This is a genomic window from Kitasatospora sp. SC0581, from assembly GCF_048159585.1.
In the GTDB taxonomy this organism is placed as follows: Bacteria; Actinomycetota; Actinomycetes; order Streptomycetales; family Streptomycetaceae; genus Kitasatospora.
In genome coordinates this window covers 114,245-224,507 of record NZ_JBLRWA010000011.1, presented here as the reverse complement: position 1 = coordinate 224,507, position 110,263 = coordinate 114,245, and the positions used below count along the sequence as shown (strand labels likewise).

At 73.8% G+C, this 110,263-nt stretch carries 94 protein-coding genes and 2 CRISPR repeat arrays (1 of these 96 only partly in view); of the genes, 55 read left to right on the top strand and 39 right to left on the bottom strand.

The window, feature by feature from the left end; genetic code table 11:
- Positions 1 to 223: 223 nt before the first annotated feature.
- Positions 224 to 1,093: an Fpg/Nei family DNA glycosylase gene (locus ACLWS4_RS19775; RefSeq protein WP_117486950.1), complete on the top strand. Its 870-nt coding sequence runs from the start codon at positions 224 to 226 to the stop codon at positions 1,091 to 1,093.
- A gap of 118 nt (positions 1,094 to 1,211) precedes the next feature.
- Here the strand turns inward: ACLWS4_RS19775 and ACLWS4_RS19770 are convergent, their stop codons facing one another.
- A complete protein-coding gene (locus tag ACLWS4_RS19770) occupies positions 1,212 to 2,072 on the bottom strand; it encodes an SAM-dependent methyltransferase (RefSeq protein ID WP_074005195.1) in 861 nt (286 codons plus the stop codon).
- Positions 2,073 to 2,491: 419 nt separating this feature from the next.
- Between ACLWS4_RS19770 and ACLWS4_RS19765 the strand changes: the two genes are divergently transcribed.
- From ACLWS4_RS19765 to ACLWS4_RS19745, 5 genes are all read left to right on the top strand, one after another.
- A complete protein-coding gene (locus ACLWS4_RS19765) occupies positions 2,492 to 3,157 on the top strand; it encodes a polysaccharide deacetylase family protein (RefSeq protein ID WP_158077770.1) in 666 nt (221 codons plus the stop codon).
- 151 nt (positions 3,158 to 3,308) lie between these two features.
- Positions 3,309 to 3,635: a hypothetical protein gene (locus tag ACLWS4_RS19760; protein WP_416874793.1), complete on the top strand. Its 327-nt coding sequence runs from the start codon at positions 3,309 to 3,311 to the stop codon at positions 3,633 to 3,635.
- A 165-nt stretch (positions 3,636 to 3,800) separates the two neighbouring features.
- Positions 3,801 to 4,673, top strand: coding sequence for a sulfurtransferase (locus ACLWS4_RS19755; RefSeq protein ID WP_380744118.1), 873 nt, complete (start codon positions 3,801 to 3,803; stop codon positions 4,671 to 4,673).
- 214 nt (positions 4,674 to 4,887) lie between these two features.
- Positions 4,888 to 6,414 (top strand): M1 family metallopeptidase, encoded by a 1,527-nt coding sequence (locus tag ACLWS4_RS19750; RefSeq protein WP_416874792.1) that lies wholly within the window; start codon positions 4,888 to 4,890, stop codon positions 6,412 to 6,414.
- Positions 6,415 to 6,578: 164 nt separating this feature from the next.
- The gene (locus ACLWS4_RS19745) at positions 6,579 to 8,108 is read left to right on the top strand and encodes a M1 family metallopeptidase (RefSeq protein ID WP_416874791.1); all 1,530 of its coding nucleotides are present in this window, start codon (positions 6,579 to 6,581) and stop codon (positions 8,106 to 8,108) included.
- 67 nt (positions 8,109 to 8,175) lie between these two features.
- Here the strand turns inward: ACLWS4_RS19745 and ACLWS4_RS19740 are convergent, their stop codons facing one another.
- The 3 genes from ACLWS4_RS19740 to ACLWS4_RS19730 all read right to left on the bottom strand — a co-directional run bounded on the left by ACLWS4_RS19740 (position 8,176) and on the right by ACLWS4_RS19730 (position 11,607).
- Entirely contained in the window at positions 8,176 to 8,985 is an 810-nt protein-coding gene (locus ACLWS4_RS19740; RefSeq protein WP_375874903.1) for an aminoglycoside N(3)-acetyltransferase, read from the bottom strand.
- A 98-nt stretch (positions 8,986 to 9,083) separates the two neighbouring features.
- Entirely contained in the window at positions 9,084 to 10,205 is a 1,122-nt protein-coding gene (locus ACLWS4_RS19735; protein WP_416874790.1) for an alkene reductase, read from the bottom strand.
- Positions 10,206 to 10,239: 34 nt separating this feature from the next.
- Positions 10,240 to 11,607: a condensation domain-containing protein gene (locus tag ACLWS4_RS19730; protein ID WP_416874789.1), complete on the bottom strand. Its 1,368-nt coding sequence runs from the start codon at positions 11,605 to 11,607 to the stop codon at positions 10,240 to 10,242.
- Between the two features lie 243 nt (positions 11,608 to 11,850).
- Here ACLWS4_RS19730 and ACLWS4_RS19725 point away from each other — a divergent pair, with 243 nt between their 5' ends.
- The 3 genes from ACLWS4_RS19725 (at position 11,851) to ACLWS4_RS19715 (ending at position 17,105) form a co-directional block, all read left to right on the top strand.
- Positions 11,851 to 13,155 (top strand): MFS transporter, encoded by a 1,305-nt coding sequence (locus ACLWS4_RS19725; RefSeq protein ID WP_416874788.1) that lies wholly within the window; start codon positions 11,851 to 11,853, stop codon positions 13,153 to 13,155.
- Positions 13,156 to 13,414: 259 nt separating this feature from the next.
- A complete protein-coding gene (locus ACLWS4_RS19720; protein WP_416874787.1) occupies positions 13,415 to 14,467 on the top strand; it encodes a serine hydrolase domain-containing protein in 1,053 nt (350 codons plus the stop codon).
- Between the two features lie 175 nt (positions 14,468 to 14,642).
- A complete protein-coding gene (locus ACLWS4_RS19715) occupies positions 14,643 to 17,105 on the top strand; it encodes a penicillin acylase family protein (protein ID WP_416874786.1) in 2,463 nt (820 codons plus the stop codon).
- Positions 17,106 to 17,179: 74 nt separating this feature from the next.
- On the opposite strand, the gene ACLWS4_RS19710 is transcribed toward ACLWS4_RS19715, so the two are convergent.
- Positions 17,180 to 18,469 carry a cytochrome P450 gene (locus ACLWS4_RS19710; RefSeq protein ID WP_416874796.1) on the bottom strand — a complete coding sequence of 430 codons (1,290 nt, stop codon included), beginning with the start codon at positions 18,467 to 18,469 and terminating at the stop codon, positions 17,180 to 17,182.
- Positions 18,470 to 18,495: 26 nt separating this feature from the next.
- Positions 18,496 to 19,851, bottom strand: a complete 1,356-nt coding sequence (locus ACLWS4_RS19705) for a glutamine synthetase family protein (RefSeq protein ID WP_380663819.1) — start codon at positions 19,849 to 19,851, stop codon at positions 18,496 to 18,498.
- A gap of 423 nt (positions 19,852 to 20,274) precedes the next feature.
- Between ACLWS4_RS19705 and ACLWS4_RS19700 the strand changes: the two genes are divergently transcribed.
- The 10 genes from ACLWS4_RS19700 (at position 20,275) to ACLWS4_RS19655 (ending at position 30,518) form a co-directional block, all read left to right on the top strand.
- Positions 20,275 to 20,463, top strand: coding sequence for a ferredoxin (locus ACLWS4_RS19700; protein ID WP_049656520.1), 189 nt, complete (start codon positions 20,275 to 20,277; stop codon positions 20,461 to 20,463).
- Positions 20,464 to 20,466: 3 nt separating this feature from the next.
- Positions 20,467 to 21,804: an NAD(P)/FAD-dependent oxidoreductase gene (locus tag ACLWS4_RS19695; protein ID WP_416874785.1), complete on the top strand. Its 1,338-nt coding sequence runs from the start codon at positions 20,467 to 20,469 to the stop codon at positions 21,802 to 21,804.
- Between the two features lie 10 nt (positions 21,805 to 21,814).
- Positions 21,815 to 22,621: an acetoacetate decarboxylase family protein gene (locus ACLWS4_RS19690; RefSeq protein ID WP_049650716.1), complete on the top strand. Its 807-nt coding sequence runs from the start codon at positions 21,815 to 21,817 to the stop codon at positions 22,619 to 22,621.
- Between the two features lie 53 nt (positions 22,622 to 22,674).
- On the top strand, positions 22,675 to 24,138 hold the full coding sequence (locus ACLWS4_RS19685; protein WP_416874784.1) for an aldehyde dehydrogenase: 1,464 nt from the start codon (positions 22,675 to 22,677) through the stop codon (positions 24,136 to 24,138).
- Positions 24,131 to 25,069: a 3,4-dihydroxyphenylacetate 2,3-dioxygenase gene (locus ACLWS4_RS19680; protein ID WP_416874783.1), complete on the top strand. Its 939-nt coding sequence runs from the start codon at positions 24,131 to 24,133 to the stop codon at positions 25,067 to 25,069. The genes ACLWS4_RS19685 and ACLWS4_RS19680 overlap by 8 nt, the downstream gene beginning before the upstream one ends.
- 12 nt (positions 25,070 to 25,081) lie before the next feature.
- Positions 25,082 to 25,927: a fumarylacetoacetate hydrolase family protein gene (locus ACLWS4_RS19675; RefSeq protein ID WP_117486939.1), complete on the top strand. Its 846-nt coding sequence runs from the start codon at positions 25,082 to 25,084 to the stop codon at positions 25,925 to 25,927.
- Positions 25,928 to 25,954: 27 nt separating this feature from the next.
- Positions 25,955 to 26,572: a TetR/AcrR family transcriptional regulator gene (locus ACLWS4_RS19670; RefSeq protein WP_049650720.1), complete on the top strand. Its 618-nt coding sequence runs from the start codon at positions 25,955 to 25,957 to the stop codon at positions 26,570 to 26,572.
- A gap of 142 nt (positions 26,573 to 26,714) precedes the next feature.
- Entirely contained in the window at positions 26,715 to 28,163 is a 1,449-nt protein-coding gene (locus ACLWS4_RS19665) for an APC family permease (RefSeq protein WP_049650721.1), read from the top strand.
- 136 nt (positions 28,164 to 28,299) lie between these two features.
- Entirely contained in the window at positions 28,300 to 29,787 is a 1,488-nt protein-coding gene (locus ACLWS4_RS19660; RefSeq protein ID WP_388046975.1) for an aldehyde dehydrogenase, read from the top strand.
- A complete protein-coding gene (locus ACLWS4_RS19655; protein WP_388046977.1) occupies positions 29,784 to 30,518 on the top strand; it encodes a gamma-glutamyl-gamma-aminobutyrate hydrolase family protein in 735 nt (244 codons plus the stop codon). The genes ACLWS4_RS19660 and ACLWS4_RS19655 overlap by 4 nt, the downstream gene beginning before the upstream one ends.
- Positions 30,519 to 30,521: 3 nt before the next feature.
- On the opposite strand, the gene ACLWS4_RS19650 is transcribed toward ACLWS4_RS19655, so the two are convergent.
- The 3 genes from ACLWS4_RS19650 to ACLWS4_RS19640 form a co-directional block, all read right to left on the bottom strand.
- Positions 30,522 to 31,094 (bottom strand): MarR family winged helix-turn-helix transcriptional regulator, encoded by a 573-nt coding sequence (locus ACLWS4_RS19650; protein WP_375877031.1) that lies wholly within the window; start codon positions 31,092 to 31,094, stop codon positions 30,522 to 30,524.
- A 155-nt stretch (positions 31,095 to 31,249) separates the two neighbouring features.
- The gene (locus tag ACLWS4_RS19645) at positions 31,250 to 31,948 is read right to left on the bottom strand and encodes a hypothetical protein (RefSeq protein ID WP_241853123.1); all 699 of its coding nucleotides are present in this window, start codon (positions 31,946 to 31,948) and stop codon (positions 31,250 to 31,252) included.
- Positions 31,945 to 32,508, bottom strand: a complete 564-nt coding sequence (locus ACLWS4_RS19640) for an RNA polymerase sigma factor (RefSeq protein ID WP_147409059.1) — start codon at positions 32,506 to 32,508, stop codon at positions 31,945 to 31,947. Before ACLWS4_RS19640 ends, ACLWS4_RS19645 begins: the two co-directional genes overlap by 4 nt.
- 315 nt (positions 32,509 to 32,823) lie before the next feature.
- On the opposite strand from ACLWS4_RS19640, the gene ACLWS4_RS19635 reads away from it, so the two are divergent.
- Positions 32,824 to 33,654 (top strand): SAM-dependent methyltransferase, encoded by an 831-nt coding sequence (locus ACLWS4_RS19635; protein ID WP_117486936.1) that lies wholly within the window; start codon positions 32,824 to 32,826, stop codon positions 33,652 to 33,654.
- A 144-nt stretch (positions 33,655 to 33,798) separates the two neighbouring features.
- On the opposite strand, the gene ACLWS4_RS19630 is transcribed toward ACLWS4_RS19635, so the two are convergent.
- The 7 genes from ACLWS4_RS19630 to ACLWS4_RS19600 are packed head-to-tail and all read right to left on the bottom strand — an operon-like array spanning position 33,799 to position 41,979.
- A complete protein-coding gene (locus tag ACLWS4_RS19630) occupies positions 33,799 to 34,578 on the bottom strand; it encodes a hypothetical protein (RefSeq protein ID WP_416874782.1) in 780 nt (259 codons plus the stop codon).
- Positions 34,579 to 34,608: 30 nt separating this feature from the next.
- Positions 34,609 to 35,808 (bottom strand): cytochrome P450, encoded by a 1,200-nt coding sequence (locus tag ACLWS4_RS19625; RefSeq protein ID WP_416874781.1) that lies wholly within the window; start codon positions 35,806 to 35,808, stop codon positions 34,609 to 34,611.
- Between the two features lie 54 nt (positions 35,809 to 35,862).
- Positions 35,863 to 37,731: a non-ribosomal peptide synthetase gene (locus ACLWS4_RS19620; protein ID WP_416874780.1), complete on the bottom strand. Its 1,869-nt coding sequence runs from the start codon at positions 37,729 to 37,731 to the stop codon at positions 35,863 to 35,865.
- Positions 37,732 to 37,735: 4 nt separating this feature from the next.
- Positions 37,736 to 38,836, bottom strand: a complete 1,101-nt coding sequence (locus tag ACLWS4_RS19615) for a Gfo/Idh/MocA family protein (protein ID WP_380739526.1) — start codon at positions 38,834 to 38,836, stop codon at positions 37,736 to 37,738.
- A gap of 10 nt (positions 38,837 to 38,846) precedes the next feature.
- Positions 38,847 to 39,692, bottom strand: a complete 846-nt coding sequence (locus ACLWS4_RS19610; RefSeq protein ID WP_416874779.1) for a hypothetical protein — start codon at positions 39,690 to 39,692, stop codon at positions 38,847 to 38,849.
- A complete protein-coding gene (locus tag ACLWS4_RS19605; RefSeq protein ID WP_416874778.1) occupies positions 39,689 to 40,816 on the bottom strand; it encodes a hypothetical protein in 1,128 nt (375 codons plus the stop codon). The genes ACLWS4_RS19610 and ACLWS4_RS19605 overlap by 4 nt, the downstream gene beginning before the upstream one ends.
- A complete protein-coding gene (locus tag ACLWS4_RS19600; protein WP_416874777.1) occupies positions 40,813 to 41,979 on the bottom strand; it encodes a type III PLP-dependent enzyme in 1,167 nt (388 codons plus the stop codon). The genes ACLWS4_RS19605 and ACLWS4_RS19600 overlap by 4 nt, the downstream gene beginning before the upstream one ends.
- A gap of 513 nt (positions 41,980 to 42,492) precedes the next feature.
- Here ACLWS4_RS19600 and ACLWS4_RS19595 point away from each other — a divergent pair.
- The 9 genes from ACLWS4_RS19595 (at position 42,493) to ACLWS4_RS19555 (ending at position 48,869) form a co-directional block, all read left to right on the top strand.
- Entirely contained in the window at positions 42,493 to 42,798 is a 306-nt protein-coding gene (locus ACLWS4_RS19595; RefSeq protein ID WP_416874776.1) for a hypothetical protein, read from the top strand.
- 9 nt (positions 42,799 to 42,807) lie between these two features.
- Positions 42,808 to 43,317, top strand: a complete 510-nt coding sequence (locus ACLWS4_RS19590; protein WP_074005222.1) for a thiamine pyrophosphate-binding protein — start codon at positions 42,808 to 42,810, stop codon at positions 43,315 to 43,317.
- A 50-nt stretch (positions 43,318 to 43,367) separates the two neighbouring features.
- Entirely contained in the window at positions 43,368 to 43,898 is a 531-nt protein-coding gene (locus ACLWS4_RS19585; RefSeq protein WP_416874775.1) for a thiamine pyrophosphate-dependent enzyme, read from the top strand.
- Between the two features lie 29 nt (positions 43,899 to 43,927).
- On the top strand, positions 43,928 to 45,010 hold the full coding sequence (locus ACLWS4_RS19580) for a phosphoribosyltransferase (RefSeq protein ID WP_416874774.1): 1,083 nt from the start codon (positions 43,928 to 43,930) through the stop codon (positions 45,008 to 45,010).
- 104 nt (positions 45,011 to 45,114) lie between these two features.
- Complete coding sequence (folE, locus tag ACLWS4_RS19575) at positions 45,115 to 45,648, top strand: GTP cyclohydrolase I (RefSeq protein ID WP_049650735.1); 534 nt, start codon at positions 45,115 to 45,117, stop codon at positions 45,646 to 45,648.
- 104 nt (positions 45,649 to 45,752) lie between these two features.
- Positions 45,753 to 47,057 carry an MFS transporter gene (locus ACLWS4_RS19570; RefSeq protein WP_416874773.1) on the top strand — a complete coding sequence of 435 codons (1,305 nt, stop codon included), beginning with the start codon at positions 45,753 to 45,755 and terminating at the stop codon, positions 47,055 to 47,057.
- Positions 47,054 to 47,722, top strand: coding sequence for an HAD family hydrolase (locus tag ACLWS4_RS19565; RefSeq protein WP_049655842.1), 669 nt, complete (start codon positions 47,054 to 47,056; stop codon positions 47,720 to 47,722). Before ACLWS4_RS19570 ends, ACLWS4_RS19565 begins: the two co-directional genes overlap by 4 nt.
- A 70-nt stretch (positions 47,723 to 47,792) precedes the next feature.
- Positions 47,793 to 48,398, top strand: coding sequence for an NUDIX hydrolase (locus ACLWS4_RS19560; protein WP_380739511.1), 606 nt, complete (start codon positions 47,793 to 47,795; stop codon positions 48,396 to 48,398).
- 69 nt (positions 48,399 to 48,467) lie between these two features.
- Positions 48,468 to 48,869, top strand: a complete 402-nt coding sequence (locus ACLWS4_RS19555; RefSeq protein ID WP_117486925.1) for an NUDIX hydrolase — start codon at positions 48,468 to 48,470, stop codon at positions 48,867 to 48,869.
- Between the two features lies 1 nt (position 48,870).
- Here the strand turns inward: ACLWS4_RS19555 and ACLWS4_RS19550 are convergent, their stop codons facing one another.
- On the bottom strand, positions 48,871 to 50,235 hold the full coding sequence (locus ACLWS4_RS19550; protein WP_416874772.1) for a wax ester/triacylglycerol synthase family O-acyltransferase: 1,365 nt from the start codon (positions 50,233 to 50,235) through the stop codon (positions 48,871 to 48,873).
- A gap of 284 nt (positions 50,236 to 50,519) precedes the next feature.
- Between ACLWS4_RS19550 and ACLWS4_RS19545 the strand changes: the two genes are divergently transcribed.
- From ACLWS4_RS19545 to cas2, 14 genes are all read left to right on the top strand, one after another.
- Entirely contained in the window at positions 50,520 to 51,503 is a 984-nt protein-coding gene (locus ACLWS4_RS19545) for an alpha/beta hydrolase (protein WP_049655836.1), read from the top strand.
- Positions 51,504 to 51,516: 13 nt separating this feature from the next.
- Positions 51,517 to 53,070, top strand: coding sequence for a peptidoglycan DD-metalloendopeptidase family protein (locus ACLWS4_RS19540; protein WP_416874771.1), 1,554 nt, complete (start codon positions 51,517 to 51,519; stop codon positions 53,068 to 53,070).
- Positions 53,067 to 54,542 (top strand): hypothetical protein, encoded by a 1,476-nt coding sequence (locus ACLWS4_RS19535; protein ID WP_416874770.1) that lies wholly within the window; start codon positions 53,067 to 53,069, stop codon positions 54,540 to 54,542. The genes ACLWS4_RS19540 and ACLWS4_RS19535 overlap by 4 nt, the downstream gene beginning before the upstream one ends.
- Before the next feature lie 70 nt (positions 54,543 to 54,612).
- Entirely contained in the window at positions 54,613 to 56,697 is a 2,085-nt protein-coding gene (locus ACLWS4_RS19530) for a glycosyl hydrolase family 32 (RefSeq protein WP_416874769.1), read from the top strand.
- Between the two features lie 142 nt (positions 56,698 to 56,839).
- A complete protein-coding gene (locus ACLWS4_RS19525) occupies positions 56,840 to 57,601 on the top strand; it encodes a serine/threonine protein kinase (RefSeq protein WP_181970501.1) in 762 nt (253 codons plus the stop codon).
- Positions 57,602 to 57,613: 12 nt separating this feature from the next.
- Positions 57,614 to 59,032: a serine/threonine-protein kinase gene (locus ACLWS4_RS19520; RefSeq protein WP_416874768.1), complete on the top strand. Its 1,419-nt coding sequence runs from the start codon at positions 57,614 to 57,616 to the stop codon at positions 59,030 to 59,032.
- 2,825 nt (positions 59,033 to 61,857) lie between these two features.
- Positions 61,858 to 62,148: a CRISPR direct-repeat array (repeat unit 31 nt; unit sequence GTGTTGCAAGCCCTCCAGGGCTGGTTACGAC).
- Positions 62,149 to 62,360: 212 nt separating this feature from the next.
- Positions 62,361 to 63,125, top strand: a complete 765-nt coding sequence (gene cas6, locus ACLWS4_RS19515; protein ID WP_416874767.1) for a CRISPR-associated endoribonuclease Cas6 — start codon at positions 62,361 to 62,363, stop codon at positions 63,123 to 63,125.
- An 86-nt stretch (positions 63,126 to 63,211) separates the two neighbouring features.
- Complete coding sequence (locus ACLWS4_RS19510; protein ID WP_416874766.1) at positions 63,212 to 64,531, top strand: hypothetical protein; 1,320 nt, start codon at positions 63,212 to 63,214, stop codon at positions 64,529 to 64,531.
- Entirely contained in the window at positions 64,532 to 65,596 is a 1,065-nt protein-coding gene (cas7i, locus tag ACLWS4_RS19505) for a type I-B CRISPR-associated protein Cas7/Cst2/DevR (protein ID WP_416874765.1), read from the top strand.
- Complete coding sequence (cas5, locus tag ACLWS4_RS19500; RefSeq protein ID WP_416874764.1) at positions 65,593 to 66,300, top strand: CRISPR-associated protein Cas5; 708 nt, start codon at positions 65,593 to 65,595, stop codon at positions 66,298 to 66,300. The genes cas7i and cas5 overlap by 4 nt, the downstream gene beginning before the upstream one ends.
- Complete coding sequence (gene cas3, locus ACLWS4_RS19495) at positions 66,282 to 68,690, top strand: CRISPR-associated helicase Cas3' (protein ID WP_416874763.1); 2,409 nt, start codon at positions 66,282 to 66,284, stop codon at positions 68,688 to 68,690. Before cas5 ends, cas3 begins: the two co-directional genes overlap by 19 nt.
- Positions 68,687 to 69,208, top strand: coding sequence for a CRISPR-associated protein Cas4 (locus ACLWS4_RS19490; RefSeq protein WP_416874762.1), 522 nt, complete (start codon positions 68,687 to 68,689; stop codon positions 69,206 to 69,208). Before cas3 ends, ACLWS4_RS19490 begins: the two co-directional genes overlap by 4 nt.
- Positions 69,208 to 70,188 carry a type I-B CRISPR-associated endonuclease Cas1b gene (gene cas1b, locus ACLWS4_RS19485; RefSeq protein ID WP_416874761.1) on the top strand — a complete coding sequence of 327 codons (981 nt, stop codon included), beginning with the start codon at positions 69,208 to 69,210 and terminating at the stop codon, positions 70,186 to 70,188. Before ACLWS4_RS19490 ends, cas1b begins: the two co-directional genes overlap by 1 nt.
- Before the next feature lie 6 nt (positions 70,189 to 70,194).
- Positions 70,195 to 70,458 (top strand): CRISPR-associated endonuclease Cas2, encoded by a 264-nt coding sequence (gene cas2, locus ACLWS4_RS19480; RefSeq protein WP_049652019.1) that lies wholly within the window; start codon positions 70,195 to 70,197, stop codon positions 70,456 to 70,458.
- Positions 70,459 to 70,547: 89 nt separating this feature from the next.
- Positions 70,548 to 71,093: a CRISPR direct-repeat array (repeat unit 29 nt; unit sequence GTCGTGATCAGCCCTGGAGGGCTTGCAAC).
- An 86-nt stretch (positions 71,094 to 71,179) separates the two neighbouring features.
- Here the strand turns inward: cas2 and ACLWS4_RS19475 are convergent.
- The 3 genes from ACLWS4_RS19475 to ACLWS4_RS19465 form a co-directional block, all read right to left on the bottom strand.
- Positions 71,180 to 72,055, bottom strand: coding sequence for a class I SAM-dependent methyltransferase (locus ACLWS4_RS19475; RefSeq protein ID WP_234348398.1), 876 nt, complete (start codon positions 72,053 to 72,055; stop codon positions 71,180 to 71,182).
- Between the two features lie 200 nt (positions 72,056 to 72,255).
- A complete protein-coding gene (locus ACLWS4_RS19470) occupies positions 72,256 to 73,122 on the bottom strand; it encodes an RNA polymerase sigma-70 factor (protein WP_416874760.1) in 867 nt (288 codons plus the stop codon).
- The gene (locus ACLWS4_RS19465) at positions 73,119 to 73,709 is read right to left on the bottom strand and encodes a carboxymuconolactone decarboxylase family protein (RefSeq protein ID WP_416874759.1); all 591 of its coding nucleotides are present in this window, start codon (positions 73,707 to 73,709) and stop codon (positions 73,119 to 73,121) included. The genes ACLWS4_RS19470 and ACLWS4_RS19465 overlap by 4 nt, the downstream gene beginning before the upstream one ends.
- Positions 73,710 to 73,958: 249 nt before the next feature.
- Between ACLWS4_RS19465 and ACLWS4_RS19460 the strand changes: the two genes are divergently transcribed.
- Positions 73,959 to 74,417, top strand: coding sequence for a DinB family protein (locus ACLWS4_RS19460; protein WP_416874795.1), 459 nt, complete (start codon positions 73,959 to 73,961; stop codon positions 74,415 to 74,417).
- A gap of 21 nt (positions 74,418 to 74,438) precedes the next feature.
- Here the strand turns inward: ACLWS4_RS19460 and ACLWS4_RS19455 are convergent, their stop codons facing one another.
- Together ACLWS4_RS19455 and ACLWS4_RS19450 are read right to left on the bottom strand one after the other, a co-directional pair.
- On the bottom strand, positions 74,439 to 74,942 hold the full coding sequence (locus tag ACLWS4_RS19455) for a hypothetical protein (RefSeq protein ID WP_049652015.1): 504 nt from the start codon (positions 74,940 to 74,942) through the stop codon (positions 74,439 to 74,441).
- Positions 74,943 to 75,162: 220 nt separating this feature from the next.
- A complete protein-coding gene (locus tag ACLWS4_RS19450; protein ID WP_416874758.1) occupies positions 75,163 to 76,824 on the bottom strand; it encodes a CehA/McbA family metallohydrolase in 1,662 nt (553 codons plus the stop codon).
- A gap of 235 nt (positions 76,825 to 77,059) precedes the next feature.
- Between ACLWS4_RS19450 and ACLWS4_RS19445 the strand changes: the two genes are divergently transcribed.
- Positions 77,060 to 78,016, top strand: coding sequence for a polysaccharide deacetylase family protein (locus tag ACLWS4_RS19445; protein ID WP_416874757.1), 957 nt, complete (start codon positions 77,060 to 77,062; stop codon positions 78,014 to 78,016).
- Positions 78,017 to 78,047: 31 nt separating this feature from the next.
- Here ACLWS4_RS19445 and ACLWS4_RS19440 read toward each other — a convergent pair whose 3' ends face one another.
- From ACLWS4_RS19440 to ACLWS4_RS19395, 10 genes are all read right to left on the bottom strand, one after another.
- Entirely contained in the window at positions 78,048 to 78,431 is a 384-nt protein-coding gene (locus tag ACLWS4_RS19440; RefSeq protein ID WP_380777709.1) for a barstar family protein, read from the bottom strand.
- A 64-nt stretch (positions 78,432 to 78,495) separates the two neighbouring features.
- Positions 78,496 to 79,149 carry a 4'-phosphopantetheinyl transferase family protein gene (locus tag ACLWS4_RS19435; protein WP_387829274.1) on the bottom strand — a complete coding sequence of 218 codons (654 nt, stop codon included), beginning with the start codon at positions 79,147 to 79,149 and terminating at the stop codon, positions 78,496 to 78,498.
- Positions 79,150 to 79,322: 173 nt separating this feature from the next.
- The gene (locus ACLWS4_RS19430; protein ID WP_416874756.1) at positions 79,323 to 81,740 is read right to left on the bottom strand and encodes an arylsulfatase; all 2,418 of its coding nucleotides are present in this window, start codon (positions 81,738 to 81,740) and stop codon (positions 79,323 to 79,325) included.
- Between the two features lie 49 nt (positions 81,741 to 81,789).
- Entirely contained in the window at positions 81,790 to 83,400 is a 1,611-nt protein-coding gene (locus ACLWS4_RS19425; RefSeq protein ID WP_416874755.1) for an ABC transporter ATP-binding protein, read from the bottom strand.
- Positions 83,397 to 84,245: an ABC transporter permease gene (locus ACLWS4_RS19420; RefSeq protein ID WP_416874754.1), complete on the bottom strand. Its 849-nt coding sequence runs from the start codon at positions 84,243 to 84,245 to the stop codon at positions 83,397 to 83,399. The genes ACLWS4_RS19425 and ACLWS4_RS19420 overlap by 4 nt, the downstream gene beginning before the upstream one ends.
- A gap of 4 nt (positions 84,246 to 84,249) precedes the next feature.
- The gene (locus ACLWS4_RS19415; protein ID WP_049655646.1) at positions 84,250 to 85,194 is read right to left on the bottom strand and encodes an ABC transporter permease; all 945 of its coding nucleotides are present in this window, start codon (positions 85,192 to 85,194) and stop codon (positions 84,250 to 84,252) included.
- A gap of 20 nt (positions 85,195 to 85,214) precedes the next feature.
- Complete coding sequence (locus ACLWS4_RS19410; protein ID WP_416874753.1) at positions 85,215 to 86,801, bottom strand: ABC transporter substrate-binding protein; 1,587 nt, start codon at positions 86,799 to 86,801, stop codon at positions 85,215 to 85,217.
- Positions 86,802 to 86,880: 79 nt separating this feature from the next.
- Positions 86,881 to 88,119, bottom strand: coding sequence for an ROK family protein (locus ACLWS4_RS19405; protein ID WP_416874752.1), 1,239 nt, complete (start codon positions 88,117 to 88,119; stop codon positions 86,881 to 86,883).
- Positions 88,120 to 88,157: 38 nt separating this feature from the next.
- Positions 88,158 to 89,159 carry a TauD/TfdA dioxygenase family protein gene (locus ACLWS4_RS19400; protein ID WP_416874751.1) on the bottom strand — a complete coding sequence of 334 codons (1,002 nt, stop codon included), beginning with the start codon at positions 89,157 to 89,159 and terminating at the stop codon, positions 88,158 to 88,160.
- A 554-nt stretch (positions 89,160 to 89,713) separates the two neighbouring features.
- Positions 89,714 to 89,905 (bottom strand): hypothetical protein, encoded by a 192-nt coding sequence (locus ACLWS4_RS19395; protein WP_049656983.1) that lies wholly within the window; start codon positions 89,903 to 89,905, stop codon positions 89,714 to 89,716.
- 260 nt (positions 89,906 to 90,165) lie between these two features.
- Here ACLWS4_RS19395 and ACLWS4_RS19390 point away from each other — a divergent pair, with 260 nt between their 5' ends.
- Complete coding sequence (locus ACLWS4_RS19390; RefSeq protein ID WP_049656984.1) at positions 90,166 to 90,651, top strand: cysteine/serine endopeptidase inhibitor; 486 nt, start codon at positions 90,166 to 90,168, stop codon at positions 90,649 to 90,651.
- A gap of 109 nt (positions 90,652 to 90,760) precedes the next feature.
- On the opposite strand, the gene ACLWS4_RS19385 is transcribed toward ACLWS4_RS19390, so the two are convergent.
- Complete coding sequence (locus ACLWS4_RS19385) at positions 90,761 to 91,669, bottom strand: LysR family transcriptional regulator (RefSeq protein WP_380777717.1); 909 nt, start codon at positions 91,667 to 91,669, stop codon at positions 90,761 to 90,763.
- 126 nt (positions 91,670 to 91,795) lie between these two features.
- Between ACLWS4_RS19385 and ACLWS4_RS19380 the strand changes: the two genes are divergently transcribed.
- From ACLWS4_RS19380 to ACLWS4_RS19370, 3 genes are all read left to right on the top strand, one after another.
- On the top strand, positions 91,796 to 92,794 hold the full coding sequence (locus tag ACLWS4_RS19380) for an FAD-dependent oxidoreductase (protein ID WP_416874750.1): 999 nt from the start codon (positions 91,796 to 91,798) through the stop codon (positions 92,792 to 92,794).
- A gap of 227 nt (positions 92,795 to 93,021) precedes the next feature.
- Positions 93,022 to 93,342 (top strand): hypothetical protein, encoded by a 321-nt coding sequence (locus ACLWS4_RS19375; protein WP_117486900.1) that lies wholly within the window; start codon positions 93,022 to 93,024, stop codon positions 93,340 to 93,342.
- Between the two features lie 121 nt (positions 93,343 to 93,463).
- Complete coding sequence (locus tag ACLWS4_RS19370; RefSeq protein WP_074005251.1) at positions 93,464 to 94,393, top strand: aegerolysin family protein; 930 nt, start codon at positions 93,464 to 93,466, stop codon at positions 94,391 to 94,393.
- Positions 94,394 to 94,521: 128 nt separating this feature from the next.
- Here ACLWS4_RS19370 and ACLWS4_RS19365 read toward each other — a convergent pair whose 3' ends face one another.
- Positions 94,522 to 97,209, bottom strand: a complete 2,688-nt coding sequence (locus tag ACLWS4_RS19365) for a LuxR C-terminal-related transcriptional regulator (protein ID WP_416874749.1) — start codon at positions 97,207 to 97,209, stop codon at positions 94,522 to 94,524.
- 501 nt (positions 97,210 to 97,710) lie between these two features.
- Here ACLWS4_RS19365 and ACLWS4_RS19360 point away from each other — a divergent pair.
- From ACLWS4_RS19360 to ACLWS4_RS19335, 6 genes are all read left to right on the top strand, one after another.
- Positions 97,711 to 98,208, top strand: coding sequence for a flavoprotein (locus ACLWS4_RS19360; RefSeq protein ID WP_380742520.1), 498 nt, complete (start codon positions 97,711 to 97,713; stop codon positions 98,206 to 98,208).
- A gap of 107 nt (positions 98,209 to 98,315) precedes the next feature.
- Complete coding sequence (locus tag ACLWS4_RS19355) at positions 98,316 to 99,704, top strand: NAD(P)/FAD-dependent oxidoreductase (RefSeq protein WP_416874748.1); 1,389 nt, start codon at positions 98,316 to 98,318, stop codon at positions 99,702 to 99,704.
- 286 nt (positions 99,705 to 99,990) lie between these two features.
- A complete protein-coding gene (locus ACLWS4_RS19350; protein WP_416874747.1) occupies positions 99,991 to 100,953 on the top strand; it encodes a DUF6528 family protein in 963 nt (320 codons plus the stop codon).
- A gap of 371 nt (positions 100,954 to 101,324) precedes the next feature.
- Positions 101,325 to 101,522, top strand: a complete 198-nt coding sequence (locus ACLWS4_RS19345; RefSeq protein ID WP_049657510.1) for a hypothetical protein — start codon at positions 101,325 to 101,327, stop codon at positions 101,520 to 101,522.
- Entirely contained in the window at positions 101,519 to 102,097 is a 579-nt protein-coding gene (locus ACLWS4_RS19340; RefSeq protein WP_387829245.1) for an acyl-CoA thioesterase, read from the top strand. Before ACLWS4_RS19345 ends, ACLWS4_RS19340 begins: the two co-directional genes overlap by 4 nt.
- Positions 102,098 to 102,345: 248 nt before the next feature.
- Complete coding sequence (locus tag ACLWS4_RS19335) at positions 102,346 to 102,741, top strand: DUF2267 domain-containing protein (RefSeq protein WP_049660531.1); 396 nt, start codon at positions 102,346 to 102,348, stop codon at positions 102,739 to 102,741.
- Positions 102,742 to 102,827: 86 nt separating this feature from the next.
- On the opposite strand, the gene manA is transcribed toward ACLWS4_RS19335, so the two are convergent.
- The 5 genes from manA to ACLWS4_RS19310 all read right to left on the bottom strand — a co-directional run.
- Complete coding sequence (gene manA, locus ACLWS4_RS19330; RefSeq protein WP_416874746.1) at positions 102,828 to 104,036, bottom strand: mannose-6-phosphate isomerase, class I; 1,209 nt, start codon at positions 104,034 to 104,036, stop codon at positions 102,828 to 102,830.
- 20 nt (positions 104,037 to 104,056) lie between these two features.
- Positions 104,057 to 104,989: an ROK family protein gene (locus ACLWS4_RS19325; RefSeq protein WP_416874745.1), complete on the bottom strand. Its 933-nt coding sequence runs from the start codon at positions 104,987 to 104,989 to the stop codon at positions 104,057 to 104,059.
- A gap of 64 nt (positions 104,990 to 105,053) precedes the next feature.
- The gene (locus ACLWS4_RS19320; RefSeq protein ID WP_416874744.1) at positions 105,054 to 108,101 is read right to left on the bottom strand and encodes an alpha-mannosidase; all 3,048 of its coding nucleotides are present in this window, start codon (positions 108,099 to 108,101) and stop codon (positions 105,054 to 105,056) included.
- A 40-nt stretch (positions 108,102 to 108,141) separates the two neighbouring features.
- Positions 108,142 to 109,398, bottom strand: a complete 1,257-nt coding sequence (locus ACLWS4_RS19315) for a glycoside hydrolase 5 family protein (RefSeq protein ID WP_388047052.1) — start codon at positions 109,396 to 109,398, stop codon at positions 108,142 to 108,144.
- Positions 109,399 to 109,480: 82 nt separating this feature from the next.
- Positions 109,481 to 110,263, bottom strand: the 3' portion of a protein-coding gene (locus ACLWS4_RS19310) for a carbohydrate ABC transporter permease (RefSeq protein WP_416874743.1). 159 nt of this gene lie beyond the right edge of the window; 783 of the gene's 942 nt are visible here — the last part of the coding sequence; its start codon lies beyond the right edge, outside the window — the gene reads right to left on this strand; the stop codon is at positions 109,481 to 109,483.

The following is a 110,263-nucleotide window of genomic DNA, read 5'->3' as shown; positions in this document are numbered from 1 at the left end:
AGTCTGAAAATCACCCGTCACGCCCCTCTCCGCGGCCACCCCCTGCGCCACCCCCTCCCGCAGCGCGTCCCTCTCGCCAGAGGGGAGGAGGGGGTGGGTGGGGGGTTGCCGTGGGTGGGTGGGTGTTGGGGGAGGTTTTGTTGCGGGCGCGCGGGCTTTCGCCCTGCGCGCCCGCTGGGTGGGAGCGCAGGCGGGGGGTGGGGGGTCGGGGGAGACTGGGGGCATGCCGGAGCTGCCTGAGGTCGAGGCGTTGAGTGCTTTCCTGTCCGAGCGGTTGACCGGGCGGGTGATCGCTCGGGTGCAGCCGGTGGCGATCAGTGCGTTGAAGACGTACGACCCGCCGGTGACGGCGTTGGAGGGGCGGACGGTCGGGGCGGTGACCAGGCGGGGCAAGTTCCTGGACGTGGAGGCGGAGGGGCTGCACCTGGTGGTCCACCTGGCCCGGGCGGGCTGGTTGCGGTGGAAGGACGGTCTGCCCGCTGAGCCGCCGCGGCCTTCTCCGCGCAATCCGCTGGCGTTGCGGGTGCGGTTGGCGGGGGAGGCCGGGGACGGGTTCGACCTCACCGAGGCCGGGTCGAAGAAGGGGCTGGCGGTGTACGTGGTGCGGGAGCCGGCCGAGGTGCCGGGGGTGGCCAGGCTCGGGCCGGATCCGCTGGACCCGGGCTTCACGCTGGCGGACTTCGCGGCGCTGTTGCGGGGCGAGCGGCGTCGGCTCAAGGGGGTGCTGCGGGACCAGGGGGTGTTGGCGGGGGTGGGCAACGCCTACTCGGACGAGGTGCTGCACGCGGCCCGGATGTCGCCGTACAAGCTGGCCGCGAGTCTGACCGAGGACGAGGTGGCCCGGCTGTACGAGGCGCTCGGTGGCACGCTGCGGGAGGCGGTGGAGCGCTCGCGGGGGCTGGCGGCGGGGGAGCTGAAGGCGGAGAAGAAGCTCGGGCTGCGGGTGCACGGCCGGACCGGCGAGCCGTGCCCGGTGTGTGGGGACACCATTCGGGAGGTGTCCTTCGCGGACTCCTCGTTCCAGTACTGCCCTACCTGCCAGACCGGGGGCAAGCCGTTGGCGGACCGGCGGTTGTCGCGGCTGTTGAAGTGAGGGGGAGGGGGAGGGGAAGTGAGGGGTGGGGGGAGGGGAAGTGAGGGGTGGGGGGAGGGGGAGGGGAAGTGAGGGGTGGGACGGGTTCTGGCCGTCCCACCCGGTCGTCGGCGTTTGGTCAGCGCTTGATGGCGACGCCGCCCCAGTAGTAGGCGGCCTTCGGGTCGGCCGGGGGCTCGCCGTCGGGGCGCCAGGCCAGGACCGGGGCGACGCCCGGCTCGACCAGGTCCCAGCCGTCGAAGAAGCGGACGACGTCGTCGTAGCCGCGCGGTACCAGGGTCATCCCGCCGGCCCGGGCGGCCTCGGCGACCTTGCCGACGGCCTCGGGGTCGAAGTCCGGGGTGGGGGTGGTCAGGGCGATGCAGCTGCCGGCGGGCAGGGCGTCGCGCAGTGCGGCGACCCGGCCCCAGGGGTCGTCCTCGTCGGCGATCAGCATCAGTACGGCGATCATCAGCAGGCCGACGGGCTGGGTGAGGTCGAGGGTGGCGGTGAGCGCCGGGTCGGCGAACAGCTCCTCGGGCTTGCGCAGGTCGGCGTGGATGTAGGTGGTGCGGCTGGCCGGGCTGGAGACCATCAGGGCGCGGGCGTGGGCGAGCACGATCGGGTCGTTGTCGACGTAGACCACCCGGGTGCCGGGGCTGACCGCCTCGGCGATCTCGTGGGTGTTCGGCGAGGTCGGGATGCCGGTGCCGAGGTCGAGGAACTGGCGGATGCCGTGCTCCTGGGCGAGGTGGCGCACGGCCCGGCCCTGGAACGCCCGGTTGGCCTTGGCCATCGCCTTGACGCTCGGTACGGCCTGCTCGATGGCCTGCCCCATGGCGCGGTCCGGCGGGAAGTTGGTCTTCCCGCCCAGCCAGTAGTCGTACACGCGCGCAGAGTGCGGGGCGGTGGTGTCGACACCGAAGCGTTCCCACTGGCTGAGCTCGGTGGCGTCGTCGTCCTGCGGGCCCTGGCGGGGGGAGTCCTGACTTGTCGTCATGGCCACGTCCTCTGATGGCAGATCATCACACTGGGGAAGGCACAGCGTAGCGGTCCGGACGGGAGGTGGAGCGTCCGGTCGGGGAAGATCCGTGGAAGATCTTCGGATGTGGAGTGGACGGCCGGTGGCCTTGAGCCGTCGGAGTGGTGATGGGGGCCGTCGGAGTTGCCCTCGGGGAACCGTGGTGACGGCCGGGGGAAGCATCCAGAATGCTGTCAGATCGTCAGATTACTTCGCGCAGATTGCTGCTGGTTACGGCCGGAATGTCCCTGCTGGGGACGGCCGCCGGATGTCGGAGCCCCTGGGGTGGAGGGGAGGGCGGCGCGGCGGCGGGGGCGGCCGATGCCGCGGCCCCGGCGGGGACCGAGGGGGCGTCGGCCGCGCCGTCGGTGGCGGCCCCGGGGGGCACGCCGTCCGCGGTGCCCTCGCCGGCGCCGCCGTCCGGCGCCGCGCCGAGCGCGGTGCCCGTGCGCCGGGCGCTCTCCGAGGCGGAGAGCAAGCCGGTGTACGACCTGGACCCGGAGCGGAAGGTGGTGGCGCTCACCATCGACGACGGGCCGGACCCCCGGTACACGCCGACCGTGCTGTCGATGTTCGAGCAGTACGGGATCAGGGCCACGTTCTTCCTGATCGGCGAGAACGCGGTCGAGCACCCCGCTCTGGTGCGGGAGATCGCGGACCGCGGCCACCACATCGCCAACCACACCTGGACCCACCCGGACCTGCGACACATGTCGGAGGGCAAGGTGCGGGACGAGCTGGAGCGCACCTCCGACCTGCTGCAGCGGACCACCGGCCGGCAGCCCACCTGGTTCCGCGCGCCGGGCGGGGACTTCTCGGCGGTCTCGCTCAAGGTGGCCGCCGACCTGGGGATGCGGAACATGGCCTGGTCGGTGGACCCGCGGGACTGGGCCCGGCCGGGGACCTCGGCGATCATCGACCGGGTCCTCAAGAACGTCCGGCCCGGGTCGATCGTGCTCAACCACGACGGGGGCGGGGACCGGTCGCAGACGGTGGCGGCGTTGAAGGCGTACCTGCCGGTGCTCGTCGACTCGGGGTATCTCTTCACGGCTCCGCCGAACTGAGTTTCGTATGACGGGGCAGGTCGCGGTTTTAACCCTTAAACCACTCGAATGGGTGGATTAGAAGAACCGTTTCTGCGGTTTTTGGGCCTCTAGGGTGATCTCGCACCAATTAACCGGGTACTGCCGAGTACCACCTGAAAGGCCCTCACTCATGCGTCTCCGCAACGCCATGCTCGCCGCCGCCAGCGCCGTCGCCCTCGTCCTCGCCGTCCCGTTCTCCGCGAATGCCGCGACGGGCGACTTCCTCTACAAGGTCGGCCCCGGGGTCCCCGTGGGCCTGGCCGACCCGCAGAGCCGCGAGTGCATCGACCTGCCGTGGACCACCGAGCAGGACCCGGGCTTCGCGCCGGAGAACCGCACCCAGTCCACGGCCACGGTCTTCCTGGACTCCGGCTGCTCGGGCGACGTCTTCTACGTCATGAACCCGGGCAAGAAGCTCGGTGACCGACTGAAGCTGCGCTCCGTGGTCTTCTCCTGAGCCCCGGGGAGCGCGGGGTGGCCGGGGCCGGGCGGGCGGCGTAGGTTCGAACTGTCCGGCCCGGTCGCCGGCCCCTCGCCGTGCCCGTACGCCTGTCGTCGTCGCGCGGCCCGCCGTGCCCGTGGTCGGGCGCCGCAGCCTGGGCAGAGCGAAGGAGGGCCTGGGATGACCGGCAACGGCTACGCGCACCCCGAGGCGTTGGTCCGCACCGAATGGCTGGCCCACCACCTGGACGACGGGACGGTCCGGGTCGTCGAGGTGGACGAGGACACCGAGGCCTACGACCGGGACCACATCCCCGGCGCGGTCGGCTGGAACTGGACCACCGACCTGCACAGCCAGGTCGGCCGGGACTACATCGACCGCGACGGCGTCCAGCACCTGCTGCGGGCGGCCGGGGTCGAGGACGACACCACCGTGGTGCTCTACGGGGGCAACAACAACTGGTTCGCCGCCTACGCCTACTGGCTGTTGCGGCTGCGCGGCTTCGGGCCGGTGCGGCTGCTGGACGGCGGGCGCAAGAAGTGGGAGCTGGAGGAGCGGGAGCTCACCCGTGCGGTGATGGACTACCAGCACAGCGGGTTCCGGTTGAGTGGGCCCGAGCGGCCGGAGCTGCGGGCGCTGCGGGACGAGGTGCTGGCGAGGGCCGAGGTGTTCGCCAAGCCCGGGGCGGACGCGGTGCTGGTGGACGTCCGCTCGCCGGCCGAGTTCCGGGGCGAGCTGATCGCGCCCCCGCACCTGCCGCAGGAGCAGGCGCAGGTGCCCGGGCACATCCCGGGCGCGGTCAACATCCCGTGGTCCCAGGCGGCCAACGACGACGGGTCGTTCCGTTCGGCGGAGGAGCTGCGGGCGCTGTACGGGGGGAAGGGCGTGGAGCCGGAGCGCGAGGTGATCGCGTACTGCCGGATCGGCGAGCGGTCCGCGCACACCTGGTTCGCGCTCACCGAGCTGCTCGGGTACCCGCACGTGAAGAACTACGACGGCTCGTGGACGGAGTACGGCTCGTTGGTGCGGGCGCCGGTGGTGCTCGGGGCGTAAGGGGCAGGAGGGGTGTGAGGGGCTTCAGGGGCTTCAGGGGCTTCAGGGGCCTCAGGGGTGGGTGAGGTGGCGTGACGGCTTCGCGGCTGGGCTGCGAAGCCGTCGTGTCGGCGGGTTTCTTTTCATGAACATCTCACCGGAGGGGAGTGGACGAGGGGCTGCCGGGACAAGGATCGATCCGACCCAATCGTTCCGGTGATCCCTGGAGGACCACGTGCGCAAGAGGCTGATCGTCTCTGCTGCCAGTGCCCTGAGCCTGTTCCTGGCCGTTCCCGCCTCGGCTTCCGGCTTCCAGCCGGGCGCGGCCGGGGTCGGCGACCCGTACTACCCGACCTACGGCAACGGCGGGTACCGGGTCTCGCACTACGACATCCGGTTGAAGTACCAGCCCGCCACGGACGAGCTGGAGGGCACCACGACCATCCTCGCGACGGCCACCCAGGACCTCTCCCGGTTCAACCTCGACTTCGCGTTGGACGTCTCGGAGGTGCGGGTCAACGGCCGGGTCGCGAAGTTCGCCACCAGCGGTGAGCAGGAGCTGGAGATCACCCCCGCGCGGCCGCTCGCCAAGGGCTCCCAGGCCACCGTGGTGGTGCGCTACAAGGGCGTGCCCTCCACGGTGAAGAAGTACGGCTTCACCAGCTGGCACCGCACTCCGGACGGCGCCGTGGCGGCGAACGAGCCCGAGGCCGCCTGGTGGTGGTTCCCGAGCAACGACCACCCGAGCAACAAGGCCACCTACGACGTCTCGGTGCTCGTCCCGGACGGCAACCAGGTGATCAGCAACGGCGTGCTGACGGGCACCACCTCGCAGGCCGGCTGGACCCGGTACAGCTGGCGGGAGAACAAGCCGCAGGCGACGTACCTGGCCACGCTCGCGGTCGGCAAGTTCGACATCACCCGGGACACCACGCCGAGCGGGCTGCCGGTCTACAACGCGTACAGCAAGGACCTCGGCGAGAACGCGGACGCGGCGCGGGCGAGCGTCGAGCGCACCGGTGAACTGGTGGACTGGCTGAGCGGCTACTTCGGCGAGTACCCGTTCAGCTCGGTCGGCGGCTACGTCCCCAATGTGCCGACCGGCTACGCCCTGGAGACCCAGACCCGGATCTTCTACAGCCCCCGGCAGTTCGCCCGGGGCACCAACACCTCGGTGGTCGTCCACGAGCTGGCCCACCAGTGGTACGGGGACAGCGTCTCGCTCTCCAAGTGGAGCGACATCTGGCTGAACGAGGGCTTCGCCCGGTACTCGCAGTTCCTCTGGTCCGAGCACGAGAACGAGGGAACCGCGCAGGAGCTCGCCGACTACGTCTACGCCTCGCACCCGGCCGACGACCCGTTCTGGAAGGTCAAGCCGGGCGACCCGGGCCCGGACGACCAGTTCTCCGGCGCGGTGTACGACCGGGGTGCGGTGGCCGTCCAGGCGCTGCGCAACGCCGTCGGGGACGAGAAGTTCTTCAAGATCCTGAAGGGCTGGCCCACCGAGCGGCGCTACGGGAACGCCACCATCCCGGAGTTCCAGGCCTATGCGGAGAAGGTCTCCGGGAAGAAGCTCGGGGACGTGCTGAACACCTGGCTGTTCACCCCCGGCAAGCCGGCGGTCGGGCCGGTGCCGCCGGGTGCCGCGGCCGCCGCCTCGCTGGCGCCGGCCGCGGGCCGGGCGGAGGGTGGGCTGCCGGCGGAGCCGAAGTCCTGGAAGCAGATCCAGGAGACCAACTCGGTGCACCAGTCCCACAGCTGACGACATGTCGGAATGGTCGGCGTGACGGCTTCGGGGCGCGGGCGCGAAGCCGTCATGTCGGCGCGTTTCTTTTTATGAACATCTCACCGGAAGGGAGTGGGGGAGGGGTTGACGGGACAAGGATCGGTTCAACCCCATCGTTCCGGTGATTCCTGGAGGACCATGTGCGCAAGAGGCTGATCGTCTCTGCTGCCAGTGCCCTGAGCCTGTTCCTGGCCGTCCCGGCCTCGGCTTCCGGCTTCCAACCCGGCGCGGACGGCGTCGGGGACCCGTACTACCCGACCCTCGGCAACGGCGGGTACCGGGTCTCGCACTACGACATCCGGTTGAAGTACCAGCCCGCCACCGACGAGCTGGAGGGCACCACCACCATCCTCGCGACGGCCACCCAGGACCTCTCCCGGTTCAACCTCGACTTCGCGCTGAAGGTCTCCGAGGTGCGGGTCAACGGCCGGGTCGCGACCTTCGCCACCAGTGGCGACCAGGAGCTGGAGATCACCCCCGCCCGGCCGCTCGCCAAGGGCGACCAGGCCACCGTGGTGGTGCGCTACAAGGACGTGCCGTCCACCGTGGAGAGGTACGGCGGCTACACCGCCTGGCGCCGCACCCCGGACGGTGCGGTGGTGGCCGGCGAGCCCGTGTCGGCCGCGTGGTGGTACCCGAGCAACGACCACCCGAGCAACAAGGCGACCTTCGACGTCTCGGTGCTGGTGCCGGACGGCAACCAGGTGATCAGCAACGGCGTGCTGACCGGGACCAGTTCGCTGGCGGGCTGGACCCGGTACAGCTGGCGGGAGAACAAGCCGCAGGCGACCTACCTGGCGACCCTGGCGATCGGCAAGTTCGACATCACCCAGGACACCACCGCGAGCGGGCTGCCGGTCTACAACGCGTACAGCAAGGACCTGGGCGACAACGGCGCCGCGGCGCGGGCGAGCATCGAGCGGACCGGCGAGCTGGTGGACTGGCTGAGCGGCTACTTCGGCGAGTACCCGTTCAGCTCCGTCGGCGGCTACGTCGCCAACACCTCCTCCAGTGGCGCCCTGGAGACCCAGACCAGGGTCTCCTACGGCCCCGGGCTGTTCGCCCGGGGCACCAACACCTCGGTGGTCGTCCACGAGTTGGCCCACCAGTGGTATGGCGACAGCGTCTCGCTCTCCAAGTGGAGCGACATCTGGCTGAACGAGGGCTTCGCCGAGTACTCGCAGTTCCTCTGGTCCGAGCACGAGAACGAGGGCACCGCGCAGGCAGTGGCCGACTTCATCTACGCCTCGCACCCGGCCGACGACCCGTTCTGGACCGTCAAGCCGGGCGACCCGGGTGAGGAGAACCAGTTCTCCGGCGCGGTGTACTACCGCGGCGCGGTGGCCATCCAGGCGCTGCGCAACGCCGTCGGGGACGAGAAGTTCTTCCAGATCCTCAAGGGCTGGCCCACCGAGCGCCGCTACGGCAACGCCACCATCCCGGAGTTCCAGGCGTACGCCGAGAAGGTCTCCGGGAAGAAGCTCGGGGATCTGCTGAACACCTGGCTGTTCACCCCGAGCAAGCCGGCCGTCGGACCGGTGCCGCCGGGTGCCGCGGCCGCGGCCTCGCTGGCGCCGGGCGCGGACGCCGGCCGGGACGCGGCGCCGGTCGAGCCGAAGTCCTGGAAGAAGATCCAGGAGGCCGGTTCGGTGCACGAGGGCCGGCACTGACGGCAGGGCGGTACGAGGGCGTTCGGGTCGGCGGTTCCGCGCGCGCTGCGGGGACCGTCGGCCCGGCCTATGCCTCCCCGGGGCCGTCCGCCGCCAGCAGTTCGGTGAGGCGGCGGACGGCGAAGGGTATGAGCTCGCGGACCGGGACCAGGCGGCAGGGCGCGGCGCCGACCAGGACCTCGCGGATGCCCGCCAGCTCCTCGAACTCCCGCCCCACGACCGGGAAGTGGGTGTCGTTGTCGTCCCCCACGTCCGGTGCCTCGATCCAGACCCGCTCGCCCTGGATCGCCATCGGGAAGCGGCGGAGCTTGAGCCGGCGGTTGGGGGCGAAGGTCTCGGCGTAGTGCAGGAAGGTGTTGCGGTTGTGGCCGACGCCGACCAGCAGCACGTGCCCGCCGAGGTCGTGCAGCGCGCCGAACGGCGACTCCCGGCCGACGGCGAAGCCGAGCGAGCGCCGGGCGGTGACCTCCCGGGCGTGCGCGCCGACGGCGGCGACCGAGACCTGCGGGTGGGTGCTGCGCAGGCTCTCCGGCAGGGCGCGCAGCGCCTCCGCGACCGCGCCCGTGTCGCAGGGGAGCCCGGCGTGGAACAGCGGGACGGCGGCCCGGAGTTCGGCCAGCTCGGGGCCGGGCGGGCCGCTGTGCCCGGGGGCCGGGTCGTGGACCGTGCCGGAGGTGAAGGCGGGCACGGCGACGGTGCCGCCGGGCCCGACCGCCTCGCGCAGGCCGGCCACCACGGCCGCCGCGCCGCCCTCGACCCGGCCGAGGCTGGAGAGCGAGGAGTGCACGATCAGTGCCATGCCCTCACGGACGCCCACCCGGTGCCAGCCCTCCACGAGGTCGGCGGTGGTGAGCGGGCGGGTGCCCGGTGTGGTCATGGTGCCCCCTGGTGACGGCGGTGCTGTTGGTACTGGATGGTTCGGGGCCGACCATAGCGGGTGGCACTGACAGTGGGTCAGGACGGGGGTGCCCTGGGTCAGCTCGTGGTCGGCCGGACGGCGGGGTGGCCGGCCGGGAGGCGGGGGTAGTCGGTGTAGCCGGTGGCCTCCTGGCCGTAGAGGTGGGTGGGGTCGACGGGGGTGAGCGGGGCGTTCGCGGCGAACCGTTCCGGCAGGTCGGGGTTGGCGATGAAGGCGCGGCCGTAGGAGACCAGGTCGGCCAGGCCGGCGGCCAGCACGGCCTCGCCGCGCTCGCGGTCGGTGGCGGCGCGGTTCTCGCCGACGTTGCCGATCAGCGGGCCGGACCAGCGCGGGCGCAGGTCGGCCAGGGCCGGGTAGTCGTCGTTGTCGGTGAGGTGGAGGTAGGCCAGGCCGAGGCCGTCGAGTTCGGCGAGCAGGGCGCGGTAGACGGGGGCGGGGTCGGCCTCGTCCATGCCGAACTGCGGGTTGCCGGGGGACAGTCGCAGGCCGAGGCGGTCGGGGCCGATGGCCTCGGCGACGGCGGTGACCAGTTCGATCGGGAAGCGCAGCCGGTCGGCGAGGGTGCGGGGGCCGTACTCGTCGGTGCGCAGGTTGGTGTTGTCGGCCAGGAACTGGTGGATCAGGTAGGAGTTGGCGCCGTGCAGCTCGACGGCGTCGAAGCCGGCGGCGAGAGCCAGGCGGGCGGAGTCGACGTGGTCGGCGACGGTGCGGCGGATCTCCTCGCGGGTCATGGCGCGTGGGGTGACGGCCTCGGCCTTGCCGCCGTCCTTGACGTGCACCGGGCCCGGGGCCGGGACGGCGGAGGGGCCGGCCGGGACGTCGCCGAGCAGCCGGTTGAGCGGGTGGCCCTGGCGGCCGCCGTGCATCAGCTGGGCGGCGATCCGCCCGCCGGCGGCGTGCACGGCCCCGGTCACGGCGCGCCAGCCGGCCGCGTGCGCGGGCGTCTCCAGGCCGGGCAGGCGCCAGCCGGACTGGCCCTGCCGGCTGGGCCAGATGCCCTCGGTGACGATCAGGCCGGCGCTCGCGCGCTGGGCGTAGTACTCGGCGACGACGGGCAGCGGCGTGCCGTCCTCGGTGGCCCGGTAGCGCGTCATCGGGGCCATGACGACGCGGTTCGGCAGGTCGAGCGCGCCGAGGCGGTACGGGGTGAGCAGGGATGCGGTGGCGGTCGTGGTCATGCCGGTACGGTAAAACTTGACATCAGTGTCAGGTTCAAGCGCCGACGGCTGCTCCGTCCGCCGGCGCGGCCGCCTCGGTGAGGATCAACTCCTCGATCCCGTACAGGAACCGCTCCATCGCGGGGCGCGGCAGCACGGCCGGGTCCGCCGTCATGGCCAGGCTCAGCGCCTCGGCGGACTGCAGGGCGTCCAGGGCGTAGGTCAGGCCGGGGCGCGGCTCGAAGTCCACCGGCCAGCTGAGGGTGGTGTGCTCCTCGCCGGGGGCGGCCGGGGCCGGAAGCAGCTCCCGGGTGTCGTTGAACACGCAGGAGCGGTCGGCCAGTTGTACCCCCTCGGCGGTCAGTCGGTCGATCTCGGCGGCCAGGGCCAGCCTGTCGTAGTACGCGTGGCGGTAGGTGCCGATCGCCGCGGCGTGGGTACGGCGCACGACCTCGCCGAACTCGGCGGTGGCGTCCGGGAGATGGAACAGGCCGTCGCCCGCGATCACGCCGACCGCGTTGGCCAGCTCCGGCAGGAAGCGGTTGTTGACCACGACGTTCAGCACGGCCTCGGTGGAGCCGGCGAGCCGGGCGGTCATCGCGGCCGTCGCGGCGAGCAGCACCGAGCCCGTGCTGACCCGGTGCCGGGCCGCGACCCGCTCGACGGCCCGGGGCAGGGCGGGGGAGCGGAGCACCGCGTTCGGGAACCGGGCGGGCTCTGCGGTGGTCGGCGGGAGGGGTCGGGACGGGAAGAGTCGGGGCGGGCCGAGCCGGAGCTTGCGCACGAACTGCTTGCGGGCCCCCGCGTCGCGCCGCAGGCCGCGTTCGGAGGTCTGGAACTCGGCTTCCTCCAGCGGCTGTTGGGCTGGTTCGCGCAGCCCGGCCAGCTCCTCGGGGGAGCTGCCGAGGCAGAGCGCGGACAGGTCGGCGACCAGCCGGCTCATCCCGGAGCCGTCCACCGCGGTGTGCGAGAGCACCAGGCTGATGTGCCGGACCAGCCCGCCCGCCGTCACCGCGCCGATCCGTACCGGCCACTGGGTGGCGGTGTCGAAGGGCTGTGCCGCCAGCTCCTCGTGCAGCCGGGTGCCGAGTTCGGCCGGGTCCTCGTGCTCCCCGGCGGGCCACAGGTGGACGTCCAGGGCGCCTTCGCCGTCCACGAGTTGGCGGAGGCCGCCGGCCTCGTCGGGGAGCAGCCGGGTGTGCAGCGAGTCGTGCAGGTGCAGCAGCCGCTCCAGGGCGGCGAGCAGGACGGGCAGGGGCAGCCCCGGGTCCAGCGGCGCGGCGGTGGCGATGTTGTAGCGCGGCGCGTCGGCCGGCGGCAGCCGTCGTACGGCGTCCCAGATGGCCCGTTGGCCCCAGGTGGCCGGTCCGGTCCCGGTCCGTCCGGACGAGAAGGCGAGCTCCAGCAGTTGGCGAGTGGTCACCGATCGGCTCTCCGTAGTGCGGTGGTCGTGGCGTCGTGGCGTCGTGCCGGTGCGTTGGGAGCGCGGGTGCTGCTGGGGAGAGTGTGGCGCACCGCCCGTCGTGCGTCGAGGGTCGTGCGGCCGTCCGCGCCCGGCGGCCGTCGGGGGTTCGGGGCTTCCAAAAGTCTCTTGATGTGAAGTATCTTGATATCGAGATTGATGCCGATCGCGCGACTCGCGCCACGCACACGACGGGGGCCTGCCATGCGGGGGAACGGACTGATAGCGCAGCTGCGGCGGCCGCCGGGCGGGCGGGACGCGCGGATCATGCTGCTGGCGCAGTGCGTCGACCGGACCGGCACGGGGGTGTGGGCAGCGGCCTCGGTGCTCTACTTCACCTACGTCTGCGGGATGGACGCGCGGCAGCTGGGACTGCTGCTCGGGGTCGGGGCGGTGGCGGGGATCGCCGGGTCTCCGCTGGCCGGGCGGGCGGCCGAACGGGTGCCGGTGCGGTGGCTGCTGATCGGCTGCCACCTGCTGCGGTTCGGGGCGATGGGGCTGCTGCTGGTGGTCGACGACTTCGCCGCGCTGCTGCCCGTGGTGGCCCTGATCTGCCTGGCCGAGCGGGCCGCCAAGACCCTGGAGATGCTGTTCGCGACCCGGGTGGCGGGCGAGCGGCGGGCCACCTACCAGGCGCTGTTCCGCAGCGTGGCCAACGCCGGGTACGCGCTCGGCGCGGGTGTCGCGGCGATCGGGCTGGCGGTCGGGACCACCGCCGCCTACCGGGTGCTGATCCTGGCCAACGGGCTGTCCTACGTGCTGGCCGCCGTCCTGGTCTGGCGCACCCGGGAGCCGTCCGGGCGCGGCCTGGTCGCGGCGAAGGCCGGGGAGGCGCCAGCCGGGGCGGCGGCCGCCGCGCCCAGCCCCTGGCGCGACCGCGGCTACCTGCGGTTCGTCCTGCTGGACATGCCGCTGAACCTGGACGACTCGGTCCTCAACGTCGGGCTGCCGCTCTGGCTGGTCCACCACACCGGCGCGCCGCACGCCGTCGTCCCGGTCTTCCTGGTGCTCAACACGGTGCTCGTGGTGCTGCTGCAACTGCGGGTCTCCGCCTGGGCGGAGGGCGCGCTCGGGGCGGCCGCGGCGGTCCGCTGGTACGGGGTGACGGTGCTGGGGGGCTGCCTGCTGATCGCGCTCGTCACCGGCGCCGGACCGGTCCTGGCCTCGGTCGCGCTGCTGGCCGCGGCGATGCTGATCACGCTGGCGGAACTGCTGCGCTCGGTGAGCTCCTGGGAGCTGGCGGTCGTGCTGGCCCCGCCGGGCGCCCAGGCCTCGTACCTCGGGGTCGCCGGGATGTCCCAGTCGGTGCAGAAGTCGGTGGGGCCGCTGCTGCTGACCGGGGTGGTGATGGCGGCCGGGCCGGTCGGCTGGCTCGGGCTCGGCGCGGCGACCGTCGGCCTCGGCGCGCTCCAGCGCCGGGCCAGCCTGCGGCGGCTGGCGGCGCTGGGCGGGGCGGCCGACGGTGCGGGGGCCGAACCGGCGCGGCCGGTCACGGCCTCGGTGGGCTGAGTCGCCACGGAGTCGGTGCGGGGGAGTCCCGGGACAGCGCTGGGGGACGACTGGGGGACATCCCCCATTCCTCCCCCAAGTAGCGGAGCACCGCGGCCCGTTCGGACCGGAACCGGTTAGCGTGCGGCCATGACTTCGATCATGGGTTCGACCCTGCGCAGGCACCTCGTCGTGGCGGCCGGCGTCACCGTGCTGCTCGCCGCCAACGCGGCCACCGCCGTCGCCCGCCCGCCCGGCCGGTCCGTCCGTCGCCGAGCAGTTGCGCCGGGACGCCGCGGCGATCCACGACCTCGGCATCAGCGGCGTACAGGCCCGGGTGATCGGGCCCGACGGCCGCCAGACGGTCGCCACCAGCGGCACCGCCGACGTCACCACCGGCCGCCCGGTCTCCCCCGACGGCTACTTCCGGATGGCCAGCACGGCCAAGACGATGGTCGCGACCGTGGTCCTCCAACTGGAGGCCGAGGGGCGGCTGTCGCTGGACGACACGCTCGACCACTGGCTGCCGGAGGTGGTACGGGCCAAGGGCGGAGCCGGCGGCGGGACCACCGTCCGCGAACTGCTCCAGCACCAGGGCGGCATCGTGGACCACCTGCCCGGATACGACTCGAAGGACGGGTACGAGCGGGAGCGCTACAAGGTCTACCAGCCCGAAGACCTGGTGGCCGGGGCGGAGTTCGGTACCGACAAGAGCTGGAGGTACTCCAACGTCGGCTACCTCCTGCTCGACATGGTCGTCGAGCGGGCCACCGGCCGCCCCGCCCACCGGGAGGTCGAGGACCGCATCCTGCGCCCGCTCGGCCTCGACCGGACCCGGCTGATGGGCACCTCGCCCACCCTGCCCCGGCCGCACGCCCGGGCCTACCAGCTCTTCCCCGAACCCGACGGCCGGGTGGACGTCACCGAGCAGGTGCCGATGGACCAGGGGCTCTCCTGGGCCACCACCACACGGGACGAGAACGTCCTCCTCCGCGCACTGCTCGCGGGCCGGCTGCTGCCGGCGCGGCAACTGGCAGAGATGCGGCGGACGGTGCCCGTGGACGACCAGACCTCGGAGATGTGGCACGGCGGCGAGTACGGGCTCGGCCTGGTCAAGCGCTCGCTGACCTGCGGCGGGACCTACTGGGGCCACGACGGCGGGGACGGCGGCTTCATCACCCTCAACGGCGTCACCGAGGACGGGAAGCGCAGTGCCGTGGTCTCCATGTCCGAGGCGCTCGGCGACAGTTGGGACCACATCAAGGCCCAGGAGGACGCGGCCTCGAAGCTGATCGACCACGCCCTGTGCGCCGGGAGCCCCCGTGCCAGGTGAGCGGGCGCCGGCGGGGCGTCGGACCCTGTGATCGACGACCGCATCGTCCGACGGGAGGGTCGTGCGGGTAGGGAACGTCTCCTCCCCGGGGTGTACACGGATAGGTCGTAGGGTCGAGGGCAGGTCGTCCCGAGGGGCGATGACCGGCGGGTGCCGGTGGCCACAGGGTGAGGCCATGACGGAAGTGAAGAACATGAAGGAACGTCAGTTCCCATCGAAAATAAGGCGGTTCACCTCGGGTGCGCTAGCAGCCGGGCTGACGTCCGCGCTGCTGACGGCCCTGGTGCCCGCCGTGGCCCAGGCCGCCGGCACCGACCTCGGGACCGGCCCCGACGCCGACCGGGGCGGCTGGACCGCGAAGATCAGCCGGACCGAGTACGGCGTCCCGCACGTCCTCGCCCGTGACTTCGGCGGCCTCGGCTACGGCTACGGGTACGCCTTCGCCCAGGACAACCTCTGCCAGCTCGCCGACCAGGTGCTCACCGTGCGCGGCGAGCGCTCGCGCCACCTCGGCCCGGACGGCGAGTCCGTGGACCGGGTGAGCAACCTGGTGAGCGACACCTACCAGCAGGGCCTGCTGCGCGCCGGGACGGTGCGGCGGCTGCAGGCCGCCCCCGCGCCGCTCGGCCCGACCGACGAGGTGCGGCAGCTGGTGGACGGCTACGTCGCCGGGTACAACCGCTACCTGCGCGACACCGGCCCCGACCACCTGCCGGACCCGTCCTGCCGGGGGAAGGCCTGGGTCGGGCCGATCACCGCGGACGACCTGTGGAACATCCTCTACTCCGCCAACACCCTGGCGGGCAGCGGCGCCGCCAAGCAGCAGATCGCCACGGCCGTCCCCGCGGCCTCGACCGGGCCCGCAGTCACAGCCGGGCCCGGCGCCGAAGCCGCCGGACCCGCGGCGGACGCACCCCGGATCGCCGCTCCCGGCCACTCCGCCGACAACCCCGAACTCGGCAGCAACGCCTGGGCGATCGGGCGCGACGCCAGCCGCGACGGCACCGGCCTGCTGCTGGCCAACCCGCACCTCCAGTGGGCCGGCGAGCAGCGCTTCTACCAGGCCCAGCTGACCATCCCCGGCGTCCTGGACGTCGCCGGCGCCGGACTGTACGGCATCCCGTTCCTCCAGATCGGCCACACCCGCGGCCTCGCCTGGAGCCACACCACCAGCTACGCCGACCACTACACCCTCCACCGGCTCAGCCTGGTGCCCGGCGACCCGACCGCGTACCTGGTGGACGGCAAGGCCGAGCGGATGGCCCAGGAGACCGTCAAGGTCACCGTCCGGGCCGCCGACGGGACGCTCTCCACCGTCGACCGGAGCCTCTACCGCTCCCGCCACGGCTACGTCCTCGCCGACGGCTGGACCGGGGAGCACGCCTACACCCTCGGCGACGCCAACGCCGAGAACCTCCGCTCCCTGAACCAGTGGCTGGCGGTCGGCCGCGCCCAGAACCTCGACCAGCTCCGCCAGGCCCAGCGCACCTACCAGGGCCTCCCGTGGGTGTACACCACGGCCGTCGACTCCACCGGCACCACCTGGTTCACCGACGCCTCCGCCGTCCCGAACCTCCCCGACGCCCAGCGCGACCGCTGCCTGGTCGCGGGCGGCGGCTTCGGACAGGTGCTGGACGGCTCGACCGCCGCCTGCGACCCGGGCACCGACCCGGACGCGCTCGTGCCCGGCGTCTTCGGCCCCGCCAACCAGCCGGGCCTGACCCGTACCGACTACGTCGCCAACTCCAACAACGGCCCGTACCTGACCAACGCGGAGGCCCCGCTCACCGGCTTTCCCGCCATGTACCAGGGCGCCTCCGCGCGGATGCTGCGCAGCCAGCTGGGCCTGCGGATGATCGCCGACCGCCGGGCCGGCACCGACGGCCTCGGCGCCCCCGGGTTCACCCTCGGCTCGCTCCAGGCGACGATGTTCGGCAACCGGGTGCAGAGCGCCGAACTCGACCGCGACGACGCCGTGGCGCTCTGCCGCGCCCACCCGGAGATCGCCGCCTCCGACGGCAGCCGGGTCGACGTGCGCCCGGCCTGCGACGCGCTCGCCGCCTGGAACACCCGGGCCGACGCCGACAGCCGGGGCACCGTGCTCTGGCAGGCGTACCGGGACGCGCTGGCGGGGACCGGCACGACCGCCTGGCAGACGGTCCCGGCCGATCCGGCCCGGCCGCTGACCACCCCGCGCGGCATCGACGCCGCCAACCCCGAGGCCCAGCGGGCCCTGGCCGACGCGGTGAAGGGCCTGGCCGCCCGCGGCCTGCCGGTGGACGCCCCGATCGGCCTCGTCCAGCGCTGGGCGGGCATCCCGCTGCACGGCTGCTCCCACCAGCTGGGCTGCTTCAACGTGCTGACGGCGGGGCCGGATTCGGGCACCGGCGGCGGCACCTACCCGACGAACCTCGGCAGCGTCCCGCACGGCGGCACCTTCCTGATGGCCACCGAGCTGACCGACCGGGGCCCGCGCACCAGGACGCTGCTCACCTACGGCGAGTCCGCCGACCCGACCTCGCCGCACTTCACCGACCAGACCCGGATCTACGCCCGCAAGCAGTGGGTGACCGAGCGCTTCACCGAGGCCGAGATCCGCTCCGCGCCGGGCCTCGGCGTCACCGTCCTGCGGCGCTGACGCGCCGTCGTACGGGCCTCCGGGCCGCCGCCGTTCCCGGAACGGCGGCGGCCCGTCCGACCTCGTGCGGCGGGTCAGGCGAGGGTGACCTCGACCGGGAGCCGCTTGATGCCGTTGACGAAGTTGGAGCGCACCCGCGGGACCTCCCCGGCGAGTTCGATGCCCGCCAGCCGCGGGATCAGCTCCTCGAACATGATGCGGATCTCGGTGCGCGCGAGCAGGTTGCCCAGGCACAGGTGGGGGCTGCCCTTGCCGAAGGTGACGTGGTCGTTGTCGCGGCGGGTCACGTCGAAGTCGTACGGATTGCCGAAGACCTCCTCGTCGCGGTTGCCGGAGGCGAACCACATCACGACCTTCTCGCCCTCCCTGATCCGCCTGCCGCCGAGTTCGACGTCGCGGGTGGCCGTGCGGCGGAAGTGGTAGACGGGGGAGGCCCAGCGCAGGAACTCCTCCACCGCGCCGGGGATGAGGGACGGGTCCTCCCGGAGGCGGGCGAGCTGCTCGGGGTGCTGGAGGAGGGCCAGCATGGAGTGGCTGATGGTGTGCCGGGTGGTCTCGTTGCCGGCGACGACCAGGAGCAGGAAGTAGTTGTCGAAGTCCTGCGGCGAGAGCGGCACCCCGTCGCGGGGGGTCTCGTTGACCAGCCTGGAGACCAGGTCGGTGCCGGCGCCGCCGCGCCGCTGCCGGGCGAGTTCGCGGCCGTAGGCGAAGACCTCCAGCGAGGCGGGCGAACGGAACGGCAGGTCGCGGTACTTCTCGCTCTCCGCGCTGTGCAGCAGGACGTCGGCGTAGTCCGGGTCGGTGTTGCCGATGATCCGGTTGCCCCAGTCGATGAGCTGCTGGTTGTCCTCCGGGGGCACGTCCAGGAGGCGGGCGAGCACGTTGATCGGGAAGTCGGCGGAGACCTCCTTGACGAAGTCGAAGCGGCCCTTGGCCAGGGCGGCGTCCAGCGTGGTGGCGGTCAGGCCGCGCAGGAAGTCGGCGTAGCTGTTGATCACGCCCGCGCCGAACTGGCGCTGGAGGATGCTGCGCAGGGCGCGGTGGCGGACCCCGTCCAGCTCCAGGATGGAGGCGCGCTTCTTGATCTGGTCGTCGTCGACCTCCTCCAGGTTCACGAACCTCGTCGAGGTGAAGGTCTCGGCGTCCCGGTCGACGCGGGCGATGTCGGCGTGCCGGGTGACCGCCCAGAAGCCGGAGTTGGGCGCCTCCTCCGGCTGCCAGTGCACCGGGTCCTGGTGGCGCAGGGTGTGGAACATCCGCCACGGGGTGACGCCGTCGGTGAAGTTGTCGAGGTCGGCCAGGTCCACCTGGTCGAGGGGCAGCGGTTCGTCGATGGCGCCGGAGGCGGGCGGCGTGGACGGCACGGTGGTCACGGTTGGTCTCCTCGGTCTCACAGGTGGTACGCGTACTCGGTGAACTCCCAGTCGGTGACGTGCCGTTGGAAGCGGGCGACCTCGTCGCGCTTGTACGAGAGGTAGGCGTCGACGAAGTCCCGGCCGAGCACCCCGGTCAGGGCCTGGTCCGCCTCCAGGGCGTCGAGCGCCTCGGGCAGGGACGTCGGCAGCAGCGCGGACCTGGCGCGGTCGTAGCCGTAGCCCTCCAGCGGGGCGGCGGGCTCCTCGCCGGCGAGGACGCCCAGCAGGGCCGCCGCGACGGTCCCCGCGATCAGCAGGTAGGGGTTGGCGCTCGCGTCCCCCAGCCGCAGTTCGAAGCGGCTGCCGGAGCCGCGCTCCGGCGGGATCCGGACCATGGCGCTGCGGTTGTCCAGCCCCCAGTCGATCAGCCAGGGGGCGAGGGTGTCGGGGCCGAAGCGCTTGTAGGAGTTGACCGTCGGGTTGGCCAGCGCCGCGAGCGCCGGGGCGTGGGCGAGGACGCCGGCCACCGCGTGGCGCGCGGTCGCGCTGAGCCCGTACGGCGCGGCCGGGTCCGCGAAGACGTTGCCGCCCGCGCCGTCCACGCAGGACAGGTGGAGGTGGAAGCCGGAACCGCCGGCGCCCTGGAAGGGCTTGGCCATGAAGGTGGCCAACCGGCCTTCCTTGCGGGCGAGTTCCTTGACCGCGGACTTGAAGCGGAAGGCGCGGTCGGCGGCCGCCATGGCGTCGGAGTGGTTGAGGTTGATCTCGAACTGGGAGCCGTCGAACTCGTGGTTGCCGTTGGTGATGCCGATGCCGAGGTCGCGCAGCAGGCGCAGGGTGCGCAGCAGGTGGTTGTCGGCGTCCGCGCGCAGCCCCGCCGTGTAGACCACGCCGGCGGCCTCGCTGTAGCGGCGCCAGCCCTGCGGCGTCCCGGGCGCGGCGTCGCACAGGAAGTACTCCAACTCCGGCCCCACGACCGGGTGCAGGCCGTGCTCACGGCACCTATCGACGACCGTGCGGAGCAGGTCGCGGGGGGACTCCGGGGCGGGCCGTCCGGTGGCCGGGTCGGTGACGTCGCCGAGGCAGCTGGCGACTCCGGGCTCCCAGGGCAGGGCGGCCAGGGTGTCGAGGTCGGGGCGCACGCAGATGTCGGGCAGGCCGGCGTCCAGGCCGCCGGGGACGGGGACCACGTCGCCCTGGGGGCTGGTGTGGTAGACGGCGCGGCAGAAGGCGAGGCCGTGTTCGCAGGCCGAGGGCAGGTGGTCCAGCAGGACGTCCCGGGCCCGTTCGGTGCCGATGAGGTCGGGATAGGTCACCCGGACCACGTCGATGCCCTGGGCGGCCAGCCGCTCCAGGTGGTGGCGGACGGGCGGGATGTCGGATGCGCTCACCGGTGTCTCCTCTGGGGGAAGTGGGGCGCCTCCCCGCGTTCACGGCGTCGGGAGGGCCAGGGCGCACGGCAGTGGCGGGGTGGGGGAGGGGGCGCGGCGGCTTCGGGCTGCGGGGTGGGGCAGGACACGCTCGCTCGCTGGTGGCAAACGGTAGGGACGCCGGTCGCTCTCCCGCAAGGGGTCTGCCCCAGAAATTTATCCATCCGGATAGCTCTTGACCAGAGGCCGGCTGCTTCCTATGTTATTTGACATCAAACGTTTTGGCGGTCGCTCGGCACCGCCTTCCTCGGCGGCCATCGCCCCCTGCCTCCGGCGTCCGCCGCCCCCTCGGCCGTGATCCGGCCCCCGCGGCCCCACGCCCCCCGCGATCCCCCCGTTCCCTCCCTTTCCCGCGACGCTCCCCCACCACCAGGAGGACCGGCCATGAAGGTCGTCGTCGACATGAACAAGTGCCAGGACCACGGCCAGTGCGTCTTCGCCGCCCCCGACGTCTTCCGCTTCGACGAGGACGGACACCTCGCGTACGTCGCCCACCCCGACGAGGGCCTGCGCGCCGACGTCGAGGAGGCCGCCGACGTCTGCCCGCTCCAGGCCATCCGGATCGAGGACTGAGCCGTGACCGCACCCACCGCCGGGGCCGGCACGCCGACCGCCGGGGCCGGCGCACCCGTCGTCGTGGCCGGCGCCTCCATGGCCGGGCTGCGCGCCGCCGAACAGCTGCGCGCCGCGGGCTGGGACGGGCCGATCACCCTCGTCGGGGACGAGCCCCACATGCCCTACAACCGGCCCCCGCTGTCCAAGGAGGTCCTGGCGGGCACGGCCTCCTTCGACTCGCTCGCCCTCCGGCCCCGGGCCGGCGTCTCCGACGTGCACTGGCGCCTGGGCACCGCGGTCGTCCGGGCCGACCTCGACCGGCGGACCGTCGAACTCGACGGCGGCGAGACCCTGCCCTACCGCGCCCTCGTCGTGGCCACCGGCATGCGCGCCCGGCGGCTGCGCTGCCCCGGCCCCGCCACCGGACGGCACACCGTCCGGACCCAGGCCGACGCCCGGGGGCTGCGCGAGGCGCTGACCCGGCCCGGCGCGCGGGTGGTCGTGGTCGGAGCCGGCTTCATCGGCTGCGAGGTGGCCGCCACCGCCGTCGCCCTCGGCGCCGCCGAGGTCACCGTCGTCGACCCGCAGCCGCTGCCCATGGTCGGCCCGCTGGGCGAACTGCTCGCCGGGTCGCTGCTCGGGCGCCACCGGCGGCGGGGCGTCCGCTTCGCCCTCGGCACCGGGGTGACCGGCTTCCGGGGCGAGGAGCGGGTCACCGGGGTGGCGCTGGCGGACGGCAGGGTGCTGGACGCGGACGTGGTGGTGGAGTCGGTCGGCTCGGTGGCCAACACCGAGTGGCTCGAAGGCAACGGCCTGGACCTCTCCGACGGCGTGCGCACGGACGAGCACCTGCGGGCCGGCGGGCGGCCGGAGGTGGTCGCCGTCGGTGACGTCGCCCGCTTCCCCAACGCCCGGTACGACGGCGTCCCGCGCCGCGTCGAGCACTGGTCCATCCCCACCGACACGGCCAAGCACGCCGCCAGGGTGCTCGCCGCCCACCTCGCCGGCGCCGACCACGGTCTCGCGCCGTTCGCCCCGCTGCCGACCTTCTGGAGCGACCAGCACGACTTCCGGCTGCAGTCCTTCGGCGCCCCCGGCCTCGGCCGGGACGACGCGCGCGTCCTGGCCGGCGACCTCGACGGCGACCCCGACGGGGACGTCCTGGTCGGCTACCACCGGGCCGGCCGCCTGGTCGGCGTCGTCGCCCTCGGCGGGCGGGGCGCCGCGGCCGCCGCCGCCCGCTACCGCGCCGAGCTGCTGCGGCGGCCGGACGTCGAGCAGCCGGCCGTAGCGCAGCAGGCCGTAGAGCAGCCGGCTGTAGAGCAGCCCGCCCTCCCACACCCCGCTCCCACCGCGTAAGGAACCCCAAGTGGCCAGTGTCCGTGGATACTTCCACCCCAAGACGGCGACCGGCGACTCGTCGCTGATCCCCCCGCCGCCGTGGCGCTACTCCGGCGACCTGCTCACCGTCGAGTACCGCACCGACCCGGCCCGGGTGCGCGAGCTGCTGCCCGAGCCGCTGGAACTCGCCGACGAGGACCCGGGCGCCGTCGCGCTGATCTGGGCCGACTGGCAGTCCTGCTCCGACTCCGGACGGGAGCTGCTCGACCCGGTGCGCGCCCAGTACAAGGAGGCGTTCGCCGTCGTCCGCTGCGCGTACCGGGGGCGGACGTACAGCCGCTGCGCGCACATCTGGGTCGACAAGGACTTCGCGATCGCCCGGGGGCTGCACCAGGGCTACCCGAAGAAGCTCGGCTCCATCCACCAGACCCGGCCGCACCCGTACGGGCCCGCCCCGCGGATCGAGGCCGGCGCCCGGTTCGGCGCGACCCTCGCCGCCGCGGACCGGCGCCTGGCCCAGGCCGTCGTCACGCTGCGCGAGCCGTCGGAGAGCAACGGCTTCGTCAACGGCCACCCGATGCTCCACCACCGCTGGCTGCCCTCCATCGAGAAGGGCAAGGGCCTCGCCCTGGACGAGCTGGTCGAGTCCGGCGCCGCCTCCTTCGAGGCCGGACAGCCCTGGGTGGGCGACGCCGAGCTGGAGCTGTTCGAGGCGCCCACCGAGGAGCTGGCCCGGCTGGAGGTCCGCGAGCCGATCGCCGCCTACTACCGGCAGGTCGGCGTGGTGTGGGACGGCGGCCGGCTGCTGGAGTCCGGCACCTCCGGCGCCGAGTGACCCCGCCGCCGCACCGCCCACGAGGAACCCGGAGACACGAGGAAGCGCAGGACATGAGCGAACACACCACCACCGTCGCCGGGGTCGCCGTCGACACCCGGCACTGGATCGGCGGCGAACGCGTCGCCTCCGCCGGCACCTTCACCGACGTCTCGCCCGTCGACGGCGCCGTCCTCGGCGAGATCGCCCGGGGCACCGCGGCCGAGGCCGCCGCCGCGGTCGCCGCCGCCAAGGCCGCCTTCCCCGCCTGGGCGGCCACCCCGCGCGAGGAGCGGGCCCGCCTCCTGCACGCCGTCGCCGACGGCGTGGAGCGCCGGCTGGAGGAGCTGGCCGTCGTGGAGACGGCCGACAACGGCGCCCTGCTGCGCTCGCACCGCCGCGGCGTCATGCCCCGGGTCGCCCACAACTTCCGCTTCTTCGCCGACTGGCTGCTGCGGCTCGGCCACGAGGACTTCGACACCCGCGGCCACACCAACCACGTCAGCTGGGACCCGGCCGGCCCCTGCGTGCTGATCACCCCCTGGAACGCCCCGCTGATGCTGGCCACCTGGAAGGTCGCCCCGGCCCTCGCGGCCGGGAACACGGTCGTCCTCAAGCCCGCCGAGTGGTCGCCGCTGACGGCCTCGCTGCTCGCCGACATCGCCGCCGAGGCGGGGCTGCCGGCCGGCGTGCTCAACGTGGTGCAGGGGTACGGCTCCGAGATCGGCGACGCCCTCACCTCGCACCCGGACGTGCGCCGGATCAGCTTCACCGGGTCCGTGCCGACCGCCCGGCGGATCGCCGCGTCGGCCGCCGCCAACCTCACCCCGCTCAGCCTCGAACTGGGCGGCAAGTCCCCGCTGCTGGTCTTCGCCGACGCCGACCTGGACCTCGCCGTCGACCTCGCGGTGGAGCAGTACGACAACGCCGGCCAGGTCTGCCTGGCCGCCACCCGCCTCCTCGTCGAGGAGACGGTCGCCGAGGAGTTCATCCGGCGCTTCGTCGAGCGGGCCGCACGCCTCGTGCAGGGCGACCCGCGCGACGAGGCGACCGACATCGGCCCCACCGTCCACCCCCGCCAGCTGGAGAAGATCGACGGCTTCGTCCGGCGGGCCGTCGCGGCCGGCGCCCGCACCGTGATCGGCGGCCGGCCCCGGGACGGCCGGTACTACACGCCGACCCTGCTCACCGACGTCGCCCAGGACGCGGAGATCGTCCAGGAGGAGGTCTTCGGCCCCGTCCTGACCCTCCAGACCTTCGGCACCGAGGAGGAGGCCGTCCGGCTGGCCAACGACACCCGCTTCGGCCTGGCGGCCACCGTGGCCACCGGCGACCCGGAGCGCGCCCGCCGGGTCACCGCGCGGCTGGTGGCGGGTACCGTCTGGGTCAACTGCTTCTTCGTCCGGGACCTCCAGGCCCCGTTCGGCGGCTCCCGCCACTCGGGCGTCGGCCGCGAGGGCGGCACCTGGAGCTTCGACTTCTACTGCGACGTCAAGAACACCGTCACCTCGCCGAAGGGGTGGACCAGCCATGGGTGAGATCGTCGGGGCCGGCCTGCTGGCCCACGTGCCCACCATCGTGCTGCCCGAGGAGACCAGGCGCCGGTTGAACGACGGCCGGGAGATCACCCTCGTCACCGGCCTGCGGCAGCTGCGCGAGGAGGTCTTCGAGCGCGCGGACTACGACACCGTCGTCGTCCTGGACTCCCACTGGGCGACCACCGTCGAGTTCGTGGTCACCGCCCAGCAGCGCCGGGCCGGGCTGTTCACCTCCGAGGAGCTGCCGCGCGGCATGTGCCGGATGCCGTACGACTTCCCCGGGGACCCCGAACTCGCCCGCGCCATCGCCTCGTTCGCCGACCGGCACGGCACCTGGATCACCCCGGTCGACGACGCGTACCTGCCGATCTACTACGCCACCGTCAACCTGTGGAAGTTCCTCGGCGAGGGCCTGCCGGACAAGCGCTGGGTGACCATCGGCGTCTGCCAGACCGGCGACGCCGAGGACCACCTGCGGCTGGGCCGCGCCCTGGCCGACGGCATCGCCGCCACCTCTGGCCGGCGGGTGCTGCTGATCGCCTCCGGGGCCCTGTCCCACACCTTCTGGCCGCTGCGCGAGCTGCGCGACCACGAGTCCGGCGATCCGGCGCACATCTTCACCCCCGAGGCCCGGGCCGCCGACCGGGAGCGGATCGCCTGGTTCAAGGAGGGCCGCCACGACCGGGTCCTCGACACCATGGACGAGTTCCGGCGCCACCGGCCCGAGGCCGGGTTCTCCCACTACCTGATGATGGCCGGCGCCCTCGGCGAGCGGGCCTGCACCGCGACGGCGCGCCAGTACGGCGAGTACGAGAACGCGATCGGCACCGGCCAGGCCCACCTCTGGTTCGACCGCCCGCAGGGCGGCTGGACGGGCACCGGCCCGTCCGCCGCCTCGGCCGGCCCGCGCAACCCCCACAGCCTCCGCTAGAAAGGCCCCGCCATGCCCGAGTACCGCCGCATCCTGCTCGACGGCGCCGCCGTCCAGACCGTGCGCGAGGGCGACGACCTGGTGGCCGGCGACGGTCGGCGCGTCGCGGCCGAGGACGCCCACCACCTGCCGCCCGTCGTCCCCTCCAAGGTGATCGCCGTCCACCTCAACCACCGCAGCCGGGTGGAGGAGTTCCGGATCGGCCTGCCCGACAGCCCCACCTACTTCCACAAGCCGACCTCGGCGCTCAACTCCCACCGGGGCGCGGTCGTCCGCCCCGAGGGCTGCAAGTGGCTCAACTACGAGGGCGAGGTCGCCATCGTGATCGGCCGCACCGCGCGCAACGTCTCCCCGGCCGAGGCGGGGGAGTACATCGCCGGGTACACCGTGGCCAACGACTACGGCCTGCACGACTTCCGGGACACCGACGCCGGCTCCATGCTCCGGGTCAAGGGCTCCGACACCCTGTGCCCGCTCGGCCCCGGGCTGGTCACCGACTGGGACTTCCACGGCAAGCGGCTGCGGACCTACGTCAACGGCGAGGTCGTCCAGGACGGCTCCACCGACGAGATGACCTGGGACATGCACTACCTCGTCGCCGACATCGCCCGCACCATCACCCTGTACCCCGGCGACGTGCTGCTGTCCGGCACCCCGGCCAACTCCCGGCCGGTGGCGCCCGGGGACCTCGTCGAGGTCGAGGTGGAGGGCCTCGGCCGGCTCGCCAACCGCATCGTCACCGGGCCGACCCCGGTGCGCACCGACGTGGGGGCGCAGCCCACCGAGTCGGAGGAGGTGCTGTCCACCGCCCTGGGCGGGGACTGGGAGTTCCGCGGCATCCGGCCGCCGAAGCGCTGACCGGTGCGCGCCGGTAGGGTCGATCACATGACCGATCCCGTCAAGCCCACCACCGTCGAGCGCGGCCCCCGCAAGCGCGTGACGAACTACGGGACGGGACGGACGGCCCTGCTGGACGCCGCCGTGCGCGTGGTGGCCCGGGGCGGTCTGCGCAAGCTCACCTACCGGGCCGTCGCCCAGGAGGCCGGTGTCACCCACGGGCTCGTCGTGCACTACTTCGGTACGCGGGACGCGCTGATCGAGGAGGCGCTGACCCACGCCATCCGCTCCTCGCTGAGCGTCAGCGCGCTCGGCGTCGGCACCGGCCCCGCGGCCGACTTCGCCACCGGTCTCGTGGAGATGGTCGAGTCCGGTCCCGAGGTGCAGGCCTTCCAGTACGAGCTGCTGCTGGAGGCCCGCCGCCGGCCGGAGCTGCTGCCGCACCTGCGCGGCCTCTACGAGGAGTACTTCGAGGCCAGCCGGAGCGAGTTGGGCCGGATCCTGCCCGGCCCGGTGAGCCGTGGCATGTCCCGGCTGGTCTTCGCCGCGCTGGAGGGCCTGGTGCTGCACCAGCTGGTCTTCGGTGAGCGGGAGGCCACCGAGGAGGCGCTGGCGGAGCTCAGGGGCCTGCTGGCCGGGCTGGCCGAGGAGCCCGACGGGCGCTGACGCCGCGCCCTACCACCCCCCTTTTTTCCTGCTTCCCGACCCCTTGTCAAACGCATGGCGCCGCCCCACGATGAGGCAACTCGTTTGACCTGAAACGACCTTCTCCGGACTTTCCCCCACTTCGACCTGGCAGGTGATCCGTGTGGACAGTCGGACGACGTCCTCCGAACGGACCGAGCGGGACGCCCCCACCGCGGCCACGCTCAAACCCAACGCCCTGGGTGTCCTGGGCATCCTCTTCTTCGTCCTCTCCGGCCAGGCCCCGCTGACGGGCATCGCCGGCGCCGCCCCGATCTCGGTCGCCCTCGGCAACGGCTCCGGCACCCCCGCGGCCTACGTGGTGGCCGGGGCGGTGATCCTGCTCTTCTCCGTCGGGTTCATCGCCATGGGCCGGCACGTCGTGGACGCCGGAGCCTTCTACACGTACATCGGCACCGGCCTCGGCCGGGCCGCCGGCGCGGGCAGCGCGAGCGTCGCCCTGTTCGCCTACTGCGTCATCCAGGCGGCGATGTACGGCCTGTACGGCTCGATCGTCAGCGGGCTGGTCTCCGACCACACCCCGCTCCACCTCCCGTGGTGGGTCTACACCCTGGTCACCATGGCCGTGGTGCAGGCCCTCGGCGCCCTGGGCATCGAGATGGGCGCCCGGGTGCTGGCCGCGTTCGTCCTCGCCGAGTTCAGCATCCTGCTGGTCTTCGGCGTGGTCACCCTGGTCAAGGGCGGCGGGCCGGAAGGGCTCGGGGTGGCCGAGAGCTTCTCCCCGTCGGCCGCCCTCCAGGGCGCGCCGGGCGTCGCCGTGATGTTCGCCCTGGCCTCGATGTTCGGCTTCGAGGCCACCGCCATCTACGGCGAGGAGGCGAAGGAGCCCAAGAAGACCGTACCGAGGGCGACCTACCTCTCGGTGACCGTGGTCACCGTCTTCTTCGCCCTCACCTCGTGGATGCTGATCTCCGCGTACGGCGCCGCCAAGGCCCCCGCGGCGGCCGCCAAGGCGGTGGCCGCCGGGGACTCCGCCGGGTTCGTCTTCGCCCCCGTGGCCGACCTGTTCGGCGGCTGGATCGGCGGCGTCCTGCCGGTCCTGCTCGCCACCTCGCTGTTCGCCGGCGTCCTGACCTTCCACAACTCCGCCAGCCGGTACCTGTTCTGCCTCGGCCGGGACCGGCAGCTGCCCGCGCCGCTGTGCCGGCTGAACCGGCGGCACGCCCCGGCGGTCGCGGGCCGGGTGCAGACCGCCATCGCCGTCCTCCTGGTCGTGCCCTTCGCGCTGGCCGGCAAGGACCCGGTGCTCACCCTCTTCTCCTGGTTCAGCGGACTCGCCGTCCTGGCGATGATGCTGCTCTACCTGCTCACCTCGGTGTCCGTCGTGGTGTACTTCCGCCGCCGACGGGTCGACACCAGGCTGTGGAACACCGTGATCGCCCCCGTGCTGGGCGCACTCGGCATCGCCGGTGCCATCTGGCTCATCCTGGCCAACTTCACCACCCTGATCGGGGGCGAGGCGGGCACCGCGCTGTGGCTCGTCCTGTCCGTGCCGGTCGTCATGGCGCTCGGCGTGGCCAACCAGCGCATCCGGCGCCGACGCACCGGCTGACGCGCCCCCCGGTCGACGCTTTGCCCGGTCGATGCCTTCCCCGGCTGTTGCTTTCCCGGCTGACGCTTTCCCCGGCGCGCGCCCGCAGGCAGGGCGCGCGCCACCCACCCCGCACCCACGTGCTCCGGAGGACCCGATGACCCTCGCCACCCACGACGACTGGCTGCGCCGGGCCGAGGCGCTGGAACCGGCCGTCACGCACCTGATCGACGGCGCCGACGAACCCGGCGACGGCGCGTTCCCCGTGGTGTCGCCCCGCGACGGCCGGGTGCTGGCCGAGGCCGCCGACGCCGGCCCGGCCGAGGTCGACGCGGCCGTCGCCGCCGCCCGCCGCGCCTTCGACCACGGCCCCTGGCCGCGGCTCTCCCCGGCCGACCGCGGACGGATCCTGCTGCGGTTCGCCGACCTCCTGGAGGAGCGGCGGACCGAACTGGCGCTCACCATCAGTCTGGAGATGGGGAAACCGGTCACCGACGCCCACGACATCGAACTGCGGGCCGTCATCACCACCTTCCGCTGGTACGGCGGGCTCGCCGACAAGCTCACCGACGAGTCCCCGCACACCGCGCCCGACGCCCTCGCCCTCGTCACCCGGGAGCCCGCCGGGGTCGTCGGCGCGGTCGTCCCGTGGAACTTCCCGCTCACCCTGGCCGGCTGGAAGATCGCCCCGGCCCTGGCCGCCGGCTGCACGGTCGTCCTCAAGCCCTCGGAGCACTCCCCGCTGTCCGCCCTGCTGCTCGGACGGATCGGCCTCGCGGCCGGGCTGCCGCCGGGCGTGCTCAACGTCGTGGCCGGCGACGGACCGGTGGCCGGCCGCGCCCTCGGCCTCCACCCCGACGTGGACGTCCTCGCCTTCACCGGCTCCACCGCCGTCGGCCGCCACTTCCTGCGCTACTCCGCCGACTCCAACCTCAAGCGGGTCTGGCTGGAGCTGGGCGGCAAGTCGCCCAACATCGTCCTGCCCGACGCCCCCGACCTGGAGCGGGCCGCGGCCACCGCCGCCTGGGGCATCTTCTTCAACCAGGGCGAGATGTGCACCGCGCCCTCCCGGCTGCTGGTCCACCGCTCCGTCGCCGAGCAGGTCACCGAGGCCGTCGTGGCGCGCGCCCGCGCCCTGCGGGTGGGCGACCCCCTCGACCCGGCCACCGAGATGGGCGCCCTGGTCGGCGAGCACCACCTCGACCGGGTGCTCGGCCACGTCCGCACCGCCCTCGACGACGGCGCCCGCCTGCGCGCGGGCGGCGGGCGCACCCTGACCGGCACCGGCGGCTCCTACCTCGAACCGACCGTCTTCGACCGGGTCGCCCCCGACAGCCGGCTGGCCCGCGAGGAGGTCTTCGGCCCGGTGCTCTCCGTCCTCGCCTTCGACGACCTCGACGAGGCCGTCGCCCTCGCCAACGCCACCGAGTACGGCCTCGCGGCCGGCCTGTGGACCTCCGACCTGTCCACCGCCCACCGGGTCTCCCGCGCCCTCAGGGCCGGCACGGTCTGGGTCAACTGCTACGAGGAGGGCGACCTCACCGTGCCCTTCGGCGGCATGAAGCAGTCCGGCAACGGACGCGACAAGTCCGCCCACGCGCTGGAGAAGTACACCGAACTCAAGACCACCTGGATCCAGTTGTGACCCGTCGCCCGCCCACGGCCCGTCGCCCGCTGATCGCGGTGCCGGCCCGCTTCGCCGCCACCACCTCCGCGCTGCGGTACGCCGCGGAGGTCAACGCCCGCGCGCTGGTCGAGGCCGTCTGGCGGGCCGGCGGCGAGCCCGCCACCCTGCACCCGCACGCGCCCGGCGGCACCGCCGACCCCGAGGAGGTCGCCGCCCGGCTCTCCCGCTTCGACGCGCTGCTGCTCCCCGGCGGCGGCGACCTGGCACCCCACCGCTACGGCGCGCCCGACGCCCACGAGGCCGTCTACGACGTGGACGAGGAGCAGGACGCGTTCGACCTGGAACTCGCCCGGCGGGCCCTCGCGAGCGGACTGCCGCTGCTGGCCGTCTGCCGCGGACTCCAGGTGGTCAACACGGTGCTGGGCGGCACCCTGCACCAGGACATGGGCGGCCCCGGACGGGACCACCGCCACCTGCGGCACCCCGTCCCGCTCGCGCCCGGCTCCGCGCTGGCCCGGATCACCGGCGCCGGGGAGGTCCGGGTGTCCTGCTACCACCACCAGCACGTGGACCGCCTCGGGGAGGGCCTGGCCGTCACCGCCCGGGCCGCCGACGGGACCGTCGAGGCCGTCGAACTCCCCGACTACGAGGGCTGGTTCGCCGCCGTGCAGTGGCACCCCGAGGACACCGCCCACGAGGACCCGGCCCAGCAGCGCCTCTTCGACGCCCTGGTGCGGGCCGCCGACTGAGTCCTACCGGCGGGCGCGCCGGCCGCTGCGGCGCGGGGCGGGCTCCTCGCCGTTCAGCAGCGAGCGGCGCCGCTCCTCGCCCGACTCCTCGACCTGGAGCACCACGCGCCGCAGCCCGTCGGCGAGGCCGACGCACTCCGCGTCGCTCAGCCGGCCGGTGACGAAGGACTCCTCCTCGTTGAACGCGGGGAACACCTCGCGCATGAACTCCTCGCCCTCCTCGGTGAGCGCGAGCAGCACCAGCCGTCCGTCGGTGGGGTGGTCGGTGCGCCGCAGCAGCCCGCGCGACTCCAGCGTGCGGGACACCCCGGTCAGCGTCCCCTTGGAGATCCCCGCCTCCTCGGCGACGTGCCGGGTCTCGGACTCGCCCCAGACCCACACCACCCACAGCACCACGAAGGCGGTCCAGGTCAGGTCCGAGCCGCGCAGCACGGAGTTCTCCAGGTGCTGCCGGACGGCGGACGCGGCCCGGTAGATGTTGGCCACCGCGGCCATCCGCTCCCGGCGGATCGGAATGCCGCCGAGCTTCGCCTGGACGAGCCGCTCCGCCTCGTTGATGGACCGCTGGCTGGGCACCGGTGCTCCCTCGTCTCGCCGTCACCGCTTCGGACATGGCCTGCGCCGCCGGCACGGAGGTTTGGGCCCGTACCAGTGACTCAGGCATCTTAGATGGCCGGATCCGCCCACCCGCTGCGCGACCGCCCGGGCGGGGCGGCGGGGCGGGGCGGGGGTCAGGCGCGAGCGGCGGGGGCGGAGGCGTGGGCGAGGTCGTCCACGAGGGTGGGGGAGGGCTGGGGGATCTCGCCGTGGTCCTCGTCGTCGGTGGCGACGGGCAGCTGGTGGACGACGGCGGCCACGCGCGGTGGCAGGCGCAGGGTCAGGCCGTCGTGGCAGGCGGCGAGGGTGTCGGCCCACACGGCGGGGGGGAGCGGCCGGCCGGGCCAGGGCGCGGGCGGCGCGGCCGGGTTACGGGCTTCGGCGGCGAGCTGGTCGGCCTGGTTGCGCCAGTAGTCGGCGTCGCGGAACTCGCCGCGGGCGGCGTGCAGGAAGGAGAGGCAGCTGGCGGCGGTCGTGCTGCCGCCGCCGGCGGCGAACTGCAGCCAGAACTGGCAGCCGTCGTCGTGTCCGGCGAGGTGGAGCAGTGCGGCCAGGACGAGCGCGCCGCCGGGGTGGATGCGGCGCCGGTTGTTGGTGAGGGCCTCCAGGGAGTCGGCGGCCTCGGGCTGGGCGATGATCAGGGTCGCGGCGAGGTCGAGTTCATGGCGGGCCTGGAGGTGCTCGGCGCCCAGGGGGGCGCGGGCGCGGACGAGTCGGCGCAGGTCGGGACCGGACACGCCGTCGGGCAGCTCGACCGGTCCGTCGGGTCCGTCGCCGTTCCCGTCGTACCGGTCCCGGGGGGTGGCTGCCCGGCGGTCGTGTCCCCGTGTCACTGCATGTCCCCCATGGTGGTGTCGGTGCCGAGGAGGCGGCGGAGCTTGGCCAGGCCGTGGCTGGTGGTGGTGCGGGCGTTGGTCTCGGTGATGCCGAGGTAGGTGGCGATCGTCGGGTAGTCGATGTCCAGCATGTAGCGGAGCACGATCATGTCGTACTGGCGCTCCGGCAGCCGCAGGATCGCCTTGTAGAGCTCCTCGTAGTCGTTGTCGAGGTTCTCCAGGCTGACGCGGGCCAGGGCTTGGGCGCCTCGGATGGCGACGATCCAGTCCGGGACGACCGCGCTGGGCGGGGCCTGGCCGGCGCTCATCTCCCGGTCGGCGATGCACCGCTTGGCGATCATCCAGGCGTGGGCCTCGATGTCGGGCTGGCTCAGCGCGCCGAGCCAGTCCTGCCCCAGTTCCCGGCGGGTGCTGCGGACCGCCTGGTCGACGAGTTCCTGGTCGTGCAACCGGGCCCAGGCGACTCCGCGCCAGGTCTCTTCGCGGCTGTCGCAGAAAGCCTGGTAGGACAGCCGATGAGTGGGGCGCACGGCTGCCCACTCGTCGTCGCTGGTCAAATGATCCTCCTCGTCGCCCGTGCGGACGACGTTCGGCCGACCCGGGGGTCGGGAACGGTGGAGTCAGGTGGAGAACGGCCGTCCTCCGTACGGACATCCAATCGTCCTGAAAAGCCTGATGTGAAGGGGATCCCAAAAAGGTTTGTATGAACTGGCATGTGATGACTTGTCAGATGGTGATCAGTCACATGCGATCAGATATCGTCACGTTGAGCTGAACGATGGCCCGCGCAAGGGTTCGCCACGCTGCGCCACGGGTTGTGGCGCGCCGGCCTGCGGGCACGACATGACGCCGACGCAGGGGGACAACGCACCATGGCAGCAGAGCAGCACGACGACATCGCCACTCCGCCGGGCGCCGAGGTCAACCTCGCCATCCACCGCCCGCACTCGGCGCGGATCTACGACTACTTCCTCGACGGCACGACCAACTTCCCCGCCGACCGGGAGGCCGCCGGGCACGCCCTCGCGGTCTTCCCCCAGGCCCGGTCGGCGGCCCGCGCCAACCGGACGTTCATGCACCGCGCCACCCGCGCGCTCGCCCGCGGCGGCGTGACCCAGTTCCTCGACATCGGCACCGGCATCCCGACCTCGCCCAACCTCCACGAGATCGCCCAGGGCATCGAACCGCGGGCCAGGATCGTCTACGCGGACAACGACCCCATCGTCCTCACCCACGCCCAGGCGCTCCTGCGCAGCAGCCCCGAAGGGCGGACCGCCTACGTCCAGGCCGACGTCCGGGACCCCGACGCCCTCCTGGACGCGGTCCGCGCGACCGGTGTCCTCGACTTCACCCGGCCGATCGCCCTGAGCCTCGTCGCCCTGCTCCACTTCGTCCCCGAGGGCGCCCACGAGATCGCCGAGACGCTCGGGAACGCGCTGCCGACCCGCGGTTCCGCCCTGGTGATCAGCCACTTCACCCCCGACTACGCCCCCCAGGACGCGGCCCGCATCGAGCAGGTCTACCGCGACAACGGCAACCCGGTCCGCGCCCGGGCCGCCGACGAGTTCGCCCGGTTCTTCACCGGCTGGGACATCCTCGCCCCCGGCATCACCTCCACCCCCCGCTGGCGCCCCGAACCGGACGCCCCGCACGTCAGCGACGCCGAGGCGTCCTGCCTCGCCGCCGTGGCCATCCGCCCCTGACCGGCCCCCGGCACCAGTCTGGCAGTCCGCCGTCCGCGATGTGAAAGCCCGTCACGACGAATCGGCCCCGCTCACCGCGCGACCGCCCGTCGGGGAGGAGCGGTACGGCGGCGGTCCGGCCGCCGCCGTACCGCTCCGGTGTCCCTACGTCCCCGGGGCGACCGGGCTGATGGTGTCGCCGATGTCGCCCAGGAGGAGGGTCGCCCGGTCCTCCGGGTCCACCGAGTAGAACCTCTCGTCGAGGACGCCCGACAGGTGGCCGACGTGGAGCGTCAACGCGACCTCCCGCCGCTCCGCGTACCGGGCCAGCGCGAGCGCCCCCTCGGCGGTCGCGTGGCAGGTGAAGACGTCGACGGCGGCGCCCGGCCGGGCCGTCAGGTGCATCACCGCCATGAGGGTCACTCCGCTGGCCACGACGCCGTCGACGACCACCAGTCGGTCGCTCCGGGCGGGAAGCCGGTGGTCGACGCCGACGAGCAGGCCGCCGGCCGCGGGCATGCGCTTGGCCTGCGGCGTCCAGCCCTGGTGGCGGGGCAGCACACCGAGCAGTTCGGCCAGGATCCGCCCCTCGCGTTCCGGCGCGACGACGACCGCCCCCGGGACGGACGCGGCGTCCGCCACCCGGACGGGCAGCATGCCGTAGATGTCGAGCAGGGCGCGGAGGTAGCGGCGGCGGTGCGCCGCCTGCTGCTCGGGGAGGTTGGCGACCGCCGTGACCACCGCCATCCGCTCGACCACGCCGGGGTGCTGGTCGGAGGCGACCCGTACGCTGCCAGGCAGTTCGCCCGGGGCGTGCAGGGACTCCAGCACCTGGGGTTCGAACCGCAGCAGGTGGGCGAAGCGGGTGCCGTGGTTCCGCTCGTACGTCTCCACCGTGCGCCGGGCGTCGGGGAGGAGAGCGTCTCTTCGGACGGTACGGGGCACTGGTGACCGGCCTCCTCGGATCGGCTTCCGCTAGTGGTTGTCGAGGCTCGGGACGAACGCCACCGGGAGCGAGTCGAACCCCCAGAGGAGGTTCGAGCGCAGGCGACGGACCGGCCCGATGACCTCCACCGTCCGGACCCGCCGGGTGAGTTCCTGGAACAGCACGGTCAGTTCGAGCCTGGCGAGCGCCGCGCCGATGCAGTAGTGGTTGCCCACGATGAAACCCAGGTGGCGGTTGGGGGAGCGCTCGATGTCGAAGCGCTCCGGGTCGGCGAAGACCTCCTCGTCGCGGTTGGCCGACGGCAGCCAGGCCACGACGTGGTCGCCGGCGCGGACGGGCCGCCCGCCGAGTTCCACGTCCTCCCTGGCCGTGCGGAGGGAGTGCATGACCGGGGACGTGTAGCGGATGATCTCCTGGATCGCGGAGGGCATCAGGCCGGGGTCCGCCCGGAGCATCCGCCACTGCTCCGGGTCGCGGGCGAGGGCCAGCAGCCCGCCCACGGTGGCGTGCCGGGTCGTCTCGTTCCCGCCGGATATCAGGGCGTCGCAGTTGTAGAAGACCTCCTGTTCGGTCAGCGGCACCCCGTCGATCGCGCCGCACACCAGGGCGCTCAGGAGGTCGTCCCGCGGTTGCTTCCTCCGCTCCTCGGCCAGTTCCTGGAAGTAGCAGAGGATCTCGGTGTGGGCCTGGACCTTCCTGGCCTCCTCCGCCGCGTCGAGCGCGGTGGAGCTCCAGGCGAAGCGGGTCCGGTCGACCATGAACTCCCAGTCGGCCTCCGGGACCCCCATCAGGTCGCAGATGACCGAGACCGGCAGCGTCTGTGCGACGCGGGTGAACTCGCAGCCGCCCTCGGCCACCGCCTCCTCGATGGCGCGCGCGGCCGTCCGCCGCATGGTGGCTTCGAGCCGGTCGACCGTCCTGGGCGTGAACGCCGAGCTGACGACCTTGCGGATCCTGTCGTGCCGGGGAGGGTCGGTGACGTTGAGCATCCGGCCCGCCGCCGCGGCCAGCACCCGCGGGTCGGAGTCCAGCCGCATGCCGTTCTCGGAGCTGAACACCCGGGGGTCCGTCAGCACGTCCGTGCACAGGCGGTGCGTCATGACCGCCCAGAAGAACTCGCCGTTGGCCCGCTCGTTCCGGTACACCGGCTGCTCGGCGCGCAGCCGCGCCCACACCGGCTCCGGATCCGAGGTCTGGTAGAGCAGCGGATCCGACAGGTCGATGGTCATCGATGGCTCCGGATGTCGGTGGAGGTGGGGTGTGAACGGTCGGCGGGAGCGCGGTCAGAGCAGGGCGTCCGACACGGCCGCGGCGAGCCCCTCGATGGTCGGGGACTCGAACAGCACGCGGACCGGAAGGCTGACGTTCAGCCGCGCGCGGATCCGGGTGATCAGGCCGGCGGCGAGCAGGGAGTGGCCGCCGAGCTGGAAGAAGTCGGCGTCCACGCTGATGTCGCGCCGGTCGAGGAGCTCCTCCCAGATGGCCGCCAGCGCGGCCTCGACCGGTGTGCGCGGAGCGGTGTACGCGGCGCCGGCGTCGGCGGAGCCGGTGTCCGCGGCGGAGGTGAGGGCGGCGCGGTCGATCTTCCCGTGCGGTGTCAGGGGCAGCTCCGCGAGGAAGCGGACGCCGGGGGGAACCATGTACCACGGCAGTCTCCGGCGGAGGAAGCCGATCAACTCCCGCTCTGTCAGGGCCATGTGCGCGTTCACGACCGCGTGAAGGCCCAGGGCCGGGTTGTCCGGGTCGCTGTCGTCCAGCACCACGGCGCACGCCCGGACGGCGGGGTGTTCGCCGGCCACCGCCTCGATCTCGCCCGGCTCGACCCGGTAGCCGCGGATCTTCACCTGGTGGTCCCGGCGGCCGACGAACTCGATGCAGCCGTCGGCGTCCGACCGTGCCAGGTCCCCGGTGCGGTAGAGGCGGCCTCCCGGCGCTCCCGGGAACGGGTCCGCCACGAAGCGCTCCGCGGTCAGGGCCGGCGCGTCGAGGTAGCCGATGGCCAGGCCCGCGCCGCCCAGGTACAGCTCGCCCACCGTGCCCGCCGGGACGGGGGCCAGGGACTCGTCGAGGATGTGGCACCGCACGTTCGCGACGGGGTGGCCGATGGGGACGGAGGAGAAACGGTCCGGGCTCCAGTCGGCCCCCGGTTCGAAGACGGTCGAGGTGATGGTCGCCTCGGTCGGGCCGTAGACGTTGCACCAGCGGATCCGCTCGCCGACCCGTTCCCGCCAGGTCAGCAGGGCCTGGCGCGATGCCTGCTCGCCCGCCACGACCAGCAGACGGAGCGACGACTCCTCGGCCAGCCGGACCAGGCAGTCCTCCTCGCGCACCCAGCCGTGCCAGAAGGCGGTGGGGACACTGAGGAAGGTGGTCCCGGTGTCGATCACCTGCCGGGTGAGGGCGCGGTACGTCTGCCGGAGCGGGTCGCCGTCGAGGACCAGGGCGGCGCCGTGCAGGAGCGGCGGGAAGATCTCCTCGGCGGCGGCGTCGAAGCCGAGGGGCCGGCACTGCAGGACCCGGTCGCCCGGCCCGAACCGGAAGTGACGGTTCACCGCGGAGCTGTGGTTCGCGAGCGAGCGGTGACCGACCAGGACGCCTTTGGGCCTGCCGGTGGAGCCGGAACTGTAGATGACGTAGGCGGGGTCCGCTCCGCAGTCGGCTGAAGTGGAGCCGGCCGGTGGTTCGGTGGGCAGCGTGTCGAGGTGGGTCCGGACGTCGTCGAGGTCGACGATCCCGCCCCGGTAGTCGGCGAAGAGCGGGGTGAGGCCCTTCCGCGTCAGCAGGGTGGTGGCGCCGCTGTGCTCCAGGACGTACCGCAACCGCTCGACGGGGTAGTCGGGGTCGAGCGGGACGTAGGCGGCGCCGGCCCGGAGGACGCCGAACAGCGCGCTGATCAGGTGCGGCCCCCGCTCCAGGCAGATCCCGACGCGGTCCCCCGCGCCGGTCCCGCGGGCGAGCAGGAACCGGGCGAGCTGGTGGGACCTGTCGAGGAGCCGGCGGTAGGAGATCCGCCGGCCCTGCCAGAGCAGGGCCGGCGCCTCCGGTGTGCGCGCCACCTGTTCGGCGAACAGCCGGTGGAGGCGCGCCCCGGCGTCGGCCTGTGCTCCGGCGTCGGCCCGTGCTCCGTCGAGGTCGTGCGGGGAACCGCTCACGGCGCTACGGCCGTTCCGTTGCTGCCCGGACGATGTCGATCATCAGCCGGGTGTCCAGGAGCGCCTCGTGCGCGTTGGTGAGGGGCTGCGCTCCCGGCGCGCCGACGCACTCGTGGAAGTGCGCGAGCTGGGCCTTGAACGCCTCCTCGTAGGACCCCGTGACGGTCTCCTCCACAGCCGCCCCCCTGCCGACGCCCGGCCCCGCCGGTGCCTCGTCGCGCCAGATCCGTACGGTCGACGGCGCGTTGGGCAGGAAGGGGTTGGAGATGTCCAGCATCACCGTGCGGTCCTCGCCCCAGACGGTGAGGCTCTCCTCGAACCGGCGGACCGAGGTGGACGAGCCCTGGAAGACGCACTGGAACCCGTCGGAGTACAGGAGCGAGGCGGTGAGCGTCGTGCCGTCCGGCGAGCAGTGCGCCTTGATGGAGGCCGGCGGCGCGGGGAAGGCGGCCCGGTAGACGTTCACGTCGTGGCTCCACACCCCGAACATGTCCATGTACGCCTCCAGCGCTTCGGGCGAGGCGGCGCCGAACTCCCGGGCGACCCGGCCGCGCCGCTCGTCCGGCCCCGCCGCCCCGTCGGGATCGCCGGAGCGGGTGATCCGGGACAGCTCGGGGATGATCCAGTTCCCGTACTCGGGGCCCACCACGATGTGGATCCTCGCCATGACGGGCCGGGTGATCCGCGCGATCTCCTCCAGGCCCCGCCGGACGCCGCTGTCGTACCGCTTCATGTAGCCCACCATGACCTTGGAGCCGGTGCGGTCGGCGGCGGCGATCACCTCCTCGGTCTCCGCGATCGTGTGGCCGAGGGGCTTCTCGGTGAACACGTGCTTGCCGTGCTCCAGGGCGGTGAGCACCGGTTCCCGGTGGTCGGTGGTGAGGACGAGGACCGCGTCCAGTTCGGGTGTCTTCGCCAGCATGTCCTCGACGGCCGCGTAGGCGTTCGGGACGTGGAAGCGCTCGGCCACCGACCGGGCCAGGTCGTAGGACCGGTCGCAGAGCGCCACGATGTCGAAGCGGTCGCGCAGCGCCGCCAGATACGGGAGGTGCACCAGCTGCGCGATCATCCCGCAGCCCACGACCCCCACACGGACACGTACCATATCGGCCTCCTCAGAAACGGGCTGGTCCTGGTGCCGGTGGCTGTCGTCGGAGCACGTGCCCCAGGACGTCGACGACCCCCTCCAGGTCGGCCGCCGGCGAGACGTACCAGGCCGCGTCCCGTACGTGCCGGGGCACGGCGGGGTCCGCCACGAACGCGCACCTGACGCCCGGCACCCCGGGGACCCAGTCGGCGGGCGAGTTCCCGACGAGGAGGGTGCTCCTCGGGTCGCGCGCGGCCAGTCCGGCCAGGGCCACGCGCTTTCCGGACTCCGTGCGCGGATAGGGGTGGATCCCGGCGTACGAGCCGCCCGGACCGAGTTCGACGGAGACGGCGACGCGGCTCCCGGTGCTCCAGCCGGTCAGCCGGTGCCGTACGTCGTGGATGAAGTCCGGGGGCCCGAAGACGCTGGCGGACGCCAGGCGGTTCGCCCCGAAGGCCCAGGTGCGGCCGGTCGGCGGCCGGCCCCCGAACTCGGGGGCCACCGCGTCGCCGACCCGGGTCAGTCCGTGGGCGGCGGCCGCCTCCGCCACCTCGGTGCGAAGGCTCCGCAGCGCCGGGAACGGGGTGGTGACGCGCACGGTCCCGTCGACCGCGACCACATTGCCGTTCTCGGCGATCACCGGGAACCCGGGCGCCGTGCCCAGGCCGATCCGGGTGCCGAACTCCCGCAGTTGCCGGAGCGGCGAGTCCGAGCAGAGGCCCACGGCGACGCCCGCGGAGGTCAGGTGCCGCACCAGCCGCCGGAAGCGCTGCAGGGCGAGGGCGTCCGGAGGGCCGCTGGGGACGGAGGGCACCAGGGTGCCGTTGACGTCGAGGAGCACCACGGCGAAGGGCTCGTGGCCGGGCCCGGTCACCGGGCGGCCGATCCGGCCGGCACGTCCGTGCCCCGCTCCTCGACCTCCGCGATCAGTTCGGACCAACTCTCCATCCCTGCCTGGAGTTTGCGCAGGACGGACCGGACCGGCTCGCCTGGCTCCGCCATCCCCAGCGACAACAGCGGCCGGCCCACGTCGGGTCGCAGGTCGGCCACCCGGAGGGTGCGCCGCAGCAGGTGGTCGACGCGGGCGACGAAGCGCGCGTTGGCCTCCAGCATGAGGACGGCGAACTCCCGGTCGGCCCCGGCGGGGCTGCCGAGCCGGGCCGAGGTCCGGACGAAGGGGAGCCAGTACGGTGTGCGGCCCCACGTTCCGTCCGGCAGCCGGACGACGAGCCCCGAGAGGCCGAGCAGGAAGTTCCTCGGGTCGAGCAGTTCCAGGGCGGGCCCGTCCGGCCCGGCGGGGGCGGTCCGGTAGTGGAGCACGGGGTCGACGGCGGCGCCCAGGATGGGGGAATGTGCCGAACCGCCCAGCCGGATACCGGGGATGACGTGCCGGACCCGCCGTCCCGTGTCCTGGAACAGGCGGATGACGGCGGCGACGGTCCCGCCGGTGGCGATGTCGTCCTCGATGAGGGTGTAGCCCCGCCCGGCCGGGTCCGGTGGCAGCGAGGCGATCTGGTCGCGGATGGGGGCGGCGCCGGGCCGCGGCACCAGCCCGACCTGCCGACGGCCGCCGAGCAGGAAGCCCCGGGACACCCGCAGCGGCCGGACCGCCCGGTCGAGGAGCGGATCGAGGCTCACCGGCGGCCCGCCGGTGACCCGGCGGCGGACCGCCAGTTCGAGCCGGTGCGCGTCGACCAGGTGGAACCGGAGGCCGCCCGGCCGTGGCACTACCGTGCGCAGCGCGTCCCTCAGGTCCCGCTGGAAGGCGCGGTAGGCCTCTGCGACGGCGGGAGCCGAGCCGCCCGGCGACACGGTGCCGCACCCGGCCGGTGCGCGGCCCAGGGTCCGTACGCAGTAGGAGGTGTCGTCGCGCATGACGATGGTGAACGCGCCCGTGGCGGGGGCCTCGATGCGGGTCGTGACGTCGGAGCCCGGGTCGGGGCTCACGAGGTGGTGGTCGGGGTGTACGACGTGGTGGCCGGGGACGGCGCGGATCACCGCGGGCTCCGCTCGCGGCCCAGGACGTACCTGCCGCGGGCGACCTCCCGTTCCCCGTCGAGCACCACCTCCAGCGGCATGGGGTGGCAGTGGAACAGGGCCAGCCCCGCGTGCAGGCCGTAGGCGCCGACGTTCGGCACCGTCAGCAGGTCTCCGACGGCCACGTCCGGAAGGCGCGCGTCCCTGGTCCAGACGTCCAGCGGGTGGCAGAGCGGACCGGCGACGATGGTCCCGTCGGGGACGGCGGACGCGTGGGGATCGTCACCGCACTGGAAGCGCGGCTCGATCCGGTCCTCCTTGCGGAGCCCCGACATCCCGCCCAGGTGGTTGACGCCGGTGTCCAGGACGACGACGCGCCGCCCCTGCGAGCGCTTGACGTCCAGCACCCTGGTCAGCAGCCGGCCGCAGCCCGCCGTCAGGTAGCGGCCCGACTCGAAGACGACCCGCCGCTCCCCCTCCCGCCAGCCGGGGAGCCCTTCCCCGAGCAGGGTGTCGAGCCGGCTCCTGAGCGCGTCGAACCGCGGCAGTTCGCCGGGGACGGCGTACGGTGCGCCGAAGCCTCCGCCGAGGTCGATCACGGGGAGCCGGCGGTCGAGCGCCGTCTCGATCCGCCGCACGACGTCGAGCCCGTAGCGGAACACCGCGAGCAGCGCGTCCACCCGGGTCAGGTTGCTGCCCATGTAGAGGTGCAGGCCGGCCAGTTCCGCGTGCTCCCGGTCCGCGAAGAGCTCGGGCCGCTCCAGCACCCAGGCCAGGTCGGCGCCGAACTGGGAGGGGCCGCCGGTCATCGCGAGACCGGCCCCGGCCGGGGGGACGGGCGGGTTGACCCGCAGCAGCGCGCGCACCCGCGTGCCCGCGGCGCGGCCCAGCCGGTCGAGCTGGTCCAGGGCGTGCGGGGAGTCGACGGAGAACTGCCGGACGCCCGCCGCGAGGGCCCCGGCCACGTCCTCGTCGCGTTTGCCGGGGCCGGTGTAGAGCGCCCCGTCGGCCGGGAAGCCGGCCTGGAGGGCGGCGCGCAGTTCGCCGGGCGAGCTGACCTCGGCGTGGCAGCCGAGCGCCGCCAGCCGGCCGAGGACGGCGGGGTGCGGGTTGGCCTTGAGGGAGTAGAGCAGGGTGGCCGGGCCGGGCAGTGAGCCCACCAGCCGGCGGTGGGCGTCGCTCACGGCGGCCAGGTCGTAGAGGTAGGCCGGTGTCTCCCACCGGGTTTCCGGTAACGCCGTTCTCGTCGTCGTTTCCCCGACCTCGACGTCCATAGAACCGAGGGCTCCTCATGAGTCGTGCGGGCGCACCTTCTGACGGGCTTCAGGAGACCCCGCCGGGCCGGGGAGGACAAGGCCCCCTGGAGCCCGGTGGCTGCTTTCGGTCATGTCATGCCACTTCCGGGTGACGGGGTTCCGGTTTCCCGGGCCGGTCGGCGGACGCCGGGAGACGGCTGGTCAGGCGTCGGTCCGGCGGGTCGGCGGATCCGTCTCCCGGGGCGGCGCGCCGTGCGCGGGTGGGCTCAACTCAGGTTGGCTCATTACGAGTTGGGGTGATGGTGGTCCGTTGCTGTCCGTTGGGCGCGCCTCTAGAGTCTCGGCATCGGCCGTGGTCTGACGACGTTCGATACCCGCAGATTCTCGGTCACGCGAAACACGCCACCAGCAGCGGCTCACGGGACAGATCGGGGTACGCACATGCAGGAGCACATCGAGCAGGTCGGTACCAAACTCGTCTACTCCGACGACCGCGTCAGGGTGTGGGTCCTGGAGCTGGACCCGGGGGAGGAGACGATCATCCACCAGCACCCCTGCGACTACGTCTACGTCGCCACGGAGAGCGGCCGGGCGGAGACCGTGCACAAGGACGGCACCGGCTACGTCGGGGAGGACAAGCTCGGCGAGGCCGTCTACCACGAGGCCGGACAGCCGCACCTGCTGCGGAACATCGGGGACGGCCACTACTCGAACATCATCGTCGAGTTGCTGGCCACCACCAGGTGAGGCTGCCCCATGTCGGCTGTCGCGGCGTACGAGGCGCTCGTCGAGGCGGGTGTGGAGATCGTCTACGCGGTGCCCGACTCGCTCCTGGCACCGCTGTGCCGGGAGGCGTCGGCACGGCGTGAGATCCGGTACGTACAGGTCAACGACGAGGCCACGGCGGTCGGCCTGGCGGCCGGCGCCCGACTGGCCGGCGCCCGTCCGCTGGTCGTGATGGAGAACTCGGGGCTGCGCCGGGCCTGCGAGACCCTGGCCCGCCTGACCATGAGCCACCGGCTGCACACCGCGCTGCTGATGTCCCGGCGCGGGGCCTTCGGCGAACCGAACTGGTGGGGAATTCCGCACGAGGAGACGATGCACCGGCACACGGCGATGCTCTCCCTGGTGACCGCGGACGTCCATTCCTGCGCGGAGTTGGCGGAATGCCTCCGCAAGGCCTATGCCACGCTCGACACCGGGCAGCGGAGCGTGGCACTCGTGGCGAACGCCGGGATGACGGCGGAACTGAGGGGTGCGCCATAGAAACCGCCGAATTCCTCGAAGCCCTGTACGCCAGGCTCCCCGCGGACTCGGTGTCCGTCGCACCGCTCGGTCGGACGAGCGAGGTGATGTACGCGCTCCGTCCCGCCGACACCCTCTTCACCGACACCATGGGCGACGTCACCGCGATCTCCCTGGGAATGGCCATGGCGGCGGCCCCGCTGTCCGTGGTCGGCATCGACACCGACGGCGGTTTCCTGATGAACCTGTCCGTACTCACCGCACTGGGCGACCAGTTGCCGAGGCTCGGCAACTACACACTGGCCGTCATCGACAACCACCTGTACGAGTCCGGCGGCGGGCTGCCCAGTCGTGGGACGGCCCTGGACTGGAGCGCGCTCTTCGGCGCCGTCGGACTGAAGTCGGTCCTCGTCGAAGCGCCGCACCAACTGCCGGAGGTGCTGCCGCTGTCCGGCACGGTGCTGATCGCCTCCGTGCACAACCCGGCACCCGCACCGGACGCGCTGAAGACGGTCGACGGCGTCGAGTCCTCGTACCAGGTGGAGCGGGTGCTGGCCGAACGCACCGGGCGAACGCCGAGGCGGCCCGCGCTCAAACCGTGACCCTACCCGTGGAGTTGGTGGATCATCCGGTGAAGTACCTCCTGCACAGCGACGACGCGGCCTGCTACGGCCTGGATCCCGCCGGCTCCCCGACCCGGGTCCTCGTCTGCTCGACCGCGGCCTCGCGCACCCTCCTCACCGACCCGGCCGTCTCGGGCCACCGGTACCGTTCGCTGCTCGGCACCGCGGTGTCGACCGCGCTCGACCTGGTGGCGGAGGCCGATCCGGCGGTGGCCAGAGCCCTGGCGACCGAGGCGACGACGGTCGTCACCATCCTGCGCGGGGGCCTCAGTTTCGGCGTCGACAGCGCGCTGTCGCACCGCTTCGGCTCCCCCGAGGCGGTGAGCTTCGTCGGAACCGACCGGGGAGCCGCCCACCCGCTCGACATCTCGTACGAGCGCTGGGAGTTCGCCGGGCGGCAGCTGCTGGTGCTCGGGGACATCATCGGCACCGGGGCGACGGTGGAGAAGGTGCTCCGGGCCGCCCGGCAGGCGGCGCACGGCCGCGGCGCGGAGATCGCGGGCTACCTGGTGCTGACCGTCGGATCCCGGCAGGGCGTGCGGCGCCTGCGGGACTACTTCGCCGAACTGGCCCACCGGGGCGAGCGGTTCAGCGCCGTCATCGTGGCCCTGGAGGCACTGTTCGAGCTGCCCGACCGCACCCGGCTCGGGCAGGCCTTCCCCCAACTGCCCTTCGACTTCCTGCGGTCCCCCCGCTGGTCGACCCCGGACTTCGAACTGCACCGGCTGGGCCACCGGGACAGCCTCTTCGAGAAGTGCGCCGTCTACGACGGCGGCGTGCGCGCCTTCACGCCCGGCGAGCACCGGCGGTTCCGGGCGGACTGGTGGACGGAGGTGCGACGGCGGGGGAGCGCCGCCGGGCTCTCGCTGGCCGACCTGGGCCGGAGCACCGCCGGACTCGACCGGTACGCCCGCCCCCTGGACGACTGGCTGGAGGGGATCGGCTGGGCGGCGCCGGAGAACGTCCGGCACCTCGGCGTCGACCACGCCGAACTCCACGCGCTGGGACGCCGGGCCCACGAGTACGCGGCGACGGCCTCCCTCGACGCCTACGCCGACGCGCGCCTGGCACCCGGGGAGCCGCCGCGCTGAGCACCGCCGACGGTCTTCAACCTCCCACCCCACCAGAAGACTTCGCCGGAGCCCCGGCGAGGCCGGCGGCGGAGTCCGCCGGACGGACCGAGAACGGAGACCACATGACGATCGCCGAGTGGCTACGGGACAACGTCACCACGGACAAGCGGGCCCTGGACTGGTACACCGAGCCCGAGTGCGAGCCCCGCATCGTCCGCGCGTACCGGGAGCTGCTGAGCGGCTACGAGACCGACACCTCCAAGATCCTCAAGACGACCGTCCTGGTCGAGGGCGACCACCAGGGCGTCGTCCGGGTGCACGACATCAACTACTACTCGATCTGCGCCCACCACTTCCTGCCCTTCTACGGCAAGGTCGACATCACCTACGTCCCCGGGAACCGGATCCTGGGGCTCGGCAAGTTCCCGCGCCTGGTCCAGGCCTTCAGCAAGCGGTTCCAGATCCAGGAGCACCTGGTGAAGGACATCGCCGAGGAGATCATGGCCTCGGGCGGGGCCCGCGCCGTCCGCGTGGAGTCGAGCGGCCGGCACATGTGCATGTGCAGCCGCGGCCCGTCCGACCAGACCGTCATCACCGACACGACGTACGTGACCGGTGACGTCGAACTGCTGACGGCCTACGGCCCGCAGCACTGACGCGTCGTGTGATGGGAGGGTGCCGACTCCTCCTCCCCTCTCATCACACGACCGGCCGGTGCCGGCCCGCCCGTCAGCCCGTCCACTTCCCTGGAGAGCGAACCATGCGCAAGAACGGTGTCGCGCGCCGCGAGAGCACCGGGTCACCGTGGCCGGCCATCGTGACCACCTGGCTCTCCGGGGTCTTCGCCGCCTTCGGGCTGGGCGCGCTCTCCCCGCTCGGGTCCGAGATCCGAGGGGACCTGCACCTCTCCCTCGGCCAGTTCGCCTGGGCGACCTCCAGCATCACCGCGGTGAGCGCCGTCCTCGGCGTCCCCGCCGGGTGGTGGATCAGCCGGCTCGACGCCCGGAAGGCGGTGGCCGGCGGGCTCGTCCTCACCACCCTGTCCGTGGCGGCGACGGCCTTCGCGGGCAGCTGGTCGCCGCTGCTGGCGGCGCGCACCGCGCAGGGCTTCGGCTACCTCCTGGTCTTCGTGGGCGGGCCGATCATGCTGACCCGGCTGGCCGAGGGGCGGGCGCAGGCCACGGCGCTGGCGCTGTGGGGCACCTGCGTCCCCACCGGACTCGCCCTGGCCACCGCCCTGGGGGGAGCGGTCAGCGGCGCGATCGGCTGGCGCGGCTGGATGGGCGCGACCGCGCTCCTCCCGCTCGTGCTGGCGGTCGCGGTCGGCGCCACCCGCCCCGCCGCCGCCCGCGCGCCGACGGCGGACCCGGCCGCCGAGGGCACCGGAGCGCCGCCCCCGCGGACCGGCTGGATCCCCCCGGTGCTCTTCGCGCTGAGCTTCGCCTGCGTCTGCCTGGCCGGGGTCGCGATCGTCGTGCTGCTGCCCACGTTCCTGACGGAGGAACGCGGCGCGTCCACGGCCACCGCCGGCGTCGTCGCCGCGGTGGTCTCCCTCGGCAGCGTGCTCGGCAGCGCGCTCAGCGGGCTGCTGCTGCGCCGGGGCGTCGGGCTGCTCGCGATGACTCCGGTGCTGGCCCTGCTGCCCGTCTCGGCGCTCCTGGTCTTCGCGCCGCGCCTCCCCGTGGTGGCCGTGATGGTCCTGGCCTGCGTCGGCCTGGTGGTCGACGGGGTGATGATCTCCGCGATGTTCGCGGCGGTGCCGCGGATCGCCGGCAGCCCCCGGCGCGCCGACGTCACCAACGGGCTGGTCGCCCAGCTCGGCAGCCTCGGCACGCTGGTCGGGCCGCCGGCCTTCAGCCTGGCCGTGGACGGCGCCGGATGGGCCGGTGCCGGGCTGGCCGCGCTGGCCTTCACGGTGGTCGGCGTCGCGCTGCTCCTGGCGGTCTCCCTGCCCGCGCCGCGCGGTCCCGCCCGACCCCGGTCACGCGACGGGCAGGCGGAGGCGGCCGGAGACCGGGCGGCGGTACCGTACGGAGGACCCGGCGGAAGGGATCTCACGTCATGACGTCCGGAACGCGTGCGGGCCGCGGGCCCCGCGTCGTCCTCTTCGACCTGGACGACACCCTGGTGGTGACCGCGGAGGTCAAGTGGGCCCACCACAAGGCGGTCGCCCGGCGGTTCTACGGGATCGACCTGACGGACGCCGAGCTGGCGCTGCACTGGGGCAAGCCCTTCGACGCGATGATCCGCGCCCTCTACCGCGACAGCGACACCCTGGAACGGATGCGCGAGGCGAACCTCTCGCTGGAGGAGGAGTTCCTCAAACGGCCCCTCCCCGGCGCCGTCGAGGTCGTCCACGAGCTCTGGCGCCGGAGCGTCGGCGTCGGCGTCGTCACGTCCACCAACCGCCTCTCGGCCCTCCGGGACGTCGAACGGATCGGCGTGCGGACGGACCGGCTCGTCCTGCTCCAGGGAGCGGACGACAGCCCCCACCACAAGCCGGACCCCCGGGTGTTCGACGCCGCGCTGGCGACGCTGAGCGGAAGGGGGGTCGGCGTGGACGACGTCTGGTACGTGGGCGACGCCCTCATCGACCTCGCGGCGGCCACCGGGGCCGGGCTGCGCTTCGTCGGCGTCGCCACCGGCTTCCACACGCGCGAGGACTTCGAACGGGCCGGTGCCGAGCACGTCCTCGACGACGTACGGCAGTTGCCCGACCTGCTGCCCTGACCGGGGCGGCGCACCCCGCCCGCCGGCGTCCGTGGGCGCCCGTGGGCGTCCACCGGCGCGGAAGGCCAGGATGAACATCGAGACGCTACGCCCGGCCCCGGACACCTACGCGGAGTACTGCGTGCTCTGCCGGGGCGGCCCCGTCGCCTGGACCACGGCCGGGGGCAGGCGGGAGGTCCGCTGCGGCAACTGCGGTGGGCGCAGCGCCCGGGCCATCGTCATCGACCCCGGCATCTCCTGGTGGTCCGCCGAGGACGGCGAGTACTGGCACGAGACCGCGGCGGTCTTCGTCCGCGATCCGGCGGACAGGTTCCTGCTCTTCCAACGCGTCGCGTTCCCCTACGCGTTGACGGTCCCGGCCGGCCATGTGGACCGGGACGAGGACCCGGCCGACGCCGCGGCCCGCGAACTGCGCGAGGAGGTCGGCCTGACCGCCGGCGACCGGCTCCGGTTCGTCGCCACGTTCCCGATCCCGGGCGACTCCTGCCGGCGCGGATCCGACGCCCACGTCTGGCACGTGTACCTGCTGACGGTGCCGGACGGGGGCCGCGTCACCGTCAACGAGGAGGGCGAGGCGCCCCGTTGGCTCACGCTGGACGAAGCGCTGGCGGCCGACCTGACCCACGCCGTGCGGCAGGTCGTCACCACCTGTACGGAGCAACTGCTGGACGGCTGAGGGCCGGTGGGGGCGGTATCCTCGGGGACCGGCCGGAGCAACCGGTCGGAGCAACAGGAGGACTGGTCCATGGCGGCGCTCATCGACAAGGTGGCGTGGATCCACCTGGAGAACGGCCTGGTGCTGAGCACGCGTTCCCACGGCAAGGACGCCTACTACCTGCCCGGGGGGAAGCGCGAGCCGGGGGAGAGCGACCTCGACACGCTGTGCCGGGAGATCGAGGAGGAGCTGTCCGTCGCCGTCGTACGGGACTCGGCCGCCCTGCTGGGCGTCTTCGAGGCCCAGGCCCACGGGCACGGCCAGGGCGTGGTCGTCCGCATGACCTGCTACACCGCCGCGTACGAGGGGGTGCTCGCGCCGGCCAGTGAGATCGCCGAGCTGGTGTGGCTCACCCACGCCGACCGGCACCGGACGTCCCCCGTGGACCGGATCATCTTCGACCGGCTGCGGGCCGACGGGCTGCTGCGCTGACCTACGTTCTTTCCAACGCCTCCTCCAGGAGGCCGAGTTGGTCGCCCAGTGCGTCCCCCAGCCCGTCCAGCGGGGCGAGCAGGGAGCGGTCCCCCACCAGGCCCAGGTTCAACCGGCCGCCCGCCGAGCGGGCCGCGATGAACAGGCCGACCCCGTGGCAGACGCTGCCCAGCGGGTGGACCGTCTCCAACGGGCAGCCGGCGAAGTACATCCGCTGCGCGGAGCCGGGGATGTTCGACACCACGACGTTGTACGGGGGGCGGGTCGCGCCGCCCAGGCCCAGCACGTTCTGCGCGACGAACGGCCAGGTGAACAGGGCCCCGTAGAGCCCGGTGGAGCCCTTCGGCAGCTCGCCCAGCTCCCGCTTGGCCAGCGCGCTGGACCGGGCCACGGCGCGCAGCCGCTCCAGCGGGTCGGCCACGTCGGTGCCGAGGCTCATGACCGTCATGGCGAAGGAGTTGGCGGTGGACGCGTCGCCCGCCTCCCTCGTCGAGACGGGGGTGCCCGCGGTCAGGGACCGCGCCGGAAGCGCCCCGGCCGCGGCCAGGCACTGCCGGAGGGCGCCCCCGCACACCGCCAGCAGGACGTCGTTGACGGTCGTGCCGCCGTCCTTCGCCACCGCCCGGAACCGGTCGAACTCGTAGCTGCGGGTGATCACTTGGCGCTGCCGACCGACGGCGGCGTTGAGCGGGGAGCGCGGGACCAGGAACGGCACCGCGCGGGTGCGGTCGGCCCTGGCCCGCACGCCCCGCGCCATGGTCCTGGCGGCCCGGCCGAGGCCAAGCGCGGTGGCCGCGAGCCCGCGGGCCGTCGGTCCTTCCGCCCCGGTGCTGTGGTCGGCGGGGGCGGCGATGCTCCACAGCGGGCGCAGCCCCTCGTCCCGCGGATCGGTGGTGAGCATGCGCCGCAGGCGCTGTTGGACGCCGAGCCCGTCCGTGAGCGCGTGGTGCACCTTGACGTACAGGGCGAACCGGCCGTCCGCCAGGCCCTCGATCAGATGGCACTCCCACAGCGGCCGCGTGGTGTCGAGCGGCCGGGAGTGCAACCGGGAGACCAGGTCGGTCAGTTCGCGCTCGCCGCCGGGCGCGGGCAGCGCGGAGCGGCGCAGGTGGTACGACCGGTCGACGTCCTGGCCGGCGAGCACCTCCCAGGTGCCGTCGAAGGCCCCCCAGCGTGCGTGGCGCGGCCGGAAGGTGAAGGGGGCCGCGACGGGCGCGGCGACGAGCCGCTCGAACAGGCGCTGTACGTAGGGCCCGGGCTCGGCACCGGCGGGCGGCCCGAAGGTGGCCAGGAGCGCCACGTGCTGGGGAGTGGTGGCGGACTCCAAGGCGAGAAAGACCCGGTCGGGCATCCTGATCCTGGCCACAGCACCCCTCCTGTCCGCGTCCGGTCACCAGTCTGGTGGTGGCGGCACCGCCGGACAAGAGCGCACCGTCGGACAGGGACGCGCGGCCGAATCGGCACCTGTCCGCGGGCCGACGACCCGACGCTCCGGGAACGCACCAGTCTCCGCGCCCGGCCCCGCCGCTGTCAGTCCGTATGGTTCCGGATTCCGCGCCCCCCGGCGGGTGGCTACCGTCCGAACCGTCCGAACGACGGACATCCGGCGGTCGCGGACCGGCCGCCGACACGCGCCCTCAGGAGGTCACGGTGACCGCGAACCACCCCACCCGCAGGAGCATCCTCAAGTCCGCCGGCGGGCTCGGCGCCGCGCTGGCGCTCGGCGGCGCGAGCGTCCTCGCGACGGCCTCGACCGCCCACGCCGCCGACGACGGCTTCGGCCTGCACATCACCGACCGCGGCGAGGCCGACGCCCGGATGTGGTACTACCGCTTCCACACCGCCGAGATCGGCTGGGACCCCGCCGTCAACGTGCTGCTCCCCGACGACTACCACACCAGCGGGCGCACCTACCCCGTCCTCTACCTCCTGCACGGCGGCCTCCAGGACTTCATCGAGTTCGACCGCCAGGGCGTCCGCGACTGGACCATCGGCAAGCCCCTGATCGTGGTGATGCCCGACGGCGGGCAGGCCGGCTGGTACTCCAACCCGGTCAGCACCAACGTCGGCCCCCGCAACTGGGAGTCCTTCCACATCAACCAGCTGATCCCGTGGGTCGACGCCAACTTCCGCACCTTCGCCGAGCCCGAGGGCCGCGCCGTCTCCGGCTTCTCCATGGGCGGCTTCGGCGCCCTGAAGTACGCGGCCAAGTACTGGGGCCACTTCGCCTCGGTCAGCGCCCACTCCGGCCCGGCCAGCCTGCGCCGCGACAACGGCGCGGTCGTCCACTGGGCCAACGTCTCCGCCGCCGTCAAGGACCTGGCCGGCGGCACCATCTACGGCGCGCCGCTGTGGGACCAGGCCAGGGTGACCGCCGACAACCCGGTCGAGCGCCTGGAGAGCTACCGCAACAAGCGGATCTTCCTGGTCGCCGGCACCAGCCCCGACCCGACCAACCCCTTCGACACCTTCAACGAGACCGCGGTGCTGGCCGGGCAGCGGGAGTTCCGCGCCCTGCTCGACGGCGCCGGCATCCCGTACGAGGCCCACGAGGAGTCGGGCGGCCACTTCATCCGGCCCGACATGATGCGGCGCGACATCGACGGCATCATCGGCCGCCTCCGCAAGGCGTGAGGGGGCCGCACCGATGATCTCCCGCACCTCGCGGCGGGCCCTGGCCGTGGTGGCCCTGCTGCTGCCGGTCGCCGTCCCGGCCGCTCCCGCTGTCGCCGTTCCCGCCGCTACCGCCGCTACCGCTGCTCCCGCTGTTGCCGCCGGGTTCGCGGCGGCCTGTCCGACCGACGGCGCCATCACCCAGCACTACACCGCGGAGCACAACGGCATCGACATCGCCAACAACCGCGGCACCCCGATCTACGCGGTCGGCGACGGCAAGGTCGTCATCTCCGGCCCGGTGTCCGACTACGGCCAGTGGATCCGCATCCTGCACCCGGACGGGACCATCACCGAGTACGGGCACATGCAGCGGCGGGACGTGTTCGAGGGCGACGACGTGCGGGCCGGCCAGCAGATCGCGCTGATGGGCAGCGAGGGCAACTCCACGGGCCCGCACCTGCACCTGCGGGTCTGGGCCGACCCGAACGCGTCCCAGCGCACCGACCCGGAGCCGTACCTCGCGGAGCGCGGCGTCACCGTGCCCTGCGTCCCCGGGAGCGGTCCCCGGCCCGCGCCGCTGGTGTATCCGGCCGAGTCCGGCCGGGTGGTCTCGGCCCGGTCCGCGGACGGGCGCCTGGAAGTCTTCGCCGCCGGGGCGAGCGGTGTCTCGCACGCCTGGCAGACCGTGGTCAACGGCGCCTGGTCGGAGTGGGAGGGCCTCGGCGGCCCGGGCGGCGCCGAACTCGCCATCGGTCCGAACGCGGACGGCCGGCTGGAGGTGTTCGCCCTCAACGGCACCACCCTCCAGCACCGTTACCAGCTCCAACCGTCCGGCGCCTGGTCCGGCTGGGAGGACTTCGGCGGCGGCGGCCACGACCTCGCCGTCGGCTCCAACCAGGACGGGCGGCTCGAAGTCTTCGCCTCGGGACCGGCCGCCGTCTTCCACCGCTACCAGACCGCGCCCAACGGCGGATGGTCCGGTTGGGAGGGCACCGGCGGAGGCCCGGCCAACAGTGAGATCGAGCTCGGCAAGGCCCCCGACGGCCGCCTCGAGGTCTTCGCCCTCAACGGCGACACCTTCCAGCACCAGTGGCAGACGGACGTCAACGGCGGCTGGTCCGCCTGGGACGCGACCTTCGGCGGCGGGGGACACGACCTCACCGTCAGCCACAACCGGGACGGCCGCCTGGAGGTCTTCGCCTCGGGACCGGTCGGCGTCTACCACAAGTACCAGACGAACCCCACCAGTTGGTCCGGCTGGGAGGCCACCGGCGGCCCCGCCGACTCCCGGCTCACCAGCGAACTGACCGCGGACGGCCGGGTCGAGGCCTTCGCCATCAACGGCAGCACCGCGCAGCACATCTGGCAGACCGGCCTCAACGCCCCGTACGGCCAGTGGGAGACCTTCGGCACCGGCGGCACCGAGATCGGCGCCGCCGCCAACGCCGACGGCCGGATCGAGGTGTTCGGCGCCAACACCGACGGCGTGCACCACCGTTGGCAGACCGGCTTCTCCACCTGGTCCGAGTGGGCCTGGCTGAACACCACTCCCGGGCCCGCCGCCAGTCGAGGAGCCACCCCGTGACCGGACCGCAGCACGCCCGCCGGGCGCCCCACCGCGCCCTGCTGTCCGCGATCGCCGCCCTGGGCGTCACGGCGGGCCTGACGGTCGCCGCGCCCTCCGCCCCGGCCGCCACCGGCAGCGACCTGTGCGCCGAGGTCGCCTACCAGGCGGGCTTCCGGGGCGAGGCCCTGGTGACCGCGATCGCCGTCGGCCTCGCCGAGTCCAGCTGCAACCCGCTGGCCTCCAACCGCGAGGGCAACACCCCGGACTACTCCGTCGACCGTGGCCTGTGGGAGATCAACGACCACTTTCACGGTGAGGTCTCCGACGCGTGCGCCTACGACGCCCAGTGCAACGCCGACCAGACCTACCGGATCTCCAACGGCGGCCTCGACTGGCACCAGTGGTCGACCTACAGCGCGCGCGCCCACCTGCGGCACATGGAGGAGGCCCAGGCCGCCGTCGACCGGCTCGGCCACCACGAGCCCGGTCCCGCGCCGCTGGAGTACCCGGCGGAGTCCGGCCGGGTGGTCTCGGCCCGGTCCGCCGACGGACGCCTCGAAGTCTTCGCGGCCGGGAAGAACGGCGTCTCGCACGCCTGGCAGACCGCGATCAACGGCGGCTGGTCGGAGTGGGAGGACCTCGGCGGCCCGGCCGGCGCCGAACTCGCCATCGGTCTGAACGCGGACGGCCGGCTGGAGGTGTTCGCCCTCAACGGCAGTACCCTCCAGCACCGTTACCAGCTCCAGCCGTCGGGCGCCTGGTCCGGCTGGGAGGACTTCGGCACCGGTGGCCACGACCTCGCCGTCGGCTCCAACCAGGACGGGCGGCTCGAAGTCTTCGCCTCGGGACCGGTCGGCGTCTTCCACCGGTACCAGACGGCGCCCAACGGCGGCTGGTCCGGCTGGGAGGGCACCGGTGGCGGCCCCGCCGACAGCGAGATCGAACTCGGCAAGGCCCCCGACGGGCGGCTGGAGGTCTTCGCCCTCAACGGCAGCGTCTTCCAGCACCAGTGGCAGACCGCCGTCAACGGCGGCTGGTCCGCCTGGGACTCCACCTTCGGCACCGGCGGCCACGACCTCACCGTCAGCCACAACCAGGACGGCCGGCTCGAGGTCTTCGCCTCCGGCCCGGCCGGCGTCTACCACAAGTACCAGACGGACCCGACCAGTTGGTCCGGCTGGGAGGCCACCGGCGGCCCCGCCGACGCGCAGCTGACCAGCGGGCGTTCGCCGGACGGCCGGGTGGAGGTGTTCGCCATCAACGGCAGTACGGCGCAGCACATCTGGCAGACCGGCCTGAACGCCCCGTACGGCCAGTGGGAGACCTTCGGCACCGGCGGCACCGAGATCGGCTCGGCGAACAACGCCGACGGCCGGATCGAGGTCTTCGGCGCCAACACCGACGGCGTCCACCACAAGTGGCAGACCGGCTTCTCCACCTGGTCCGAGTGGGCCTGGCTGAACACCACCCACGGACCCGCCGCCGGCTGAACACCACCCACGGACCCGCCGCCGGCTGACGACGCCGGAAACCCCGCCGGAAACCCTCTGGAGCGCAGCGATGCACCCGATCAGCAGGCGCGGCCTGCTGCGGGCGGCCGGAGCGGGAGCCCTCGTGCTCCCGCTCGCGGGCCGTACCGCCCCGGCGGCCTCCGCCGCCCCGCCCGGCGCCTCCGCCGGCGCCGTCTGGGTCGGCGCCGGCCCGTTCGACCACGTCTACGACCCGTCCACCGCGCGCCGCCGCTACCTCAACGACCACACCCTGGTCCAGGCCGACGGGCGCTGGCACCTGTTCAGCATCGTCGGCGACAGCGCGCCGCCCGGGCAGGCGCCCGACAGCGGGGCCGAGGTCTCGCTCGCGCACGCCTCGGCGCCCTCCCCGTCCGGCCCGTGGCGGAGCCACCCGGACGCGCTGACCGTCGACGCCTCGTACTTCGGCGAGGAGCACCTGTGGGCCCCGCACGTCGTCGAGTCGGGCGGCGTGCACTGGATGTTCTACGCGGCGGGCGGACGCGCCGGGGCGGCGGTCAACGCCGCCACCTCCACCGACCTGTCCACCTGGACGAGGCTGCCGTCCGGTCCGCTGTTCCGCGGGACCGCCGCCCGCGACCCGATGGTGCTGCGGATCGGCGCCGAGTGGGTGATGTACTACACCGAGCTGTCCGCCCCCGGCGGCCGCCACCAGGTCTGCTACCGGCGCTCCGCCGACCTGCTGACCTGGGGCGAGCCCGGCGTGGCCTTCGCCGACGCGGCCACCGCCGCGGACGGCGTCTCAGTCACCGAGTCGCCCTTCGTGGTGGCCCGGGACGGCTGGTACCACCTGTTCATCGGACCGCGCAACGGCTATGAGGGCACCGACGTCCTCGCCTCCCAGGACCCGTTCCGCTTCTCCCTCGACGGCTACGCCGGCCATGTGCCCGGCCACGCGGTGGAGGTGGTCACCGACGGGCGGCAGTGGTGGGCCAGCGCCGCCGGCTGGTTCCGGCGCGGCCTCTACCTGGCCCCGCTGGACTGGCGGTCCACCCCGCCGCCCTGGCAGAGCCCGGACAACCCCGTCGCCGCCCAGGACGTCCACGGCCGGCTGACCGTGTTCGCCCTCGACGCCGCCGACCGGTCGGTGCTGCGCCGGGTCCAGACCGGCCCGGACACCGACACCTGGTCGGACTGGGAGGTGTTCGGGACACCCGCCGGCGCGGTGCCCGTCCTGGGCCGCAACGCCGACGGCCGGCTGGAGGTGTTCTCGCTCGCCCCCGACGGCGCCGCCCTGCACCACCGCGTCCAGCGGAGCGACGGCGACTGGTCGGACTGGGAGGTCTTCGGCGGCCCGGCCGGCGCCGCCCCCGCCGTCGCCCGGAACGCCGACGACCGGCTGGAGGTGTTCGCGCTCGCCCCCGGCGGCACCCTGATCGCCCGCCGCCGCCAGTCCTCGCCCGGCTCGACCGGCTGGGACGACTGGGACCCGGGCTTCGGCGGCCCGGCGGGCGCGCCGCCGGCCGTCGCCGCCAACGCCGACGGCCGGCTGGAGGTGTTCGTGCTCGCGCCCGGCGGCGCCGCGCTGCTGCACCGCTGGCAGACCTCGCCCGGCGGCGCCTGGTCCGCCTGGGAGCGCTTCGGGACGCCCGCCGGGGCCGCGCCGAGGGTGGCCCGCGACGGCACCGGGCGGCTGAACGTCACCGCGATCGCCCCGTCCGGCACGGCCGCCTTCCACCGCCGCCAGTCGGTGCCCAGCGGGGGCTGGGACGCCTGGCAGCCGCTGCTCGGCTGGTCCACCGCCGCGCCGCCGGTGATCGCCGGCTCGGACGGCCGGCTGGAGGCCTTCACCCTCTCCCCGGGCGGCGAACGCCTCGCCCACCGCTGGCAGTCGGCGCCCGCCGGAGCCTGGGCACCGACGGACGTGCTCGGCGAGGACTTCGGCGAGCCCGGCCTGGTGCTCGCGGCGCCGCCCTCGGCCGCGGCCGACTCCACCGGGCGGCTGCACGTCTTCGCGGTGGCCGAGGACGGCCGGCTGCGCACCCGCGTCCAGGACCGGCCCGGCGGCGGCTGGCGGCCGTGGGCCGCCTTCGGCGACCGGCCGGTGGCGCCGCTGCGACCGGGGGCGCCGATGGGTGCGGTGGCACCCGTGCGTTCGGGGGCGCCGATGCGCTGACCGAACGCCTGTACCCTCCGCTCCCGCTTTGTCAAGTAGCCTGCGGCATCCGGTTTATTGTCGTACGCGAAGAGGTACCGTTCGTCCGTCCGGCAAGAGCCGGCGCGCGAAACGGGGGAGCGGTGCGCGGGACGGAGGAGCGGTGAGCGGGATTGTCGTCCACCTGCCGGAGGGGAACGGCGACGACACGGTGACCTTACGGCTCGGTCCGGGAGAACGGGCCCGCTTCGGCCGGGGCTCCGCCCGCATCCCCGTGGAGCTGCGCCTCGGCGACGAGACGGTCTCCCGACTGGCCGGTGAGATCCACGCGACCGACGACCACTGGCAGTTGAGCAACCTCAGCAACACCCACGCCTACCTGGTGGAGAACCCGGAGGGCGCCGGCGAGTACCTGCGGGTGCCGCCACGGCGGATCGGCGCGCCGATCCCCTTCGAGTTCTCCCGGGTGGTGCTGCCCTCCCGGCGGGAAACCCCGCTCTCCTTCCAGGTGTTCGCGCCCGACCACGTCTACCTGGACCCGGACGCCCACGGCGGCTCCCGGGAGAGCCGCACCATGACGGCGTACTCGCTGGACGAGACCGCCACCTACTTCCTGGTCCTGGTCGCACTCTGCGAACCGTGGCTGCGCGACCGCTCCCCGGCCGCCGTCCCCACCACCCCGCAGGTGGTCGCCCGGCTGCACGGCCACCCCGCCTGCGCCCGGCTCACCGCCCGCGCCGTCAGCTCGCACCTCGACTACCTCGCCGACGAGAAGCTCCGCATCGACCTGCCCGACGGCGACCGCGCGGACCGCCGAAGCGGCAAACGCGAGGCCGTGGTGGGGCTCGCCCTGAAGTTCGGCATCGTCCGCGAGGAGCACCTCGCGCTCCTGCCGGCCCCCGAACCCGCCCGCACCGGACGGTAGGGAGGGGCGGAGATGCCGCACGACCCGGCCTTTCCCGGGGAGGCCGTCCCCAGGGAGGGCGTCCCCAGCGAGGGCGTCCCCAGGGAGGGCGTCCCCGAGCAGGACTTCCCCGGGGACGGCGAGGAACTGCTGCCGGCCGGCCACCGGGTCGGCGAGTGGACCGTCACCGGGCTGCTCGGCGAGGGCGGCTGGGCGACGGTCTACGCCGCCCGCCGGGCCGACGGCGGGGCCGGCCGCGCGGACGACGCGGACGGCACGGTCGCCCTCAAGGTGCTGCCGACCGCCGGACTCGCCCCCCGCCAGGCCCGCCAGGTCGCCGAAGCCGCCCGCCGCGAAACCGAGTTGGGCCGCACCGCCCCGCACCCCCGACTGGTCCGGCTGCTCGACACCCTCGTCCTGGCCGCCCCCGACCAGCCCACCCTCGACGGCGCGATCGTCCTCGTCATGGAACGCGCCCGCTGCACCCTGCGCGACCTGCTCGCCCTCGGCGTCGACGAGGCCGAGGGCGCCCGGATCGTCACCGGCATCTGCGAAGGCCTCGCCCACCTGCACCGCTCCGGCTGGGTCCACACCGACCTCAAACCGGAGAACGTCCTCATCGGCGCCGACGGCGAGGTCCGCCTCTCCGACTTCGGCCTCGCCATCGAACTCACCGGCACCCACGGCCACTGCTCCCCGATGGGCACCCCCGACTACCTGCCGCCGGAACGCTGGACGGAACCGCTCGGCGAACACGGCGTCAAAGTCCGTACCACAGCGGACATCTGGGCGCTCGGGATCGTCATCCACGAGGTCTTCGCCGCCGGCGGCCGCCCCTTCCCCGGCGTCACCCCCACCGCCCGCAGCGCCGCGGCCCAGCAGTACGCGGAAGGCCGCGCCGCCCTGCGACTGGCCGCCGCCGTCCCCCCGTTCTGGCGCGCCCTCGCCGCCGACTGCCTCGCCCCCACCCACGCCGCCCGCGCCCCGCACACGGCGGAGAGCCTGCTCGCGCGCATCCGCGCCGACCGGGGCCCACGCCGCCCGCGCCGTCCGAGCACCGCTTTGCTGGCCATCGCCTCCTGCGCCACGGCCGCCGTCACCGCCACCGCCCTCTGGCCGCACCCGGAACCGCCGCCCGGACAGCCCGCCCACGTCCGCGTCTTCAACGCCGAACGCGGCTGCCAGGACCGCACCGACCACGACCCCCAGTGCAGCCTCGGCCTCGCCGTCGACCCCCTGCGCCCCTACACCGCCGACAACGTCGGCCCCGTCCGCGTCTGGCACAACGACACCCTCGACGCCGACTGCCAACTCCCCACCGGCCTCCCCGTCATCAACGAGGAAGACCTCACCTCCACCCTCTGGTACCGCATCCGCCTCCCAGGCCACACCCCGGCCTGGCTCCCCGCCGTCCGCACCCGCGACCGCCCCGCCCTGCACCCCTGCCCATAACCGCCCTACGAGCCAAGGGCCTTCCCGATCCCGGCCGCGTTGTCGCCACCGTCCTACGGCCGCGCCGCCGCCGACCAGGCCCGTCGCGACCGCGCCCGTCCCGTCCGCGCAGTGGGTGCGCGGACGGAACGGGCGGGACACGCCCTGGCGGCGGGCTACCAGATGATCGGGACGTACCCGTCACCGCCGGTGCTCACAGTGGTGCTCCCGGCGCTGCCGCCACCGGTACCCGACTGGTCGTCCGGGCCGGGCGGCGGTGCGCCGCCGTTCCCGCCCCTGCCCCGCCGCTGCTGCCGCCGGTGCCGCCGCCACCGCCCCGGCCCGCGCTGCCGCTCACGCCTCCGTCCCCGCCCCGGAGGATCCGGTGATCGCAGAACCGTTGTGAACGCGGACGAAGGTGTCCCCGCCATTGCGGGGCCTCGCGCCGACGGACCCCGCTGTCCCCGCGCCACCGGGTTCGGCCGGGCGCAGAGTGGCGCCCGCCGCACCGCCCCCACCACCTGCACCGCCATCGCCACTCCGACCTTCGGGGACGCCGCCCCGGCCGACGATGACCACGAGGCGCATGCCCGGGGTCACCGGCACGGCGGTGCAGGCCAGGGCCGCTCCGCCGCCCCCGCCGCCGCCACCGGCCCCTCCGGCGCTGCCGCCGCCCGTGGCGCTGCCGAGGAAGGTCCAGTTACCGCTTCCTCCGCCGCCGCCACCCCCACCTCCGCCACCGGGCGCGCCCCCGCCCCGGGACCGAGCGCGTACAGGTTCAGCGAGGTGACGCCCTCGGGCACCTTGAAGAGGTAGATGTCGGCCTTGCCGTACGCCTGCTGGCCGTGGGGCTGGTCGGCCAGGGCGGGGAGCCCGCCGTCCTCGGGACGCGGGGTGGGCGGGAGCCGCCGCCGCGAGCTGGCAGCACAACGCCATGGGCACCCCGAGCAGCACGCCCGGCCGCCCGAGCGGAAGCACCCGGCGCGCACGGTGCGCACGGGAGCGCCGCACCGGAGGCACGACGGACGATGACGAAGCGGACCCACGGACGGGCCCGCACGATCCACGGAGTCTCATGCTCCCCTTGCGCCCGGACCTCCGGGGCCGGTACCCGCCGATCGCCCCTGGCGGTGCATCAGAGGAGGCAGAGCGCGGGCGTGCGAACGAAGCCGCACGCCCGGGGTTTCCCAGGGAGACGTCCAGTATGTCGCCCCGGCAGGGGAGTTGCATCCCCAGGAGCCGCCGGCGCACACTCCCGTGTAACCCGTCGGTGGGCGGGCTGGAGGCCAGTCTGTACCTGGCCGCCCGCTACGGCGTTGCGACCGGCTCTACGGAACGCCCGGCATCCAGTTCCGGGCGCACCGGCCGATCGTGCCCGCCGTCAAGAGGCACGCCTGCCGGGACGGCGGCGCTGCCCGGGCCGGCGCAGCCGGGCACTGTTCCGGCCACCCCCCTTCGGACGCGGCTTCGGGGCACGGGCGAACCGAGCCCTCGACCGCTTCAACTCGGCCACCCGACGCGACGACCGCCGGGTACGGCGCGGACGCCGTACGGACGGCTCCACCGTTGTACCGGGCGGCAGATCCGCCCGCCGCCTGGCGCGGCCCTTGACGAACTGAAGGGACCACTCCAACACGATGCTCAGGACTACTCCCGCGACCTTGACCGCAGCTTCGTCCTGCCACAGCAACTCCATGAACCGCACTTCCATCCTCCAGTGAATCGACAAGCTGGAGGGGTGTAGATCACGCGGCCGGGCCGACACCCAGCCTGTGGGCGCCCACCCCGGAACGACCGGCCGCGTCGGCCCTCCCGGGAGCCCGGGGAACCAGAGGCACCCGGAGCCGGGCGACTCCACAGGCGATGGCCAGCGGCTCCGGCGCACCCTCGGTCCCCGACCTCAGGACGCACGCGGCAGCTGGCGGAGGATCTATTCGGGCTTCCAGCCGCCGCCGGCGGGCGCACAGCGGGGTGAGGGGTTGCGGTCCCTGAACGCGCCGCTCGCGGTGCCAACCCGGACGCATCGCTGCGGATGGCGCTACGCGGGCAACCGCAGCGCCCGGCACGACGGCCGCCAGCAGCGCGTCGAGGAGTACGAGAACGGATTCCGAGACGTTCACCTGGTCATCCCCCCACGGAACAGAGGCCTTGGCGACAAGCCGCGCGTAGTGCTGGGGTCTATGCGCTCAAGGCAGCACCAGTATTGGTTGGTCCTTCATGGATCGGCCCAAGGCTTGCTGGCCGCTGGGCTTGGCTGCTGCATCCGACAGTTGATAAAGCCGCAGGTGAGAGGCTAAATGTCGGATGATGAGTGTGGTTTGGGAGCAGTCCGGCCCGGGGCTGATATCACCCGATCGTGGGACGCCTCTCTTGATAGATGAGCCCTCGCGATGCCGGTGAGCTCATCGACGAACTAGATAACCCGCTCCGAGGAAATCAACCTGCAAGCAAGGTCGGGAGCAGCGGCACCCGGAGTGGACTGGCACCGCTCATGGGTGATTACGTCGACCCTGAGCGTTGGTCGCGGAGCTGTCGGGACTGGTTCGGATGTGCGTGTTGGCCAGCGGCGGTGTCCGCCCGAGGGCTTCACCGCCGCCAGCCTCGACCGACTCTATGGCGCGCGTCGACCAACTCTATGGCGCGCTCATTGCAAGCCCTCCAGGGCTGATGAGAACGAACCTGACCAGCGCCACGACGGGCACCGAACTAGCGTCGGCCCGCCAAGGGTAGCGGCCTTTGTCGGATCTCACCAACGATTACCGCCCCCATTGGGAGAGCCCCGTGAGCCCGTTCACCCCGTTACGAGCCCTCCAGGGCTGGTCTCCAGAAGGGTCGCCTTGATCTGCATGTTGCGAGCCCTCCAGGGCTGGTTACGACCTCGGGGGCGTGCCACCGCTCGGCGTCCGGGATCAGGTTGCGAGCCCTCCAGGGCTGGTTGCGACCGTCCGTCCAGGCGTACTCCGTGAGGCCGGCCGTGTGTTGCAAGCCCTCCAGGGCTGGTTACGACCGCGTTCGACGTCGTGGACCCCAACCGCATCGCCGTGTTGCAAGCCCTCCAGGGCTGGTTACGACGGCAGACCATCCGCCGCCCGGTGCCGGGCTCCTCCAGTTGCAAGCCCTCCAGGGCTGGTTACGACCCGAGGGTAAAGCACCAGGTCCAGCGGTGTGCTCGATTTGCCTCCGGCGATGCCGTTGCGGCGACTCGGCGGTAGTGCATCGTCGCAGGTCAGAGCGCTTTGGGTCTGGTGCCTCTGCAGGTGGACGCTATTCCCGTCGCGGGGCTGGCGGCGGTGACGCCGGGGCCTCTAGCACATATGACTGGCTATTGCTCCAAATCGTGAGGAATGCGGTGTCGATCGTTCACGCCCGACTAGCTTGCGGCGTGTTCGGGTTGCGGCACGCGGGTCGGGAGAGTCTGGTGCGGGTGAGGGTGGATGTGACGCCGGATGCGTCGAGTGTGCGGTGGGAGGACGTGCACGGGGCGGCGCGGGGTGTGGTGTATGGGTTGCTCAGTGGGCAGGACGAGGCCCTGGCACAGGCCCTGCACGACGGCGGGTGGCGGGGGAAGCCGCTGAAGCCGGTGGGGGTGGCCGGGCCGCTGTTTCTGGGGGCGCCGCGAAAGCGGGGCGTGTACTCCACGTCGCGGGACGGTTCGGTGTGGTTCGGGTCGCCGGTGCCGGAGATCGCTTCGGTGTTGGTGCGCGCGCTGGCCGGGGCCGATGAACTGGTGTGGGGCGCCACGCGGTTGCGGGTGCGCGGAGTCGCGGTGGACATGGATGCGCTGCTGCCGCCGGGGGAGGGGTCGGTGGAGCTGGAGACGATGACGCCGGTCGTGCTCAAGCACGAGAGCTGGAACCTGCTCCCGGGCGACGAGCACTACCTGGACCGCCTCCAGCACAACCTGGCGCACAAGGCGGACGTGTTGGGCCTGCCGGCCCCGCACGGTCTGCGGGTGCTGGAGGCGGGCCCCCGGCGGCGGTTCACGGTGCGGGGGGCGCCGCGGATCGGGGCGCGGGTGCGAGTGGCGATGGAGGCTGACGGCCGGTTCGTGAACGCGATCCGTTCCTGGGGGCTGGGCCTGGACACGATTCAGGGCTTCGGGTGGGTGCGGTGACGGCCCTCGTCGCGTCCGGTCATCCCTTGCAGCGGGCGGGTGCCTGGGCTGCGGCACTCATCGCCGAGCGCGATGACCCAGGCCGAGTGAGTGAGGCCGACCTCGACACCATCGCATCCGTTCTCGTGGCGGACGTGCTCGCGGCCGCGACGGCACCCAAGGACAGTAGCCGCTACGACTGGTGGAAGGTCCTGTTCGCGCTGTACCCGAACTCGAAGGCCACGCACAGCAAGCGGGCCTCCGACCCGAACGTGCTGAGGCCGGGCATCGAACAGCTCTTCGCCCCGGACGCGCCTGAGGCCGGGCCGGTGCGGCCGTGCACGTTCTGCGGCGCCGGTACGGCGGTGGTCTGGGCGAAGTCGAATCTCCCCCTGTTCGACACCAGTAGGGCTTTGAACACCCTGCCCCCCGGCGTCCCAGGCTGGCCGGTCTGCCGGGGGTGCCGGATCGCGATGTGGGCGCTGCCCTACGGCGCCTGGGTGACGGCCGGTTCGGCTACCGTCCTGTCCTGCCAAGGGCCTGGCGCCGAGGGGGAGTTCGCCCGCCGTAACGTGCGGCGTGCCCGCCGCGTCATGCAGGCAGGCTTCACCGGGATGCCCGCCGGGGCGAGGCCCGAGCTCGTCGTCCTCGCCGCGCTGCGGGACGCCACCGACGGCCTGTGCGCGACCACCTTGTGGAGCTTCAAGAACGACAATCAGGAGCCCTGGCTGCGCGTCACCCGCACCCGGCGCGCCGTACCGGCCTTCCTTGCCACCGTCGACGGCAACGCGCCGCTGCGCCGCGGCTGGCACCTGCTGCGTCGTGGCCTGGCCCGGCCGGACGCCGGGAAGAGCGGCGAGAGTGAGGCGGCGCGGCTGCTGTTCGAGGCCGAGGACGGGCGGAGCCGTTCGCTGCTCGGGCAGCTGCACCGCTTTTTGGCGGATCCCGATGGCGCGTGGAGCGTCGACGACCGTGAGGCGCTGGTCCGGCTCGCCTTCGCCTATGCCGAGGAGGTCTTCGGAATGGAAACCGATCTTGAACCGGTGGCGACGCTGATCGCCGACTGGATCGCCCAGGACGGCTCACGCGGGCGCCTGGCCGAGTACCGCAGGGCCGCGCTCAACGACTACCAGCTCGGCGCGCTCATGGTGAAGGCCTACACGCGTCTGCAACTGGACGGGAACAAAAGCCCGTTGGCGGGCCCCGAGCTGTGGAAGCCGCTGATCGGGCGCCAGCCGCGGGCCTGGGAGCAGCGGATGCTCCTGTTCGCGCAAGTGTCGATGATGCTCCAGCAGCGCGGGGTCGCGATCAGTCGCAAGGAGCCCGACCCGCAGCAGGAACGCGAGATCGAGGAGCTGGCGGAGCAGCCGGCGTTCGGCATGGACGCCGAGGACGAGTACGACGCATACGAGATGGAGCAGGCGTAGATGGCTTATCTGGCAGGGATGATGGTGCTCTCCGTGCAGGCCGGGGCACCCAACAACGGGCGGGGCGAGGAGACGGTGTCCCGCGTCAAGTTCGCGCGGATCAGGGGCCGCAAGTACCCGTACGTGTCCGCGCAGGCGGCGCGCCGCTGGATCCGGGAGACCATGGTGGAGCGTGGCTCGGTGCCGTCCCCCGTCACCAGGGTGGGCAAGGCCCAGGGCAAGGCGCAGAAGGCCAACACCCAAGCTAATCCGGTGTTCTACGCGGACGACGACCTGTTCGGCTACATGCGGGCGGGCGTGAAGGCGGACGAAACGGCGACGACCACCCTGCGCGACAGCCCGTTCATGCTCGGCACCCTGATGTCCGTCGAACCCGCCTACCCGACCGAGGACTTCGGCGTCATGTCCCGGGGGGTGACCGAACCCGTCCTGCACGGCCACGAGTTCTACACCGCCGACCTCGCCGCGCCCTTCCTGCTCGACCTCCCGAGGATCGGCACGTTCACCCTGCCCGGCGCGGACGGGGTGGGCCGGCCCAACTACCTCACCCAGGAGCAGGCGCTCCAGGTGGCGGAGGCCGCCGCGCTCGGCGCCACCACCGGATCGTTCCGCGACCAGCCGGCTGTCCGGCTGCCGCTGGAGGAGCGGCGCCGCCGGGCCGCGCTGCTGCCCGAGGCGATCGCGCACCTGAGCGGCGGGGCGAAGCAGGCCCTGCACTACGGCGACCGGGTGCCCGCGCTGATCGTCCTGGTCCCCTTCAAGGGCGGCATCAACCCGCTGGGCCACGTGATCGACAGCGACCCCGACACGGGGGTGCGGGTGCGCGGGGACGTCCTGGTCCAGGAGCTCGAAGCGTGGGCGGGGGAGTGGGAGGGGCCGGTACGGATCGGTTGGCGGCCCGGCTTCCGCGACCAGGCGCGCGAGGACTTCGAGAAGCAGTGCGAGCGGCAGCTGGCCGAGGGCACCATCGTCGTCGACCACCCCCGGACTGTTCTGCTCAAGCTGGCGGAGGAACTGCGCGCGGGCGAGCTGGACGGCTGGTTCGACGACCCGGAGCCGCGATGACCCCGGCGCCACCGGGCGGGCCGGTACGGGCCCTGCGTGCGACGTTCCACGCGCCCGTGGCCTCCTTCCGGGACCCGCTGTTCCCCGGTGTCACCCGCGTTCTCCCGGTGCCGCCGCCGTCCACCGTCCGCGGGCTGCTGGCGGCCGCCACCGGCGCGTACGCCGAACCCTTCGTCCTCGGCATGGCGGCCTGGTCGGACGGCCACGGTACCGACACCGAGACCTACCACCCGATCGCCGCCGACGGCAGCAACCCGTCCGCCGGCGGCCGCATCCGGGCCGGAAAGGGCGGTACGACGGCCAAGGACCGGCCCTTCCTCGCCGACGTCCACCTGACCCTGTGGCTGCCCGAACCGGGAGCGGACGGCGACCGGTTCGCCCGGGCGCTGCGCCGGCCTCGTCACGCCCTGCGCCTGGGTCGCTCCCAGGACCTCGTCCACCTCACCGGACTGGCTCACGTCGTCCTCGAACCTGCCGAGCGGGCGGTCGTCGGCCACGCCCTCGCCCCCACCGACGGCCACGACGTGCCCTCCGCCCACGAGCACCGCCTCGCCGATACCGTCTCCGCCGACCGCCTCACCACCCGCTGGTCGCCGTACCTGTGGTGCGACGAACCCGCCGGGGCGGCACCGGTCCGCGGCGCCTACCGAGAAGCACCCACCAGTAACGAGGACACCCAGGCCGTATGGCTGCTGACCCCCTGACCCCACCCCTGGCCCCACCACGAAGGCGCGCCCTCACCGACCTGCGGGCCAAGTCGCTGCCCCGGGAAGACCCCGAACGCCTCACCACCCACCTGCGCACCGTCCACGACGCGGTCGCCCAGCTGGAGGCGCGCATCGGGGCCGCCGGCGTCATCGCCACCGAACCGCAGTTCTGGAGCCTCGTACGCGTCGCGGCGCTGCTGCACGACGCGGGCAAGATCGCCGAACTGTTCCAACGGCAGGTCGAACCCGGCGGCAAACCCTGGGGCGAGCGCCACGAGGTCCTCTCCCTCGCCTACGTCGACCTGCTGGCCCTGGCAGCGGGGTGGGGCAGCGAGGAGCGCCTGCTGATCGCCACGCTCGTCGCCGGCCACCACCGGCCGCTCCATGCGGCGTCCTCCCTCGGCGGCGGCAAGCCCGCCCTGTCCCGCCTCTACAACGAACGGACCCGCTGGCACGAGGCCTTCGGCCACGTGCCCGGCCCGGACGGCCCACGGCCGCAGGTCCCGCGCGGCCTGCACCAGGAACTCCTGGCCTGGCTGGCCGGCTCCCTCGGCACCGAACCCGCACCACCGGGGCCGAACGACCCGGTGCTCGCCGACCGGGCCCGCCTGCTCCTCCAGGACGTCCTCACCGCCTGGAGGCTCCCGGTGAAGGCCCACCAGGGCCTGCTCGCCGTCCTGGCCCAGGGCGCCCTCACCCTGGCCGACCACGCCGGCTCCGCCCACGTGGACCTCCAGACCCACATGCCGCTGCCCACCGACTACCTCGCGCGGCTCCCGTACCCGCCGCACCGGCACCAGCACGACGCCGGCACGACCGTGGGCCACCTCGTCCTCATCGCCCCTACGGGCAGCGGCAAGACCGAAGCCGGACTCTCCTGGGCTGCCCGGCAGTTGGCGACGATGGCGGGCATGCCCAGGGTCGTGTGGACCCTGCCCTACCGTGCCTCCCTCAACGCCGCCCGACGTCGCTTCCAGCACACCCTCCACCCGGCCGCGGGGGAGAAGCAGCCCGACATCGGCCTCCTCCACGGCGCCCTCGCCAGTACCCTCCTCACGGAGGCGTCGGAGGACGACTGCTGTAGCGGCCCCACCAAGGACGACGCCCGCAAAGCCCGCGCCCGTGCCAACGCCATGCGCCTGTTCACCCAACGCCTGCGCGTCGCCACGCCCCACCAACTCCTCGCCGCCGCCATCGCCGGGCCCACCCATTCCTCCGTCCTCCTCGAACAGGCCAACTCCCTGTTCGTCCTGGACGAACTCCACGCCTACGACCCCGAGACCTTCGGCCGGCTCTGCGCCGCGATGCGGCTGTGGGAACAACTCGGCAGCAGGATCGCCGTGTTGTCCGCGACTCTCGCCCCGCCGCTGCTGACCATCGTCGACGAGAGCCTGCACCAGCCCGTCACCTGCCACCGGGCCGAGCCCGGGACGGCGCCGGTGCGGCACCGACTGGTCGTCGACGAGCTCGCGCTGACGGACCCGGAGAGCATCGCGCGGCTGGAAGGGTGGATCGACGAGGGGCACAGCGTGCTGGCGGTCGTCAACAGGGTTGCCGCGGGGCAGGCCCTCTTCGCCGCCCTCGCCGACCACGCCCGCGAGCAGCACCCCGACGACCCGGACGCCGCGCTGCTCCTCCACTCGCGCTTCAAGAACAAGGACCGCGACGAGATCGAACGCCGACTCCTGAAACGCCACCGCGAGCGCCGGTCCGACGACGCGCCGCGTCGAGGCGGTCTGGTCGTGGCCACGCAGACGGTGGAGGTCTCGCTGCAACTCGACTTCGACCGGGGCGCGGTGGAGAACGCCCCCATCGAGGCCGTCGCCCAGCGCGCCGGACGCGTCAACCGTCGGGGCCTCCACCCGGACGGGGCGGTCGAGTTCCGTGTCCACCGGACGGACGGCCACCGCCCGTACGACCAGGGCGCGGTGGAGGCCGCCTGGTCGGCGCTCACCACCCTGGCGGTGGAAGGCGCCACCGACCTCAGCGAACAGGACATCGACCGCCTCCTCGCCCTCGCCTACGACACCGACTGGGGCCACAAGTGGGCTGAGAGGGCTCGGGAGGCCCGCGACGGGTTCACCGCCGAGTTCCTCACCTTCGCCGACCCCTTCCACGACCGCACCGAGTACGCGAAGTCCCTCGGCGAACGCTTCGACACCGTGGAGGTGCTCCTGGAGGAGGACACCGAGGAGTACCGCCGACTCGCGGTCGGCAGGAAGGCGGACCCGCTCCTCGCCGCCGGACTGCTCATCCCGCTGGGCTACGGGCAGTTGAAGACCTACAGCCACGCGTTCGACCGGTCGCTAGGCGTCCATCTCGTCAAGGGCGAGTACGACCCCGTCCTGGGCCTCCGCCCGCCCGCCGAAACGGAGACGATCCTGTGAAACCCATCCCTGCGAGTCCACTCGGCGACGACCAGGGCCTCGGCGGCGTCCACATCAAGTACCTGCGCCACTGCCCGCGCCAACTCTGGCTCTACACGCGCGGTTACCGGCCCGAAGGCGGCAGCGACCTCGTCGCCTTCGGGGAGGTCGTGAGCGAGACCACGTTCACGCGACGGCGGGACGTCGACCTCGGCGAAGCCCGCATCGACTGGGTCACCGCCGGGGCCGTCATCCACGAGACCAAGTCCTCCCGCAGCCCCTCGCCCGCCCACGACGCCCAAGTCCGGCACTACTGCCTGCTGTTGGAGCGCCGAGGCGTCAACGTGCGCGGCGGCACCGTCCACTACCCCCTCATCCGCCGCACCACCGACGTCCCCTGGAACGAAGAGGCGCGGGAAGCGGCCGAGACCGCCGAGGACGAGGCCCGCGCCGTCATCGCCTCGGCCGAACCCCCCGACCGCCAGACCCGTGCCGCCTGCCGCGGCTGCTCCTACCTCGACTACTGCTGGGGAGACTGATGCCCGCCGTCGGCCGTACCTACTGGCTCACCGGACCCTGCCGCATCCGCCGCGAGGACGACAGCATCCGCATCGAGCGTGCCGACGGCAGCCCCGTCCGCATCCCCATCACGGACATCCGCGACCTCGTCGCCTTCGAGCACGTCGACCTCAACACCTCCGTGATGTCCCTCCTCAGCCGCCACGGCGTCACCGTCCACATCCTCGACCACTACGGCAACTACGCCGGACACTTCGCGCCCGCCGAGGCCATGTCCTCTGCCACCGTGCTCCGCCGACAGGTCGAGATCACCGGCGACCCCGCGCAACGCCTCCCGGTCGCGCGCGGACTCCTCCTCGCCACCGCCGAGAACCTCCGTTGGGCCCTCGACACCGACCTCCTCGACCCGGCACTCGAAACCCTGCGCACCGCCCTGCCCGACTGCCACGACACCGACGAACTCATGGGCCAGGAAGGCAACTTCCGCCGCACCGCCTGGGCCGTCCTCGACACCCGCCTCCCCGCCTGGCTCCGCCTCAACGGCCGCACCCGCCGGCCACCAACCAACGCCGGCAACGCCTTCATCAGCTACCTCAACGCCCTCACCTACGCCCGCGTCCTCACCGCCCTGCGCAGCACCCCGCTTCACCCCGCCATCGGATTCCTGCACAGCGACACCGACCGCCGCCGCAACACCCTCGCCCTCGACCTCGCCGAACCCTTCAAACCCCTGCTCGCCGAACGGCTACTGCGGCGGGCCGCCGGCCAGAAGCACATCAAACCCAGCGACTTCGAGACGGAAGTCGGCCGCGCCGCACTCAGCACGGACGGCCGCAAGAAGATCGCCGCCCTGGTTCGGGAGGAACTCGCGACGACGGTGTACCACCGGACGCTGAAGCGGAAGGTCAGCTACGAGGAGCTCATCCACCTCGAAGCACTCAAGCTCGTCCGGCTGTGTCTGGAAGGCACGCCGTACAAGCCCTTCCGGCCCTGGTGGTAGCCGCCGATGTTCGTCATCCTGGTCTACGACACCGCAGCCGAACGCAACCCGAAAGTATTGAAAACCTGCCGCAAGTACCTCCACTGGACCCAGCGCAGCGTCTTCCACGGCGAACTCACCGCCGCCCAGTACCGCGCCCTCACCCACACCCTCAATAGCGTGATCGACCCCAGCTACGACAGCATCGTCACCTACACCGCCCGCTCCCCGGACATGATCGACAGGGCAACACTCGGCGCCACCCTCGGCGGGCCGGGCGAGATCCTGTGACCAGTGCCGCTGCAGTACCGGCCGGTCGCCGCGCTTCCGCTGCCTGCGGCGACGCTCGTAGGTGCGCTGACCTTGGGCTTTACCCTCGGGTCGTGATCAGCCCTGGAGGGCTTGCAACCGACGTGCCGGTGAAAGTCGGGGTCGCCGGCCCGGCGTCGTGATCAGCCCTGGAGGGCTTGCAACACGACTCGGCCGTCGACGTCCCGGACCGCTTCGCCAGTCGTGATCAGCCCTGGAGGGCTTGCAACTTGCCGCGGATCGACTCGTCCTTGACCTCGGCGTGTCGTGATCAGCCCTGGAGGGCTTGCAACACCGCCTGAACGCCTTCCTCGCGCCCTACACCGCCGTCGTGATCAGCCCTGGAGGGCTTGCAACTCTTGGGGGCGCCGGCCTTTGGCGAGGCCAGCAACCCGTCGTGATCAGCCCTGGAGGGCTTGCAACGCGACCAGCCGGTGCTTCCCGAACGGCTCCATACGCGTCGTGATCAGCCCTGGAGGGCTTGCAACCCGCACCGATCGGCGGCCAGCAGTGGACCCCGGCCGTCGTGATCAGCCCTGGAGGGCTTGCAACGGGAGGCGCAGCGGTCCGCCCTTGAGTACGGAGGTCGTCGTGATCAGCCCTGGAGGGCTTGCAACATGCCGAGGGTCTTCAGCCCGACGGCCGCCTGCCGGGTCGTGAGCGGCCCTGGAGCCGTAACGGGCCCAGGGCCGCTCACCGCCGGTCAGATGCGGATGGCCGTGAGGACGTGGTAGTCGAGGAGGCCGTCGCGCCAGGCGGGGAGGAAGTGGCGGGTCCAGTGGGCGGCGGGGACGGCGTCGGTGAGGTAGCGGTCGAGGCCGGGCCAGACGTCGGCGCCGATGGATTCGGTGGTGATGTCGGTGAAGCCGGTGCGGGTGAGGGAGGTGGTGAAGTCGTCGAGGGGGTGGGCGATGTCGAGGCCGTCGGCGAAGCTGGCGAGGAGGATCTTGAGGCGTTCGGCGACGTCGGGGCCGGGGGCGGTGAAGAAGGTGGCGACGACGAGCCGGCCGCCGGGGCGCAGGACGCGGGCGGACTCGCGGGCGAAGCCGGTCAGTTCGCGGAAGTGCTGGGCGGCCTCGACGGAGAAGACGCCGTCCAGATAGCCGTCGGAGAAGGGGAGTTCGTCCGCCGAGCCGAGGGTGTACGCCAGCCGATCGGGGTACGTTGCCAGGGCTCTCGCGTTGACGGCGCGGGCCCGTTCGATCTGGTCGGGGTGGATGTCCACGCCCGTCACGCCCGCGAACCGGAACTCCCGCAGGGCGAGGGCGGCACCCAGACCCCGGCCGCAGCCCACCTCCGCCAGCCGCAGCCGCTCCCGCGGCTCAGGGAACTCCCGCAGCACTCGCCGGTACATCTGCTCCTGGCTGCGCACCCGGTCCTCGGAGGTCGGGTCGGCGAGGTCGATCCCTTGCCAGTAGCCGAAGTTGATGAAGCCTCCGGCGAACGACGGGGCGGTGCTGAGGTCGTCGACGCCGTACGTCCGGCGTACGGTCGGGGGGATGCGGTTGTGGTCCATGGGCCGCTGGGTCTCCTGCTCGGTGGGCGCCCGGCCGTCGGGCGCGCCGAGGTACGTACCCAAACCTGTGGTGGTCCGAACACGGTACGTGATGGCGGAGCGTCCAGGGAGCGGTGGGGGAGCGTGGTGGGGGGGGGGGGGGGGCCGGGTGCCCCCCCCCCCCCCCCGGCGGGGGCGCGGGGGGGGGGGGGACCGGGGGGGGGGGGGGGTGTGTGGGGGTCCGCGGCGGGGGGTGGGACCCCCACCACGCGAACGGGGAGAGGCTACCGGGTGAGGTCGGCCGGTGTGTCGAGGCGGGTCAGTTTCCGCGGGTTGCGCACGATGTAGACCCGGGTGACCCGGCCGTTCTCCACCGCGAGGCTCACCACCGAGGGTTCGCCGTCGATGTCGATGCGGCCGGCCGGGGCGCCGTTGAGCCACACCGCGGTGGTGTCGAACGGGACCGGCAGCCGCCCGATGCGCGCGAGCAGCGCGGCCACGGCCTCGGCCCCGTGCACGGGGGCCGGTACGGCGGCCGCGATCCCGCCGCCGTCGGCGATCAGGACGACGTCCGGCGCCAGCACCTCCATCAGGTCCTGCAGCCGGCCGGTGCGCAGGGTCGCCAGGAACCGTTCCACCACCCGTTGTTGCTCGGAGCGGCTGACCCGCACCCGGGGCCGGCGGGCCGCGACGTGCGCGCGGGCGCGCCGGGCGATCTGCCGGACGGTGGGCGGGGTCTTGCCGAGGGCCTCGGCGATCTCCTCGTAGGGCAGCTCGAAGACCTCGCGCAGCACGAACACGGCCCGCTCGGTCGGCCCGAGCGTCTCCAGTACGGTCAGCATCGCGAAGGAGACGCTCTCCGCGAGTTCGACGTCCTCGGCGACGTCGGGGCTGGTGAGCAGCGGCTCCGGCAGCCACTCGCCGACGTACTGCTCGCGCCGGCGGGTGAGCGTCCGCAGCCGGTTGAGGCCCTGGCGGGTGACGATCCGGATGAGGTACGAGCGCGGGTCGTGCACCTGGGCGCGGTCGACCCCGGCCCACCGCAGCCAGGACTCCTGCAGCACGTCCTCGGCGTCGGCGGCGGAGCCGAGCAGCTCGTAGGCGACGGTGAAGAGCAGGCTGCGGTGGGCGACGAAGGGGTCCTCGGTCATGCCGGCTTCACTCCGGCCGGCACGGAGGTGTCGGTGACGGTGGGCCGGGCCAGCGGGATCCCGCAGGAGTCGGAGAAGCCCTGCGACCGGACGCCGTTCGCGGTGTTGTTCCTGGTGGCCATGTTGACGAAGGCGACGTAGGCGGTGAGTTCGACCATGGCCGCCGGGCCGAGCTCGCCCAGCAGGTGTTCGTACTGCTCGTCGGTGACGGCCGGCGGGGTCACCGTCATGGCCTCGGCGTACGCCATCACCTCGCGCTCCAGCGCCGTGAACACCTCCGCCGCCCGCCAGTTCGGCACCTGGCTCGCCTTGGCCGGGTCCAGGCCCTGGTTCCGGGCCTGGAAGTAGCCGACGTCCAGGCACCAGCCGCAGCCGACCTGGGCGGCCACCGCCATGTGCGCGAAGGACTTGAGGCCCTCGTCGAGCGCGTCCCACTCGGCGATCCCGCGGGAGAAGTCCAGGTTCGCGGTGGCGACGGCGGGGTTGTGCCAGATGGCCTCGACGGGGTCGAGGGCGGTCCCGAACGTCCTGATCATGTTCTCGCTCAGCTCGGCGGGCAGCTGGGCCTTCGGCAGTCGCAGTGCCATGGTGTCCTCCGGGTTCGGTGGTTCGGCGGGTTGCCGGACATGAAGACACCGGAGGGTGCCCGGATGTGACAGCGGATGGCGAAGCCGGGAAGCCAGTGAGCCAGGTGGGTGGCCGGGAGAAAAGGCGTTTCGGACCGGCCGGGCGGTTCGCTACAGTCCGCCGGGAGTCCGACCACCGCGAGGAGACAGACCACCGTGACCGTCCCCGACGACCGCCCCGCCCCGCCGCTGACCGGCGGCGAGCGCGAGATGCTGCGCGGCTTCCTCGACTTCCACCGGGCGACCCTGGCCCTGAAGTGCGAGGGCCTGACCGACGAGCAGCTGCGGCTGCGCTCCAGCCCGCCGTCCACGCTCAGCCTGCTCGGGCTGGTCCGGCACATGGCGGAGGTCGAGCGGGTCTGGTTCCGCCGGGTGATCAACGGTGAGGAGCTGCCGCTGGTCTGGTCCGAGGACGGCGACTACCAGGCCGCCTACGACCCCGCCGGCGCCACCCGCGCCGAGGCCTTCGCCGCGTGGCAGGCCGAGGTCGAGCACTCCCGCCGGATCGAGCTCGCCGCCGACTCCCTCGACGTCACCGGCTACCAGGCCCGGTGGGACGCCGAGGTGTCGCTGCGGCTGGTGATGCTCCACCTGATCCACGAGTACGCCCGGCACAACGGGCACGCGGACTTCCTGCGGGAGGCGATCGACGGCACGGTGGGCGCCTGAGCGCCGAGGGGAGCTACCGGGCTACCAGCCGAGCAGGTGGGTGCGCCGGGTGAGGGCGGTGAGGACGGAGCCGGTGGCGGCCTCGGGGGTGAGCGCCGCGGTGTCGAGGGTGTGGGCGGTGTGGACGGTGTCCTCGGGCGCCGGGCCGGGGTGGAGGACGACGTAGTGGAGGGCGGCGCCGGTGGCGCGGCTCTCGCGGCGGAAGGTGTCGAGGGCGGCCGGGGCGGCGGGGGCCTCCACCACGACCTGGTAGCCGCGGGTGGCGTAGGCGAAGGCGGCCTGGGCGGCGGCCGCGAGGGCGGTGGCGTTCTGGCGCCCGGCCTCGGGCAGGTGGGGCGGGAGCTGGCCGCTGCGTATGACACGCAGGAAGTCGTCCGTCCGCAGGTGGACGCTCGGGTTCAGTTCCCGGGCGAGCAGCTCCGCGACCGGGCTGTTCCCGGCCCCGGCCGGGTCGACGAGGACGAGGACGCCCCCGGCGCCCCCGCCGCCCCCGAGCTCCGGCCCACCTACGGTCGTACGGTTCACAGCTGCTGATCCCTTCGCGGGCCGGGGACGGTCGGGTAGCCGGGGCGGGGCGGTCGGAGTGCGAAGGGGCTGGTCGGCCCATATCCGGACATCCGACCGCCTCGTCCCTACGACTGATGCGTTTCGGGGATCAACCTAGTCCAAACGGGTGGTCCGAGTCGTCCCCAGCCCGCTTCCTGGGCGGGTCGGAGTGGTCGGTCGGCGGGGTCCGCCGGGGTGGTCAGCCCGCTTCGGTGCGCAGCACGATCGGGTTGGTGAGCGCCGCCATCGGGCCCCAGGGCAGGTCCGGGCCCATCGAGTTGCCCCTGCCGGGGGTGCCGTCCGCCTTCGGGTGGCGCACCTCGGCCCGGACGTAGGCGGCGAGCGAGGCGGTGGTGCGCCAGATCACGGTGCCGGAGCCGTCGGCGGGCAGCGACTCCTGGTGCATCTGGCCCTCGTCGGTGAGCAGGCGGACCGTCCCGCCGGGCACGCCGGAGACGGTGAGCCGGACGTCGAGCGGGGCGTCGGCCGGGACGGTCAGCTCCTCGCCGATGCCCGCCCGGCGGCCGTGCCCGGTGACGGTGAGGTCCAGCGTGACGGCGGAGGACTCGGCCAGCCAGCTGCGCCCGGCGCGCAGCCCGTCGAGGATCGCGTCCCGGGTGAGGTCCTCGGCCAGGACGACGTTGTGCGGGGAGCCGATGGCCTGCGGCTCGCTGTGCGCGTCGCTGTTGCCCAGGGCGGGCAGCCAGGAGCGGCCCTCGCGCAGGGCGACGGCGAGCCGGCCGTCCCAGGTGTCCACCGCCGACTCGTCGTCGTACGTCCAGGGGCCGTTCCACACCTCGACGCCGTCGGCCTGCTCGTAGCCGAACTTCCACTGGCAGGCGACGTACGGGCAGTACGGGTGCGCGGGCACCACCAGGCCGCCGGACCGGTGGACCTGGCGGACGAAGCGCGGGAACTCCTCGTCGCGGGAGCGGTAGCGCCAGTCGACGAACTGGCCGGGCTCCAGGCCGAGGGCCAGCCAGTGGCCGTTGCGGGTGGTGATCTCCTCGCCCGGCAGGATCAGCAGGTCGGGGCCGGCCAGCGGGCCCCAGGCGGCGTGCGAGGAGCTGGTGTTGTGGTCGGTGGAGACGATGAAGTCCAGGCCGGCCGCGCGGGCCCCGGCGGCCACCTCCTCGGGCTTGCGCCGCCCGTCGGAGTGGACGGTGTGCAGGTGGCAGTCGCCCCGGTACCAGGCGCGGCCGCGGCCGCGGGCCCGCTCCGCCGGGTAGTGCGGGGTGAACCGCGGCCCGGGGGCGCCGAAGCGGAGGGTGACCTCGACGTGGTACTCCAGGCCCTGTGGGGCGACCTGGTAGGGGCCGAGGACCACGTGCCAGGTGCCGGGGTTGACCGGGCCGGGGAGGTAGCCGGGGGTCGCGGCGGCGCGGGAGAGGCTGAACTCGGTGCGGAAGCCGCCGGACCAGCCGCGGAAGCCGGGGCCGCCGAGGTCGGTGCCGCGCTCGTCGAAGATGCCGATGTCGCAGGAGTTGCCGGGGGTGCCGGCCGGGACGGGCGGCTTGTCATAGCCGTAGGAGACGGCGATCTCGCGGACGCCCTCCGGGACCTCGACCGGGAGGTAGACGAAGTCGGGGGAGCCGGTGGGCAGGTGGCCGGTGAGGGTGAGGGTGCGGTCGGGGGGTGTGGCGCCGGGGGCGGCGGCGGGGCCGTCGGAGGGGGCGGCGTCCGCCCGGCCGGTGGCGGCGGCGAGGCCGAGCGCGGTGGCGGCGCCGGTGGCGAGGCCGGTGCGGAGCAGGTCGCGGCGGGCGGGCTGCGGAGTCGGTTGGTCGGCCGGTTGGTCGGCCGGTTGGTCGGCCGGTTGGTCGGCGGGTCGGTTCGGGCGCGGGGTGCTGGGCTCGGTCGGCATCGAGGTCTCCGGATCGGGGCGGGCGGGTCGCTCGCGGGCTTACCCGGGCGGGTGAACCGGGGGTGAGTCGTGGCCCACGGCGGTGGGGCGGGTCGGTGAAGAGGCGCCGGGCGGGGGCGGGGGCGAGTTGCGGGGAGTGACGAATGGTCGGTTCATAGTCATGTCATCGGTTTACATGCCATCGGGTTGTATGAGGCATGGCTTGTGCGAGACATGGCGCGGATGGGAGACGGGCGTGTCGGTGAGTCGGCGGGCACTGCTCATGGGGGTGGCCGGAGGAGCGCTGGCGGGGTGCCGGAGCAGGGCGGCGGGCACCGGTCCGGCCTCGCCGTCGGCGTCACCGTCCACCGAACCGTCCGCCGAACCGTCCGCCGAACCGCTCGCGACGCCGTCCGGCGGGCCCACCGAGGCCGTCGCGCCGACACCCGCGCCGACACCCGCGCCGGAATCGACGCCCGCGCCGGACCCCGCGAAGCAGCCCCCGCACCCGGCGACCCGGGCCGAGGTGGTCGAGCGGTACGGCGCGCTGGCCCCGGCCGAGTGGGGGCTGGACGTGCCCGGGGTGATCACCGAGCTGCCGGAGGGCGAGAGCGCCATGGCGCTCACCTTCGACGCCTGCGGCGGCCCCGGCGGCAGCGGCTACGACGCCGACCTGATCGACGCCCTGCGGGCGCACGGGGTGCCGGCCACGCTCTTCCTGAACGCCCGCTGGATCGACGCCAACCCGGACGAGTTCGAGCAGCTCGCCGCCGACCCGCTGTTCGAGATCGGCAACCACGGCACCGTCCACCGTCCGCTCTCGGTGACCGGCCGCTCCGCCTACGGCATCGCCGGCACGCGCGGCGTCGGCGAGGTGTACGACGAGGTGGCGGGCAACGCCGAGAAGCTCACCGGGCTGCTCGGGCACCCGCCACGGTTCTTCCGCTCCGGCACCGCGCACTACGACGACGTCGCCACCCGGGTGGTCGCCGACCTGGGCCAGCGGGTGGCCGGATTCACCGTCAACGGGGACGACGGGGCGACGCTCCGGTCCGCCGAGGTGCGGCGGGAGGTCGCCTCCGCCCCGCCCGGCGCGATCGTGATCGGGCACATGAACCGCCCGGGCGGCGGCACCGCCCCCGGGGTGGCGGCGGCGGTGCCGGGGCTGCTGGCGGCGGGGCGGCGCTTCGTCCGGCTCTCGGACGTGCTGTAGCGGAACGTCCGGAGCCGGGGCCCCGGGGCGGTCAGGCCAGGCGCAGGCCGCCCGGGTGCTCCTCCTCGATGATCCGGACCAGCCAGTCGAAGACCGTCGGCCCCCTGCCCGCCCGGGCGGCGTCCAGCTGGGCGGTGATCCGCGCGCGGTTGGTCGGGTGGGCGCGCGCCAGCCGCAGCTCCAGCTGCCGGACCGTCTCCGGGTAGCCGAGGTTGCGGCGGGAGACCTCGTGGTGGCGCCACTCGATGACCCAGTCGCCGTCCTCGGGGGTGCCGTAGCCGCCGCGCAGGCAGTCGGCGAAGGCGTCGAGGTTGCGGCCGAAGTAGCCGTCCACGCCGATGGTCCGCCCGACCACGTCCCAGAAGTCCTCCAGGGTCTTGATCTCGTCGCCGTCGATCACATAGGTCACCGTCACGGGGTCGAGGATATGCCGCCCCGGTCGAGGGCCGGTCGGTGACGGCCCGGGGCCTGGTCGCCGGTCAGGGGGCGACGGCGATCGCGGTGGCGAGCAGCCCGTCCCGGACCGCCCAGCGGCCGTCGAAGCCGTCGAGCCGGCGGCCGTTGACCACCGGGCCCGGGACGAGCAGCCGGGCGGTGAAGGTGCCGTCGGGGGAGAGGTCCAGCTCGGCCTCCTCGAAGTCCAGGAAGACCTGCGTCAGCGGGAACCAGGCCTTGTACACCGACTCCTTGGCGCTGAACAGGATGCGGTCCCACGGGACGTCCGGGTGCTCGGCGGCCAGCTTGGCGAGCCGCTGCCGCTCGACCGGCAGCGCGACGGCCTCCTGGACGCCCTCCGGCAGCGGCAGCGCGGGCTCGGCGTCGATGCCGACGGAGGCGAGGGCGCCGGCCCGGGCCACGGCCGCCGCGCGGAAGCCGTCGCAGTGGGTGAGGCTGCCGACCACGCCGTCCGGCCAGCTCGGCGCGCCGCGCAGGCCCGGGACGAGCGGGCGGTACGGGACGCCGAGCCGGGCGAGGGCGGCCCGGGCGCAGTGCCGGACGGTGGTGAACTCGCGGCGCCGCTTGTCGACGGCGCGGGCGACGGCGGGCTCCTCCTCGGGCTCCAGCCGGGCCTCCGGCGGGTCCTCGTAGGCCACCTCGGTCACCACGACGTCCGGCAGCAGGTCCCCGATCATCCGTTCCCCCCTCGGTCGGCCGCGCGGCCGGGCTGCCGCGCGGGACGAGGGTAACCCGGGTGGGGGGATCTTGGCGGGTGATCGGGGATCATGGCCGACCGGCCCGGCCCGACTGGCGCGGACCGGCCGGTCCGAGTCCGGTCTGGGCCCGGTCCGGCCCGGCTTGGGCCCGGCTACTCGAAGGCGGCCGCCGCCTCGCGCAGCGCCCGGGCCACCGTCTCCGGGTCGTACGGCGCGGGCTCGCCGGGCCGGTAGGTGACGGAGTGCAGGGCGCCGGTGTAGCGGAAGGAGCGGTGCCGCTCGTACAGCGGCCAGGAGACCGGGGACTTGCGGTCGATGCCGACGCTGATGCCCTGGAACGGGGCCATGCCGATCAGCTGGTGGACCGGGCCGAGCAGGGCGGGTTCCGCCCCGGCCGCGGCGCCGTCCCCGGTGTCGCCCACCGGCAGGCCGTCCACCGGCAGGCCGTCCACGAGCAGCCGGAACTCCCATCTGAGGTCGGCGACGGCGGTGACCTCCAGGGTGATCAGCCGGGCGCCGGCCGGCAGCGGTCCTCCGTCGGCCTCCAGCAGGTCGCCGTACTGGTTGTAGGCGAGGCGCAGCCGGCCCTCCTCGACGTAGAGGCTGTAGCCGCCGCCCTGGTCGCCGTGCGAGACCAGGACGCCCTGGTCGCCCGGCCGGTAGCCGTCGAGCGCGGCCTCGACGGTGAAGGAGCGGAAGGCGATCAGCCGGGAGGAGCGGTAGCGCTCCAGTTCGGGGGTGCCGGCCAGCAGGGTGACCGGGCGGCGCAGCCGCTCGGCCTCGGGGCCGCGCAGCGCGAGGGCGCCGCTGCCGTCGGCGAGCGGGAAGACCCCGTCGCGCCAGGCGGCGGCCTCCCAGGCGGCGGACAACTCCTTGACCAGGTCGGGATGTTCGGCGGCGAGGTCGTGGATCTCGGTGGGGTCGGTGCGCAGGTCGTACAGCGCCCACTCGCCGTCGTCGTACGGGGTGCCCGGGCGGTGCAGGGTGACCAGCTTCCAGCCGTCGCGGTAGTAGCTGCGGTTGCCGGTCATCTCGCAGTACTGCTCGTGGTGGGTACCGGGCGCGGCGCCGTCGCGCAGCACGGAGGCGAAGCCGGTGCCGTCGAGCTCCTGGACGGGGTGGCCCCGGCGCTCCGACGGCCGTTCCACGCCCGCGAGTTCGAGCAGGGTGGGCAGGATGTCGGTGACGTACTGGTACTGGGTGCGGACGCCGGTGTCGCCCTCGGCGCGGGGCAGGCCGGCCGGCCAGGAGAGCACGAAGGGGACGCGGACGCCGCCCGCGTAGGTCTGGCCCTTGTAGAGGCGGAAGGGCGTGTTGGAGGCCATGCCCCAGCCGCGCGGGTAGTGCACCAGGCTCCGCGGGCCGCCGATCAGGTCGATCTCGCGCCGGACGTCCGGGTTCCAGTCCGCCGGCAGGTTCGGGTGGTGGACGAAGCGGCTGAAGTAGCTGCGGGTGCCCTCGGCGCCGCCCTCGCCGGTGCCGCCGTTGTCGCTGGTGAACACGATGATGGTGTTGTCGAGTTCGCCGAGGGCGGCCAGGGTGTCGGTGAGCCGGCCGAGGTTCTGGTCGACATTGTCGACCATCGCCGCGTACACCTCCATGTAGCGGGCGTACAACTTCTGCTGGACGTCGGTGAGTTCGTCCCACGGGCCGACCTCGTACCCGGCCTCGGAGTTGCGCTCGGGCAGCTCGGTGCCGGGCGGGAAGTGGCCGGCGGCCAGCTGGCGGGCGAAGCGGGTGCGGCGCAGCTCGTCCCAGCCGCCGTCGTAGCGGCCGCGGTGGCGGGCGAGGTCCTCGGGCTTGGCCTGGAGCGGGCCGTGCACGGCGTTGTGGGCGAGGTAGAGGAAGAACGGCTTGTCGGCGTCGTGGGCGCGCAGCGAGGTGACCATCTTGACGGCCTGGTCGGTGATGTCGTCGGTGTAGTAGTAGCCGTCGGGGAACTCGTCGATGTCCAGCGGGCTGTTGTCGCGGACGAGTTGGTGCGGGTGGAAGAGGCTGGTCAGGCCCTCCAGGACGCCGTAGTACTGGTCGAAGCCCTTCTGGAGCGGCCAGTTGGCGCGGTTGTCGGCGGCGTTGGAGGCGGAGTCCCGGGTGACGTGCCACTTGCCGACCGCGTAGGTGGCGTAGCCGGCGTCGTGCAGCAGTTCGGCCAGGGTGGGGATGTCCCCGGCGACCTCCATGCCGTAGCCGGGGAAGCCCGGGTCGGCGTTGGCGACGAAGGAGTAGCCGACCCGGTGCGGGTTGAGGCCGGTGAGCAGGGCCGCCCGGGCGGGGGAGCAGAGCGGCATGGTGTGGTAGTTGGCGAGCCGGACGCCGGTGGTGGCGAGGCGGTCCAGGGTGGGGGTGGGGATCTCGGCGCCGAACGGGCCGATGTCGCTGTAGCCCATGTCGTCGATCAGCACGACGACGATGTTGGGCGCGCCCTCGCGCGGGCGGACCCGCCGCGGCCAGGCGGGGACGGACTCGGCGAAGGTGCGGCCGACGGTGCCGGGGAAGCCCGCGTACGGGTCGCGGCGGTGCGGGTCGGGCTGCGGCGTCGGCCGGAGGTGCGGGTCGGACGGGGTGCTCATACGGTGCTCCGGGGTGGCTCGGGCGGGTGGCGGCTCAGTGGGCGCCGGCTCAGCGGCTGGCGGTCGGAGCGGGCTCCAGGCCCGGCACGGCGGCCAACAGCTCGGCGGTGTAGGGGTGTTCGGGCGCGGTGACGACCCGGTCGGCCGGGCCGGTCTCGACGATCCGGCCGCGGTGCATCACCGCGATCCGGTGGCTGACCCGGCGGACCACCGCCAGGTCGTGGGCGATGAACAGGACGGCCAGGCCGAGTTCGCGCTGGAGCCGGGCGAGCAGCTCGATCACCTGGGCCTGGACCGAGACGTCCAGCGCGGAGACCGGCTCGTCGCAGACCAGCACGCTCGGTTCGGGCGCCAGGGCCCGGGCGATGCCGATGCGTTGGCGCTGGCCGCCGGAGAAGGCGCGCGGGTGGCGGTCGGCCACGGCCGGGTCCAGCCCGACCTGCTCCAGCAGTTCGGCGACCCGGGCGGCGCGCTGCTCCCGGTCGCCGAGGCGGTGGGCGATCAGCGGTTCGGCGATGATCTGCCCGGCGGTCATCCGGGGGTTGAGCGAGGAGTACGGGTCCTGGAAGACGAGTTGGACCTCGCGGTGCGGCCCGCCGCGCCGTGCCCCGCGGCCGAGTTCCTCGCCGCGGAAGCGGATGCTGCCGCCGGACGGCGGGTGCGCCTGGACCAGCGCCCGGGCCAGGGTGGACTTGCCGGAGCCGGACTCCCCGACCAGGCCCAGCGTCTCGCCGGGGTGCAGGTCGAGGTCGACGCCGTGCAGCGCGGTGACGGCGCGCCGCCGGGAGCCGTACGTCTTGGTCAGGCCGCGGACGGTGAGCAGCGGCCGGGTGCCCGGGGTGCTGTTGGCGGCCGCCCGGGAGGGCTCCTCCAGGCGCGGAACGGCGGCCAACAGCTCGCGGGTGTACGGGTGTTCGGGCCGGGCGAGGGCCTCGGCGGTGGTGCCGCGCTCGACCACCCGGCCGTGCCGCATGACCAGCAGCCGGCGGCAGGTCCGGGCGATCACCCCGAGGTCGTGGCTGATCACCACCAGGGCGGTGCCGGTCTCCCGGTTGATCCGGGTCAGCAGCCGCAGGATCTGCTGCTGGACGGTGGGGTCGAGGGCGGTGGTCGGCTCGTCGGCGACCAGCACCTCGGCGTCGTGGGCGAGCGCGAGGGCGATCATGATGCGCTGGCGCTGGCCGCCGGAGAACCGGTGCGGGTGGTCGCGCAGCCGGCCGGCGGCGTCGGGGATGCCGACCAGGTCGAGCAACTCGGCGGCCCGGGCCTGCCGTTCGGCCTTCCGCCGGGTGCCGCCGTGGGCGCGCAGCGCCTCGTCCAGCTGGCGGCCGACGGTGAGCACGGGGTTGAGCGAGGACATCGGGTCCTGGAAGACCATGGCGATCCGCCGCCCGCGCAGGGCGCGCAGCGCGGTCTCGGGGAGGGCGGCGAGGTCCTGCCCGGCGAGGTGGACCGAGCCGGCGGTGATCCGGCCGCCGGGCGGCAGCATCCGCAGCAGGGCCAGCGCGGTGGTGGACTTGCCGGAGCCGGACTCGCCGACGATGCCCAGGGTGTCGCCCGCTCCGAGGTCGAAGGAGACGCCATCGACGGCCGTGGTGCCTTGGGGGTCGGAATCGCCGAACCGTACGGTGAGGTCGGTGACGCGGAGCACGGTGGTCATCGGCGGATCCCCCGGTTCAGGGCCTCGGCGATCAGCGTGAAGCCGAGCACCAGCGCGGTGGTGGCGGCCAGCGGGGCGGCCGCGAAGGTCGGGTGGGTGGCCAGGTAGGCGACGGACTGGCTGAGGATGCTGCCCAGGGTGGGCTCCGGCGGGCGGACCCCGAGGCCGAGGAAGCTCATCGCGCCCTCGATGAACACGCCGAGCGAGAGCGCCACGGCGGTCTGGACGATCAGCGGGTCGACGGCGTTGGGCAGTACGTGCCGCAGCAGCACCCGGGCCCGGGAGGCGCCGCCGACCCGGGCCGCCAGGGCGTACTCGCGCTCCCGCTGGACGAGGATGCCGGCCCGCAACTGCCGTCCGTAGCCGGGGATCTCGGCCAGCGCGATGACGATCACCACCGGCCAGCGGCCCGGGCCGAGGACGGCGGTGACGGCCAGCGCCAGGATCAGTCCCGGGAAGGCGAGCAGCAGGTCGAAGGCGCGCTGGACGGCGAGGTCGGACCACCGGGAGGTGGCCGCGAGCAGGGCGGCGGAGCAGCCGAGCAGGGCGCCGACCGGGACGGCGGTGACGATCAGCGCGAGGTCGGTGCCGATGCCGTGCAGCACCCGGCTGTACAGGTCGCGGCCGAGGTCGTCGGTGCCGAAGGGGTGCGCGGTGCCGGGGCCGGCCAGGGCGAGCGCGCTCTGGGCGTTCGGGTCGGTGCCGGTGAGCAGCGGTGCGAGCAGTCCGGCCAGGGCGACGGCGCCGACCAGGACGAGGCCGGTCAGGCCGCGCGGGCTGAGCAGGGCGGCGCGGTAACGGCCGCGCGGTGCGGCGGACTTGAGGGGAAGGGCGGCGGTGGTCATCGGGTCACTCCCAGCGGATCCGGGGGTCGAGCCAGGTGTAGGCCAGGTCGGTGAGCAGTTGGACGGCCACGTAGACCGCGACCACGAGCAGCAGCAGGTCCTGCACCAGCGGGTAGTCCCGGCGCAGCACGCCCTGCTCGATCAGCTGGCCGAGGCCCGGCCAGGCGAAGATCCGCTCCACCAGGACGGCCCCGGCGACGAGGTGGCCGGTCTGGAGGCCGAGGACGGTGACGGCGGAGGGCAGCGCGTTGGGCAGGGCGTGCCGCCAGACGATCCGCCGCCGGGAGACGCCGAGCGCGGTCGCGGTGCGGACGTAGTCCTCGGCGAGGGCGCGTTCGATGCCGTCCTTGAGGTAGCGGGCCAGCACGGCGGCGCTGGGCAGGGCCAGGCAGAGGGCGGGCATCGCCAGGTACTGCACGGCCAGGTCCGGTTCGGCGAGCAGGGACTCGTGCCCGCCGGCCGGGAGCAGTTCGAAGGAGACGGCGAACAGCAGGACCAGCAGGACGCCGGTGACGAACGGCGGGACCGCCAGCACACCGGTGGTGACCGCCTGGACGGCGGCGGCGACCGGGCCGCGCCTGGTGGTGGCACCGACCACGCCCAGCGGCAGCGCGATCAGGACCACCAGCAGCAGGGCGCCGAGGGTGAGTTGGACGGTGGCGCCGAGGCCGTTGCCGATCAGGTCGGAGACCTGGCCGCCGATCGCGTAGCTCGGCCCGAGGTCGCCGCTCAGCAGGTGGCCGAGCCAGCTGACGTACTGGCCGAACAGCGGTTGGTCGAGCCCGAGTCGACCGCGGATGGCGGCGACGGTGGCGGGGGAGGCGTCCGGCCCGGCGAGCGTGGTGGCCGGGTCGCCGGGGATCAGCCGGAGGATGAGGAAGACCAGGAAGGAGGCGAGGGCGAGGACGAGCAGTCCGCTGGGGAGACGTTTCAGGAGGAAGGTGCGCATGGGGTTCCGGGCCGTCCTGCTCAGGCCGTGAGGTAGGCGTCGTCGAGGTTGAGGTAGCCGAACTTGTTGAGCGTGACGCCCCGGGCCCGGCGGCCCGCGACCTCGACCAGTCCGGCGATGGCGAGGTCGATCACGAACTCCTCGTCCAGCAGCACGTCGGTGATCTGCTGGTGGAGGGCCCTGGCCTCGGGGCTGTCGCTGTCGCTGCGGTTCCAGGCGCGCTGCACCACGTCGGTGTAGGCGGGGGAGGCGAAGCGGGAGCTGTTCCTGGCCTCGTTGAACGGGTAGGCGCTCACCGCGAGGGTGGCGGGCTGGAGTTGGGCGAAGCCGTGGCTGAGCGTCCACAGGGCCGGCATGGACTGGGAGATCAGCTGCTTCTGCATGGTCGGCGAGTCGGCGGGCTGGAGCACCGTCTCGATGCCGACCTGCCGGAGGTCGTACTGGAGGATCTGCGCGATGGCCGTCGGCCCGGCCTCGTTGGAGTGGGCGAAGGGCAGGGTGATGTGCTCGGCGCCCGCCTCCCGGAGCAGCGCCCGGGCCCGTTCCGGGTCGTGCCGGTAGTGGGTGGCGCCGGCCTCGGTGTAGGCCGGGGAGGACTTGGGCCAGGGCACCGAGGAGACGGTGCCGTAGCCGCCGAGGGCCTGCTGGACGAGCCGGTCGCGGTCGACGGCCCAGGCGATGGCCTGGCGGACGCGCTTGTCGCGGACGTGCTCGGCGGTGACGTCCACGCCGATGTAGTGGGCGCCGGAGCCGGTGTCGTACTGCCTGATCCGGAACCGCGGGTCGTCGACCAGGGTCGCGGCGTCCTTGCCGCGGACGTTGTAGGAGAGGTGGGTCTGGCCGGTCCTGAGCGAGGACAGCAGCGACTCCGCCTGCGGGATGATCCGGATCTCCACGCCGTCGAGGTGGGGGCGGCCGGGGTTCCAGTACTGCTCGTTGCGGGCGAAGGAGAGCGAGGAGCCGGGCTTGCGCCCGGTGAGGGCGAACGGGCCGGTGCCGACCAGCCGGGTGCCGGTGACGGCGTCCTCGATGCTCTCCCGGTCCGGGACGATCATGAATTCGAAGAGGTCGAAGAGGTTGCTCACCGGGTGGGCGAGCACCAGGGTCAGCTCGAAGTCGCCGTTCCTGCGGAAGTCGGTGACGGCGGCGGCGGTGGACCTCAACTGGGCGGAGCGGGCCGGGTTCTGGAGGTTCCGGACGGCGAAGACGACGTCGTCGGCGGTGAACCGGCGGCCGCTGTGGAACAGCACGTCCTCGCGCAGCCTGAGGGTCACGTTCAGGCCGTCCGGCGAGACCTCCCAGGCGGTGGCGAGCTCGGGCTGCGGCCGGAGCCGGTCGTCGTACCGGGTGAGGGTGTTGAAGGCGAGGCGCTGGACGAGGGTGTTGGCGCTCACGGCGAAGAGCAGGCTCGGGGTGATGTCGATGCCGGTCGCGACGGTCAGCACGCCGCCCTGGCGCGGGGAGTCGGCGTCCACGGCACCGGCCGCGTTCCGGGCGTGCTCGACGGCCGAGCGGCAGCCCGCGAGCGTCAGCAGTCCGGCGCCGGCGAGGCCCGCGCGCAGCAGGGTGCGGCGGCTCGGGGCGGGGGGACGGGGGAGCGCGGTCATGGCGGTCCTTCGGGGGCGGCTGCGGGTGATCGGGGCGGTTTCGCGGGGTCGGGGGCGGTTTTCGCGGGATCGGGGGCGGTTACGGGCGGTGGGCGGCGCGGGGTGCGGTGAGCGCGTGGACCGGCCGGGCGTACAGCTCGCCGAGCACCGGCGCTCCGGCGGCCACGGCGAGCACGTCCCGGCCGCGCGGCTGGGCGATCAGCAGGCCGGCGTCCCGGTGCAGGTGCGAGCGGAGCGCGAACTCGGCCCGGACGACGTCGAGATGGGCCGGGTCGAGGAGGGCGAAGGTCTCGGTCAGCACCACCAGGTCGGGGTTGACCACGTCGGCGAGCAGGGCGAGCGCGCGGCCGACGATCCTGGCCCGGTTACGGACCAGCCGGCCGGCCGTCGGGTCGCCGCGCCGGACGGCGGCGATCAGCTGGGCCCGGTCCGGTCCGGCGGTGGCGCCCTCGGCGGCGGCCGCCGCGAACAGCGCGGTGTCCGAGGCGGCCACCGAGAGACAGCCGAGCCGCCCGCAGTGGCAGCGCTCCCGGCTGTCCGCGTCCGGGTCGGTGACCGTCCCGGAGACCGGGAGGTGGCCGAGGTCGCCGGTGGCCGAGGGCGGGCCCAGGTGGACGGTGCCCGCGACCGCCAGCGCCGCGTCCACCACGTGGCCGACGAACAGCTGGACCATGCTGCGGCGGGCCGCCGGGTGGCCGAAGAGGATCTCCGCCAGGGTGAGCGCCCGGGCGTGGTTGTCCACCTGGACGGGCAGTCCGGTGGCGGCCGTCAGCAGCTCGCGCAGCGGCAGGTCCCGCCACCGCAGCGGATCGTGCCGGACGACCACCCCGGCCGCCGGGTCGACGGAGCCGCCGGTGACGGCGCCGAGGCCGACCACCGTACGGTCGCCGCGCAGGGTGTCGATCAGCCGGGGCAGTCGGGCCAGCAGCGGGCGCAGCAGGTCCGGGCCGGTCCGGCCGCGGTGCGGGACCTCCTTGCGCCGCAGCACCCGGCCGCGCAGGTCGAGCAGCGCGACGGTGGTGAACGGCAGGCCGATGTGCAGCCCGGCCACGGCGAGGCGGTCCGGGTCGAGGTCGAGCGGCAGCTGGGGGCGGCCCAGGGTGCCGGTGCCGGCGGCCGCCAACTCGGGCCGCTCGTGCAGGAGTCCGAGCCGGACCAGGTCCACCGCCTGCCGGGAGACGGCCGAGGCGCTGAGCCCGGTGAGCGCGGCGACCCGGCTGCGGGCGATCGGCCCGTGGTCGAGCACCGTGCGCAGGACGGCGGAGGCGTTGGCGTCCCGGCGGTCGTCGCCGGCCCGCGGGGCGGTGGACGTGGTCATCGGCGCGGATCGTCTGCCGTGGTCGCTCGCGGCCCCGGTCAGTTGGCCGCTTCGAGCTCCTCGGCGGGCACCAGGCCCGGCACCCGCGGCGGGTCGGCGGGCTCCAGCAGCCGGCTCGGGGTGCCGTCCACGCCGACCGGCAGGTCGCCGTCCAGGGTGATCCGGCGCACCAGGCGCGGCTCGTCGCCGTAGTCGGCGACCGCGTAGTGCTGGGTGGCGCGGTTGTCCCAGATCGCCACGTCGCCGACCTGCCAGTCCCAGCGGACGGTGTTCTCCAGCCGCTCCACGTAGCGCTGGAAGAGGTCGATCAGGGCCTTGCTGTCGTCGCCCGAGACGCCCTGGACGCGCTGGGCGAAGGCGCCCAGCAGCAGGGTCTTCTCACCGGTCACCGGGTGGACCCGGACCACCGGGTGCTCGGTCCTGAAGGCGGTGGAGACGAACACGTCCCGGAACAGCCTGGCGACCTCGGCGTTGTCCGCCAGCTCGGGGCGCAGGGCGAGCCGGGCCGCGTAGTCGTAGTCGTTGGTGTGGACGGCGCGCAGACTCTCGGCGAGCGTCTTCAGCGGGGCGGGCAGGTCCCGGTAGGCGGCCGCGGTGTTGGCCCAGACGGTGCTGCCGCCGGCCGGCGGGACCTCCAGGGAGCGCAGGATCGAGGCCTTGGGGTAGGACGGGACGAAGGTGACGTCGGTGTGCCAGTTGTTGGCGCGCACGCCCTTGGTGGCGTCCAGCTCGAAGATGTAGCGGCCGTCCGCGCTGGGCACGGTGGGGTGGCCGACCGGCTGCCCGAGCAGCCGGGCGAAGGCCTCCTGCCCGGCGTCGTCCAGGTGCTGCTGGCCGCGGAAGAAGAGCACCTTGTGCTCGTACAGGGCGGCCTCCAGGGCGGCGACGGTCCCGGCGGGGAGGTCGCCGCCGAGGCGTATGCCGTGCACGAGCGCGCCGATCCGGCCGGCGACGGGGGTGAGGCGGAGCGCGGTCGGGGCGGTGGCGTCGGCGGTGGTCGATTCGGCGGGCGAGGCGGGGGAGGCGGGCGCGGTGGTCATGGCGGGGCCCTTTCGGGACGGGTGCGGTGACGGCGGATACGGCTACGCAGCGTGACGGATGGCGGGTGCGCGGAGCGGCGTCAGGCGGCGGTGGGCGTACGGCTCCGCACGGCGGGCAGCGGGCGTACGGGGGCGTGACGGTCCGCTTCGGCGGACGTCAGCGGGCGAGGGCGCCGCGACAACAGCGGCGCGGGCAGCGGCGGGGGACGGGGCGGACGACGGTGGCCATCGGCCCTCCTTCCTGGTCGCTGCGGATGGGCTCGGGCCTCATCGTGCTGAACCGCCCGGGCCCCTGTCAATCGTCATCTTGGCTGGTGGGAAAGGGCGTTGCCGCTTCGTTGCGGCGGCTTGCGGCCGCTTGCCGGGTGTTGCGGCGGATGACGGGGGGATGGCGGGCGCACTGCGGGCGGGCGTTCGGGCTTGTGGCCCGGGGGCGGGGTTACTAATTTTCGGAGCGGAAGTAATCCGGGCCGGCGCGGGTGGTTCCCGCCTCGGGGCCGACGCCTGCCCGGATGCCGGTGCGGCTGTGACGTTCGGTGACGGCGGTGCGGTCGCTACTGCCCGAGCAGCCGGGCGAAGTCCAGCCCGAGACTGGCGAGGACGGGCAGGGCGCCGAGGTCGGTCACGCCGGCGACCGGGATGCTGTAGCCCTGGTTCACCTCGCGCGGCGCGGCGCCGGCGGTGACGGGGGCGGTGGTCGGGAGCAGGACGCTGCCGAGGAGCAGGGCGACGAGCGAGGTGCGCATCTGAGGAGGCCTCCGGGGGCTCGGGTGACGGCCTGTCAACACCCTCCGTGGCAGCGCGGTCACGCATCTTCGCCCCTTCGGCCGCATTGGTAAAGATTCTTGCCTTGTGTTCATGCCAACATCGCGGAGGTCTGGACCACCTTGCGGTCAGGCGCATACGTTTCCTCCACAAAGGCGTTCGGTCGGTGAACTTCCGTACGAATGTGCCGACTTCTGCCTGTCATGCTCATGACCTTCACGGCAACCGAAGGGAACGAACCATGCGCGCCATCGGCAAGAACCTCAGGATCCTCGCGGGCGCTCCGCTCGCCGCGGCCGCCCTGATCGCCCTCACGGCCGGCTCCGCCAGCGCGGCGATACCGATCAACCAGCCCATGACCGGCAAGGCCACCTACTACACCGACGCCGGCTACGGCGCCTGCGGCACCCAGATCAACGCCTCCACCCAGATGCTGGTCGCCGTCTCGCACACCTGGTGGACCACCGCCAACCCGAACAACGACCCGGTCTGCAAGGGCATTTCGGTCAAGGTGACCTACCAGGGCAAGACCGTCACCGTCCCGGTGAAGGACCAGTGTCCCTCCTGCGACTCCACCCACATCGACCTCAGCCAGCCCGCCTTCGCCAAGCTGGCCCCGCTGGACAAGGGCGTCATCACCGGCCTGAGCTGGCAGTTCGTCAAGACCGGCCTCAAGGGCGAGACCGTCGAGCTCTCCGCCCCGGTCACCGGCTCCACCATCGGCTGAGCCGGCCCCGACGCCGGCCCCGACGCCGGCCCCGACGGCCGTGCCCGCCCCCGCGGCATGACGGGGGCGGGCACGGTCTCTCCGCGTCCGGTCGTCCTCCCGCGTCCGGTCAGGCGCCCGCGGACCCCGCGAGCCGCGGGGCCATCGCCAGCAGCAGCTGGACGGCCGGGGGAGCCGTCCGCGGATCGTGGGCCAGCCCCAGCGTGACGGTCGGCACCGGGGCCGTCAGCCGGCGCAGGCAGACGCCGGGTATCCGGAACACCCGGGCCCGGCCCTCGGGGATGGGCGCGATGCCGTACCCCGCCGCCACCGCCAGCAGGAGCTGCTCGTCGTCCGGCTCCTCCCGCACGATCCGCGGCGACCGGCCCGGCCACAGCTGCCCGGTGATCAGCGCGTGCATCCCGGGCCCGTTCTGGCGCGGCCAGAGCACCACCGGCTCGTCCGCGATCCGGTGCCGGCCGATCCGGGCCCGGGTGCGGGCGAGCGGATGGCCGGCCGGCACGGCGAGCAGCAGCTCCTCCTCGGCGACGATCCGGCAGTCGAGCCCGGGGACGTCCAGCGGCGGCCGGACGAACGCCGCGTCCAGCCGCCCGGCGAGCAGCTCGGCGACGTTGTGCGAGGTCCAACCGGTCTGCAGGGCGACGTCCAGCCGCGGGTAGCGGTTGCGGAACTCCGTCACCAGGGCGTCGCAGACCCCGCCCCGGGCGGAGCGGGTGTACGCCACCCGCAGCCGTCCCTCCCGCCCCTGGACCACCGCCGCGACCCGTTCCTCGGCCGCCGCCACCTCCCGCAGCACCCGCCGGGCCTCCTCGGCGACCGCGCGCCCGACCGGGGTCAGCGCGCAGCCCTTGCTGGTGCGCTCGACCAGCTCCACGCCCAGCTGCCGCTCCAGCGCCTTGACCTGCTGGCTCAGTGCCGGCTGCGCCACGTGCAGCCGGCGGGCGGCCCGGGTGAAGTTCAACTCCTCGGCCAGCACCGAGAAGTAGCGCATGCGCCGCAGATCCATCCGCAGATCCATCCGGCGATGATAAGGGCGGCTTATCGCTCCCGGACAGAACCGGTCTTGGACGGCTTCCGGCGCGAGCCGCTTTCCTGGTGAGGGCCGCCGGCACCCGGCGGGCGGCCTTCGAGGGAGGGGTTCGCGATGGACGGCACGACGGACGGTGCGACGGGCGGCACGGTGGACGGCGTGATGGACGTCGTCGTGGTCGGGAGCGGGATCATCGGGCTCACCACGGCGATACGCCTGCAGGAGAAGGGACTTCGGGTCGTCGTGGTGACGGCCGACGGGCTGCTGTCGACGACCTCGGCGGTGGCGGCCGCCGTCTGGTTCCCGGTCGCCACGGGCACCGGCGGCCGGGTGGCGGACTGGTCCGCGACGGCCTTCGCCGAGTTCGCCCGCCAGGCCGAGGAGGACGTGCCCGGCGTCTCGATGCGCAGCACCCGCATGCTGGAGCACGAGCGGCAGTCGGCAGGCCAGCCCTGGTGGGGCGACGCCGTCCCCGACCTGCGCCGGCTGACGGCCGCCGAACGCGGGGCGGACTGCGCGGACGGCTGGTCGTTCACCGCGCCCGCCGTCGAGATGCCGCTCTACCTGCCCTGGCTGCTCGGCCGGTTCGTCGACAACGGCGGCGGGATCGTCCACCGCCGCCTCGACACCCTCGACCAGGCCCGCGCCTGGGCGCCCGTGGTCGTCAACGCCACCGGGATCGGCGCCCGGCAGCTCTGCGGCGACCCGGCCGTGCACCCGATCCGGGGCCAGCTCGTCCTCGTCCGCAACCCCGGCCTGCCCACCTCGACCCGGATCCAGGACGACCCGGCCGGCTACACGTACATCCACCCCCGCAGCACCGACGTCGTCCTCGGCGGCACCTTCGAACCGGACGACTGGAACACCGTCGCCGATCCGGCCACCGCCGAGGCCATCCTCGCCCGCTGCACGGCCCGGATCCCCGCACTGCGCGAGGCCCGCGTCCTCGGCCACGTCGTCGGCCTGCGGCCCGCCCGCCACGGCGGTCCCCGCCTCGAGGCGGAGCCGGACGGCCGGACCGTCCACAACTACGGCCACGGGGGCGCCGGCGTCACGCTCAGCTGGGGCTGCGCCGATGCCGCGGCCGAACTGGCGGCCGCTGCCGCGAGTTGACCCCGTCGCGGGTGCGTACCGGCCCCCGAGCGCGCCGTCGCGGCGCCGCTCGGGGGCCTTCGGCCGGACGCCCGCCGTGCCAAGTTCGCGGTTTTCCACGATGCCCGAGCGTGGTGGTCGGATGCCAGTCTGTGACTGCCACCGCACCCCGCAGCCGGGTCGGGGCGGGACCGATCGGCCCCGGGTGACCGGCTGTTCACGTGGAACGCCCAGAAGGGACACTTGTCATGAACAGGCGAATCGGAGCGGCCTCGCTCAGCGCGGCTCTCGCGGCCGCGGTTCTCGTCGGCGGTACCGCCCAGGCCTACGCCGCCGCGGCCTCCCCCGCCCCGGCGCACGCCGCGCCGGCGCCCGTCGCGGCGCCCGCCGTCCAGGAAGGCGCGTCGGCGCAGGCGCTCGACATCTGGCACTGGGTCGGCCGGTACAACTCCCAGTTCGCCGCCGAGGCCGCGTACTGGGTGCTGTACGGCCTCGGGAGCGCCATCGCGATGAGGATCGAGAAGATCTGGGACAACGGCGTGGAGACCTGGGAGCTCTACATCCAGTGAGTCTCCACAGCCAGTGAGTCACCCGGCGCCGGCACCCAGCCGCGGCGCCCCCCTCCGGACGGGACCAAGGCGAGCGTGACGCGTGTCCGCTCGTCCAGCCGAGAAGAGAGTTGGTAGACCCATGCAGCGTACGACCTCCATGACCGGTCTGGGCCGCACGGCCGCGGGCGCCCTCACCGCCGTGCTGATGGCGGCCGGAGCGGTCGCCCTCGCCCCGTCCGCGCAGGCCGCGGCCGGACAGGACGGGCCGCAGGCCTCGGCGGCGCAGCGCCCGGCCGCCGAGAGCGCGGCGGCGAACGTGCCGCTGGTCGCCGCGGACCGTTCCACGAAGGTCACGCTCTCCAACGGCAGCGGGTCCGGCCTGACCAAGACGTGGGACAAGCTCGACCACGGCTGCTGGACGAACGACATGCTGCCGTCCGACTACATCCCCAACACGAAGTCCTCCAGCTGGCAGAGCGAGTCCTGCGGGTTCGCGACCGGGACCGAGGGCAACATCACCTACACGCTCGACAACGGCGGCGAGGTCAAGCTGCACTGGAACAACCCGTACTGGGGCAGCAACGACTACAGCTGCTCCGTCCCGGACGGGTACACCTGTTCCCGGAGCGGCGGCAGCGGGGACAACACCGCGGTCACCTTCAGCATCGGGCGCAGCCGGGCCAAGGCCGCCGCCGCGGAGATGCCCAGCCTCACCAGCGCCTCCCGGAGCACGAGCATCAACCTGACCAACAACTCGGGGAAGCTGCTCACCCGCTCCGGCGCGAGCCTGCAGTGGGGGATCTGGTCCGACAACATGATGCCGCCGTCGATGGTCCAGCCCGGTGTCACCGCGAAGTGGGCGAGCGAGTCCGAGGGCGTGATGACCGGCACCGAGGGTGAGGTCAGCTTCAACGTGGCCGGGGAGCAGAACCAGGTCAAGGTGCACTGGAACAACCCGTACTGGGGCAGCAACGGCTACAGCTGCGACGCGCCGGCCGGGTACAAGTGCACCTGGCAGGGCGGCAGTGGCGACAACGCCGCGGTCTCCTTCACCCTGTCGAAGTCCTGACGCCGAAGTCCTGACGCCGAGTCCTGACGCGGGATCCGGCGCCGAGGCCCTGATCACGCCGGGCCGGGTCGAACCGGCCGCCCCCGCCCGGGTGCATCCGCACCCGGGCGGGGGCGCGTCCGCGGCCGCTACCGGTCCAGCGCCGACACCAGCTGGGTGCGCCGGGCGATCCGCAGCTTCCGGTAGGCGTTGGTGAGGTGGGTCTCCACGGTGCGGCGGGTGAGGCAGAGCGCGGAGGAGATCTGGGCGTTGGTGTGCCCCGCCGCCGCCAGTTCGGCCACGCGCCGTTCGGCGGGGCTCAGGGCGTGCCCGCCGTCCCGGTTCCGCACCCCGCCCTCGCGCAGCGCCTCCTCCGCCGCACCGAGGAGACGGCCGACCGGGGCCGGTCCGCCGGCCTCCGGGGCGGGCCCGGCCAGCCGCAGGGCCACGGCGTGCGCCTCGCGCAGCGTGTCGCGGCCCTTGCGGCCGCTGCCCGCCTCGATGTGGGCCCGGCCGAGGTCGATCAGCACCTCCGCGAGTTCCACGGGCGCGGCGGCCGGCCTGAGCAGTTCGGCGCCCTCGGTCAGCGAGCACAGGGCCAGCCGGCCGCCCACGGCCGCGGCGTAGGCCCGCAGCGCCCGGCCGACGGTGCGCGGGGTGCCCCAGGTCCGGGCATGGCGCAGCTCCTCCTCGGCGAGTTCGCGGGCTTCGTCCCGCCGTCCGAGCCGTACCAGGGCGAGCGCCGCTCCGGAGCGCCACGGCGTGGCGACCGGGCTGACGAAGTCGTGGGCGAGCTGGCCGGCTCCGCAGACCAGGTAGTCGTCGAGGGCGGCCTGCCAGTCGCCGTCCGCGGCGTGCAACAGGGCCCGGGTGTAGCTGAGTTCGTTCCACTCCCAGGAGCTGTCGCTGCCGGACGGGCCGACCAGGGCCACGGCCTCCCAGGCCGCGGAGCGCCGGCCGGTCTCGCGCCGGGCGGTCGCCACCATGGCGGCGAGGTGCGGCAGTCGGACGCCCTGTCCGGCGGTCGCCTCCACCAGGGGGGCGTTCTCGGCGATGACGCGGTCGAACTCCCCCGCCCAGAGCGCGGTTTCGGCCCGGACGCTGAGCAGGCACTGCAGGCCCACGTCGGTCAGGTCCGGGGGGACGGGCGGGGCGGGCAGGCACTGGCCGGTCAACTCCCGTGCCTCGTCCAGGCGGTCCGCCCACTGGAGCAGGGTCGCCGCGCTGCCGAGCCAGGCGGTCCGCAGCCGCGGGTCCACCGGCGCCGCCAGCCGCGGCCGGACCCGGTCGAGCACCTCGGCCGCCGAGCAGAGGCCGGCCCCGGCCTCGTACTCGGTGATCAGTCCGCACACCAGGGGCTCGATGGCGGGGGGCGCGGTCGGGGCGAGTGCGCGCAGGCCGGCGACGGCGCCGCGCCAGGCGTCGTTGTCGTGCGAGGAGACGAGCGCGCCGAGGGTCCCCAGCACCTGGACGAGTTCGTCGTCGTCGGCGCCGCGACCGGCCCGGCGGAGGACCTCCAGCGCGGTGTCGGGATCCCGGCGCGCGACGTGGGCCGCGCAGAGGGCGGTGGCCGCGGTGGCCCGGTCCCGGAGGTCGGTGTGCAGTTCCAGTCCGGTGCGGAGCCGGCGGATGCCGGCGGTCGCGTTGTGCGGGAGCTCCAGGGCGCCGAGGCGCATGGTGAGGGCGGCCCGGCGGTCCGGATCGAGCGGGCCGCTCAGGGCGTGGCGCAGGTACGCGGCGGACTCCGCGACGTGACCGGCGCGCATCGCCTCCTCGGCGGCCTCGGACAGCGAGCGGGCCATCCACGCCTCGCCGGGCCGTTCGACCCGCAGCAGCCGGGAGGCCACGGCGGTCGCGGGCGCGCCGCTCTCGTCGAGCAGTTCCGCGACGCGGGTGTGCAGTGCGGCGATCTCCTCCGGCGCGGCGACGGCGAGGACGGCCTCCCGCGCGAGGGGGTGGTCCAGCAGCCTGCTGATGCGGCGCGCCGACCGCTCGCCCGGGGAGCGGGTGGCGGTGCAGAGGTCGGAGAGCTGGTGGAGCAGGCCGGGGCCGACGGGCATCCCGCCCTCGGCGGCGACGGCGAGGGCGAGGCAGGCGTGGCGTACGCAGGGGTCGGCCCGTCCCAGCCAGCGGGCGATCGTGTCGCGGAAGCGGCTGCGGGACGGGGTGGACGACGGGCGGGGGAGCGCCCCGTCGGCGAAGTCGGCGACGAGCGCCCGCACCAGGGCCGGGTTGCCGATGCCCGCCTCGACGCAGGCCACGGTGGAGCGCTGGTCGAGGCCGGCGTCCCGGGCGAGGCGGATGACGGCGGGGACGCTGAGCGCGGGGAGGGCGACGGCCGTGCCGGTGGCGGGCGGGAAGGGGGCCGGACCGGACGGGTCGGCGCGCTCGGTGAGCAGCAGCAGGACGGGGATCTCGGCGATGCGGCGGGCGAGGTAGCCGAGCCAGCGCCGGGACGGCTCGTCGGCGTGGTGGAGGTCGTCCACCGCGAGCAGGACCGGCCGCTCGGCGGCGGACCGGGTCAGCCTGGTCACCAGCCCGTGGAACAGCCGCTGTTCGTCCGCTCCGGCCGCGACGGAGAAGGGCACGGCCTCGTCGTCCGCGAAGAGCTGGCGGACGAGCCCGAACGGGAACGCCGTCTCCTCCGGTACGCCGCGGGCGCGTCCGACGCGTACGGCGTCACCGTCGGCCTGCCGCCGGACGATCGCCTCCAGCGCGGCGGTCCGTCCCATGCCGGACACCGGTGCCGAGAGCAGGACCCAGCGTCCGCTGCCCGCCCGCGCCGCCGCCGCGGCCGCCGAGGCCGTGCCCAGCACCTCGTCGCGCTCCAAGAGCATGTGCTCCCCATCCTGTCGGTCCTGTTCGGCCGGTCCGGCGCGTGGTACCGGTCCGGGCCGTCCCCAGCGGTCCGGACAGGGGTTTCCGCGGTCGTCGGAGCCGTATTTCGCAGGAACATCGTGAACGATCTCTTTCCGGTTCGATCTTCACCCACGGGTGGCGCGAGGCGGCCGGTCGAAACGGAAAACGGCGTGATCATGCTCATGGCGAAGCTTGATCCCGACGCTACCGCCGGGTTTCCCGCAGGGCGCCCTGCCTGCGACGACGGCCGCACCCGGCCGCCCGGCCCGTCGGGCGGGGTCCCGGAGCGGAGCGGCGGACGGGCAGTCGTGCCCACTCGGTTCGTCGGCGTACTGGTGGGGCCCGGCCAGGTTGTTCGAATACCGCTCGATTCCGTCGGGCGTCGACCGGGCGGGTGGAGCGGGCCACGGGGGCGGCTTACTGTTCGGGGGTCCGCAGGCGGGTCGAGAGCGGGCAGTCCGAGAGTGGGGAGGCCGAGGGTGTCCGAGACGAGGAAGCCGGTGCTGTACGTCGTGGTGTGCGCGGCGGGGGTCGCGGGCGGGGTGGGGGAGCTCATCTCGGCCGCGCAGGAGCAGAACTGGGACGTGGGGGTGGTGGCGACGCCCCAGGCCATGGGGTTCATCGACGCCGAGGCGATCGAGGCGCGGACCGGGTACCCGATCCGCTCCGCCTGGCGGAAGCCGGGGGAGCCCCGGCCGCTGCCGGACCCGGACGCCCTCGTCGTGTCCCCCGCCACCTTCAACACGCTCAACAAGTGGGCCCTGGGCATCTCGGACACCCTGGCGCTGGGGATCCTCTGCGAGTCGTACGGCTGGGGAGTCCCGGTCGCCGTCCAGCCCTGCCTGAGCGCGGCGCAGGCGGCGCATCCGGCCTATGCGGACAGCCTGGCGAGGCTGCGGCGGATGGGGGTGCGGATCGCGGACTTCACGCCGGGCTCGTACGACTGGACGCGGGCCCTGGAGCTGCTGCGGGACTGACAGGGTGGCTGATCGGGCCCGGTGATCCTTGCAGTGTGGGGGGTGGCCCGGGCCGAACCCGCGGAGGTAGCGTCCGGGCAGGTCAGCGAGGGTACGGGAGGTTTCCGGTGGCGGCGGTCAACGGCGAGGTGTCGTTCTGGTACGCGGCGGACGGGGTGCCGGAGCCGGGCCCCGCGCTGCCCGGGGACCGGGACGTCGACGTGTGCGTGGTCGGCGGCGGGTACACCGGGCTCTGGACGGCCTACTACCTGAAGAAGGCCGACCCCGGTCTCCGGATCGCCGTCCTCGAACGGCGGTTCTGCGGCTACGGCGCCTCCGGGCGCAACGGCGGCTGGCTGTACAACGGCTTCGCGGGGCGTGGAGCCTTCGCCAGGCGGTACGGGCGGGAGCGCGCGGCCGCGATGCAGCGGGCGATGGACGAGGCGGTCGGGGAGGTCGTCGGCGTTGCCGGGGCCGAGCGGATCGACGCGGACATCGTGCGCGGCGGCGTCCTCGAAGTCGCCCGCAGCAAGCCGCAGTTGGAGCGCCTGCGGGCCCACGTCGAGGCCGAGCGGGCCTACGGCGAGGGCCGGGTCGAGCTGCTCGACGCCAAGGAGGCGGCCGAGCGAATCAACGTCGCCGGCACCCTCGGCGGCTGCTGGACGGCGCACGGCGCCCGCATCCAGCCCGCCCGGCTCGCCCGTGGACTGGCCCGCACCGTCCGGGAGTTGGGCGTCGAGGTGCACGAGGGGACGGCGGTCACCGCGATCCTGCCCGGCAGCGGCTACCGCAAGCCCCGCGCCGTCACCCCGTACGGCACCGTCACCGCCGACCACGTGCTGCGCGCCACCGAGGGGTTCACCGCCGGGCTGCGCGGCGAGAAGCGCACCTGGCTGCCGATGAACTCCGCGATGGTCGCCACCGAGCCGCTGCCCGCGGAGTTCTGGGCGGAGGCCGGCTGGGAGGGCCGCGAGGTGCTGGGCGACTTCGCGCACGCCTACATGTACGCGCAGCGCACCGCCGACGACCGGATCGCGCTCGGCGGGCGGGGCGTGCCCTACCGGTTCGGCTCGCGGACGGACTCGGACGGCAGTACCCAGGTGGAGACGGTGCGCCAGCTCCGGGCCGTCCTCGACCGGTTCTTCCCGGCCGCCGCGCACGCCCGGATCGACCACGCCTGGGCGGGCGTGCTCGGCGTCCCCCGGGACTGGTGCGCCACCGTGGAGCTGGACCGGGTGAGCGGGCTCGGCTGGGCCGGCGGGTACGTCGGCAGCGGGGTGACCACCACCAACCTGGCCGGCCGCACCCTGCGGGACCTGGTGCTCGGCCGGGACACCGAGCTGACCCGGCTGCCCTGGGTGGGCCACACCGTGCGGCGCTGGGAGCCGGAGCCGCTGCGCTGGCTCGGGGTGCACGCGATGTACGCCGCGTACCACGCCGCCGACCGGCAGGAGGCGGCCGGCCGGGCCAGCACCTCGCCGATCGCCCGGGTCGCGGATCTGGTCTCCGGGCGCTGAGCCCACGGGTCCGGGCCTCCGGGGCCGGGCCTCGGGCCTCCGGGGCCGGGCCTCGGGCCTTCGGGAAACCGGGTGTTGAACGGGTGCGGGCGGCACCGGGTTGACGGTCTGGCGGCGTGCCGACCCGGTGCGACGGCCGCCGGTGCGGTCGTCCCGCCAGGATGTCCGGATGACAGTGAACGAGGCGGACCCGCCGCCGGCGCCGCGCGATCCACGGCCGTCGCTTCGATCGTCCGTTCGGACGTGCCGCCGAGCGGAGTCGGCCCGCAGCACCCACGGTGAAGGCGTGCTGAGGAGAACACTGCCGGCCCTCGCGGTCGCCCTGCTGCTCTGCGCGCCGACGAGCGGCGCGTGGGCCAGGTCGCCGGGCCGGCAGGTGGCGGTCGTGGACCAGGCCTCGCGCAGCGTGCTGGTGTTGCAGAGCGCCGAGGAGCTGATGGCCTACCGCGGCCCGGGCCGACTGCCGGTCGTGTGGGGCTGGAGTGCCGACCGCGCACCGGAGTTGACGGATCTGGCGCCCGCGCGCAGCTGGACCGACCCGGACGAGGCCAAGTCCCGGATCCGGCAGGGGCGGCGCTTCCTGCTGACCACCGCCTCCGGCGGGCTGGCCGCCGTCGTGGAGACCACCACCGGCCGCGTCCACTGGGCGACGGACCTCGGGACGGCCGCCAACCCGCACAGCATCGAGCTGCTGCCGAACGGCAACGTGGCCGTGGCGGCGAGCGCGGGCGGCTGGGTGCGGCTGTACGCGGCCTCGCAGGGCCCGCGGGCCGCGGCGTACGCGGAGTTCCCGCTGCCCGGCGCGCACGGGGTGCACTGGGACGGGCGGACCGGCCTGCTCTGGGTGCTCGGCGACACGGCGCTGACCGCGCTGCGGGTCGGCGGCACCCCGGCCGCGCCCGCCCTCACCGTCGTGCGGAGCAGCCCGCTGCCCGACCGCGGCGGGCACGACCTGGCGCCCGTCCTGGCGGATCCCGGACGGTTCTGGGTGGCCACGCTGACCGGCCTGTGGCGCTTCGACCCGGCCACCGACCGCTTCACCGCCGTGCACCTGGCCGATCCGGCCGCCGAGCGGGACCTCAAGAGCGTCGGCGACGAACCCGGCACCGGCCGGCTGCTCACGGTGGCGCCCGAACACGAGGCGCCGTGCGACTGGTGCACCTCGGTGATCACCCTGCACCGGCCGGAGGGGACGCGGTCGCTGCGGGGCTCGCACCTGTACAAGGCGAGGTGGTGGAGCGTCTGGTAGCAGATTTCGTTCCCCGAGGAGTCGATCCGGGGCCGCGCGTCGTGGATACCACTCGAATTGCGGACGGCATTCGACTGATGGGGCATATTGTGTACACCGACAAACTACTCCGATGGAGGTCAGTTTTCCGTCGCGGTCGGCAAACCATCCGTCGACCCCCGTCGGCTGGGATAGCGTCGTGGGGTCGGGGGGTCGACACCGATCCGGTGCATTCGAACGCTAGCTACTGGGCCGTAATGGCCGAATGAGTCATGGAGAAAATCATGCGGAATTTCCCTGCGGAAAACCGGCCAGACGGAGTCGACGACCTTCAACTCGCGATGGAATCACTGGCCGCCTTCCCGTCCCGGAACGCAGGGAGCGGGGCGGATGTGACCGAGCGGCTCGCGGCCGTCCACGATCTGTGCCGCGCGGTCGACGCGGTGCTGGACAGCCTGGTCGTCCAGGCCGCCGCCGAGGCGGCCGAGGAGGGTTGGACCGCGGCCCGGATGGCGGCCGAACACTCCGGCTACTACGCCAGGTTGCAGCGCGCGCTGCTCCCCGCCGGTGCCGGGCTGACCCGGCAGTGAGCGCGGTGCTGCCGGGCGTGCACGTGCTGTCCTGCCCCACCCGGTGGAGCGACGTCGACGAGAACGGGCACATCAACAACGCCCGTCTGGTCGGCTACATCCAGGAGGGGATTTACGACCTGTTCTGCCACCACGAAACCGCCGTCCGGGAGTCGCTGTTCCCGTCCGGGTTCATTATCGCCAGGCACGAGATCGACTACCTGGAGCAGTTGCACCACCGGCCCGAGCCGCTCTCGGTGGTGCTCACCGTGGAACGGCTCGGACGGAGTTCCGCCCAGGTCGAGGTGAATGTCTGCCGGGACCGGCTCACCTTTATGCGGGCGCGGACCGTGGTGGTCGCCCGGGACCGCGAATCCGGCCGCTCGCGGGCGCTGAGCCCGGCGGAACGGATCTTTCTCTCGGCGTTTATGCCGGACCCGGCCCGGGCCCAGGCGGTCCTGGCGGCCACGACGGTGACCGCGGCGGCAGCGGTGAGCGCGGCGCCCCCGGCGCAGCGCGTGGCGGCCGGCCCGGCCACCGGCGGGCTGCTGCCGTCCCGGCGGCCGCGCAGGCGGTGCCACGCCTCGGCGCGGTGAACGGCGCGGTGAACGGCGCGGCGGGCGGTGCGGTGAACAGCCCGGTGGACCGCAGGACGGACCGTTGCCCCGGGGCGGCGGCGTGATTGACGGCGGCGGCCGGTTCCGAAGGCGCCGGGGCGAGTTACGCTGAGCAGCACGGGCACCGGTACGTCCCACGGCGGTCACGGACCGCGATCCCCGTCCTGGCCCAGGGCGAGCGCGCCGCCGTCGGTCCGGCCGAGCCCGCCGACCGGAAGGAGGACGCGATGACCATCTCCTGGGAGGACTTCCTCGCCCGCGTCGTGGAGCGCGGCGAGTACCGGGGCGCGGCCGAGGCGGACCACGCCACCCGGGTCGTGCTGGCCCTGCTCGGCGAGCACCTGGTGGGGTCCGAGCGGGGCGAACTCGCCGACGCGCTGCCCGAGACCTACGCCTCGCTGCTGCGCGACGCCCAGCCCGCGGCCGAACCGCTGACCGCCGAGCGCTTCGTGCAGGCCGTGGTGGGGTGGATCGACGGGGCGACCCCGGCGACGGCGCAGTGGGACATCGGGGCCGTGCTCAGCGCCGTCGCGGACCTCGTCCCCGGCGAGCTGCTGGACCAGGTGATCGAGCAACTCCCGGACGGCTACGACCTGCTGTTCGGCCACCCGGCACCGGCCTGAGCCCGCGGCCGGTGCCTGCCGCCTGAGCCCGCGGCGGGTGCCCGCCGCCTGAGTCTGCCGCCCGCGGCCTCGGCCGGTCGGCGCCGCTACCCCGTGGTGGCCCGGAACAGCTCCGCGCCCGGGCCGGTCAGTCCGACCGGCCCGGCGCCCGGGCGCAGGTAGGCCGACGCGCCCGCCGGAAGCGGGAGTTCGGAGCCGCCGGGGGCCCGCAGCAGGGCCCGCCCGGAGACGCAGAGCAGGATCTGCGGGGCGGGGCGGTCGACCCGGACGGCGGCGGCGCCGGGGCGCAGCCGGGAGAGCCTGAACTCCTCGGCCGGCGACGGGTACTCCTCCTCGAAGCCGTCGCCGGTCGGGCGCGGGGCGAGCAGTTCGACCTCCCCGGGCCGGAAGTCCGTGACCGCCAGCAGGCCGTCCACGTCGACGTGCTTGGGGGTGAGGCCGCAGCGCAGCACGTTGTCCGAGTTGGCCATCAACTCCACGCCCACGCCCCGGAGGTAGGCGTGCGGCACCCCGGCGTCCAGGTACAGCGCCTGCCCGGCGGTGAGCCGGACGTGGTGGAGCAGCAGGGCGGCGAGCAGCCCCCGGTCGCCGGGGTACTCCTCGGCGAGGCGGGCGTACGCGGCGCTGCTCGCGCCGTACGGCCCGCCGGCGGCCGCCGTGCGGCGCAGGGCGCCCGTGACGGCGGCGAGTTCGGAGCCGTCGGCGTTCAGGCCGGAGCGCAGCAGCTCGGGCAGCACGGCCTCGGCGGGCCGGGTGCGCAGGGCGGCGGCCCAGGGGGCGAGCACGCCGAGCGCGTCCAGCAGCCGGGCGGTGCCGGCGGCCGGGCGGAAGCCGCACAGCGCCTCGAAGTCGCCGAGCGCGCAGAGGAGTTCGGGTTTGTGCCCGCGGTCCTTGTAGACCCGCTCCGGCGCGTCCAGCGGGATGCCCCGGGCCTGTTCGGCCGCGTACCCGGCCTCGGCCTGGGCGCGGGTGGGGTGGACCTGGAGGGAGAGCGCCCGGTCGGCGGCCAGCACCTTGAACAGGAACGGCAGCGCCGGGCCGAACCGCCGGACGGTGTCCGCCCCGAGCAGGCCGTCCGGGGCGGCGTCGATCAGCCGGTCCAGCGGCCGCGGGCCGCTGCCGTCGCCTTCGTCGCCGGACCCGCACAGCAGGGACGGCGCCGACGGGTGGGCGCCGAGCCAGAGTTCGGCCTGCGGGGTGCCGTCGGGCGCGGTTCCGGTGAGCGCGGGGATGGCGGTGGGCGAGCCCCAGGCGTAGCGGCGGACGGGGTTCTTCAGGAGGGCGAACGGCGGCATGCGGGCGGCTCCGGGGAGGCTCAGCGGCAGAGCGCGGCCGCGCCGATCAGCCCGGCGTCGGTGCCGAGCTCGGCGCGGCGCACGTCGAGGCCGCGGATGTACGAGAGGGCGGCGTAGCGGTCCAGGTGGCGGGCGAGCGGGGCGAACAGCACGTCCCCGGACTCGGCCACGCCGCCGCCGACGACGACCCGGGAGAGGTCCACCAGGGCGGCCGTGGCGGCGATCCCGGCGGCCAGCGCCCGGGCGGCGCGGTCGAAGGAGGCGAGCGCGACCGGGTCGCCCGCGGCGGCGGAGGCGGCGACGGCGCGGGCCGTCCGGTCGCCGTCCACGGGCCGCCAGCCCTCGGCGAGCGCCCGGCGGGCGATCGCGGTACCGCTGGCGAGGCCCTCCAGGCAGCCGCGGGAGCCGCACGGGCAGGGCTCGCCGTCCAGGTCGACGGTGATGTGGCCGAGGTGGCCGGCGTTGCCGCTGGGGCCGGGGCGCACCGCGCCGTCGAGCACGAGTCCGGCGCCGACGCCGGTCGACACCACCAGGCAGAGCGCGTTGTCGGCGCCCCGGGCCGCGCCCTGCCAGTGCTCGGCGGCGGCCATCGCGACGCCGTCCCCGGCGAGGTGGACGGGCAGCGTGCGCTCTGCCACCGCCGGGTGCGCGGCGACCGCGGCGACCAGCGGGAAGCCGCGCCAGCCGGGGATGTTGACCGGGCTGACGGTGCCGTTCGCGAGGTCGACGGGGCCGGCGCTGCCGATCCCGACGGCCGTCACGGCGGCCCAGTCGGCCGTCCCGGCGAGCCGCTCCAGCACCTGGTGCACCACGGCGAGCACGGCCGTGCCGGGCTCGGTGGCCGGGGTGGGCAGCTGGAGCCGGTGCCGCAGCCGTCCGTCGGCGTCGACCAGCGCCCCGGCGATCTTGGTGCCGCCGATGTCGAGGGCGGCGAACAGCGGGGTGAACGGCACGGTGGGCTCCAGGAAGTAGGGGGCGGCGCCCCGGCCGCGGGGCCGGGGCGCCGAACAGCGTAGATCAGCCTCGGCGGGCGGCGCTGAGCCGCAGGGTGACCAGCTCGAACGGGCGCAGCGCGAGGCGCACCGCGCCGTCCTCGACCGCCACCTCGCCGCGGGTGCCGTCCCAGGGCCGCTCCAGCAGGTCGCAGGGGACGGCGCCGGCCAGCGGGTAGGAGGTGGTCAGCCGGCCCCGGGCGCGGCCGCCGCCGGCCTCGTAGACCCGGACGATCAGGTCCCCGCTGCGGTCGTCGGCGAGCTTGACGGCGCTCACCACCAGGGCGTCGTTGTCCAGCTCCACCAGCGGGGCGACCCGCTCGGCGCTGCCGGTGACCGTCCGCTCGGGCAGGCCGATCCGGTAGCCCTCGCGGACGGCGTCGCCGATCGCCGCGCCCGGCACCAGGGCGTGCCGGAAGCGGTGCAGGCCCTGGTCGGTCTTCGGGTCGGGGAAGCGCGGGGCGCGCAGCAGCGAGAAGCGGACCGTGGTGGTGGTCCCGCCGTCGTCGGGGCGCACGGTGCGGGTGACGTCGTGGCCGTAGGTGGAGGCGGTGACCAGGGCGACGCCCCAGCCGGGCTCGTCGAGGTGGACGAAGCGGTGGTTGCAGGCCTCGAACTTGGCCGCGTCCCAGCTGGTGTTGGTGTGGGTGGGCCGGTAGAGGTGGCCGAACTGGGTCTCGGCGGCGTAGCGCTCGGTGTGGACGTCCAGCGGGAACGCGACCTTGAGGAACTTCTCGGTCTCGTGCCAGTCGACCTCGGTGTCGATGTCCACCCGCTGCTCGCCGGCCGGCAGGGTGAGGGTCTGGACGACGGTGGAGGAGCCGAAGGAGCGGGCGATCCGCACCGAGGCCCCGGCGGGGGAGGACGCGGCGGTGAGCGAGTCCACGCCGGTCAGGTCGGTGACGGTGTTGCGGTAGAACTGGTCGACGTCCCAGGCGTCCCACATGTTGGGGAAGTCGGGGTGCAGCTGGAGCAGGTTGGCCCGGCTGCCGGGGGCGACGGTCTCCCGGCCGGTCGCGGTCTCGACCACCGAGGCGATCAGGCCGTCCGCGTCCACGACGACCTCCAGCAGGCCGTTGCGCAGCGTGAAGCCGCCCCCGGGGCGCTCGACGGCCTCGCAGGTGCCGTCCGGCAGGCCGACCGTGGCGGCCCCGCCGGCCGGCACCGTCGAGCGGCCGTGCGGCGCCGAGTTGAACACCAGTTCCCGCCCGCCGGCGGCCGCCCCGGCCAGCGCCTGCTGGGCCGCGCCGATCAGCGCCTCCAGCTCCCCGGCCAGCGCCGCGTACGTCGCCTCGGCCTCGCGGTGCACCCAGGCGATGGACGAGCCGGGCAGGATGTCGTGGAACTGGTGCAGCAGCACCGTCTTCCAGATCCGGTCCAGCTGCTCGTACGGGTACTCCGCGCCGGTGCGCAACGCGGCGGTGGCGCACCAGAGTTCGGCCTCGCGCAGCAGGTTCTCGCTGCGCCGGTTGCCCTGCTTGGTCTTCGCCTGGCTGGTCAGGGTGGCGCGGTGCAGCTCCAGGTAGAGCTCGCCGACCCAGACCGGCGGGTTCGGGTACTCGGCCTCGGCCTTGGCGAAGAACTCGGCGGGCTTCTCCCAGCGGACGGTGGCCGAGCCCTCCAGGTCCTTCATCCGGGCCGCCTTGGCGACCATCTCGCGGGTGGTGCCGCCGCCGCCGTCGCCCCAGCCGGTCGGGGCGAGCGAGTGCCGGGCGACGCCCTTGTCCTTGAAGTTCTTCGCCGCGTGGGCGATCTCGCTGCCCTTCATCGAGCAGTTGTAGGTGTCCACGGGCGGGAAGTGGGTGAAGATCCTGGTCCCGTCGATGCCCTCCCAGAGGAAGGTGTGGTGCGGGAACTTGTTGATCTGGCTCCACGAGATCTTCTGCGTCAGCAGCCACTTGGAGCCGGCGTTGCGGATGATCTGGGGCAGGCCGCCGGTGAAGCCGAAGGTGTCCGGCAGCCAGGCCTCGTGGTTCTCCACCCCGAACTCGTCCAGGAAGAACCGCTTGCCGTGCACGAACTGCCGGGCCATCGCCTCCGAGCTCGGCATGTTGGTGTCGGACTCCACCCACATGCCGCCCGCCGGGACGAACCGGCCCTCGGCGACGGCCTTGCGGACCCTGGCGTACACCTCGGGGCGGTGCTCCTTGATCCAGGCGAACTGCTGGGCCTGGGACATGGTGTAGAGGAAGTCCGGCTCGTCCTCCAGCAGCGCCGTCATGTTGGCGGTGGTGCGGGCCACCTTGCGGACGGTCTCGCGCAGCGGCCACAGCCAGGCCGAGTCGATGTGCGCGTGGCCGATCGCGCTGATCCGGTGCGCGGACGGCACGGCGGGCGCGGCCAGCACACCGGCCAGCTCCGAACGGGCCGCCGCCGCCGTGCCGTTGACGTCCTGGAGGTCGACGGCGTCGAGCGCCCGCTCGACCGCGCGCAGGATGTCCCAGCGGCGGGCACCCTCCACCGGCAGCTCGGCCATCAGCTCGCCGAGCACCTCCAGGTCCAGCACCAGCTGCCAGACCGTCTCGTCGAAGACCGCGAGGTCCATCCGGGTCAGCTTGTACTGCGGCTGGTCGCCGGCCGTCTCCTTGTCGCCCAACTCGGTGGGCAGGAAGGGGTGGTAGTCCAGGATGACCGGGTTGGAGGCGGCCTCGACGTGCAGCAGCACCTGCTCGCCGCCGGCCGCCGGGGCGGCGATCCGCACCCACTGGTTCTGCGGGTTGAGGCCCTTCACCGGGGAGCCGTCCGGGCGGTAGACCAGGCCCTCGCACTGGAAGCCGGGCATGTTGGCGTCGAAGCCGAGGTCGATCAGCGCCTCGACGGTGCGCCCGGCCCACTCCCGCGGCACGGTGCCGGTCACGGTGATCCAGCTGGTGCCCCAGGGCGCTCCCCAGGCGTCGCCGACCGCGATCGGGGTGCGCGGGGCGGCCAGGCCCTCGGCGACCGGGACGGGCTCGCCGGGAGCCGTCCAGATGCCGACCTCCAGCGGGACGGACTCGGGGTAGACGGCCGGGCGGATGCGCTCGTCCAGGACGCGCTTGAGGCGGGACTCGACCAGGGTGCGGTCATCGTGCATGTCAGCGGGCTCCGTTGCGTGGCTGAGGGGAACGGACGGACTAGAGGGACGGTACGTCGGAGGGGTGGACCACCTCGGTGATGCCGCGCGCGGCGAGGTGCTCGCGGTCCTCGGCGCGCTCGGCGAGCACCGTGGTCGGGCGGGCGCCCTCCGCGGCGAGGCGCATGAACGCCTCGTACACCGGGCCGCCGGGGCCGCAGACCGAGCGCCGGGGCGAGAGGGCCTCGTCGCCGGTGGCGACCACCACGGCGGTGCTGCGCGGCTTCGGCGGCTGCCAGGAGCGGCGGGCCTCGGCGGCGGCCTCGGCGAGCCGGGCGCCGGCCGGCTTGACCGTCCGGTCGGTGGTCAACAGGCCGAGGCTGTACTCCAGTTCGGGGAAGTCGGCGAGCGAGCGGTCCACGTCGTGCGAGCACCACCAGGTCACGCCCCACAGGTCCGGGCAGTCCAGCACGGCCTCCACGGTGGCGCCGGTGAAGCGCGCCGCGTCCTGCGGGGTGATGTGCGGGGCGGGCGCGCCGACCTCCTGCAGCCAGACCGGGCGGGCCGGGTCGTCCGCCCAGGCCTTGGACAGCTCGACCAGGTAGGCGGCGTGCTGCGCGGTGGCGGTGGAGTGGGCGCCGTAGCGTTGGGCGGTGCCGTTGAACACCCAGGAGTGCACGGCGGTCGCGGCGCCGATCCGGGCCGAGTGCCAGGGGGTGAACGGGTGCTCGTCCAGGTACCAGGCCGCGTCGTACGAGGCGTGCAGGTGCAGCCGGCCGGGGGCGCCCTGCTCGCAGGCGTCGAGCATCCGGCGCAGCCAGGCCTCCGCCTCGGCGGGGGTGGCCCGGTCCGGGTCGGGGTGCGGGGCGCCGGAGAACTGGTTGATCTCGTTGCCGAGCGTCATCCCGAGGAAGTTGGGCCGCTCGCTCAGCGCGTCGGCGAGCGTGCGCAGGTAGGCGGCCTGGCCGTCGAGCACCTCGGGGTCGGTGAAGATGTTGCGGCGGTGCCAGGTCTGCGTCCAGGACGGGAGGAAGTCGAAGCTGGACAGGTGGCCCTGCAGGCCGTCCACCGCGACGTCGAGACCGCGCTCGCCGGCCGCGTCCACCAGGGCCGTCAGCTGCTCGACGGCGCGCGGGCGGATCAGGGTGCGGTTGGGCTGGAAGACCGGCCAGAGCGGGAAGACCCGCACGTGGTCCAGGCCGAGGGCGGCGATGGAGTCGAAGTCGGCGCGCACGGCGTCGAGGTCGAAGTCGAGCCAGTGGTGGAACCAGCCGGCGCTGGGCGTGTAGTTGACGCCGAAGCGGGGAGCGGTGGTCATCGGGGTCATCGGAGGGCTTCCTCAACGGGTGTGGGGCGTACGGACGGTGGGTCGTCACCGGCGGGGGCGGTCCCCGGTCGGGCTATCCCTTGACGGCTCCTTCCTCGACGCCCTTGAAGAAGAAGCGCTGGCAGACGCCGAACACCACGACGATCGGCAGGAAGGCGATCATGGTGCCGGCCGCGATCAGCCGGGGGTTGGCGGCGAAGGTGCCGTTGAGGTACTGGAGCCCGACGGTGAGGGTGTACTTCTGCGGGTCGTTGAGCACGATCAGCGGCCACAGGAAGTCGTCCCAGGCGCCGATGAAGGTGAAGATCACGATCACGCTGAGCATGCCGCGCACGTTCGGCAGGCCGATGTGCCACAGCCGCTGCCAGACGTTGGCGCCGTCCACCAGCGCGGCCTGGTCCAGTTCGGCCGGGACGGCGGCGAAGGCGGTGCGCATCAGCAGCACGTTGAGCATCGCGATCGAGCCGGGCAGCGCGACGCCGGCCAGGGTGTCGGCCAGGCCGAGTCCGCGCACCAGCACGTACTGGGAGACGATGGTGACCTCGCCGGGCAGGATCAGGGTGGCGAGGAAGAGGCCGAGGACGAGCTTGGCGCCGCGGAAGCGCAGCCGGGCGAGCGCGTAGCCGGCCAGCGTGCAGCCGACCACGTTGCCGGTGATGCAGACCACGGCGACGATCACCGAGTTGAGCGCGTAGGTCCACACCGGGATGACCTCGGCGACCTTGCCGTAGTTGCCCAGGGTGGGCTGGTCGGGCAGGAAGCTCGGGGTGCGGGTGTAGACGTCCTCGGCGGGGCCCTTGAGGGAGGTCGACAGCTGCCACAGGAAGGGGCCGATGACCAGCAGCAGGACCAGCAC

Coding starts and splice junctions, on each gene's coding strand:
- cas5 (WP_416874764.1), top strand. CDS start 65,593: ATGACCCCGGCGCCACCGGGCGGGCCGGTACGGGCCCTGCGTGCGACG.
- ACLWS4_RS19520 (WP_416874768.1), top strand. CDS start 57,614: ATGCCGCACGACCCGGCCTTTCCCGGGGAGGCCGTCCCCAGGGAGGGC.
- ACLWS4_RS19390 (WP_049656984.1), top strand. CDS start 90,166: ATGCGCGCCATCGGCAAGAACCTCAGGATCCTCGCGGGCGCTCCGCTC.
- ACLWS4_RS19315 (WP_388047052.1), bottom strand. CDS start 109,398: ATGACCACCGCTCCCCGCTTCGGCGTCAACTACACGCCCAGCGCCGGC.
- ACLWS4_RS19760 (WP_416874793.1), top strand. CDS start 3,309: ATGCGTCTCCGCAACGCCATGCTCGCCGCCGCCAGCGCCGTCGCCCTC.
- ACLWS4_RS19615 (WP_380739526.1), bottom strand. CDS start 38,836: ATGGTACGTGTCCGTGTGGGGGTCGTGGGCTGCGGGATGATCGCGCAG.
- ACLWS4_RS19635 (WP_117486936.1), top strand. CDS start 32,824: ATGGCAGCAGAGCAGCACGACGACATCGCCACTCCGCCGGGCGCCGAG.
- ACLWS4_RS19410 (WP_416874753.1), bottom strand. CDS start 86,801: ATGACCGCGCTCCCCCGTCCCCCCGCCCCGAGCCGCCGCACCCTGCTG.
- ACLWS4_RS19405 (WP_416874752.1), bottom strand. CDS start 88,119: ATGACCACGTCCACCGCCCCGCGGGCCGGCGACGACCGCCGGGACGCC.
- ACLWS4_RS19725 (WP_416874788.1), top strand. CDS start 11,851: ATGCGGGGGAACGGACTGATAGCGCAGCTGCGGCGGCCGCCGGGCGGG.
- ACLWS4_RS19540 (WP_416874771.1), top strand. CDS start 51,517: ATGATCTCCCGCACCTCGCGGCGGGCCCTGGCCGTGGTGGCCCTGCTG.
- ACLWS4_RS19715 (WP_416874786.1), top strand. CDS start 14,643: ATGACGGAAGTGAAGAACATGAAGGAACGTCAGTTCCCATCGAAAATA.
- ACLWS4_RS19625 (WP_416874781.1), bottom strand. CDS start 35,808: ATGACCATCGACCTGTCGGATCCGCTGCTCTACCAGACCTCGGATCCG.
- ACLWS4_RS19370 (WP_074005251.1), top strand. CDS start 93,464: ATGCAGCGTACGACCTCCATGACCGGTCTGGGCCGCACGGCCGCGGGC.
- ACLWS4_RS19565 (WP_049655842.1), top strand. CDS start 47,054: ATGACGTCCGGAACGCGTGCGGGCCGCGGGCCCCGCGTCGTCCTCTTC.
- ACLWS4_RS19465 (WP_416874759.1), bottom strand. CDS start 73,709: ATGGCACTGCGACTGCCGAAGGCCCAGCTGCCCGCCGAGCTGAGCGAG.
- ACLWS4_RS19420 (WP_416874754.1), bottom strand. CDS start 84,245: ATGACCACCGCCGCCCTTCCCCTCAAGTCCGCCGCACCGCGCGGCCGT.
- ACLWS4_RS19435 (WP_387829274.1), bottom strand. CDS start 79,149: ATGATCGGGGACCTGCTGCCGGACGTCGTGGTGACCGAGGTGGCCTAC.
- ACLWS4_RS19380 (WP_416874750.1), top strand. CDS start 91,796: ATGGACGGCACGACGGACGGTGCGACGGGCGGCACGGTGGACGGCGTG.
- ACLWS4_RS19460 (WP_416874795.1), top strand. CDS start 73,959: ATGCTGCGCGGCTTCCTCGACTTCCACCGGGCGACCCTGGCCCTGAAG.
- ACLWS4_RS19700 (WP_049656520.1), top strand. CDS start 20,275: ATGAAGGTCGTCGTCGACATGAACAAGTGCCAGGACCACGGCCAGTGC.
- ACLWS4_RS19770 (WP_074005195.1), bottom strand. CDS start 2,072: ATGACGACAAGTCAGGACTCCCCCCGCCAGGGCCCGCAGGACGACGAC.
- cas3 (WP_416874763.1), top strand. CDS start 66,282: ATGGCTGCTGACCCCCTGACCCCACCCCTGGCCCCACCACGAAGGCGC.
- ACLWS4_RS19755 (WP_380744118.1), top strand. CDS start 3,801: ATGACCGGCAACGGCTACGCGCACCCCGAGGCGTTGGTCCGCACCGAA.
- ACLWS4_RS19595 (WP_416874776.1), top strand. CDS start 42,493: ATGCAGGAGCACATCGAGCAGGTCGGTACCAAACTCGTCTACTCCGAC.
- ACLWS4_RS19555 (WP_117486925.1), top strand. CDS start 48,468: ATGGCGGCGCTCATCGACAAGGTGGCGTGGATCCACCTGGAGAACGGC.
- ACLWS4_RS19335 (WP_049660531.1), top strand. CDS start 102,346: ATGACCATCTCCTGGGAGGACTTCCTCGCCCGCGTCGTGGAGCGCGGC.
- cas1b (WP_416874761.1), top strand. CDS start 69,208: ATGCCCGCCGTCGGCCGTACCTACTGGCTCACCGGACCCTGCCGCATC.
- ACLWS4_RS19430 (WP_416874756.1), bottom strand. CDS start 81,740: ATGAGCACCCCGTCCGACCCGCACCTCCGGCCGACGCCGCAGCCCGAC.
- ACLWS4_RS19570 (WP_416874773.1), top strand. CDS start 45,753: ATGCGCAAGAACGGTGTCGCGCGCCGCGAGAGCACCGGGTCACCGTGG.
- ACLWS4_RS19590 (WP_074005222.1), top strand. CDS start 42,808: ATGTCGGCTGTCGCGGCGTACGAGGCGCTCGTCGAGGCGGGTGTGGAG.
- folE (WP_049650735.1), top strand. CDS start 45,115: ATGACGATCGCCGAGTGGCTACGGGACAACGTCACCACGGACAAGCGG.
- ACLWS4_RS19740 (WP_375874903.1), bottom strand. CDS start 8,985: ATGACCACACCGGGCACCCGCCCGCTCACCACCGCCGACCTCGTGGAG.
- ACLWS4_RS19375 (WP_117486900.1), top strand. CDS start 93,022: ATGAACAGGCGAATCGGAGCGGCCTCGCTCAGCGCGGCTCTCGCGGCC.
- ACLWS4_RS19660 (WP_388046975.1), top strand. CDS start 28,300: ATGACCCTCGCCACCCACGACGACTGGCTGCGCCGGGCCGAGGCGCTG.
- ACLWS4_RS19775 (WP_117486950.1), top strand. CDS start 224: ATGCCGGAGCTGCCTGAGGTCGAGGCGTTGAGTGCTTTCCTGTCCGAG.
- ACLWS4_RS19670 (WP_049650720.1), top strand. CDS start 25,955: ATGACCGATCCCGTCAAGCCCACCACCGTCGAGCGCGGCCCCCGCAAG.
- ACLWS4_RS19560 (WP_380739511.1), top strand. CDS start 47,793: ATGAACATCGAGACGCTACGCCCGGCCCCGGACACCTACGCGGAGTAC.
- ACLWS4_RS19530 (WP_416874769.1), top strand. CDS start 54,613: ATGCACCCGATCAGCAGGCGCGGCCTGCTGCGGGCGGCCGGAGCGGGA.
- ACLWS4_RS19400 (WP_416874751.1), bottom strand. CDS start 89,159: ATGACCACCGCGCCCGCCTCCCCCGCCTCGCCCGCCGAATCGACCACC.
- ACLWS4_RS19680 (WP_416874783.1), top strand. CDS start 24,131: ATGGGTGAGATCGTCGGGGCCGGCCTGCTGGCCCACGTGCCCACCATC.
- ACLWS4_RS19470 (WP_416874760.1), bottom strand. CDS start 73,122: ATGACCGAGGACCCCTTCGTCGCCCACCGCAGCCTGCTCTTCACCGTC.
- ACLWS4_RS19365 (WP_416874749.1), bottom strand. CDS start 97,209: ATGCTCTTGGAGCGCGACGAGGTGCTGGGCACGGCCTCGGCGGCCGCG.
- ACLWS4_RS19320 (WP_416874744.1), bottom strand. CDS start 108,101: ATGCACGATGACCGCACCCTGGTCGAGTCCCGCCTCAAGCGCGTCCTG.
- ACLWS4_RS19385 (WP_380777717.1), bottom strand. CDS start 91,669: ATGGATCTGCGGATGGATCTGCGGCGCATGCGCTACTTCTCGGTGCTG.
- cas7i (WP_416874765.1), top strand. CDS start 64,532: ATGGCTTATCTGGCAGGGATGATGGTGCTCTCCGTGCAGGCCGGGGCA.
- ACLWS4_RS19450 (WP_416874758.1), bottom strand. CDS start 76,824: ATGCCGACCGAGCCCAGCACCCCGCGCCCGAACCGACCCGCCGACCAA.
- ACLWS4_RS19735 (WP_416874790.1), bottom strand. CDS start 10,205: ATGACCACGACCGCCACCGCATCCCTGCTCACCCCGTACCGCCTCGGC.
- ACLWS4_RS19685 (WP_416874784.1), top strand. CDS start 22,675: ATGAGCGAACACACCACCACCGTCGCCGGGGTCGCCGTCGACACCCGG.
- ACLWS4_RS19395 (WP_049656983.1), bottom strand. CDS start 89,905: ATGCGCACCTCGCTCGTCGCCCTGCTCCTCGGCAGCGTCCTGCTCCCG.
- manA (WP_416874746.1), bottom strand. CDS start 104,036: ATGCCGCCGTTCGCCCTCCTGAAGAACCCCGTCCGCCGCTACGCCTGG.
- ACLWS4_RS19675 (WP_117486939.1), top strand. CDS start 25,082: ATGCCCGAGTACCGCCGCATCCTGCTCGACGGCGCCGCCGTCCAGACC.
- cas2 (WP_049652019.1), top strand. CDS start 70,195: ATGTTCGTCATCCTGGTCTACGACACCGCAGCCGAACGCAACCCGAAA.
- ACLWS4_RS19425 (WP_416874755.1), bottom strand. CDS start 83,400: ATGACCACCGTGCTCCGCGTCACCGACCTCACCGTACGGTTCGGCGAT.
- ACLWS4_RS19415 (WP_049655646.1), bottom strand. CDS start 85,194: ATGCGCACCTTCCTCCTGAAACGTCTCCCCAGCGGACTGCTCGTCCTC.